Raw genomic sequence first — 114,143 nt, 5'->3', positions numbered from 1 at the left:
CTCTCGTCACACGACAAGTGGCTGCCCCTGCCACGGCAAGAACTCGTGGCTGAGGTGACGGCCGCTGGGCTCACCGACGTGCAGAGCTGGACCTGGCAGCCATCGGGCCTGCTGGCCTCGCTCGCGTTCCAACTCCGCGCCGCCAAGCCCACATAGCGCTGGTCAAGCGCCTTAACTGACGTTGCTCAGCGTGTGTCGACCCGAAGCGGATGCTCCTCAGGCACCTCGACGAGCACGATCCTGGTGCCGTCCGGGTCCGCGATCCACGCCTCGTGCAGTCCCCACGGCTCCTGCCTCGGCTCCCGCGTGATCGGCACACCGCGTTCCACCAACTCCGCGACGGTGTCCGGCAAGTCACGCACCTGGAGCCACAGCACGACGTCGCTACTGGGCTCCCCGCTACCCTGCCCGACGATCTCGAGGAAGCCGCCGCCCAGGAAGAACACCGTCCCACCAGGGAACTCTCGGTAGATCGCCAGCCCGAGCTGATCGGCGTAGAACTTCTTGCTGCGCTCCGGATCGCGCGGTTTGAGCAAGATCCGGCTGCTCAGTACCTCCATGCCACCTCCATCACGCACATCTGGTCTCGTGCCTCTCATCAAGCGCGTTCCGTATCGCTCCTGGGTACCTCACCGCAGGACGGAACGCGACCGGTGCTACCGTGGATCGTCGTTGCCGTGTGGCATTCCGCCAGGGAGGAAGCCTGCATCAGCAGGGCCAGACAAACGCGGCGCGACATCCACCGAAGAGACATGAGGAGGCGGCCCCGTGGCCAACATCAAGTCCCAAATCAAGCGCATCAGGACCAACGAAGAGGCGCGGCAGCGCAACCAGGCCGTCAAGTCCTCGGTGAAGACGGCGATCCGTAAGTTCCGTGAGGCGGCCGCGGCCGGCGACAAGGACAAGGCCATCGAGCTGCAGCGCGCCGCGGCCAGGAAGCTGGACAAGGCGGCCAGCAAGGGCGTCATCCACAGGAACCAGGCCGCGAACAAAAAGTCGGCCATGGCCAAGCGGGTCGAATCGCTGTAACGGCGTTCGCGCAACGGGGCACGTCGCTGACGTGCCCCTTTTTTCGTGTGGTGCCCCCTGAGCGACCAACTGAACCGGACACTTCAACCCGTTGCGTCTTCGCTCGCGACGCGCTCGACGTCAGCGCCGGTTCCGTGCCGCGAGCAGCTTGAGCGCGGCCCGCTCCAGGGCGTAGTCCGGATCGGCCGCGGCGCCCTTCACCTCGGCGTTGAGGGTCGCGACGATTCGCATCGACTCCCGCAGCGCCTCCGTGCTCCACCCTCGCACCTGGCTCTGCGCCTTGCGGATCTTCCACGGCGGCATACCCAGCTCACCGGCCATGTGGTTCGGGTTGCCCCTGCCCGCCGCCGACACCCGTGCGACCGTCCGCACCGCATCGGCGAAGGCGTCCGCGATCAACACGTGCGGCACGCCGATCTGCAGCGCCCACCGCAGCGACTCCATGGCCGCGGCCTCGTCGCCCGCGACGACCTTCTCCGCGACGGCGAAGCCGGTGACCTCCGCACGTCCCCGGTGGTAGCGGCGCACCGCTTGCTCGTCGACCTTCCCGCCGGAGTCCGCGACCAGCTGCGACGCGGCGGCGGACAGTTCCCGCAGATCAGACCCGACGGCGTCGAGCAGCGCGCTCACTCCGCCCGCGTCGATGCCGCCACCGGCGCGCTTCACCTCGGCGCGCACGAACGACTCCCGGTCCGACTGCTTCGTGAGCTTGTTGCACTCGGCGACCGCCGCACCCGCCTTTCGCAGTGCCTTCGGCAGGTCTTTGGCCGCCTTGCTGCGCCCGCCACCGCTGTGCACCACGATCAGCGTGACGCCATCGGCCGGGTCCGCGAGATACGACTGGAGCGCGTCCGCCGTGTCCTGCCCGATGTCCTGCGCCGCCTCGATCACGATGATCCTGCCCTCGCTGAACAGCGTGGGACTGGCCAGTTCGAGCAGCACCGGCGCGGTCAGCTCGGACGCTCGCAACGTCGTCGCCTCAGACGTCGGGTCCACGGCGCGCGCGGCCTCGATGGCGGCCCGCACCGCCCGTTCCACCAGCAGCGGTTCGTCACCGAGCACGAGGTGCAGCGGCGCGGTGTCCTTCGACGTCTTCTGGGACTTCGCGGCGGAGCTCACGCGCCCAATCTACGACCTAGACGGAGACGTCGTCCCAGCCGCCTCAACATCAACTGTGGCGGGACCCACGTCGACAGAGCCTGGCACCGCATGGCGCGACCGATGCCGCGTACCGTAACGTGTACTGCCAGACGCCCACAGCGGCGCACAACTGAATACCGCTCATCCAGAGGGGCAGAGGGAACGGCCCTGCGAAGCCCCGGCAACCGGCGTCAGCCCGTCATCTCGATCCAGCGAGGTAGCTGACGACATCGGTGCCAATTCCGGCCCAGTAGTGGGACAGATGAGGAGAGGACCTCGCATGACAACAACCTTCGGCGCCCCCAGCACGCTTCGCTCCGGCTCGGATGTGGATCTCGGTCCCGCCGTCGAGCTCGTGTCCAAGGAAGAGGGCCACCGCCAGCCGCTCGCCCCCGAGTTCGTTTCCGCCGAGGACTTCTCCCCGCTCGAGGTCGCCTACGACTTCGGTCGGATCACCCGCGAAGAGATCGAGGCGGGCCCGCGCAACATCTGGCGCTACAAGCGACTGCTGCCGGTGCCGTCGAACGTCGAGGAGATCCCGAACACCGAGCCCGGCTGTACCAAACTGATCCGCGCCGACCGGCTGGCCGCTGAGCTGGGCGTCAAGCGGATCTGGGTCAAGGACGACACCGGCAACCCGACGCACTCGTTCAAGGACCGCGTCGTCGCCGTCGCGCTCGCCGCCGCCCGCGAGTTCGGCTTCCAGGTGCTGGCCTGCCCGTCCACCGGCAACCTCGCCAACGCCGTCGCCGCCGCCGCTGCTCGCGCGGGCTGGGACTCGGTCGTGCTGATCCCGTCCTCGCTGGAACGCGCCAAGGTGCTGACCACGGCCGTCTACGACGGCTCGCTGATCGCCATCGACGGCAACTACGACGACGTCAACCGCCTGGCCACCGAACTCGCCGCCGAGAACGAGACCTGGGCGTTCGTCAACGTCAACGTCCGGCCGTACTACTCCGAGGGCTCGAAGACGCTGGCTTACGAGGTCGCCGAGCAGCTCGGCTGGCGCATCCCGGAGCAGATCGTGGTGCCGATCGCGTCCGGCTCGCAGCTCACCAAGGTCGACAAGGGCTTCAAGGAGCTCGGCGAGGTCGGCCTTGTCGATCCGACGCCGTACAAGGTGTTCGGTGCGCAGGCCACCGGTTGCTCCCCCGTCTCGCACGCCTTCAAGAGCGGCCACGACGTCGTGCAGCCGGTCAAGCCGGACACCATCGCCCGCTCGCTGGCGATCGGTAACCCCGCGGACGGCCCGTACGTGCTGGACACCGTCAGCCGCACCGGTGGCTCGATCGAGGACGTCACCGACGAGGAGGTCGTCGCGGGCATCCGCCTGCTCGCCCGCACCGAGGGCATCTTCGCCGAGACCGCGGGCGGCGTGACCGTCGCGACGGCGAAGAAGCTCATCGAAGCGGGCAAGATCGACCCAGACGCCGAGACGGTGCTGCTCATCACCGGCGACGGCCTCAAGACCCTGGACGCCGTCGAGGACCACATCGGCCCCAAGGCCACGGTGCCGCCGAACGTCGACGCGGTGACGAAGGTCCTTCGCGGCTGACCTAGGCAGGATCCGCGACACGGCGCCCAATGAGCGCCGTGTCCCCACTTCCCGACGCCGTGTCCCGCACTCAGAACACTGTGTCCCACTTCCCGACGCCGTGTTCCTCACTCACGACGCTGTGTCGCCATCCTGACCAGTCAGCCGCGCACGATTTCGCGATTTATTGCACCCTCGCAAGTAATCGTGCTAGCTTGCACGCGTGGTTGGTCCAAATGGAGCAAAACTAGAGCGTAGCGGCTCGGGCGAAGGCACCCAGCTGTCCCGCCAGTTGCGGGACGCCACGCCCAAACCCGATGCGCTCACCGCGTTCAAGCTCGCCCGCCGGACATTTCTGGCAGGCGAAAAGGTCGACATGCAGCACCTGTTAGCCGAGCTGCGGGTGGACCGCGCGACGCTGTTCCGCTGGGTTGGTAACCGCGACCAACTGCTGGCCGAAGTGATCTGGTCGCTCACCGAGCCGACCTTTCATAGAGCCGTCGCCGAGGCCAACGGGACCGGGCCGGAACGGATCGTCGACGCGATCACTCGTTTCGTCCGAGCGGTCATCGACGCGGACTTCTTCGTCGCGTACATGCGTCGAGAACAGCGGCGTGCCCTGCGGCTGCTCACCACAAGGGCGACCCAGTTCCAGCACCGGCTGGTCGCCGAGATCGAAACCTTTCTGGCACAGGAGAAGGCCGCCAGTGGCCTGAGCTACCCCCTGCCCATTCACGATCTCGCTTACGTCATCACCCGTATCGCCGAGTCCTATGTCTATGCGGATCTCATCACCGGCGAGGTCCCCGACGCGGACAGGGCCGAGGCCGCGTTCAGCGCGTTGCTTGGCATCGGCCCTGGCGAACATCCCTGAAGGAGTCACCATGAAATTCGCCAAGCGCGGCACCATCGCGACCGTGTCGATGTTGCTCGCCGCTAGCGCATCACTCGTCGCGGTGGGACCGGCGAGCGCGGTCGGGACAGAGTCTGTCGGGACAGAGTCAGTCGAGACACGGGAGTTCGCCCCGGTGAACCGGCCCGGCCCCCCGCTATCCGTGCCGAAGCGCCGCCTGGCCAAGAGCGTGCGATGCACCCCCGACGCGCCCCGCGCCAAGCGCGGCGTGGCGCTGTTCGTGCACGGCACCACGGTCACCCCACGGGAGAACTTCGGGTGGAACTGGTTCCCCGCGATGGACAAGCTCGACTGGCCCTACTGCTCGGTGAAGATGCCCAACAACGCGATGAGCGACATTCAGGTTTCAGCCGAGTACGTGGTGCACGCGATCCGGCACGTGTACCGGCGCAGTGGCCGCGAGGTCGACGTCCTCGGACACAGCCAGGGCGGCAACGTCCCGCGCTTCGCGCTGCGGTTCTGGCCTGACACCCGACGCATGGTCGACGACTACATCGGGTTCGCCGCGACCAACCACGGCTCGCTCTCCGTCAACACCATGTGCCCGCCGATCGCGGGGTGCGCACCAGCCTTGTGGCAGCAGACCCTCAACTCCAACTACGTGCGGGCCATGAACTCCCACCAGGAGACCTTCGCCGGAATCTCCTACACCAACGTCTACACGCGCACCGACGAGTTCGTGCAACCCAACCTCGACGACACCGGAACCAGCTCCCTGCGTGGCGGCGGAGGTGCGATCACCAACATCGCCATCCAAGACGTCTGCCCGGCCAACCTCACCAGCGAACACATCGCGGTTGGCACCTACGACCCCACCGCCTACGCCATCGCCATCGACGCCCTCACCCACACCGGACCCGCGAAACCGGCACGCGTCCCCGGCTCGGCGTGCACCCAGCAGTTCATGCCCGGGGTCAACCCGGCCGAATTCCCCGGCAACTACGCCAGCACCATGAACACCATCGCCAATCAACTCGTCACCTATCCCCGCGTCAGCGCCGAACCCCCGCTCAAGCCCTACGTCTTCGCGAGGTGATCACACGAGGCGAGTACGACGTGCCCGGGGCTTAGAACGGCGACGTGCCCTCCGCCAGGGCGGACAGCGCACCGGAGATCCGGGCCTGGGCCAGCCGCCACAGCCCGGTACCCAGCGACACCCGTGCGACGCCAAGTTTGGCGAGCATCGCCAGGTCTGGTCCGTCGGGCAGGTACGTCGCGTTCACCGGCGCCGGGCTCACCGCGGACACGAACTCGCCCAGCACCTCAGCGGAGCGAACATGGATCGGATACACGCAGTCGGCGCCCGCGTCCAGGTAGGCGCGGGCCCGTTCGATGGCGTCCGGCAGAGCGGCGCGTTCCTCCTCGACGCCACGAGCGTCAAGGAACGAGTCGATCCTGGCGTTCACGACCAGCAGGTCACCGGAGTGCTCCTTCAACCCCGCTAGAAACGCGGCGTTCTCCGAGGCGGAACGCCGCCTGCCCTCCTGCTGGTCGGTGTCCTCGATGTTGCATCCGGCGGCGTCCGTCTCGGCCAGCCGGTCAGACAACTCCAGCGCCGACAGCCCGTAGCCGGACTCGACGTCGACGGTCAGCGGGACGTCGACAGCCGCGGTGATCCGAGCCGCGACGTCGAACATCTCGTCCGGTGACGCCTGCTCGCCATCGGCATAACCCAACGAGGCGGCGACGGCGGCCGAACTGGTCGCGACCACCGGGAACCCAGCGTCAACGACAAGCCGAGCGGTGTCGGCGTCCCAGGCATTCGGCAGCACCAGCGGATCACCGGGTACGTGCAGGGCGCGCAACCGCTGTGCGCTCATGGTCTCCCCTCTCGTCGACATGTGATGCTCTGTTAGCGGATCAGCGACGCACTGTCAGTCCCGTAACGCGGCCAGCAACTCGTCGGCGGCCGAGTACGGGTCGATCTCCGCATCGACCACCCGTTTGCTCAGCAACTCCAGTGCCTCACCGCCGCGCAGGTCGGCGAGCTCGGCGCGGAGCTGCCGCATCGCTATCGCCTCAACCTCGGTCTGTGCGCGGGCGAGGCGTCGTCGGGTGAGCTCGCCGCTGGACTCCAACCACTCCCAGTGCTCGGTGAGAGCGCCCATCAGGTCGTCGGCACCGTCGCCGGTAGTAGCGACGGTTGGCACAATCGGCTGTCGCCACGAGGCACCACGAACTCCCCTGCGACTGAGCGCGATCATGTTCTTGACGTCTTTGATCGTGGCGTCGGCACCGTCGCGATCGGCCTTGTTCACGACGAACAGGTCCGCGATCTCGAGCACGCCCGCCTTCGCGGCCTGAATGCCGTCACCCATGCCTGGCGCGAGCAGCACCATGACCGAGTCCGCGAGCGTGACCACGTCCACTTCGGACTGACCGACGCCAACGGTCTCGATCAGCACGACGTCGAAACCCGCCGCGTCGAGCACACGCACCGACTGCGGCGTCGCCAACGTGAGGCCACCCAGATGGCCGCGCGTCGCCATCGAACGGATGAACACGCCCTCATCGGTGGCGTGCTCGGTCATCCGGATTCGGTCACCGAGCAGCGCTCCACCGGAGAACGGCGACGACGGGTCGATCGCCAGCACCGCGACCCGCTTGCCCCGCGCCCGCAACGCGCCGAGCAGCATCGACGTCGTCGTGGACTTGCCAACACCGGGCGGCCCGGTCAAGCCGATCACCCACGCGTTACCGATGTGCGGGGTCAGCTCCCGCAACACGTCACGCAACGCGGGGTGGGCGTCCTCGACCAGCGAGAGCAGCCGCGCCACCGCGCGCGGCTGCCCCTCACGGGCATGGCCAACCAGGTCCTCGATGTCCAGCGAGGTCACGAAATCCTTTCCGGTACGCGGCGGGCCAGGGCTGGTCAGGGCAGCGGAGCAAGCGTTACGGCACGCGGACGACGAGCGCGTCGCCCTGGCCACCGCCACCGCAGAGGGCGCCGACACCGGTACCGCCACCACGGCGACGCAGCTCGTGCACCAGGTGCACGATCAGGCGAGCACCGGACGCCCCGATCGGGTGACCGAGGGCGATCGCGCCACCGTTGACGTTGACCTTGTCCTCGGCGATTCCCAGCTCGCGCGTGGACACCAGACCGACGGCGGCGAACGCCTCGTTGATCTCCAGCAGGTCCACCGCACCGATGTCGATGCCCTGCTTGGCCAGCGCGGCCTTGGTGGCGTTGGCGGGCTGCTCGTGCAGGCTGGCGTCCGGGCCGGCGACGACGCCGTGCGCGCCGATCTCCGCCAAGGGCTCGACGCCAAGCTCGGCGGCCTTCGCGGCGCTCATGACGACGACAGCGGCGGCACCGTCGGAGATCTGCGAGGCCGAACCCGCCGTGATGGTGCCGTCGGAGGAGAACGCCGGGCGCAGCTTGGCCAGGCCGTCGGCGGTGGTATCGCCCCGTACCCCCTCGTCGGTGGTGAACGTCGTCGGCTCGCCCTTGCGCTGCGGGATGGACACCGGCGCCAGCTCGGCCTCGAACCGCCCCTCGGCGATGGCGGCCGCGGCTTTCTGGTGCGAGGCGGCGGCGAAGGCGTCCTGCTCATCGCGGTTCAGGCCGTAGCGGGAGTTGTATTTCTCGGTCGACGAGCCCATGGCGACCTGGTCGAACGCGCAGAACAGGCCGTCATAGGCCATGTGGTCGACCAGCGTCGTGTCGCCGTACTTGAATCCGGAGCGCGACTTCGGCAGCAGGTGCGGAGCCTGCGTCATCGACTCCTGACCACCGGCGACGACGATGTCGAACTCGCCCGCCCTGATGAGCTGGTCGGCGAGCGCGATGGCGTCAAGGCCGGACAGGCAGACCTTGTTCACCGTCAGCGCCGGGACGTCCATCGGGATGCCCGCGTTCACGGCGGCCTGGCGGGCGGGGATCTGACCGGCTCCAGCGGTCAGCACCTGACCCATGATCGTGTACTGGACCGCGTCGGGTGAGACCCCGGCGCGCTCCAGCGCCGCCTTGATGGCGACCCCACCGAGCTGCGCGCCCGAGAAATCCTTCAACGACCCCAGTAGACGTCCGATCGGGGTGCGAGCGGCACCAACAATCACGGATCCGGCCACAACTAGCCTCCAAGTCTCTGCGTGCTCCTCCTAGCGACCATACCGGTAGCGAACGGCGGCACGAAGCATCCGTGAGCACGACCGCTTCCGGTAACCGGTGGGACAATCCGACAGGCGTGGGCAACCCGTAGGGATAACCTGACAACCATGAACGACGCGCTGCGAGACATCACTCCCCTAGTCACCGCCATCGACCACGTCGGCATCGCGGTGCCCGACCTGGATGAGGCGATCGCGTTCTACCGCGACAACTTCGGGCTGGGGGCAACACACATCGAGACCAACGAGGAACAGGGCGTGCGGGAGGCCATGCTGCACGCCCCCGGCGACGAGGACGGCACCGCCATCCAGCTGCTCGCCCCGCTGACGCCGGAGTCCACGATCGGCAAGTTCCTCGACCGCAGCGGTCCCGGCCTGCAGCAGCTCGCCTACCGAGTGGCCGACATCGACGCGGCGGCCAAGACACTGCGAGACAACGGCCTGCGGCTCCTGTACCCGGAGGCCAAGCAAGGCACAGCGGGCAGCAGGGTCAACTTCGTACACCCCAAGGACGCGGGCGGCGTGCTCGTGGAACTGGTCGAGCCCGCCGCCCACTGACCTCGGGCTCTAGCTACGCCGTGCGGGCTGACGCGCCGTGCTGACCCGCGCGTTCAGCCCGTTGGCGTGTTCAGTGCTGACCCGCGGTGCGGTGGGCGCTGGTGGCGACAGGCAGCGCCGACGCGCCTGCCGCGACGGTCAGCACACCGATCACCCACGACGTCCACGCGGCCCCGGTCAGGTCGGCGTAACCCATGACCCACGGGGAGATGAACACCAGCACACCGAGCACGAGCTGCGCCCATTCGCCGTAGACCATGCCGGGCATGGCCAGCGAGACGAGCCCGTCTACCGCGATGAGCACACCGAGGATGACCATCGTCCACGCCGCGGCCGCCGACGTCTCGACCACGATCGGGGACAGCGCGAGCACCACCCCGAGCACCACCTCGGCCCAGTCGTGCGGCCGTGTCCATGCCTTAACCGACTGCGACATCGCCAATCACCTCCGAAGTGTCGTGTGTCGCTACACCCATGATCCGCCTGTTATGCGTGATTTGCCAGGTCAAAGCGGGCCCTGTTGGATCACAACACGGACAAGGACGGGAGTTGTCGCCGTAACACAACCCGGTGACACGGACGGCCCAAACCAGCATTACTGACCAGTAGCTTCCGGCGCCCGTCCATGGTTCAATCCCGGAAGGAACTCAGCAGCCGCCGCCCACGCCAGCCACGGAGGCCTTCATGGTGCAGCCCATCCTTGACGCCATTCTCGCGAACGAGTTCGACGCCCTCGGCTCTCTCGACGTCCCCGAGCACTACCGGGGCGTCACCGTGCACGCCGACGAGGTCGACATGTTCGACGGGATGCCAAGCAGCGACAAGGACCCGCGCAAGTCGCTGCACGTCGACGACGTCGCGACCCCCGAACTCGGGCCGGGCGAGGCCCTGGTCGCCGTCATGGCCAGCGCGATCAACTACAACACAGTGTGGACGTCGATCTTCGAGCCGCTGCCGACGTTCAAGTTCCTCGAGCGCTACGGCAAGACGTCGCCGCTGGCCAAGCGCCACGACCTGCCCTATCACGTCGTCGGCTCCGACCTGGCGGGCGTTGTGCTGCGCACCGGCCCCGGCGTGCACAACTGGAAACCGGGCGACGCCGTCGTCGCGCACTGCCTCTCGGTCGAGCTGGAAGGGCCGGACGGGCACAACGACACGATGCTGGACTCCGAGCAGCGCATCTGGGGCTTCGAGACCAACTTCGGTGGGCTGGCCGAACTCGCGCTGGTCAAGTCGAACCAGCTGATGCCGAAGCCCGCGCACCTGACGTGGGAGGAAGCGGCGTCACCCGGTCTAGTGAATTCGACGGCGTATCGGCAACTGGTTTCGCGCAACGGCGCTGACATGAAGCAAGGCGACGTCGTGCTGATCTGGGGCGCCTCTGGCGGGCTCGGTTCCTACGCCACACAGTACGCGCTCAACGGCGGCGCGATCCCGGTGTGCGTGGTCTCCAGCGAGGAGAAGGCCGAGATCTGCCGGGCGATGGGCGCCGAGCACATCATCGACCGCAACGCAGAGGGCTACCGCTTCTGGAAGTCCGATACCGAACAGGACCCGAAGGAGTGGAACCGCTTCGGCAAGAAGATCCGCGAACTCACCGGTGGTGAGGACCCGGACATCGTGTTCGAACACCCCGGCAAGGAGACGTTCGGCGCGTCCGTCTACGCCGCGCGCAAGGGCGGCACGATCGTCACGTGCGCATCGACGTCCGGCTACATGCACACCTACGACAACCGCTACCTGTGGATGAACCTCAAGCGCATCATCGGTTCGCACTTCGCGAACTATCGCGAGTCGTGGGAGGCGAACCGACTGATCGACAAGGGTCTGATCCACCCGACGCTGTCGAAGACGTACTCGCTTGAGGAGACCGGGCAAGCCGCGCTGGACGTGCATCGCAACGCACACCAGGGCAAGGTCGGCGTGCTGTGCCTCGCACCAGAGGAAGGACTCGGGGTTGCCGACCCAGAGAAGCGGGAACGCCACGTGGCGGAGATCAACCGGTTCCGAGGCGTGTAAACGCCCTGACGGGCATGAATCCGCCACCGCCGGGTGATATAGCAGAACGTAACGAGGTAGCGTGTCGCCATGAGTCTCGGCGAGGAACAGGACCTGGTACCACTCGGTGCGGGCTTTGATGTGGTCCGGCGGGGCTATAGCCCCAGTCAGGTGAACGAGCACCTTGAGGAGCTCGACGCCAACCTGAAGATGATCACGTCCGACCGGGACGCGGCCATCTCGCAGGCGGGTGACCTCGCCCGGCAGCTGGAGATGGCCCGCACCGAGATCAACGACCTCAAGAGCGAGGTCGAGACGCTGTCGCTGCCACCGACCGAGATCGAAGGTCTCTCGGCGCGGCTGCGCAGGATGGTGCGGCGGGCGCAGGATGAGGCGTCCGACACCAGGGCGAGGGCGGAGGCCGAGGCCAGCCACATCAGGGCGAAGGCCGAGTCCGACGCCACCGCCATGCGGACTCGTTACGACCAGCTGCTCGCCGACCTCGACGCGCGGCGGCAGGACATGGAGAACGAGCACCGCGAGGTGATGGACAAGGCGCGCGCCGAGGCGCAGGAAATCCTGAACCAGGCGCAGGAGGAGCGGCTGCAACTCGACCTCGAGGCGGAGGAACGCCGCACCAAGGTCGAGGAGGACTTCGAGATCGCGATGGCGACTCGGCGTTCCGAGGCCATGCGCCAGCTCGCCGAGCAGGAGGCCGCCAGCAAGGCGGAGGCCGAGCGCCGGTTGCGTGAAGCCACTGAGGAGGCCAAGCGCATCCGCGACCAGATCGCGCAGGAGCAGGCCGAGCACAAGGCGGACGTCGAGAAGCGGCACAAGGAGTCCGTCGAGGACGCCAACCGCCGCAAGCAGGAGTCCATCGCCGAGGCCAAGGCTCGGATCGCCGAAGCGACCGAAGAGGCCAACCGCAGGCTTACCGAAGCGACGGAGACGGCCAACCGCAGGATCAACTACGCGGCCAACCGCGTGGAAGAGATGCGGGCATTGCGCGACGACATCGCGGGCCAGATCAAGGCGATCCGTTCGGTCATCTCGGATGCCGACGGGCTGCTGAACAAGGCGGTGACCACCGCGGGCAAGCACGATGAGGTCGCGGGCGACGACACGGAAGGCGCTGGCACGGACGGCGGTAGCGCGCGGACGGGCGACACCCAGGACGGCGACGGGACGCCCGCCGCCGGTTCGGACGCCGCTGGGCCCGAGGCCACCACCGGGTCGGACCGCTCCGACGAGCCGGGAGCCAACGCGGAGGCGCAGGCCGCCGCCGACGCGGAGCGCACCGGCAACGCCGAAGCGGAACGCGTCGCGAACGGGCAACAGGCCAACGGCGTCGCGGCCGCCGTCACCGGCGAGCGGCAATCCCCGCAGGAGCGGTCGGCGTCCGTCAACGGCAGTTCCGAACAGCCAGGCGTCGCGCGCTGAACACACCCCGCACCAGCGGATTTGTCCAGTGGTGACAACGCTCGCCCCATGATCGCAACCTGACACGCGCGGAGTCGTTGTCCGAACAGCACAAGGCGGCCCATACCGCTAGTCTCTGCTGACGAGCAGGACCCGCCGAAGGCCACCGGCGCGGGTACCCCGATCCGCGTAATGCGGCACGCCCAGGACACAGGAGGAGCTTCATGGTCGCCTACAAGACCATTGTTGTCGGTACGGATGGTTCACGGTCTTCCTACGCGGCGGTTGACCGTGCGGCCGCCGTCGCGGCGTCGTGCGATGCGACGCTGGTTATCGCGTGCGCCTACTTCCCTACGCGCCAGGAAGACGTCGACAAGGCACAGGACGTGCTCGGCGACGAGGCGTACCAGGTCGTCGGCTCCGCGCCCGCGGAGGACACGCTGAACACCGCGCGAGACAGGGCCGTGGTGCAGGGCGCGAAGCAGGTGCAGACGGTGCCGGTGCAAGGTGAACCGGTGGCCACACTGCTGAAGGTGCTCAAGGAGCACTCCGCTGACCTGCTCGTCGTCGGTAACCGTGGCCTGAACACGCTCGCGGGCCGCATCCTCGGTTCCGTGCCGTCCGAGGTGGCGCGCAAGTCGAACACCGACGTCCTGATCGTTCACACGACCTGAGGTTCGATGACGAACACCCCCGACGAGAACGGCGCCTCCGCCGACGCTGAGCGCGACGATCTCCAGGAACGGGTGGAGGCCGTCCTGCTCGGCGGCGAGCGCAAGTACACGCGGCTTGAAGTCGCCGAGCGGGCGGGGGTCCGGCCGGAGCGCACCGCGATGCTGTGGCGTGCGCTCGGTTTCGCGGGCGCCGCCGACGACGAGGTGGTGTTCACCGACGCCGACGTCGAAGCGGCGCGGATCGCCAACGGGTTCCTCGAATCAGGGTTGATCGACGAGAAGACCGACACCGCGATGACCCGCGCGCTCGGGCATCACCTCTCCCGGCTCGCGGAGTGGCAGGTGCAGTTGGTGACGTCCTGGCTGGAGCAGCGGCCGGACGTCGCCGAGTCGGAGGAGCAGTTCGCTCAGCTGGTCGAGGCGGCGGTGCCCGCGATCGAGCGGCTGCAGAACTACGTCTGGCGCAGACATCTCGCCGCGTTCGCCGGTCGCGCGCTGGCGACTGACGCGCAGCTGGAGACCCGCAGTCAGGCCGTCGGGTTCGTCGACATGGTCGGCTACACCAGGATGACCCGCAGGGTCGACCGCGACCAGCTCAGTACGCTGCTTGAGCGCTTCGAGGGGCTGGCGACCGGCGTGGTCGCCGAACACCACGGCGACATCGTGAAGATGATCGGGGACGAGGTGCTGTTCGTCTGCGACAGCCCGGTCGAGGCCGCCGAGATCGCGTTGACGTTGACGGAGCAGGCCGAGGCGGATGAGGACATCCCCGAAGTGCGCGCGGGGCTGGCGTACGGGCGCATCCTCAGCCGGTTCGGTGACGTCTACGGCTCGGTGGTGAACGTGGCCGCCAGGCTCACCTCGGCCGCGCGGCCCGGCACGGTGCTGGTCGACAAGGAACTCGCCGACGCCCTCTCCGGCCGCGAGGAGTTCGCGCTCCGCAGCAAGCGCCCGATCTCGGTACGCGGCTACAAGCGCCTGAAGCCGATGGTGCTGCGCCGGGCCTGACGCCGTCGTGCGTCGTGTCTGCCCTTCCGGACGCTGTGTCCGACACTCTCGACGCTGTGTCCGACACTCTCGACGCTGTATTTGGCGTTCCCGACACTGGGCATTCTTGACGGTCGCATCACGCGCCCATACGCTATTAAATAGTCAAACTTTATGTTTCTCTCACTGAAATCTGCACGTGTCCCGCGCGCAGGCATCGAGACAGCCGCGCACGGCGTCGCATCGTAACCGCGCGAGGTCCTGCTGAGGTCTCAACGACTACCGGTCGGCATCCGGCGGGCACCGTGCTAACGACGTCACACGCCCGATCGTGAGGAGTGCACCGTGGCAGCCAGCATCAGGGACACCTACATTCTCGGCATCGGCGTGACACCCGTGGGGAGGTATCCGGACCGGTCGTTCACCGATCTGGTCGCCGACGCCTACGGCTCCGCCGTCAAGGACGCGCAACTGGCCGACCCGGATCGCATCGAGGGCACCTGGTTCTCGAACATGCTCGCTGACTTCTGGGGATTGCGCGCGATGCGCGGCCTGGCGACCCTCGCCCCACTCGTCGAGGACGGGTTGTTTCCGAACGGTCAGCGGATCACCAACGTCGAAGCCGGGTGCGCGAGCGCGTCCGCCGCGTTCAACGGGGCGTGGTCGGCGATCCAGTCCGGCGCGGATCTCACGCTCGCCATCGGCGTCGAGAAGATGAACCCCAACGATGGCCGTGGGGCGGAGCTGCTGGAATGGATGAACGGCGGGCTGCCGGAGTCCTATTGGGAACCATTCCGTCGTCTCGCCGACCAGCTCGGCGTCGGTTTCGGGTTCGGCTCCGACCGTTCCATGGCGATGGACGTCTACGCGCTGCTGGCGCTGTCACACATGCGCGACTACGGCACCACGATCGAGCAGATCGCGGCGTCGGCGGCGAAGAACCACACCAACGCCGTGCACAACCCCCGCGCCCAGTACCGCTTCCCGATGAGCACCGACGACGTCCTCGCCGACCGAGTGATCGCCGACCCACTCACCCGCGCGATGGCCGCACCACGCGGCGACGGCGCCGGCGCGATTCTGGTGTGCTCGGAGGACTTCCTCACCGAACAGCCCACCTCGGTGCGGGACCGGGCGCTCAAAGTGCGCGGGCATTCACTCGCCGGGGGCCGGATCAACGCGAGCTGGGAAGACCAGCGCTCACCCGTCGTGTCGGCGGCACAGACCTATCAGATGGCGGGCCTCACACCCCGCGATCTCGACCTCGTCGAACTGCACGACGCGACGTCGTTCGCCGAGATACATCTGATCGAGGACCTTGGCCTGTGCGAGCGCGGCCATGGCGGCCCCTTCACCGCATCGGGTGCGACACAGCTCGACGGTGAGATTCCCGTCAACCCGTCCGGCGGGCTCGTCTCTCGCGGCCACCCGATCGGCGCCACCGGCATCATGATGCTCTACGAACTCGCCGTGCAGCTCCGCGGCGAAGCAGGCGAAACTCAGGTCCCCAACGCCCGCATCGCCATGGCCGAGAACGGCGGCGGCATCGTCGGACTCGACATCGCCGTCACCGCCACCACCATCCTGGAGCGCGTGGCGTAACCGGTATCGCTTGCCACACCACCGCACCGCTGACGATGACCGGACATCCCATGGGTCACCCCCCGGGGGCGTTATGTTGGACAAAATAACGTCAACAATCTAGCCTTGCCCCGTGACACACCGCCGCTACCAGGAAACTCACCCATGGATCACGTTCAAGTATGATCCCCAGTTCAGTCCGACCAGCGCTCTTCTAGGCGAGGCGTTCTCTAAGTGCCAACACTTGTCCGGGACGCCGTTGCAGCCGAGCTTGGCTCGGGAGTTGGCTAGCGTGTATCTCGTGAAGGGCGCGGTCGCAACAGCCGCAATCGAGGGAAACACCCTAACTGAGAACGAGGTACATGCTATTCGCGAAGAGGGAAAGCAGCTGCCGCCTTCGCAACAGTATCTTCAACAGGAAATCGACAACGTGATCGCAGCACTGGAGGAAGTCGATAAATCGGCACGATCAGGTGAACCGCTAAAGATCACGACGGAATGGATCAAGCAGAAAAATGCACAGATTCTGCACGGTTTGGACGTCGATGACCATGTAACACCCGGAGAATTCACCACGACGTCACTCACAGTAGGAAGCGTCTATCGCGGCGCGCCACCGGAAGACGTGCCATTCCTAATGGATAGGCTATGCGATTGGCTTAACCAATTTATCAATCCGCTAGATAGCCCGGATACGACCCCTGATCATCGATTTTTCTGCTCATTTTTCGCAGCTGTAATAGGGCATCTATATATCGCTTGGATACATCCATTCGGAGATGGCAATGGGCGAACCGCACGAATCTTGGAATGCGCACTCCTTGCCCACTCCGGCGTCGTACCCTGGGTTGCCAGCAACCTCCTTTCAGATCACTATAACCGCACACGCAGCCGCTACTACCAGAAGCTAGACGCCGCGTCGAAGCGCGGTGACGTTTCGGGGTTCGTAACGTACTCCGCGCAAGGGTTCGTCGACATGCTCCGGGAAGCAATTTCCGACGTGCAAGGTATGCAACGGCGCACCGCCTGGGTCAATTTTATTCACGAAAGGTTTCAGGACGAATCACCGGGAAACACACAACAACGCCGCAGACTCCTTACGCTCACCCTTAAGCCTGGAGACCCTACGCCGCGACGCAAAATTCGACACCTCAGTCCGCAACTCGCCGAACTGTACGCAGGAAAAGAGGACAAGACAGTCACCCGGGACCTCAACCGACTGCAGGAGCTTGGTCTGATACGACGCGAAGCATCAGGTTATGTGCCGAACATCGAGATTATGGACGCATTTATACCGGGGAATTCTCAAAAGTCAATCTGAGTCGTACTCAACTACGGCGGACAAGCACAGGCCGCTACAGTTAGATCGGAGACTCGAGCCGCTCGCTCAGGCGGGCAGCACCGCGTACTGGCGCACGTACAGGTCGGTGAACGTCACCGGACCGCGCGGGCCGGGAACCTTGTCCAGGTTGATGCCGGTCTCGGGCACGGCGAGCAGCTTGAAGCCGTCCAGCAGCCGGGTGGGCGCGTTCCAGAACACGCCGGTGCCGGTGTAGGCGTCGAAGAACGCCTCGGCGGCGGCAGAGTCCTCGGTCGTGATGCCCGCCGCGAGGCCGGACGTCTGCTCGTTCGCGATGGTCACCGCTTCGGTCAGGTCCGCGACCCGCGCCACGGTGACGGTGGCCTCTCGCTCGGAGTCCAGCGCCCACTCGTACCCGATCGGGTGGTCGTGCGGTGGTAACGACGCGGTCACCTCGCGCTCGGCGAGCGCTTCGGACAGCACCGGCCACGCGGTGTCGTAGATCGCGGTGTCGATGAGCAGCAGGTTCAGCCGATTGCAGACACCAAGCCGATCCAGGCTGTCGGAGACCAACTCGCGCGCCTTCTCCAGGTCAGCGGCCTTGTCGACGTACAGCACCCCGCCGCCGTCGGCGTGAGCGAGGGTGCGGACGTCGTTGGCGGCGGCGGTGCGCGCGAGCGTGCGGGTGGTTTCGCCGCTGCCACGCAGGATGACCAGCGGCACCAGGTTCGGGAAGCTGACCAGCGCGGACGCCGCCTCACGCTCCGGACGTGGCACCAGTTGAACGACGTCCGAGTCGATACCCGCGGCGGTCAGCGCGGGCGCGATGACGACGTCGAGCAGCCGCTGCGCGGACCCGAGCGCGGCACTGCCGGTGCGCAGCACCCCACCGTTGCGGGACTTGACCAGCTGCGACGCGACGTCGACGGTCACGTTCGGACGAGCCTCGTAGTTGGCGCCGATGACGCCGACCGGGCGCCTGCGCTCGACCAGTTGCAACCCGCCGTCCAGCTCCTTGATCGGGATACTGCGCTTCGGGTGCGGAGTGCTGGCCAACAGCCGCAGCTGCTCGGCCATCCCGGCGAGCCGCTGCTCGGTGATGGTGAGCCGGTCAAGCAGACCGGCGCTCATACCGTCGGCGCGGGCCTTGTCGACGTCGGCCTGGTTGGCCGCGAGCACGGTGTCCCGCTCGGCGATCAGCCGCTCGGCCATCGTGGTCAACGCCGTGTCGATGGCTTTGTCGGTGACCGCGGCGAGTGATGGCGCGGCGCGCGCGGCCGAACGCGCGCATTCCTCGACTGCCTTGGCCACCTCGTCCGACGCTGCGGTCACTGTCTCGTCCTTTCGGCATCGCTGTCTGACCTGCTCCAGTGTGCCTCAGCGCTCCGGGCCACCGAGCACAGGCTCAAGCAGCGGCATCCCGCCGACGACGAGGCAGCCCGCCACGAGCACCACCAGCGTCAACGACCACAGCATCGTGGGTAGCCCTGTCAGGCGCCCCAGTTGGTCGACGTCGGAGTCCACCGCCATCCCAGTACGACGTTTCCGCAGCAGTTCCGCGACCGCCCGGACCGCTCCGAGCAGCAAGAACCACGTGATCGCGTAGACGAAACCGCCAGTGACGTCGGGAGTGCCGAATGCCGCGATCAGCCCAAGCGCGACAGCCGTGACCAGCACGGCGAACACCCCGTAGGCGTTGCGGACGAGCACGAGCACACCGAGCACCAGCAGTGCGCAGCCGAACAAGACCAGGCCCTGCCTGCCCGTGCTGATCAGCCCGCTGAACAGCACGCCGAGCAGCGCGGGCGCCGGATACCCCGCCAACGTCGTCAGCACCATGCCTGGGCCGGTGCGCTTGCCCCGCGAGACCGTGACGCCCGAGGTGTCGGAATGCAGCAGGATGCCGTGCAGCCGCCTGCCGGACAGCAACGCGACCAGGGCGTGTCCCGCCTCATGCACGATCGTGATCACGGTGCGGGCGACCAGCCACGGGCTCCGCAGGACGACGGCGGCCAGCGCGATCGCGGCGGCGATCAGCGGCACCATCGCCGATGGGTCCGCCTGGGCGCCGAACAGCCGCTCCCACCAGTGTTCGAAGTCGTTCACGCCACAACATCATCACACCGGCGCGAACACGCACCGCACAGGGCCGCTGGGCCAACGGTGTGGCGTCCGTTCGCATGCGGGTCGTCAGACGTTTGTCACATTGACGCTGTCGTGATCAGCGGCTTACGGTGACTCGGCCATGTGCGATGGCGGCCGGAAGCCGGTGAGAATCCGGCACGGACGCGCCACTGTATCCGGAGAACGGAAGTCAGACCCGCCACCATCGCCACCACCCAACCGGGCCGCGAAAGCCCAAGGAGGTCAGGTTCATGTCCCACGCGGCAGTCCCCGCGTCGACGTCCATCCCCGCGCCGGTGCGCATTCCGCTGCGCGAGATCGTGCCGTGGGCGGTGCTCATCGGTGCGCTCGCCATGATCACGATGTTCTTCATCAGCACGGAAGACGGCGCGACCGCGCTGCTTTCCGCCGGTGGCTACGTGCACGAGTTCCTGCACGACGGCCGCCACCTGATGGCATTCCCCTGCCACTGAGGGGCAGGAACATGATGCGGACATTGCTGGTCCGCGGCCTGATCGCCGGCTTGCTGGCTGGTCTCGCCGCGGCTGTTTTCGCGTTCTTCGTCGGTGAACCCCATGTCGATGCCGCGATCGCGCTGGAGGAAGCGCACGCCGCGGGCGAGGCCGGGCATCATCACGCCGAGGAACCCCTGGTCAGCAGGGACATTCAACGCACGATCGGGCTGCTGACGGCACACCTCGGGATCGGCCTCGCGCTCGGCGGGTTGTTCGCCGTGGTGTTCGCCGTGATCTACGGGCGGCTCGGCGGGTTCAGCGTGCGGGCGTACTCGTCGCTGCTCGCCGGTGGTGCGTTCGTCGCCGTCACGCTCGTGCCGTTCCTGAAGTACCCGGCGAACCCACCAGCGGTGGGACAGACCGGGACGGTCGGCTCCCGCACCGAGTTGTACTTCGTGTTCCTGGCGCTGTCGGTCATCACGGCCGGGCTGGCGATCACCGCGGCGCGCTCGTTCGCCGACCGTTTCGGCGGCTGGGCGGCCAGCGGCATCGGGATCGTCGGCTACGCCGTCGTTATGACGGTATGCGCGGTGTTGATGCCGACCGTGAACGAGGTACCGGACGACTTCCCGGCCACGCTGCTGTGGGACTTCCGGCTCGCCTCGCTCGGCGGACTCGCCGTGCTGTGGCTCGTGCTCGGCGCCGCGTTCGGCACGCTGGTTCACCGCGCGCTGGCGCACACCCCCGCGGAGGCTCCCGCCGCCGCGTCCGCCTGAGCCGCCTACGTTTCTGACGTTCGACGCCGTGCCCGTGGTCCGTGTGGGCCACGGGCACGGTGTTTGTGTCCGACACTCACGACACTGTGTCCGACACCCTGGACGCCGTGTCCGGCATTCTCGACACTGTGTCCGACACTCTGAACGCTGTGTTCGGCATTCTCGACACTGTGTCCGACACTCTGAACGCCGTGTTCGGCATTCTCGACGTCGTGTTCCGCGTTCAGTGCGGTCTTATGTGCCCGGCGGCACGAACGGGAGGCCGCCCGACACGCCGTTCGTGATCAGCTTCAGCAGGGCGTCGGTGTCAACGTTCTCGGCGATGGCGTCGGCGAGCCGGTCGAGCATGGACTCTCGTAGCTCACCAAAGCCGGGCGCGCCGGAAGCCGGTTCCCACGCCACCCCAGCCTGGCGCGCGGCTTCGGTCAGCCACGCCCGCCGGAAGCCGTCGTTCTCGAACGCGCCGTGCCAGGTCGTCCCCCACACGGCACCGCTGCGCCAGCCATCCAGGAACGGCTCGACGTCCCGCGCGCCAGCAGGGAACGACTCCACGTCCTGATCGCCGGGCAGCAACCGCGCGACACCGTGGTGGATCTCGTACGCGACGACGTCTTCCCCGCGCCACGCACCACGCGGGGTCGCGAGCACCTTCTCGCGGTGGAAGTCCACCCGCGTCGGCAGCAGCCCGAGGCCGTCAACGTGGCCGGCGCCGGACTCCCAGTCGTCCTCGATCGTCCGCGCGAGCATCTGGTACCCGCCGCAGATGCCGAGCACTGGACGTCCCTTCTCCGCCCGCACGCGCACCGCGTCCGCGATGCCCCGTTCGCGCAGCCACGTAAGGTCCGCAACGGTCGCGCGGGAGCCGGGCAGCACGGCGATGTCGGCGGCGACCAGTGTGTCCGGGTCGGTGGTGAGCGTGACGGTGACACCGGGCTCAGCGGCGAGCGCGTCGACGTCGGTGGCGTTGGACGTCCTGGGCAGTCGCGCCACCGCGACCCGCAGCGGACGCGCATGGGTCGACTGCCGCGGATCACGCTGCCAGCCCGCCTGGGCGAGCGCGTCCTCGGAGTCGATCCACGCGCCCTCGATCCAGGGCAGCACGCCATACACGGGGCGGCCGGTCAGCCGCGTCAGGGTGTCGAGGCCGGGACGGAGCAGGTCGACGTCGCCCCGGAACTTGTTGACCAGCCAGCCCGCGAGCAACGCCTGGTCGTCGGCGTTCAGCAATGCGAGCGTGCCGAACATCGACGCCATCACGCCGCCGCGGTCGATGTCGCCCACGACGACGACCGGCAGCCGTGCGTGTCGGGCGAGGCCCATGTTGACGTAGTCGCCGCCGCGCAGGTTGATCTCAGCGGGGCTGCCCGCACCTTCGCAGACGACGACGTCAAACCGTTCCCGCAGCTCAGCGAGGGTGTCGAACGCGATGCGCGCGAGGCCATCGCGGCCGGTGGCGTACTCCCCCGCGTCGAGCGTGCCGTACGGCTTGCCGAGCGCGATGACGTGGCTGCGACGGTCGCTGCCCGGTTTGAGCAGGATGGGGTTCATGGCGGCTTCAGGCTCGACCCTGGCGGCGCGGGCCTGGAGCCACTGGGCGCGACCGATCTCGGTGCCGTCCGGGCAGACCATGGAGTTGTTGGACATGTTCTGCGCCTTGAACGGCGCGACACGCAGCCCCTGCCGCGACAGATACCGGCACAACCCCGCCACGACCAGGCTCTTGCCCGCGTCCGACGTGGTCCCGGCGACAAGCACACCCCCCGCGGTCATGCGCGACCTCCGATGCGGCGAAGGGCGCTTTCGCCGCGCACCGCCGCGCTAACCGCGGCCACCACGGCCGTGACCGCGCCGACCGCCCGGGACAGCCGCACGGCGCGGCGGAGATCCGGGACACCGGGTGTACGCCCGTCGCCCAGCGTGCCCCGGTCCTCCACAGCGCCCGCGTACCGGTTCACACCGCCCAGGCGGACGTCGAGCGCCCCGGCGAACGCGGCCTCCACCGGACCGGCGTTCGGACTCGGGTGCTGGGCGGCGTCCCGTCGCCACACGCGCACGGCGTCCGAGGCCCGCCCACCGACAACCGGAGCACACCCAGCGGCAGCAAGCGCCGACGCCCGCGCGGGCAGAAAGTTCGCGACGTCGTCCCCGCGCGCGGACGCCCACCCGAACCGTGCGTAACGCGGTGTGCGGTGCCCGACCATGGCGTCGAGCGTGTTCAGCGCGCGGTAACCGAGCAGGCCGGGCAGCCCGGCGACCGCACCCCACAGCAGCGGGGCGACGACCGCGTCCGAGGTGTTCTCGGCGATGGATTCCGTGGCCGCGCGCGCCAGGTCCTTTTCGTCCAGCCCCGACGGGTCGCGTCCGCACAGGTGTGGCAACCGTGCGCGGGCGCCCTCGACGTCACCCGACTCAAGCATCCGGGCCATCGCGGCACCCTCGCCCGCGAGTCCCGTGCCGCCAAGCACCGCCCACGTCGCCCCGGCTGTCACCGCAAGGCGTGCGACCGGCGACCTGGACGTCGCGGCGTGCGCGAGGGCGCCGACACCTGCCGCTGAGCCGACGCACACGCCGGCGTAGGCGACGCCACGCGCCCGGGAGTCCGCCCACATCCGCCGCCCAAGCGCGTCGGCCGCACGTCCGAACAGCGCCACCGGATGTCCGCGACGGGGATCGCCAACGGCGAGGTCCGCGAGGTAGCCAGCAAGCAGCCCGGCAGCGGTCGCGCGCGACATGGTGAGCATGCGACGACGCTACCGGGCGACGTCGCACAGGCCACGCATGGCGACGCGAAGACGTGGCAACTCCCACACCGGCGGCGCGTCACTGGCGAGCGCTGCGAGAATGACGCGCATGACCCCCTTCAGCGCGCTGCGCGCCGTGTACCGCACGGGGATGCGGGTGCTCGATGAGCTGACCACGGGCACCGCGTCGCGGCGCGCGACCACGACGCTGGTGCTCGGTGGCGCCCGGTCCGGCAAGTCGCAGCACGCCGAGTATCTGCTCGCCGACGAGACCGAGGTCATCTACGTCGCGACCGGGCAACCGCCGTCCGACTCGGATCCGGAGTGGGCCGAGCGGGTCCGCAAGCATCGCGAACGCAGGTCACGGCGCTGGCGCACGGTCGAGACCCTCGACATCGCGAGCGTGCTGCGCACGGCCGACGCTCCCGTGCTCGTCGACTGCCTCGCCACCTGGTTCGCGCGGATCTGCGACGAGACCGGTGCGTGGCACGACGCCGAAGGCTGGCGGGAGCGCACCGAGGCGACCATCTCGGATCTGGTGGACGCCCTGCGCTCGACGTCGACTCCTGTCGTGCTGGTCAGCAACGAAGTCGGCAACGGTATCGTGCCATCGACCCCTGCTGGCAGGCTGTTCCGTGACGAGCTGGGCCTGCTGAACCGGCGGGTGGCCGACGCCACCGACGCCGTCGTGCTCGTGGTCGCTGGTCGGGCGTTGGAACTGCCCGCGCCGATCGCGCCGAGCTGAGATGCGAAAGGAACCACTGGTGAGCGAATTCGCGATCCCTGCCCCCGACGCCGCGGCGCGCGAGGCCGCCCAGGAGCGCCTCGACGGCCTTGTCAAGCCGCTTGGCTCGCTGGGCAGGTTGGAAGAGCTGGCCGCGTGGCTGAGCGCGGCGCACGGCGAGGTGCCGCCCCGCCCGATCGAGAACGTGCGGGTGGTGGTGTTCGCGGGCGACCACGGCGTCACGACGTCGCGGGTGTCGGCGTATCCATCCGAGATCACCGCCGCGATGGTGCGCGTGTTCCTGTCCGGCGTCAGCGGGGTCAACGTCCTGGCGCGGCAGGTCGGCGCGGACGTGCGCGTGGTCGACATCGGGGTGGACGCCGACCTGGACGACGTCCCGGAATCGGTGCGGGCACACAAGATCCGGCGCGGGTCCGGCTCAATCGACACCACCGACGCGCTGGGATCCGGCGAGGCGACCCGCGCCTTCGACGCCGGGCGCGCGATCGCGGACGCCGAGTGCGACAGCGGCGCTGACCTGCTAATTCCCGGCGACATGGGCATCGGCAACACCACGGTGGCCGCCGCGGTAGTCGCAGGCGCGCTGGGTCTGCCCGCCGAGGACGTCGTCGGCACCGGCACCGGCGTGGACGACGAAGGCCGCGCTCGCAAGGTCGCGGTGGTCGAGGCCGCGCTCGCTCGCGCGGGCGCACGGACGACTCAGCCCTTCGAGCTACTGACGGCGCTCGGCAGCGCCTGCGCGGCGGCGACGGCCGGATTCCTGGTGCAGGGCGCCGTGCGAGGCGTCCCGGTGCTGCTGGACGGTGTGTTCTCGTGCGCGGCCGCCGTGGTCGCCGCCGACATCGCGCCGGACGCGGCGCGGTGGTGGCTGGCCGGGCACCGGTCGACCGAGCCGTCGCAGGCCTACGCGCTCAAGTCGCTGGGGCTGGAGCCGATCCTGGACTTCGGACTGCGGCTCGGCGAAGGCAGCGGCGCGGTGCAGGCGGTGCCGACACTGCGGGCGGCCAGGGCGATCATCGCCGAGATGGGCTTGCTGGCCGACATCGCGCCCGACTGATGCGGGACGCGCTGCGGCTGGCCGTCGGCACGCTGACCGCCGTACCGGTACCGCCGCCTCGCGACGTCGACAGTGGCGTCGCACGCGGGGCGATGCTGCTTGCGCCCGTGGCCGCGCTGCCCCTGGCGGTGCTGGCGTGCGCTGTGGTGCTGGTGGGCGACGTCGTGAGCCTGCCGCCGTTGCTGACCGCGGTGCTCGCGGTAGGGGCGGTCGCGCTCGGCACGCGGGGTATGCACCTCGACGGCCTCGCCGACACCGCTGACGGGCTCGGCGCGTCCTACGACCGGGAACGCGCCCTGGACGTCATGCGCAAGGGCGACGTCGGCCCGATGGGTGTGGCGACCGTGGTGCTGGTGTTGCTCGGCCAGGTCGCGGCGCTGGCCGGGGCGATCGCGGCCGGTCACGGGGTGCTTGCCGCCGCCGTTGGCGTGCTGGCAGGACGTCTCGTGCTCGGTGTCTGCTGCTTGCGGACGGTTCCGGCCGCCAGGCCGGGCGGGCTCGGCGCGGCGGTGGCCGGGTCGACGCCGGTGTGGCAGGTGGCGCTCGCGCTAGCGCTCGGTGCCGCGCTGGCCGCGGTGGGTGGTGTGCTCGCCGACGTGGCGCCGTGGCGTGGCGTGCTCGCGGTGCTGCTCGCCCTGGCGGCGTCCAGCGCGCTGCTGTGGCGGTGTGTGCGACGACTCGGTGGCATCACCGGCGACGTCCTCGGCGCGTGCGTCGAGACCGCCACGCTGGGCGCGCTGGTGGCGCTAGCCGCGTGAAGCTGTCGGTGTCAGGATTCTCGCTGGCCAGCGGCGTCTAGCAGGCAGAGGGCCAGCATGAGCAGGATCATGATGTAGTCCATTCAAGCTCCTCGTGATCGCTCACCAGAGCTACTACCGTCAGCATACGGTGCCACACCCACAACGGTCTCAGCCGACGTCGATGAGCGCCTGCCGCAGCGCGTCCAAGAACCCCCTGATCGTGTGAGCATCGCGGACGGCGATGCGCAGCCAGTCCGTCGACAACCCCGGGAACGTGTCGCCCCGGCGGACCGCGTACCCCAGCTCACGGAGCCGAAGCCGCACCTTCTCGCCGTCCGGCACGTTGACAAGGATGAAAGGCGCCCTGGGACGTCCAGCCACCGTGACACCCAGCTCACGAAGGCCATCGACCAGCACCACACGGTCTCGCTCGGCGCGCGCGGCCAGTGCCTCGGCTTCCAGCGCGGCTTCCGCGCCGCAACAGGCGGCCACGGCGACGGCGGCTGGCGTGGACACCGACCACGGCGGCTGGATCGCCCGCAGCCGCGCCACCAGCGCGGAGTCGCCGAGCACGTATCCGGCGCGCAACCCGGCGATGCCCCAGGTCTTGGTGAGGCTGCGCACCACGATGACGCCGTTCAACCGCTCGGCGGCGAGGCTTTCCGGCTCGCCGGGTATCGCGTCGGCGAACGCCTCGTCCACGACGAGCACCCGGCCGGGCCGGCACAGCGCCCGCAGCGTCTTCGCCGGGTGCAACACCGACGTCGGGTTCGTCGGGTTCCCAACCATCACCAGGTCTGCCGACTCCGGCACGGCGTGCGGGTTGAGCCGGAAGCCGTCATCGGCGGACGTCAGCACCCGGCTCACCGGGTGCCCCGCACCGCGCAGCGCTACCTCCGGCTCGGTGAACTGCGGATGCACGATTACGGCGTGCTTAGGCCGGAACGCGTGCGCCAGCAGCGAGAACGCCTCGGCGGCACCGGAGGTGACCAGCACCTCATCCAGCGGACGTCCATGGCGCGCGGCGACGGCATTGGCGGCTTCCGTGGCGTCTGGGTAGGCCGCGAGGTCGCCAAGGCTGGCGGCGATCCGTTCCCGCAGCCAGGGCGGCGGCGAGGGCAGCCGGACGTTGACGGCGAGGTCGACCAACCCCGGCGCGACGTCGGAGTCACCGTGATGGCGCAGGTCGTGGCCGCCAGGGCCCCCGGAGCCGCCACCAGGGCCGCCGTCGAAGGGGCCGGGCAAGTCGTCAGTCATACACCTTCCATCATGCGGTGCTCGCGTGCTTGGCACGGACGGCCGCCGTCGCGCTCGCCGCGAACCGGCGGGCCAGCGCGGGGTGTCCCGCCCAGTGGACGTGCAGGTACGAGGCGTGCACCCCGGCCTCGGCGAAGCCTTCGACGGTGCCCTCGTGTCTGCCGTGGAACCGCCACGCCGCCTGACGGCCATGCGCGGGCGAAACGGCCGTGCGGTGGAACTCGTGTCCGGTCACGGTGTCGCCCGCGCTGGCGAGCACGCTGTCGCCGACGGCCCGTGCCGTCCGGTAGCCCAGCGTACGCTTCGGCGTCATCGCGGCGGTCGCGTCCAGCACGCCCGCCATCGGCAGCCCGTCCAGCTCCCGGCACAGGTAGGTGAGCCCGGCGCACTCGGCCACGACCGGCAGTCCGCGCGCCGCCGCGGCGGCGACCTCCGCGCGCAGCGGCTCGTTGGCGGACAGATCCTCGGCGTGCATCTCGGGGAACCCGCCACCGAAGTACAGCCCAGCGCAGCCCTCGGGCAGCCGCTCGTCCACCGCGGGATCGACGTCGACCACGTCGACGCCCGCAGCGCGGAGCAGTTCGATGTTCTCGGCGTAGCGGAACGTGAACGCTCGCCCGCCCGCGGCGGCCACCACCGGACCGGGACCACCGGAGGCACCCAGCGCCGTCGCGGCGTCCCACGGCACGCCAAGCAGTGGCGGCGCGGCGTCCGCCACCCTGCGCACCGCCTCAAGATCGACGCCACCAGTCACCCAGGTGCGCAGCCGTTCCAGCATGGCGGTGGCCTCAGTCTCGCGCTCCCCGACTGGCACCAGTCCGAGGTGTCTGCTCGGCGCGTGGATGCCGTCGGTGCGGTGTAGCGCACCGAGCACCGGGATGCCCAGGCGCTCGATCGCCGAACGCAGCTCCGTCTCGTGGCGTTCGGAGCCGACCTTGTTGAGAATCACCCCGGCCAGCGTCACCGACGGGTCGTAGGTCGCGAAGCCGTGCACCATGGCGGCGGCGCTGCGGCCCGCGGCGCTGGCGTCCACGACCAGCACGACCGGCGCCTCGAGCAGCCGAGCGACGTGCGCTGTGGACGCGAAGCCGTCGCTGCCGAGCGCGCCGTCGAACAGCCCCATCACGCCCTCGACGACGGCGATGTCCGCCCCGGTGGCGCCGTGCAGGAACAGCGGCACCACCCGCTCCTCGGCCTGCAGGTACGGATCAAGGTTGCGGCCGGGACGTCCGGTGGCGAGCGCGTGGTAGCTCGGGTCGATGTAGTCCGGTCCGACCTTGTGGCCGGAGACGTCCAGCCCGGACGCCCGGAGCGCCGCCATCAGCCCGGTGGCCACGGTGGTCTTGCCGTTGCCGGACGCGGGCGCGGCGATCACCAGGCGCGGCACCCGGTACGAGTGCCGCGACCGCGCGGTGTCGGTCACCACTCGATCCCCCGCTGGCCCTTCTGACCGACGTCCATGGGGTGTTTGATCTTGGTCATCTCCACCACGAGGTCGGCGGCGTCGATCAGCTTGTCCGGGGCGTTGCGGCCGGTGATGATCACGTGCTGGCGACCTTCGCGATTTCGGATCACGTCGACAACTTCATCCAAATCCACCCAGCCCCAGTGCAGGATGTAGCTGAACTCATCGAGTACGTAGAAGTCGTGCTGCTGGGCGGCGATCCTGCGCTTGATCTCCTCCCAGCCCTCGCGCGCGTCGGCGGCGTGGTCCTGTTCGGTGCCCTTCTTGCGAGACCAGCTCCAGCCCGCACCCATCTTGTGCCACTCGACAGGACCGCCCTGGCCGGTGTTCTCGTGCACCTCGCCGAGCGCCCGCAGCGCCGACTCCTCGCCGACACGCCACTTGGCGGACTTGACGAACTGGAATACCCCGATCGACCAGCCCTGGTTCCACGCGCGCATCGCCATGCCGAACGCGGCGGTCGACTTGCCCTTCATTGGGCCGGTATGCACCGCGAAGATCGGACGGTTGCGGCGCTGACGGGTGGTCAGGCCGTCGTTGGGGACGACGTCTGGCTGTCCTTTCGGCATCAGGCTGCCCTTCCCGTTGTGCCCATTGTGCGGACGCGGACTTCTCCGGCGAGCGTGTCGGCGGCGACCTCACCCAGCGGCACGTGCTCGCCGCCGAGCCGTTGTGCCAACTCGCCCGCGAGCCCGAGCCGCATCCGGCCGGTCTCGCAGTCCATGACGACGCTGGCGATGCCGGTGTTGGCCAGCAGCCCGGCGGCGGCGTGGGAGCGCGCGACCGGGTCGGGGCCGTGGGTTGCCCTGCCGTCGGTGACGACGACGAGCAGCGGCCTGCGCTTCGGGTCGCGCAGCGCCTCCACACGGAGGGCGTCGTGTGACTTCAGCAGGCCTTCGGCGAGCGGCGTCCTGCCGCCGGTCGGCAGTGCCTCCAGTCGTGCGGCGGCGGCCTCGACGCTGGACGTCGGGGGCAGGGCGAGCTCGGCCTCGCCACGCCGGAAGGTGACCAGGCCGACCTTGTCGCGGCGCTGGTAGGCGTCCAGGAGCAGCGACAGCACGGCGGATTTCACCTCGCGCATCCGCTCGCGCGCGCCCATGGAGCCGGAGGCGTCGACGCAGAACAACACCAGGTTGCCCTCGCGGCCCTCGCGCAGCGCGTAACGCAGGTCGCGCGCCTCGATGCGGGGCCTGCCGCCGAGCGCACCTCGGGCGGCCTGATGTGGGGCGGCGGCGTGCAGCGTCGCGACCAGGTGCGCCGCGCCGGAACGCACCCCGGACGGCAGCGACCCGATGGTGCGGCCGGCCTCGGTGATCGCGCGGGAGCGCTTGCCCAGCTCGCCCGCACCGTTGCCGGAGATGGACAGCAGCCGCGCCCGGTAGGGACTGCCCGCGCCGACGGTGCGTTCCCGCTGCCCCTCGGAATCGGGATCCTGGGGGCCCTGCTGGGGGCTGCCGCCATGGCCGTTGCCGCTGGCGTCGCCATTGGGGCTGGGTTCCTCCGGCGGGGACGAACCGGAGCCGGGGCCATCGTCGTCCGGGCCATCCGGGCCGTCGTTGTCGGGGCCGTCGGCCTTATTGTCGTGCGTGCTCAGTGCCTGGTCGAGCTGCTCCTCGTCGATGCCGGGCGCGTCGAACGGGTTGCGCCTGCGGCGGTGCGGCAGCGCCAGCCGAGCCGCGACCCGGACGTCTTCGGTGGTCACATCGGTGCGACCGGCCCAGGCGGCGTGCGCGACCGCGGTGCGGGCGGTGACGATGTCGGCGCGCATGCCGTCCACCTCGAACGCGGCGCAGACCTCGGCGATCTGCAACAGCGCGTCGTCGGACAGCGTCACCTCCGGCAGCAGCCGCTTGGCCTCGGCGATGCGAGCGGCGAGCGCGGCCTCGTCGTCGGCGTAGTGCGCGGCGAAGCCGTCCGGGTCGGCTTCGTACGCCATACGACGCTTGACGACTTCGACACGCTCGGCGGCGTCCCGGCTGCTGGCGACCTCGACGGTGAGTCCGAACCGGTCGAGCAGCTGCGGCCGCAGCTCACCTTCCTCGGGGTTCATGGTGCCGATCAGGACGAACCGGGCGGCGTGCGAGACCGAGACGCCCTCGCGCTCCACGGTCGCGCGCCCCATCGCCGCCGCGTCGAGGAGGACGTCGACCAGGTGGTCGTGCAGCAGGTTCACCTCGTCGACGTAGAGCAGGCCCCGGTGCGCTGAGGCGAGCAGGCCGGGCTGGTAGTCGGTGACGCCTTCGCCGAGTGCGCGTTCCAGGTTCAGCGAGCCGACGACACGGTCCTCGGCGGCGCCGACCGGCAGCTCGACCAGCCGCGCCGGGCGATGGTGCGACGCCGCTCCCTCAGGGTGCGGGCCATCGGGGCAGGCCGGGTCGGGCGCGGCCGGATCACAGGAGAACCGGCAGGTGTCGACGACGTCCACGCCGGGCAGCAGCCCCGCGAGCGCGCGGACCATGGTCGACTTCGCGGTGCCTTTCTCGCCGCGCACCAGCACGCCGCCCACCGCGGGCGACACCGCGGAGAGCACGAGCGCCAGGCGCAGGTCGGCCATGCCGACAACGGCGGTGAAGGGGAACGGTCGCACACAGGCTCCTTCGCTTCCAGCGGATGTCCACGTCCGCTTCAGCCTCGCCCGTCCGGGAAAACCCCGGCACAGGCAACGACTACCGACGTTCTGGCTCCCTGCGCACGGCAGGTGACAGTGGCGGGACCGCCCCGGACTCGCACCGGGTTCCTCGGCAGCCGTCGACACGGCATCATCCCACACGGCGGCTCGGGGCGGGGGATGCGTGGTGCCGTGAAGGGCATCTTACTGGCGTCTGGTGCCAGTAAGATGCCCTTCACGGCACCGCCCGCCCGCTCGGATACCGTGCGAACGTGGCTTTGGCGGAGGAACCCGGCGTGATCGACGTCGTGGGTATCGGTGCGGACGGCTGGGACGGGCTGTCCGCCGAGGCGCGCGCCGCCGTGACCGGCGCCGAGGTCTTGCTGGGGAGCGAACGCCAGCTCGCGCTGCTCCCCGACTCCGGCGCGAAGCGTGTGCCGTGGCCAAGCCCCCTGCTCCCCCAGCTCGACGCGCTGCTCGCCGAGCACGCCGAACGCCGCGTGTGTGTGCTGGCCAGCGGCGATCCGCTGCTGTCCGGGATCGGCACCACGCTGGTCCGCAAGCTCGGCGCGGAGCGGGTGCGGGTGCTGCCCGCGGTGTCGTCCGTCACGCTGGCACGGGCGAGGCTCTGCTGGTCGTTCGAGGAGACCGAGGTGATCAGCGCTGTCGGCCGCAACGTCCACCGCGTTGCCCGCGCGCTCGCGCCCGGGGCGCGGCTGCTCGTGCTGTCCTCCGACGGCACGACGCCTGGACGCGTCGCCGACGTGCTCACCGCGCGCGGCTACGGCGCGAGCACGCTCACGGTGCTGGCGAACCTCGGCGCGGACGACGAGTCACGCGTCTCCGGTGTCGCCAACGCCTGGCCGGGCGGCGACAGCCCACCGCTGAACGTCCTCGCGATCGAATGCCGCGCCGATCAGGGCACGACGCCGTTGTCGCTGGTCGGCGGCTTGTCCGACGACGCCTTCGAGCACGACGGCCAGCTCACCAAGCGCGACCTGCGGGCAAGCGCGCTCGCCCGGCTGGCGCCCCTGCCAGGGCAACTGCTGTGGGACGTCGGCGCGGGCGCGGGCAGCGTCGCGATCGAATGGCTGCGCGCGCACCCATCGACACGGGCCGTCGCGTTCGAGCGCGATCCGGACCGCGCGGCGCGCATCACCCGCAATGCCGAACGGCTCGGCGTCCCGGAGCTGGAGGTCGTCGAGGGATCGGCCCCCGACGTGCTGGCGCGAGACGAAGCGCCAGACGCGATCTTCGTCGGCGGCGGGGTGAGCGCGCCCGACCTGCTCACGACGTGCGTCCAGCGGCTCGCGCCAGGCGGACGGCTGGTGGCGCACGGGGTGACGCTGGAGTCCGAGACGGCGCTGGCGGCGGCGTACCAGGAACACGGCGGCGAGCTGACCCGCATCGCCGTCGAGCACGCCTCAGGCCTCGGCGGCTTCACCGGCTGGCAACCCGCCCGCACCGTGACCCAGTGGAGCCTGGCGCGCTAGGTTCCGGCGAACGGGTCCTTCGTCTTGCCGAGGAGGTCCGCCACCGAGTCGAGGATCGCCGTCGGGCGGTAGGGATACCGCCCCGCCGACTCCGTGGTCGAGATCCCGGACAACACCAGCACCGTCTGCAATCCGGCCTCCACCCCGGCGTGGACGTCGGTGTCCATGCGGTCCCCGATCATGATCGTGCTCTCCGAGTGTGCGCCGATGTTGTTCAGCGCGGAGCGCATCATCAGCGGGTTCGGCTTGCCGACGAAGTACGGCTTCACCCCGGTGGCGCGTTCGATCAGCGCCGCCACCGACCCTGTGGCGGGCAGCGAGCCCTCCACGCTGGGGCCGGTGGGGTCCGGGTTGGTGGCGATGAAGCGCGCGCCACCCTCGATCAGCCGCACCGCCTTGGTGATGGCGGTGAAGCTGTACGTGCGGGTCTCGCCGAGCACGACATAGTCCGGGTCCGAGTCGGTGAGCACGTACCCGGCAGCGTGCAGCGCCGTCGTCAGCCCAGCCTCCCCGATCACGAACGCCGAGCCGTTCGGCCGCTGGGAGTCGAGGAACTGCGCCGTGGCCAGCGCGGACGTCCAGATCGACTCCTCCGGCACGTCCAAGCCGGTGCGCAGCAGCCGTGCCCGCAGGTCACGCGGCGTGTAGATCGAGTTGTTAGTCAGCACGAGGAACGGGATCCCGTTGCTTCGCAACTCGGCCAGGAACTCGTCGGCGCCGGGCACGAGGTGTTCCTCGCGCACCAGCACGCCGTCCATATCGGTCAGATAGCTCCAGCGAGGCTCAGTCACGTCCCCGACTGTAGGCGCTCCACCGCGGCTCCGTCGCGTGAGCCGCACCTACGTCGCCGCGACGACGTCGGGTGCGGTGAGCCTGGCGGCGTTGGCGTCGTCGTCGTTGACGGCGTCTTGCGCGGACCGTTCGGCGTGCACCCGTTCGCGGTAACAGGCCACCTCCCGACGCAACGCACCGGACCCCCAGCCCAGGTGCGGTGCGACCAGGTGAGCGACCTCCGCCGCGGCGGCCAACCCCCGATCGGGCGCCTCGATGGAGATCCGCGTCCGCCGCGTGAGGACGTCGTCCAGATGCAGCGCGCCCTCGTGGGTGACGGCGTAGACGGCCTCGACTTTGAGGTAGCCCTCGGCGCCGGGGATCGGCTCCGCGAGGCGCGGCTCGCGCTCGATCAGTCCGAACAGGTCGGTGATCGCCGAGCCGTAGCGACCGAGCAGTCTCTCCACTGTGGACACCGAAAGCCCGTGGCGCTGCGCCACGCTCTCCCGGTCGTCCCGCAGCTCGTGGTAACCGACCGCGCCCAGGATCGGCAGGTGCTCGGTCACCGACGGCGCGACCGCCCTGCCGAGGCCGCGCGCGGCGGCGTCCACGACGTCCGCGGCCATCACCCGGTAGGTCGTGTACTTGCCACCCGCGATGACGAACAACCCAGGCGCGGGCTCGGCGACAGCGTGCTCCCGCGAGAGCCGCGCGGTGTCGTCCGACTCGCCGGACAGCAACGGCCGCAGGCCCGCGTAGACGCCGTCGATGTCGTCGGCGGTCAGCGGTTTCCGCAGCACGGCGTTGACCCGCGCGAGCAGGTAGTCCACATCGGACTTACTGGCGGCGGGGTGGTCGCGGTCCAACGTCCACTCGGTGTCGGTGGTGCCGATGATCCAGTGCTCACCCCACGGGATGACGAACAGCACACTCTTCTCGGTGGTCGTGATGAGACCTGTCTCCAACTGGATGCGGTCACGCGGCACCAGCAGGTGCACGCCCTTGGACATCCGCACCTGGAACGGGCTCGGCAGACCGGTGAGCTCGTGCATCTCGTCGGTCCACACGCCGGTCGCGCTGATGACGCGCCGGGCGCGCACCGCGTACTCCGCGCCGGACTCGACGTCGCGAACCCGCGCGCCCACGACCCGCACGCCGTCGCGCAGCAGCCCGACGACCTTCGTGCGGTTGAGCACCGTCGCACCGTGCTGGGCGGCGGTACGGGCCAGCATCATGGTGTGGCGAGCGTCGTCCACCTGTGCGTCGTAGTAGCGGATCGCCCCGGTCAGCGCCTCAGGATCGAGCGACGGCGCCAAGTCGAGCGCCGCGCGCCGGGACAGGTGCCGGTGCGCGGGCAGGGCGCGCGCACCGCCCATGGTGTCGTAGAGCGCGACCCCCGCGCCGACGTAGGCGCGCTCCCACACCCGGTGCCGCAACGGGAACAGGAACGGCACCGGCCGCACCAGGTGCGGCGCGAGCCGATGCAACAACAGCCCGCGTTCCTTCAACGCCTCCCGCACCAGTGCGAAGTCGCGCTGCTCCAGGTAGCGCAGCCCGCCATGGATGAGCTTGCTGGAACGGCTCGACGTCCCTGCCGCCCAGTCGCGCGCTTCGACCAGCGTGACCGACAGGCCGCGCGACGCGGCGTCGAGGGCCGCCCCGGCGCCGACGACACCGCCGCCGATGACCAGGACGTCGATCTCGTCCTCACCGAGCGTGCATAGCGCCGACGCGCGGTAGGCCGGGTCCAGTCGTACGGACATGGTTAAGGGCTCCTACTCAGCTCTTGATGATCGGGGTTTGCGGTTGGGCCAGCCGCCGCCGACAGATGGGGCCGCCCGAGCGTGCGAGGGTGGCTGCGGCTGTCGGCTCACCGCCCGACGCCAGCGTGACGTGCGATGACGGCGCCAAAGAAGTTCGTGGCGGCTGGACCAGAGCATCAAATGTCACTGTCGACGTCGATCCAGTCGAGGGTGCGCTCGACGGCCTTCTTCCAGCGAGCGTGGCCACGCTCGCGCTGCTCCTCGCTCCAGGTGGGCTGCCAGCGGACGTCCTCGTTCCAGTTCTGGACGAGCTCCTCGGGCGTGTCCCAGAACCCGACCGCCAGGCCCGCCGCGTACGCCGCGCCGAGCGCGGTCGTCTCCGCGACCACCGGCCGCGACACCGGCACGCCCAAGATGTCCGCCTGCAATTGCATGCACAGGCTGTTGGCGGTGACACCGCCGTCCACCCGCAGGACGTCGAGGGTGACGCCGGAGTCGGCCTGCATCGCGTCCACGACGTCGCGGGTCTGGTAGCAAATGGCTTCCAGCGTCGCCCGCGCGACGTGCGCGTTGGTGCTGTAGCGGGACAACCCGACGATGGCCCCGCGCGCGTCGGACCGCCAATGTGGCGCGAACAGCCCGGAGAACGCGGGCACGAAGTACACACCACCGTTGTCGGTGACCTGGCTGGCCAGCGACTCGCTCTGCGCGGCGCCGGAGATGATGCCGAGCTGGTCGCGCAGCCACTGCACGGCCGAGCCGGTGACCGCGATGGAGCCCTCCAGCGCGTACGTCGGCTTCGCGTCACCGAACTGGTAGCAGACCGTGGTGAGCAGGCCGTGTCGCGACCGCACGATCTCGTGACCGGTGTTGAGCAGCAGGAAGTTGCCGGTGCCGTAGGTGTTCTTGGCCTCACCCGGCCGGAAACACACCTGACCCACAGTGGCCGCCTGCTGGTCACCGAGGTCGCCCGCCAGCGGGATCTCGCCGCCGAACGGCCCGTCGGCGCGGGTGGTGCCGAAGAAGTCCGGATTGGACGACGGAAGGATGCGCGGCAGCATCGCGCGCGGCACACCGAAGATCGCCAGCAGTTCGTCGTCCCAGTCGCAGGTCTCCAGGTCCATCAGCATGGTGCGGCTGGCGTTGGTGACGTCGGTGACGTGCTGCCCGCCGTCGACACCGCCGGTGAGGTTCCACAACAGCCAGGAGTCGGTGGTGCCGAACAACGCCTCGCCCTTCTCGGCGTCCTCGGCCACGCCGGGCACGTTGTCGAAGATCCAGCGCAGCTTGCCGCCGGAGAAGTAGGTCGCGGGTGGCAGACCGGCCTTGTGGCGGATGGTGTCGCCGTGGCCGTCGCGTTCCAGGTCGGCGGCGATGCGGTCGGTGCGGGTGTCTTGCCACACGATCGCGTTGCAGTACGGCCGCCCGGTGCGCCGGTTCCACACGACTGTCGTCTCGCGCTGGTTGGTGACGCCGACCGCGGCGAGGTCGCTGGCGTCGAGGCTGGCCTTGGTGAGGGTGCTCTGGATGACCGCGCGGGTGCGCTCCCAGATCTCGGTGGGGTTGTGCTCTACCCACCCCGCCCTCGGCAGGATCTGCTCGTGTTCGAGCTGGTGGCGGGCGATCTCGTTGCCGCCGTGGTCGAACACCATGAACCGGGTGCTCGTGGTGCCCTGGTCGATCGCGCCGATGTAGTCGCTCATCGTCGTCCTCTCAGTGAATGCGGGGTGGGTTCAGAACAGCAGTGTGGAAGCCAGTCCGGCAAGGCCACCGCCGACCAGCGGCCCGAGTACCGGGATCCAGGCGTAGCTCCAGTCGGAGTCCTTGCGCTTGGGTGTGCGCACCGTGCCCGGTCCAGCCGACGCGGCGACGGTGGCGGGATCGGCGACCGGCTCGGGGCCCTTGTAGCCGGTGGGAAGCACCGCGTGGGCGATGCGAGGGGCGAGGTCGCGCGCCGGGTTGATGGCGTAGCCGGTGGGGCCGCCGAGCGAGGCACCGATGCCGACTACGAGCAGCGCGACGGCGGCCGGACCGAGCCCATGTGGCGTGCCCGCGAACGACAGCACCACGATGACGAGCACGAACGTCCCGATCACCTCGGTGACGAAGTTCCAGCGGTAGGCGCGGATCGCGGGGCCGGTCGCGAACACCGCGAGCTTCTTGTCCTCGTCCTCATCGGCGTCGAAGTGGTTCTTGTAAGCCAGGTAGGCGGCACACGCCCCGAGAAACGCGCCGAGCATCTGCCCGCTGATGTACACCGCGGTCGACGCGACGCTGACGGCGACGCCGCTCGCGTACTCCTCCGCACCGCTCACCAGGATCCCGAACGTGACCGCCGGGTTGATGTGACCGCCCGACTTGTAGGCGACGAACACCCCGGCCATCACCGCGAGGCCCCAGCCGAAGTTGATCAGCAACCAGCCGCCGTCGACTCCCTTGGACTTCGTCAGCAACACGTTGGCGACCACGCCCGAGCCGAGCAGGATCAGCATGCCGGTACCGAGCACCTCGCTCAGGAAGACCGTGCCGAGACCCATGTCTCCTCCATCCGTTGCAGTGTCTGCGATGCGCTCAGACGGTAAGGAGCCGATCCGCCGCGCACTATGGGCGTCGTTCGACAATGCTGAACGCGATCGGTGGCTACTGATAGCTGGCGTGGTTAACCTCCACCGATCGTGGAGGTTGCTATGACACAGCTCACCGGCCCGGCCCGGCCGTTCACACCGTTGTCATCCGGCGTTCGACATTGTCGAATCACGAATTTCCGGATACGTTGCGACGCATGCCGGGTCCTGTCCAAGCCATCGAACGCGCGGCCGCCATCCTGCGGTTGCTCGCGCGCGGCTCGGGACGGCTCGGCGTCGGCGAGATCGCCGCGTCGCTCGACCTCGCCAAGGGCACGGCGCACGGCATCCTCCGCACGCTGCATGGCGTCGGCTTCGTCGAGCAGGAGGCCGCGACCGGCAAGTACCAGCTCGGCGCCGCGCTGCTACATCTCGGCACCAGCTATCTCGACGTCAACGAGCTGCGGTCCCGCGCGATCAACTGGGCCGACGCCCTGGCCGCGCGCAGCGGCGAGGCTGTCCGCATCGGTACGCCCCTCGAGGGCAACGTCTTGGTGGTGCACCACGTCTTCCGGCCGGACGACACGCTGCAGACCCTCGACGTCGGCGCGTTGCTGCCGCTGCACGCGACCGCCCTCGGCAAGGTGTTGCTCGCCTACGACGCCGACCTCGCCGCGACGGCCCAACGCTCCGAGTTGGCCTCGCTCACCCGGCGCACCGTCGTCAACACGACGGCGCTCACCCGCGCACTCGCCCAGGTCAGGGAACAGGGCTGGGCAGCGGAAGCGGAGGAGTTCATGCCCGGTGAAGCGGGCATCGCCGCGCCCATCCGCTCCTACGGCGGCCTCGTCGTCGGCGCTATCGGCATCACCGGCGCGGTGGAGCGGCTCTGCGACGGACGCCTGCGGCCGAGGTCCGAACTGGTCACCCATGTCCGCAACGCCGCCCGCGCGGTGTCGCGTGATCTCGGCGCGGGCCGCTGACAGCGCTGGCGCGCCGCGCCAGGATGTCGCGTAATGGAGGGGGACGCGCGATGACACAACGCTATGTGATGGCGATTGACCAGGGCACCACCTCGACCCGGTGCATCCTGTTCGACCAGCGCGCCCGTTTGGTGTCGGTGGCGCAGCGAGAGCAGCAGCAGTACTTCCCGCAGCCGGGATGGGTGGAGCAGGACGCCGTCGAGATCTGGCGCAACGTCGACCGGATCGTGCCCCGCGCGCTGGCCGACGCCGGAATCTCCGCCGATCAGGTCATGGCGCTGGGCATCGCGAACCAGCGCGAGACCACCGTGGTGTGGGACCGCCGCACCGGGACGCCGGTCGGCCGCGCGATCGTGTGGCAGGACGTCCGCACCGAGGAACTCGTGCGGGAGTTCGAGGACAAACCTGGCGCGAACGCGGTGCGCGAGCGCTGCGGACTGCCGCTGGCGACGTACTTCGCCGCGCCCCGGCTGCGGTGGCTGCTGGACAACGTCGCGGGGCTGCGGGACCGCGCCGAACGCGGCGACGTGCTGTTCGGCACCATGGAGACCTGGCTGATCTGGAACCTCACCGGCGGCGCCGACGGCGGGCTCCATGTCACCGACGTCACCAACGCCAGCCGCACGCTGCTGATGAACCTCGCCACCCTGGCGTGGGACGACGAGCTGCTGTCCTTTTTCGACATTCCAAAACGGATGCTGCCGGAGATTCAACCGTCCACAGCGGACTTTGGCCAGACGAAGCGGGTGGTGCCCGGCCTGCGGATCGCGGCGGCGCTCGGCGACCAGCACGCGGCACTGTTCGGCCAGACATGCTTCGCACGCGGCGAGACCAAGTGCACCTACGGCACCGGCAGCTTCCTGCTGATGAACACCGGCCGCGAGCTGGTGCGCTCCACCCATGGCCTACTGACGACGATCGGATACCAGCTCGGCGGCGAACCGGCGGTGTACGCGCTGGAGGGACCGATCGCGGTCACCGGCTCGTTGGTGCAGTGGATCCGCGACAGCCTCGGGCTCATCAACAGCGCGCCGGAGATCGAGACCCTGGCGCGGACCGTCGACGACAACGGCGGCTGTTACATCGTGCCCGCGTTCTCCGGGCTGTTCGCGCCGCACTGGCATAGCGAGGCGCGCGGCATCATCGTCGGGCTCACGTCGTACATCACCAAGGGACACTTGGCGCGGGCGGTGCTGGAGGCGACCGGCTGGCAGACCCGCGAGGTGGTGGACGCGATGAACGCCGACTCCGGACTCACGGCGTCCACCCTGCGGGTCGACGGCGGTATGACGGCCGACCACCTGCTGATGCAGTTCATCGCGGACGTCCTCGACGTCCCGGTGATGCGGCCGATCGTGGCGGAGACGGTGTCGCTCGGCGCGGCCTACGCGGCGGGGTTGGGCGTCGGGTTCTGGCCCGACCTGGAGGGGCTGCGGCGCAACTGGCACCTCGCCGCGCGGTGGCTGCCGCACATGGACGCCACCAGCAGGGCGGCGGAGTACGCGAACTGGCAGCGGGCGGTGGAGCTGACGTTCGGCTGGGCGCAGCCGCGACGTCCGGTGTAGCGGCGCGGCTCACGTCGTCCCGGACCCCACCGGGGCGCGGGACGTCGTTGGGGCACGATGGGGTGCGTGACGAACCAGGGAACGGTGCATTTTATCGGCGCGGGTCCCGGCGCTGCCGACCTGATCACGGTGCGCGGCAGGGACCTCCTCGCGGCCTGCCCAGTGTGCCTCTACCCCGGCAGCCTCACCCCCACTGACCTGCTCGCCCACTGTCCCGAGGGCGCGCGAACCGTCGACACGGCGAGCCTGACGCTGGACGAGATCATCGCGGAGCTGGTGGCGGCGTCCGAGCGAGGTCACGACGTCGCGCGGTTGTGCTCCGGTGACCCCGCCGTCTACAGCGCGGTGGCGGAACAGATGCGTCGTCTCGACGCGGCGGGTGTGCCGTACGAGGTGACGCCGGGGGTGCCCGCGTTCTCCGCCGCGGCCGCGACGCTGGGCCGCGAGCTGACGGTGCCGACGGTAGGACAGAGCCTGGTCATCACGCGGGCGCAGGCGCGCTCGACCAGCATGCCGGAGGGCGAGACGCTGGCAGGCTTCGCCGCGACCGGTGCCACGCTGGCGCTACACCTGGCGATCGGGCGGATCGAGCAGGTCGTCGACGAACTGCTGCCGCACTACGGCGCGGACTGCCCGGTTGCCGTGGTCGCCAACGCCAGCCAGCCGACCGAGCGGGTCGTTCGCGGCACGCTCGGCGAGATCGTGGGGCTGGTGCGCGAGGCCGACATCACCCGCGCGGCGACGATCTTCGTCGGCAGGGTGCTCGCGGCGGAGTCGTTCCCGGACAGCTTCCTCTACTCGGCCGATCGGGAGCGCAGCACGCAGCCCCGCTCGCTGTGAGGCGGGGCCCGCTGCCGTCGCTGGTGGTGCCTCTCGTGCAGAGTTGATCTTCTTTGCTCCGTGAGTGACCAAGTTTTGTCCGGTTTGACCAGTTCAGTTGGTCTCCCAGGGAGCAATGTTGATCAACTCGCGGAACGCGCCACTATGAGCTAGTGCCCGGCGCGCGGCCGACGATGCGGCCCGCCCGGTCGATGACCACGATGTCGACCTCGACCGGCGCGTCGCCAAGGACGTCCGCCGCCGCCTGCCGCGCCCGTTCCGCGACCAGCTCGCCAAGCGCGAGCCCGGCGGCTTCGGCCAGCTCCAACGCGTGCAGGGCGGAGTTCGCCTCGGCGATCTCCCCGGCGAGCCGCTCGTGTCCCGCGTCGCGGGCCAGCTCAGCGAGCAGCCCGAGATCCACCTGCGAGCGCTTCGAGTGCAGATCGAGGTAGCCCGCCGCGAGCTTGGACATCTTGCCGAACCCGCCCGCGATGGACAGCCTCGGCACCGGATGCCGCCGCACATACTTCAGCACCGCCCCAGCGAAGTCGCCCATGTCGAGCAGTGCACTCTCGCCCAGCCCGTACAGCTCGGCCACGACCTGCTCCGACGTGCTGCCCACCGCGCCCGCGACGTGCCGGTCCCCCATCGCGCGGGCGACGTCGACGCCTCGGCGGATGCTGTCGATCCACGCCGAGCAGGAGTACGGCACGACCACCCCGGTCGTGCCGAGCACCGACAACCCGCCGAGGATGCCCAGCCGCGGGTTCCACGTGTGCCGGGCCAGCTCCTCGCCCTCGGGGATCGAGATCTCCACCGCCACGTCGGCGGGGACGTCGTGTGCCGCGGCGACCCGCTCGACCGCCTCCCGCATCAGCCTGCGCGGCACCGGGTTGATCGCGGGCTCCCCGACGTCGAGCGGCAGCCCGGGCCGGGTGACGGTGCCCACACCCTTCCCGGCGGCGAATGTCACACCGCTGCCGGGCTCACCCCGACGCACCGTGGCGACGATGAGCGCGCCATGCGTGACATCAGGGTCGTCACCGGCGTCCTTGATCACTCCCGCACTGGCGACGTCGCCGTCTAGCCGTTCCGTGGCCAGCGCGAACGTCGGCCGCTTGTTCTTGGGAAGCAGCACCTCAACCGGATCGGGGAACGCGCCGGTGAGCAGCGCGGTGTAGGCCGCCGTGGTGGCGGCCGTCGCACACGCACCCGTGGTCCAGCCGTAGCGAAGCTGCTCTCCCATAGTGTGTTCAGTGTGCGTTATCCGGTTCTGATCCTCGGCGGCACGTCCGAGGCCCGCGCGCTGGCGGCCGCGCTGCATTCGCGCGGCGTCGCCGTGGTGTCGTCGCTGGCAGGCAGAGTGGAACGCCCTCGGCTGCCAGAAGGCGAGGTCAGGCTCGGTGGCTTCGGCGGTCCGGACGGCCTCGCGGCATGGCTGACCGAGCACGACGTCCGCGCGGTGGTGGACGCCACGCACCCCTTCGCGGCGCGGATCAGCGACTCGGCGGTGGCCGCGACCGCGCGCGCCGGAGTGCCGCTGCTCCGGCTGGAGCGTCCCGGCTGGACGCGGCCGGACGGCGCGGATTGGCGCTGGGTCGACGATCTCGACGAGGCGGCCGCTCTGCTGCCCAGCCTGGGCACGCGAGCGTTCCTGACCAGCGGCAGGCAGGGACTCGCGGCATTCGCCGACGTCGACACCGTGTGGTTCTTGATCCGCTGCGTCGACCCGCCGGAGACGCGCCTGCCGAGACATCACGAGCTGCTGCTGGACCGAGGCCCGTACACAGTGGACCGCGAACTGAACCTGCTGCGCACGCACCGCATCGACGTCCTTGTCACCAAGGACAGCGGCGGCAGCATGACGGCCGCGAAGCTGGACGCGGCGACGCGACACGGCATTCCGTCGGTCATCGTGCGCAGACCACCCCGGCCCGACGCACTCACGGTGTCCGACGTCGACGACGCCCTGCACTGGGCTTTGGAGAGGTATGAGTCTCGACCCTGAACTGGACGGGTTTTACCGGATCCTGGAGCGTAGGCGCGACGTGCGCGCGGAGTTCACCGGGGAGCCGATCGACGACGACGTCCTCATGCGGGTGCTCGGCGCGGCGCACACGGCGCCCAGCGTGGGGATGTCGCAGCCGTGGGACTTCGTGCTGGTGTCCGATCACGACACGCGGTCGGCGTTCCGCGAGCACGTGCTCAGCGAACGAGACGTGTTCGAGTCGCAACTGGACGGCGATCGCACCACGACGTTCCGCAAGATCAAGATCGAGGGCATCCTGGAGTCCAGCCTCGGCATCGTCGTCACCTACGACCCAGAGCGTGGCTCGCCCGCCGTGCTTGGCAGGCACGCTATCGCCGACGCGGGGCTGTACTCGGTGTGCCTGGCGATCCAGAACCTGTGGCTGGCCGCGACGGCGGAAGACCTTGGCGTGGGCTGGGTCAGCTTCTACCGCGAGGAGTTCCTGGCAGATCTGGTCGGGCTGCCAGACGGCGTCCGCCCGGTCGCCTGGCTGTGCGTGGGCCCGGTGCGCGAGTTGCAGCAGGTCCCGGACCTGGAGCGGCACGGCTGGCGACGTCGTCGGCCGCTGACCGAGGCGCTGCACCGGGAACGCTACGGCGTGAGCTAAGGCGCGTGACACCGAGGGCGAGCCGACGTATTCGTGCCATGACCAGCCGATACCACTCGATTCGGTGAACCCGCCAACAAAACCCGCATCCTCACCGCCCGACGGGCGTTAGGCCATATGGATCATGGCGCGGCGACGCCTCGCCCATCGGCGCGACGGGTGCTTCCCTGACCGCGCCGGGGCGAGGCGTCGGGTCTTTCACCACATCACGCGGCTCAGTCGTAGCTTCGCGGTGTCCACACGGTGCGGGTGCCGTCCCGCTCGACGACGCGGGTCTTCGACGAGCCGACTATCAGCAGGCACCGCATGTCCACCGTGGCGGTATCCAGCTCGCCCAGTGTGGTCACCGTCACCGACTCCTCGTCACCACCGATATCGCGGGCGACGACAACCGGCGTAGCCGGGTCGCGGTGCCGCAGCAGGACGTCGCGAGCATCCGCCAGCTGCGTCTTCCTGCTGCGAGACGCCGGGTTGTAGAGCGCGACCGCGAGGTCCGCCGCGCCAACGGCATCCAGCCTGCGCTCGATGATCTCCCACGGCTTGAGCCGATCGGACAGCGAGATCACGCAGTAGTCGTGGCCGAGGGGCGCGCCGACACGGGACGCCGCTGCCTGGGCGGCGGTCACGCCGGGCAGCACCCGCACGCGGACGTCTTGCCACTCCGGCTGTTCCGCCTGCTCCAGGACCGCGGCGGCCATGGCGAACACGCCGGGATCGCCAGAGGACACCACCGCGACGGACGCACCGTCGCGGGCGAGTGCCAGCGCTTCCCGCGCGCGGTCGGCCTCGACACGGTTGCCGGAGCTGTGCCGCTGCTGGCCCTGTCGCTGCGGCACCCGCGCGACGTACGGGCCGTACCCGACCAGGTGCTCCGCCTCGGCCAGCGCCCGCGCGGCCTCGGGCGTCAGCCACTCCGGACCGGCGGGACCAAGGCCAACGACGACGACCTCGCCACCCGTGGGCCGTGAGTGCTGATCCGGGTTCGCACCCTCCGCAGCGCTCACGGCCGCGCTTCCTGTCGTGCGGGCGGCGTAGGCCGGGCTGGCCAGCAGCGCCAGCGAGAAGTACGGCACGGTCTCGGGGTCGACGTCGGCCAGCGGCTCCACCCGCTGCACACCCCTGCCGGTGGCGCCGGGCCCTGCCTCGTCGTGCCAGGTGGCGCGCTCGATGTAGTAGGCGTCGTCGAGCTTGCCGGCCTCTTCGAACGCCGAGCGCACGGACCCGAACGTGCGACCGAGCTTCATCACGGCGGCGGCGTCCGCGTCCGCGAGCCGCATCGCCAGTTCCGGCGTCGGCAGCGTGCCGGGCAGCACGGTGAACACCTCGTCGCGCTGCGCAAGCGGCCTGCCGAGCGCGGCCGACGCGGCACTCACCGACGTCACGCCGGGAACGGCGACGGCGCGGTAGCGGTCGCACAGCCGCTCGTGCATGTACATGTAGGAGCCGTAGAAGAACGGGTCACCTTCGCAGAGCAGCACGACGTCGCGTCCGGCGTCGAGGTGTTCGGCGAGCCGCTTGGCGGCCAGTTCGTAGAACTCCTGGATCGCGCCCTCGTAGCCGCCGGGGTGGCTGGTGCCCTCGGTCGTCACCGGATACATCAACCGCTCTTCGTGCTGGTCACCGCGCAGATAGGGCTCGGCGACCGAGCGGGCGATGCTGCGGCCGTGGCGCGCGCAATGGTAGGCGATCACGTCGGCTTCGCCGATCAGCCGGGCCGCCTTGACGGTCATCAGTTCGGGGTCGCCTGGCCCGAGGCCGACGCCCCACAGCGTGCCGGTGGCGTGCGTGGTCATAGCTCGGCCTCCTGTGCGATCGCGTTGAGCGCGGCCACAGCCATGGCGCTGCCACCACGCCTGCCGTGCACCACGAGATACGGGGTCGGTGCCTTCGCGACCAGCTCCTCCTTGGACTCGACGGCGCCGATGAAGCCGACGGGGACGCCGATGATCGCCGCTGGCGCGCCGACGCCTTCGTCGAGCAGCTCCAGCAGCCGGAACAGCGCCGTAGGCGCGTTGCCGATCGCGACCACGGAGCCGGGCAGCCGCTCCCGCCACAGTTCCAGCGCCGCCGCACTGCGGGTGGTATCCAGCTTCGTGGCGAGGTCGGGCACCCGCGGGTCGGCGAGAGTGCACACGACGTCGTTGTCCGCGGGCAGCCTGCGACGAGTGACTCCGGATGCGATCATCTTCGCGTCGGTGAGGATCGGGGCGCCCGCGCGGAGCGCGTCGTGACCTGCCTTGACGACGTCCGGGGTGAAGGCGACGTCGCGGGCGAGGTCGGTCATCCCGCAGGAGTGGATCATGCGGACGACGACGCGCTCGACGTCGCTTGGCAGCCGGTCGAGCTCGGCTTCCGCCCTGATCGTGGCGAACGAGCGGCGATAGATCTCCGCCCCGTCGGTGAGGTAGTCGGTCACCCGCGGTCCTTTCTGCCCAGCACGTCCGCCAACTCCCCCACGGCCACCCGCTCGCCGTCGACCAGGTAGCCGTCGCCGTCGGCGAGGACGTCGACGGCCGGGGTGGGCGGTCTGCCACATCGGCGAGTACAGCCTGCGAAGTGTGCCGCAACGCCCGCTTCGTCGTGAACGGTGGCCAACTCGGACATGGCATTCGTCGCATCCGCGCGGACGTCGGCGAGTGCCTTCGCGCACCCCTGGCTGCCGATGCAGGCCGTGATCGACGCGGCCGGATTTCGCGCGTCGACCAGCAGGCCGGCGTCGTCGAGACGTCGTTTCGCGGTGCGCGCGTCTTCGTCGTCGAGGTCCGGCAACAGCACCGACCGCCACGGTGTGACGATCGCCTCACCAGCGATGTCGGCGAGCAGCCGCGCCTGCGCCGCCGTCGACGTCCCGAAGCGGAGGCCGACGTGGAGGGCGGTGCGGCCGTCGTCCTGGCGCACGGCACCAAGGTGACAGACGCCTTCACCGCGTTGGGTGCGGTGAATGGCGCGGTCACGGGGAAAGCGGCTTTCACCACGGTCAGCAAGCAGCTCCGCGCGCACGGTGTCGTCCAGCTCCCGCACCTGCCAGGCCTCGCCTCGGCAGCGCACGAACGCCGCGGCGACGTCGACCAGGACGTCGACAGCCTCGGCGATCGGCACCCGAACCCCGGTGTCGGCGCCCGCGAGCAGCAACGCGCCGGTCTCGAGGGACACCGCGCGCCAGCACACGTCGACCCGGTCGTCGAACGAGCCGCCGACATCTCCCCTGCCGTCGTCCAGCCCGAACCAGAACCGTCCTGGCAGTTCGGCCAGCTCAGGCCGTGCGCGGATCGCAGCATCCAGCTCGGCTACCAACGGCCGGACGTCGGCCAGCCCGCCGACCAGCCCCGACGCCGGGGAGGCGACCACGTTGCGGACCCGTTCGTGGGTCGCGGACGGCAGCAGACCCGCGGCAGCCAGGCGCTCCGCCAACGCCACGGTGTCGGACACAGCGCGGAGCTGCACGTTCGCTCGGGAGGTGAGGTGCAGTGCGCCGTCGCCCAGTGACTCGGCGCAGGAAGCCAGCACCGCCAGTTGAGCGGCGGACACCCGCCCACCAGGCAGCCGCACCCGCGCCAGCGCGCCGTCATCGGCCACGTGCGTGGTCAGCGCGCCAGGACAGGCGTCGGCGCGATTCCTCGGCGGCGCGGGGTTGTTGGGCACGCCAGCCACTGTAAACGGCGTACCTAGCAATATCACTTGTCACGCGATATGTAGTACATCTACTATCAAAGACCACAGTTGAACTATGAGGGGGTTGTGATGAGCATGGCCAGAGCGGCCGCGACCGACGACGGCCATCCCATGGCCGCTACCAGCGAAGACACCGCTATCGACGTCCGCGATCTCCGCATGCGCTACGGCACGAACGAGGTGCTGTCCGGGGTCACCTTTTCCGCGCGGCGAGGCGAGGTCGTCGTCCTGCTCGGACCCAACGGCGCGGGCAAGACGACGACGGTCGAGATCCTTGAGGGGTTTCGCGGACGATCGGCGGGCGAGGTGAGCGTCCTCGGCGTCGACCCAACCCACGGCGACGAGGCGTGGCGGGCACGGCTCGGCGTCGTGCTCCAGTCCTGGCGGGACCACGGCAAGTGGCGAGTCCGCGAGTTGCTCCGGCACCTGGGGGCGTACTACGCGCCGTACTCGACCGAGCGGACTAGGCGGCCATGGGACGTCGACGAACTGGTCGCGGCGGTCGGGCTGAGCGAACACGCGGACGCCAAGATCATGCGGCTTTCCGGTGGGCAACGACGAAGGCTAGACGTCGCCATCGGCATCGTCGGGTGTCCCGAGGTGCTGTTCCTCGACGAGCCGACCGCGGGCTTCGACCCGCACGCCAGGCGGGAGTTCCACGACCTGGTGCACCGGCTCGCCGATGAGGACACCACGATCCTGCTGACCACCCACGACCTGGACGAGGCGGAGAAGCTGGCCGACCGGATCATCGTGCTGGCGGGCGGCCGGATCATCGCCGACGGCTCCGCCGACGAACTGTCACGCCGCATGTCCACCGACGCCGAGGTGCGCTGGACCCGCGACGGAGAGCGGTTCGTGCACGCCACGCAGGACGCCACGGCTTTCGTCAGGGACCTCCTCGTCCGGCACGACAGCGGGATCAGCGACCTCGAAGTGCGCCGCGCCAGTCTCGAGGAGACCTACATGAAGCTCGTCCAGCGCGTCGAGTCCGGACTCGGTGACGAGGAGGCGGTGCGGGCCTTCCTCCGCGAGACAGCCAACCAGGAGGTGACCCGATGACCCCGACATCCGCCGCCGCCCGCGCCGGGATGCGCCGTGGTCTGATCGAGACCAGGCAGACGCTGACCAACGGCCAAGACCTGTTCAACATGCTGTTCTTCCCGATCGTGACGTTGATCGTGATGTTCTTCATGCGGGACTCGACGCTGCCGGGGACGACGTTCTCACTCGGCTCGGCGGCGATGCCCGGCGTGCTGGGGATGCAGGTCGCGTTCGCCGGGTTCATCGGGGTCGCCGCGGTGCTCATGGTCGAGCGGGAGGACGGCACCCTGCTCCGCGCCAAAGCCGTGCCGAACGGAATGCTCGGGTACCTGGTCGGCAAGATCGTCGGCGGCGCCGTCGGCGGGCTCATCGGCGTCTTGATCATCCTGGTGCCCGGCCTGCTGCTGTTCGACGGTCTCACCGTAGACGGCATCGGCGCCTGGCTGACGCTGCTGGCGGTGCTGCTCCTCGGGCTGGTGGCCACGATGCCGCTGGGCGCGGTCGTCGGGGCGCTGTCGGACAATCCGCGCAATCTTGGCCTGGTGTTCCTGCCCATGGTCGGACTGATCGCCATCTCCGGGATCTTCTACCCGATTACCGCGCTACCGGGGTGGCTGAGCGCCATCGGCCAGGTCTTCCCGGTGTACTGGCTCGGGCTGGGCATGCGGTCGGCGCTGCTGCCGGACGCCGCCGTCGTCGCCGAGATCGGAGACTCCTGGCGGCACGCGGAGATGATCGGCGTACTCGGGGCGTGGTCCGCGGCCGGGCTGGTTGTCGCGCCGATCCTGCTCCGCAGAATGGCCCGCAGGGAATCCGGTGCGAACATGACCGCGCGGCGAGACCGGGCGCTGCAGCGCGTCCAGTGACAGGCGTCCAGTGACAGGCAAGGAGAGTCGGATGGCCGAGGCGATCTACAACCGGATCGCGATGCTGCGCGCCGAGCGCGGCATCTCCCGGCGGCAGCTCGCCGAGGCCCTCGGCGTGCACTACCAAACGGTCGGCTACCTGGAACGCGGCGAGTACAGCCCCAGCCTGCATCTGGCCCTGCGGATCGCGCGGTATTTCGAGGTGCCAGTCGAGGTGGTGTTCTCCACTGAGCCGTTCCCCCGCATCGGCAGTGCGGAGGGCTCGCGGCTGACCGGGTAGATTACCCAGGACGACCACGCGTCGGTGGCGGAGGAACCCGGTGGAAGTCCGGGGCTGTCCCGCAACTGTGAGCCGTACTACGGCGAGCCAGACACTCCGCCCGACGTGATCCCGACAAGCCGGGGCGAGGACCCCGGAGAGGAGCTTTCGAATTGATCCTGCTGCTGTCGACATCCGACACCGATCTGCTGTCGGCCCGCGCGAGCGGCGCGGACTACCGCCTCGCCAACCCCGCCCGCATCGAGCTGGACGAGCTGCCCGCGCTGATGGACGGCGCCGAAGTGATCGTCGTCCGCATCCTCGGTAGCGAGCGAGCCTGGAAGGAAGGCCTCGACATCGTGCGCGCGGCCGAGGTGCCGGTAATCGTCCTCGGCGGCGAGCAGGCACCCGACGCCGAGCTGATGAAGCTCTCGCACGTGCCCGCCGGGATCGCGACTCAGGCGCACCTCTACCTCGCCCAGGGCGGGCCGGACAACCTGACGCAGCTGCACCGGTTCCTGTCCGACACGCTGCTGCTCACCGGACACGGCTTCGAGCCGCCCGCCGAGCAGCCCAACTGGGGCCACCTGGACCGCGAGGCAGCCAACACCGAAGGCCCGACGATCGCGATCCTTTACTACCGCGCGCACCACTTCGCGGGCAACACCGCGTTCGTCGAGACGCTGTGCCGTGCCATCGAGGACGCGGGCGGACGTCCAATGCCGATCTACTGCGCCACGCTGCGCAACCGCGCCCCTGAGATGGTCGACGAGTTGCGCAAGGCCGACGTGCTGCTGGTCACGGTGCTAGCCGCGGGCGGCACCAAGCCGTCGGCCGCGCAGGCCGGTGGCGACGACGAGTCATGGGACATCGCCGAGCTGGCAGACCTCGACATCCCCACGCTCCAGGCGCTGTGCCTAACGAGCGACCGTGACAGCTGGTGGGAGAACGACGAGGGTCTGTCGCCGCTGGACGCGGGCACACAGGTCGCGGTGCCGGAATTCGACGGCCGGATCATCACCGTGCCGTTCTCGTTCAAGGAAACCGACGACGACGGCCTGCCCCGCTACGTACCCGACGCCGAACGCGCCAGCCGGGTCGCCGGAATCGCGCTCGGCCACGCGCGGCTGCGCTACACGCCGCCCGCCGAGCGCAAGGTCGCGCTGGTGCTCTCGGCGTACCCGACGAAGCACTCCCGCGTCGGCAACGCCGTTGGCCTGGACACCCCCGCCAGCGCGGTCAAGCTGCTGAGCATGTTGCGGGAGCGCGGCTACGACCTCGGCCCCGATCCGATCCCCGGCGTGGACGACGCGGACGGCGATGCGTTCATCCACGCGCTGATCGAAGCCGGTGGCCAAGACCCGGAGTGGCTGTCCGAGGAGAAGCTGGCGGGGAACCCGATCCGCGTGCCCGCCGCGCAGTACCGCGAGTGGTACGCCACGCTGCCCGAGGACCTGCGGGACGACGTGGAGCAGCACTGGGGTCCGCCGCCCGGTGAGCTGTTCGTGGACCACTCGCGCAACGACGACGGCGACATCGTGCTCGCCTCGCTGCAAGCGGGCAACGTGCTGATCATGATTCAGCCGCCGCGCGGGTTCGGCGAGAACCCGGTTGCGATCTACCACAACCCGGACCTGCCACCCTCGCATCACTATCTGGCGGCGTACCGCTGGCTGGAGCACTCGTTCGGCGCACACGCCGTCGTCCATCTGGGTAAGCACGGCTCGCTGGAGTGGCTGCCGGGCAAGACCGCCGCGCTGTCGGCGTCCTGCGCGCCGGATGCCGTGCTGGGCAACCTGCCGGTGATCTACCCGTTCCTGATCAACGACCCGGGCGAGGGCGCGCAGGCCAAGCGCCGGATGCACGCCACGATCATCGACCACCTGATCCCGCCGATGGCGCGCGCCGAGAGCTACGGCGACATGGCGCGGCTGGAACAGTTGCTGGACGAGTACGCCAACATCTCGGCGATGGACCCGGCGAAGCTGCCCGCGATCCGGCAGCAGATCTGGACGTTGATCCAAGCGGCCAAGCTGGATCACGACCTCGGCGTCGACGAGCGTCCGCACGACGCGGAATTCGATGACTTCCTGCTGCACGTCGACGGCTGGCTGTGTGAGGTCAAGGACGCCCAGATCCGCGATGGCCTGCACATCCTCGGCGACGCGCCGACAGGAGAGGCACGGGTCAACCTGGTGCTGGCGATGCTGCGGGCGCAGCAGATGTGGGGCGGCAAGGCCGACGCGCTGCCGGGCCTGCGCACCGCTCTCGGGCTGACCGAGGGTGGCGACGCCCCGGCTGCCAAGGTGGATGAGATCGAGCAGCAGGCGCACGCGCTGGTCGCGGCCATGGAAGAGCGTGGCTGGGACCCGGCCGCCGCGGCCGAGGTCGCCGCCGGGCATCCCGCCGATGTCGAGCGGGTGCTGCACTTCGCCGCTACCGAGGTCGTGCCCCGGCTGGCGGATACCACGAACGAGACCGACGCGGTGCTGCACGCCCTGGATGGCGGGTACATCCCGGCCGGGCCGAGCGGGTCGCCGTTGCGCGGCCTGATCAACGTGCTGCCCACCGGGCGGAACTTCTACACCGTCGACCCGAAGGCCATCCCGTCGAAGCTCGCCTGGGAGACCGGGCAGGCGCTGGCCGATGGCTTGCTCAACCGTTACCGGCAAGACACCGGCGACTGGCCACGCTCGGTTGGGCTGTCGGTGTGGGGGACGTCGGCGATGCGCACCTCGGGTGATGACGCCGCTGAGGTGCTGGCGCTGCTCGGCGTCCAGCCGGTCTGGGACGAGGCCTCCCGGCGCGTCAGCGGCATGGAGCCGATCCCGCTCGAGGACCTCGGCAGGCCACGCATCGACGTCACGGTGCGCATCTCCGGGTTCTTCCGGGACGCGTTCCCGCACGTGGTGGCGATGCTCGACGACGCGGTCACGATGGTGGCCGACCTGGACGAGCCGGAAGAGCAGAACTTCGTCCGCGCCCACGCGCAGGCGGATCTCGCCGAGCACGGCGACAAGCGCAGGGCGACGACCAGGGTGTTCGGCTCGAAACCCGGCTCGTACGGCGCTGGGCTGCTGCCGCTGATGGACTCCGGCAACTGGCGCGACGACGCCGACCTCGCCGAGGTGTACGCGGTGTGGGGCGGCTACGCCTACGGGCGCGGACTGGACGGCACGCCAGCGCGGGAGGACATGGAGAACTCTTACCGGCGGATCCAGGTCGCTGCGAAGAACACCGACACCCGAGAGCACGACATCGCCGACTCGGACGACTACTTCCAGTACCACGGCGGCATGGTCGCCACGGTGCGCGCACTGACCGGTTCGGCGCCCGCGTCCTACATCGGCGACTCGACCATCCCGGATGCGGTGCGCACGCGGACGCTGTCCGAGGAGACCGCGCGGGTGTTCCGCTCGCGCGTCGTCAACCCGCGCTGGCTGGCGGCGATGCGCAAGCACGGCTACAAGGGCGCGTTCGAGCTCGCGGCCACAGTGGACTACCTGTTCGGCTTCGACGCCACAGCTGGTGTCGTGGACGACTGGATGTACGAGAAGCTCGGCGAGACGTACGTTTTGGACGAGCAGAACCAGGAGTTCCTCAAGCAGTCCAACCCGTGGGCGCTGCGCGGCATCGTGGAACGGCTCACCGAGGCCGCCGACCGTGGCCTATGGGCGAAGCCGGACCAGGAGCTGCTGGACAAGATGCGTGACGTCTACCTTCAGGTGGAGGGCGACCTCGAGGCAGAGTGACACTCGCCGCGCGTCGTGCCCGGCGAGCGCCGCCGCGACGCCAGCACGGCGCCACTACACGCCCGCTGTGTCAAGTGGAACCGGACATCGGGGACGTTTTGCTAACACAGCGGGCGTGTAGCGCTCCCCGTCATGCGCCCGGTGACGCTGCCGGGTCCGAACGTGCGAATTCCACACCACGGGCGGTGCACGCGTCTTAGCATCAGTGAGATGACCGAAGCGCAGCAGCCGGACGGCACCAGCGAGGACGTCGTCTATGTCGCCTCGCAGCCGTACCGGAACGAAACCGAAGTCACGCTCGAGATGCGCGAGACCGATGGCGGCGAGCGCGCCGTCATGGTCTACAGCTCGCTCCAAACCCTGGTCGCCGGTGCTGGCGAGCAGCAGCCGTGGATCGCGGTCCCCAGGGAACGAGTGCCGGAGCTGGTGCGTCGAAGCGGAGCCGACGGGGTATTGCTCGACACCGTTATCCCGCCGGGCCTACGCCGAGGAGATCCGGAAGGACCGCAGTAATGCCTGACATCGACGTCGACCGGACCGCGCTCAACGGTTTCGCGGCCAAGCTCCGCAACGCCAGTTCGGACCTGGAGAACACCACGAACCCGCCAGAGGTACCCGAGGCGGGCGATGCCACCGGCATCCTCGGGTCGATGCTGAGTCACCTGACCCAGTCCATGGCCGGAGCGGCGACCGGTCTCGGCGCCGCTGGCGACGCGGTAGCCAACGGTAGGGACATTTTCCAGGAGACCGAGGACACCAACCGCGGCCGCATGGATCGCGTGCTTCCGGAGTGACCCTGTCATGCCACTGAACATCGAGGTCAAGGCGGACATCGACGGTCTGCGGACACTGGCGGACTGGTTTGGCACCAGCTCCAGTACGGTCCACGACGCCGGCAGCACCGTGATCAACGTTCGCGGCGAGTCGGAGGCGGCATGGGGCGGCGAATCCGGTGCGGCGTTCCGCGAAGCGATGTCGACGACGGGTACCGGCATTGACGACTTCGCGAGCCAACTCGACGAGGCAAAGACGGTCGTGTCCGTGTTCGCCGACGACATGGCGACCGTGAAGTCTCGAATGGAGCAGGCGCGGCAGGTCGCCGTCGCCGGTGGACTCGACGTCACGGACACCGAGATCGCGGAACCGGGCGAAGCTCCGCCCGCGCCCCAGCCACTGCCGACGGATGGCTCGGCAACGGCGGAACAGCAGGCCGCGCACACCTCGGCGCAAGCCGCGGTCGACGCGCACAATGCCAAGGTCAGGGCATACAACGAGGCGGCGCAGATCGTCAGCGATGCACGCGGCAAGCAGAGCGCCGCCCTCCATCATCTGACCAAGTTCAGCACCGATCAGCTGAAGAAGGCACCGTTCACCATCGCGGACGTGTCGAGCGGCCTTGCAGCCGAAGCGATCAAGCGCACCAGCAAGTTCCGCACGCTGGCGGCGTCGTACGGCCGCCACGCCGATCGGGCACTCAATCTGGCGATGAACAAGTCGGTCACCGACCCAGCGTTCGCCAAAGCGGCTCGCCTCAACGCGCAGTTCGCGAGCAAGCAGAGCGCGTTGCTCGATGACGCGGTCAAGACCGCCCCTGCTGCGATGCTCGACAAGCTACCGCAGTGGGCCAAGTCCAGCTTGATCGCGAACGTCGAAGACTACGCTTTCAAGGGCGGATCTACCGCGGCGCGCGTGGGAAGAGCCGTCTTTGGAAAAGTCCCGCTGGTTGGCATCGGGATCACCGCGGCAAGCACGGTTGGCGATATCGCCAGTGGCAAAGATCCCACGAAAGCCATTGTCTCGAGCACCTCAGGCCTCGCTGCGGGGGCTGCCGCGGGAGCAGCCGCAGGCGCGGCCTTCGGCGGGCCTGTCGGCGTCGTCGTCGGGACCGTCGTGGGCGCCGGGGTGAGCTACGTCGTCGACGAATGGGGCGACGAGATCGCCGGGTTCGCCGCTGACAGCGCGGAAATGGTTGGCGGCGCCATCGCGGACGGCGCCGAGGCAGTCGCCGATGGCGCGCAAGCTGCTGGGGAAGCCGTTGTCGACGGCGCTCAGGAAGCCGGAGAAGCGATCGCCGATGGAGCGAAATCGGTCGGCAGGTTCGTAGGAAGCTTGTTCTGAGGTTTGCAATGACTGCCCCAACGCATCCCGCGCCCAAACCCGACGCCGTCACCGGCCAGCCACGCCCACCGCAGGCACCGGTCGAGGCGAGCTGGAAGCCTTACGACAAGGCGACCGACCTGGGGCCTGGAACGCCACCACCGGGCAAGGGTCCGGCGCTCGAATGGTTCGCCGACGCCAAGAGCACCAGGTGGGGCGCGGCGGCATTCAGTTTCGTCATCTTCGCCGCGGTAGGTTCCTGGCGATATGGCGGCTTCGGATGGGTGTCAGTCTGGTACGTCTGGCTAGTTCTGCTCGCGTGCTCGTCGCTGTTCCTACTCGGTCGCAAACAAATGCGCATGACCGCTGGCGCTGACTGGCTCAGCATCGGCGACAAACAATGGGTCGACACCTACCGGCTCCGCACCATCCGAGTCGCCCCCAGAATCAACACCAGTGTCCTCGAACTCACCGATGCCGCGGGCAACAAAGCTGACACCCAGGTCTGGTACCTGCAGAAAAACCGCGAACTCTGGGATCTGGTCTACAACGGCATCCTGCACTCCATCACCCACCACGGCGCGGACGTCAACCGACGCGCCGTCGAGCATCTTCACTTACAAGCCGTCATCAGGAAACCGCCGACCAAATGACCCACAGAGCCATGACGTCGCCGCTACACGCCCGCCGTGTCAAACAGAACCAGACATCGGGGACATTTTGCTAACACAGCGGGCGCATAGCGACTCACGGCACGCCAACGCCCGACGCAAGCGCCCAAGCACCTCAGGCCTCGCCGCGAGGGCTGCAGCGGGAGCAACCGCAGGCGCGACCTTCGGCGGGCCTGTCGGCGTGGTTGGCGGCGCCATCGCGGACGGCGCCGAGGCAGTCGCCGATGGCGCGCAAGCTGCTGGGGAAGCCGTTGTCGACGGCGCTCAGCAAGCCGGAGAAGCGATCGCCGATGGTGCTGAAGCAGCGGGCGACGCGCTCGCCGACGGAGCGAAATCGGTCGGCAGGTTCGTAGGAAGCTTGTTCTGAGGTTTGCAATGACTGCCCCAACGCATCCCGCGCCCAAACCCGACGCCGTGACCGGCCAGCCACGACCACCGCAAGCGCCCGTCGAGGCAAGTTGGAAGCCTTACGACAAGGCGACCGACATTGCTCCCGACGATCCGCCGCCAGGAAAAGGACCTGCACTCGAATGGTTCGCCGACGCCAAGAGCACCAAGTGGGGCGCGGCGGCATTCCTTTTCCTTATCGGTGTTGTGTTCCTCTCCGTGAAGGACGGCGGCTTTGGCTGGATGGGAGTCTGGTGGCTCTGGCTCATCTTGGTCGTTTTCACCTCACCACTTCTCCTTATCCGCCGGGGCACCCGCATGACAGTGGGAGCGGACTGGCTCCGCCTTGCCGGTGATCAGTGGGTCGACACCTATCGCCTCAGCACGATTCGAGTTACCACCGGATTCGGTACCTACCATCTCGAACTCACCGATGCCGCGGGCAACAAAGCTGACACCCAGGTCTGGTACCTGCAGAAAAACCGCGAACTCTGGGATCTGGTCTACAACGGCATCCTGCACTCCATCACCCACCACGGCGCGGACGTCAACCGACGCGCCGTCGAGCATCTTCACTTACAAGCCGTCATCAGGAAACCGCCGACCAAATGACCCACAGAGCCATGACGTCGCCGCTACACGCCCGCCGTGTCAAACAGAACCAGACATCGGGGACATTTTGCTAACACAGCGGGCGCATAGCGACTCACGGCACGCCAACGCCCGACGCAAGCGCCCAAGCACCTCAGGCGCCAGCGGAGCCGACGCAAGCGCCCAAGCACCTCAGGCGCTAGCGGTCCCGACGACCTGCTCCAGGTACGGCCCGAACAGCTCCGCCATGCCGTCCGCGACTTCCTTCGCGGGAGCCGTAGATGACGCGGCGTGGCTGATCGCCAGCCGCACCATGTTCTCCGCGATCAACCCCACGGAGTACTCCGGCACGTCCGGCCAGATCTCGCCGAGGATCTCGCCGAGCCGTTGCGTCGCGTAGCCGAGCACCGGTCCGGCCTGGTTCGTCACGTAGGACAGCAGCCCGTCGCCCGCGTCGCCGCGCACGATCGCCATGATGAGCGGCTCCTCGGCAGCGGTCGTCAAGAACACCTCGGCGGCAGCGGCCAACGCGGCACGAGGGTCGTCCTCGTGTTCAGCCACCGCCTTGTGCACACCGGTGAGGAACCGGTCAGCTTCCCGCAGGATGTAGGCCTGCGCGAACCCCTGCCGCGAGCCGAACTCCTTGTAGAGCGTCTGCCTGCTGACCCCGGCCGCCTTGGCGATGTCGGCCATGCGAGTTTCGGACCAGCTGCGCTGTTCAAGCAGTTCGCTGGCGGCGTCGAACAGGGTGTCCCGCAGCAGCTCGCGGGCGGCGTCGGCGAAGCGGCGGGCGCGGGGTTTCGGCATGTCGTCGACATTTGCAGCGCTGGGACGTCGTGTCAACATCATGGACACCAAACCCGTGCGGCGGGTATCTCGCCCGCTCATGTCAGCGCCGTGGACACGGAGGACGACGCGAGCGTGCCCAGGTCGGTCGCCTCGTCGGCGAGCAGTGCCGGGTCGGCGCCGGGTGCTGTCGAGATCAACTTTCGCAGCGCCCTGATCTCCTTCGCGCGATTGACACCGACCGCTCCGACCAGCCTGCCGTCCCGGTGGAACACCGCCGTGAAGTTCAACGCGTCAAGGTCACCGCGGATACTCACGTCGTCCGTGACCACGGGCCAGCCCGCTACCTGCAGGTTCACCCCGTACTGATCCGACCAGCACCACGGCACCTGCGAGAACGGGGTGCGGTCGCCGAGCATGTTGCGCGCGGCGGCCGCACCTTGCTCCTGCGCGCTCTGCCAGTGCTCGATACGCTGCCGCCCGCCGAGCAGCACGTTCGGCTGATTCGCGACGTCGCCCGCCGCGTACACCCCTGGCACCGACGTCTCGAAGTACTCGTCGACAAGGATGCCGTTGTCGACGGCGATGCCCGCCCGCTCGGCCAGTTCGGTGTTGGGCACCATGCCGATCGCGACGACGACGGTGTCCGCCGTCCAATCGCGACCGTCGGCGTCCCTGGTGACCAGGCCGTCGGCGGTGCGCTCCAGGCTCACGACGTCAACGCCGGTGTGGAGCTCGACTCCGTGCGAGCGGTGTAGCTCGGCGTAGACCCGCGCGATCCGCGGCGGCAGCAACCGCGACAACGGCGTCGGTTCCGCCTCCAACATCGTGACGTCACAACCCCGGCTGCGCGCGGTGGCCGCGACCTCGGCGCCGATCAGTCCCGCGCCGATCACGAGCACCCTGCTGCCGTCGTTCAGCCGGTCCCGCAACGCGGGAACATCGGAGGCACTCCGCAGCATGTGCACGCCGTCCAGCCCATCCGCGATCGGCAGCGGCCGAGGGCTGCCGCCGGTCGCGAGCAGCAGCAACTCGTAGTCCAGCCGCTCGCCGCCGTCAAGTGCCAGCTTCCGGGCAAGGACGTCGACGTCGGTCACTCGCTCACCGGTGCGCAGCTCGATGTCCTGCTTCTCCCAGGTGTCCGGCGCCCGCAGGCGGGTGCGCTCGAACGGCATCGTGCCGCGCAAGACGTCCTTGGACAGCGGCGGCTTGCGGTACGGCTCGTCGGGTTCCTCGCCGATGAGCACGATCGGACCCTCGTAGCCGGTGCTGCGCAGGGTCAGCGCGGCGGTCGCGCCCGCGATGCCGGTTCCCACCACGATGGCGCGGCTCATGTGGCACCCACCGGTTCGAAGTCCACCTTCTCGCGGACCCCGCAGTCGGGGCAGCACCAGTCGTCGGGGACGTCGTCCCAGCTGGTGCCCGCCGGGAAGCCCTCGTGCGGGTCCCCGGCCGCCTCATCGAAGACGTAGTCACACACCGGGCAACGGAACTGGCTCATGGCAACCCCCTTCAGGCGGTCGCGCCGTAGCGGGCGAGGATCTTCTCCCGCTTGCTCGGCTGGATGTTGGCCTTCGTGATGTCGCCGTCGTAGTGGTCGAGCACCCGCTTGTCCATCACCTTGCGCCAGAGCGGCGGGATCCACGCGAGCACGATCATCGAGGCGTACCCGGCGGGCAGCTGCGGCGCTTCATCGAAGTCCCGCAGGGCCTGGTAGCGCCGCGTCGGGTTGGCGTGGTGGTCGCTGTGCCGCTGGAGGTGATACAGGAAGACGTTGGTGACGACGTTGTTGCTGTTCCAGCTGTGTCGCGCGGCGGGCCGCTCGTACCGGCCACTCTCGGCGCGCTGCCGCAGCAGGCCGTAGTGCTCAAGGTAGTTGACGACCTCGAGCAGCGAGAAGCCGAAGATCGCCTGGATGACCAGCAGCGGCAGGATACCGGGGCCGAACGCGATCACCAGCGCGCCGAACAGCGCCGCCGACATCGCCCACGCGTTGAGGACGTCGTTACGCAGCGTCCACGGGCCCTTGTTCATCCGGGCCAGGCGCTTACGCTCCAGACCCCACGCGGAGGTCAGGCTGCCGGCGATGGAACGCGGCAGGAACCGCCAGAACGACTCACCGAAGCGGGAGCTGGCCGGGTCTTCCGGAGTCGCGACGCGCACGTGGTGGCCGCGGTTGTGCTCGATGAAGAAGTGGCCGTAGAACGTCTGCGCCAGCGCGATCTTGGACAGCCAGCGCTCGTGCTTCTCCTTCTTGTGCCCCAGCTCGTGTGCGGTGTTGATGCCGATGCCCGCGACGACGCCGACCGAGATCGCCAAGCCGATCTTGTCGACCACCGTCATGTCGAAGGTGGTCCACATCCAGCAGGCGAGCACGAGACCCGCGTACTGCACCGGCAGGAACAGGTACAGGATCCACTGGTAGTAGCGGTCCTGCTCCAACCACTTGACCAGTTCTTCCGGTGGGTTCTCCGCGTCGTTGCCGAGCGCCATGTCCAGCACCGGAATCAGAACGAAGACGATAATCGGGGCGAGCCACCAGGCGGCGTGCGTGACCCAACTACCGTTCGACGCGGCGTAGACGCCCCAGATGATGAACGGAATCGAGGGGACGACGAGGCCCAGCAGCCAGGCGTAACGCTTGCCGTCGCGCCAGCTGACTTCTTCTGTGTGGGCCTCATGCCCAGCGGCAATCGATGTCATGACCACGCCTCCTCGCGCGTCTGGCCCACTGCCGATCGTGATGTGGGTTACTTACATATGAACCAAGTCTGCCATCAATGTAGACACGATGCCATTCGGTGTCAACATAGCGCCACTAATGTGGCATCTGTAAAGTTGCCTGACGCCGTTACCGACAGCGACAGCGCTGAGTACACACTGTCGCCTCGCGTCTCGAGGTACCCGGTCATGGACACACAAAAACGGCGGCACCCCGGGCTGCCGGGATGCCGCCGTGCGGTGTCGGTGCTGGTTGTCGACTCAGTCGAAGACGACGAGCGAGCGCGCACCCTCCCCCTCGCGCATCCGCTCGAACGCGTCCGCCACGCCATCGAGACCGATGCGGTGCGAGACGAACGTATCCAGGTCGAGACGGCCGTCGAGCACGGACTGCGCGATCGCCGGGACGTCGACGTCCGGGTCGGCCGAGCCGTACACGGACGCGCTCAGCGACCGCGCGAAGTGGTATATCTCCAGGCCGCTGAAGCTCACCGGGTCGTCCTTGGCGCCGACGCCAAGCGTCACGACGCGCCCACCCCTGCGGGTGCTGCCCCATGCCGTGCGGATCGCCGCGGACCGGCCGACGCACTCCAGCGCGACGTCCGCGCCACGCCCCTCGGTCAGCGAGCGGATCAGTTTCGACGCCGCCTTGTCCGCGATCGCGAAGTCGGTCGCACCCGCCGCCAGCGCGAGGTCCCGTTTGGATTCGTTGACGTCGAGCGCGATGATCCGCGACGCGCCAGCCAGCCGTGCGCCCGCGATCGCGGAGAGTCCCACCCCGCCGAGGCCCACCACGACGACCGACTCGCCCGGACGTACCTTCGCGTTATTGCGTACCGCTCCGACGCCGGTGATGACCGCGCAGCCCAGCAGCGCGGACTCCGCCAGCGGTAGCTCCTTCGGGACCGGGATGACCGCGTTCTCCCCGATCAGGACTTCCTCCGCGAGCGCGCCGACGCCGAGCGTGACGTGGCTCGGCGTGCCGTCCGCGAGGCTGCCGCGAGGCAGCGACGCGATGCCCTCGGTCGCGGTGCACAGCCATGGCTCGCCCTGCTGACAGAACCAGCAGTCGCGGCACGGTGGCGTCCAGTTGAGCACGACGTGATCACCAACGCCGACCCTGCGCACCCGCTCGCCGACCTCGGTCACCACGCCGGATGCCTCGTGACCGAGGATCAGCGGGAACGACGGCGCCAGTACGCCGTTGATCATCGAGAGGTCGGAGTGGCACACCCCGGCGCCACGTACCGCGACGCGCACATCGTGCTGCCCGGTCTCGGGCAGCTGGACGTCACAGATCTCGAGCTCGGAGTCGACTCCGCGCGCAACCAAAGCCTGAACCATGTCCGGCACCTTACCGGCGAGTACACCCCCGGTCGGGGGACAGGGCCATCGACGTCCAGCGGTCTGTGCGCCGCGTGGCACCCAGATTGTGCGCCGCGTCCAGGCGCGGCGCGGCGTCAGATCCGATAGCCGCGCGAGATGAGCAACGCCTTGACCCACGTGGCGAGCTTGGCCGCGGCTTCCTCCGGCGACTCGGTAATGCACACCAGGTGACTGATCGTCATACGGGTCGCCAGATCCGCGATCAGCAGGAGATCACCGAGAAGCATCTCCGGCCACAACTTGACGCCGATCTCGACCAGCCGCCGCGTCGCTGCGTCGATGACAGCGGCGGCATCGGTGGTGAGCAGGGCGATCATGTCGTCGTCGTCCTTGCGGGCCAGCGTGAGCTGCACCAACGGCTGCTCCGCGGCGACACGCAGCGCGAGCGCCATACCGGAGGCGACCGCATCCGGTAATGACCGATGCCGCGCCAGCTCCACCTCGATCGCGTCGACGAGGCGATCGGTCACGCGCACCGCGACCGCCTCCGCGAGACCGAACTTGTCACCGAACTCGTTGTAGACGGTCTGCCTGCTCACTCCGGCCAACTCCGCGACGTGGCCGACGCGCAGCTTGGCCATCCCTACTTCCGTCGCCCTCCGCTCGGCCGCGTCGAGCACCCTTTCCCGCGCGCCACGCGCACGCTCCGTGCTGGCCGACTCCCCTGTCGCTGTCACGTACGTCACAATTAGTGATCGCCTCGGAAAAGTCAATCGCCTCGACCGCGCGTCCGGTGCCGGAACACCCCAAGTGGGGGACGCCGATCTTACGCACATTCGCAGCACCGGTGAGCGCACGAACTATCAGGGTGGGCGAAATCCGCATAGCAGGCACGAGCAGGCCACACCGCTGGTGGTGACGGCGCGTTGTGCTCCACAAACGCACCAGACGTTCGCGCAGAGAGGAGCAACTCATGCGTCGTCTTCCACGAAGCAAGCTCGCCGTGGCCCTCGTCGGGCTACTCGCGGGTGCCGCGGTCATCGCCACCCCGATGACAACCCCTCCGGCGGCGAGCGCTGATACGTTCTACGACCCACCGTCACCGCTACCCGACGGCGAACCAGGCGACATCATCCGTAGCGAGCCGACCACGTTCTATCTCGACCCTGCCAAGACGTTGGAGGCCAACGCCGACGCCTACCGGGTGATGTACCTGTCCACCGACACTCACGGCGACCCGATGGCCGTCACCGGCACGCTGCTGCGGTCCAACTACCCGTGGATGGGTGTCGGCCCTCGTCCGATCATCGGGTTCGCCGTCGGCACCCAAGGTCTGGCCGACAAGTGCGCGCCATCGAAGCGAATGGCCGCTGGGCTGGAGTACGAGGGCGCGTTCCTCGAAGGCCTGCTCGAGCGCGGGTATGGCGTGGCGATCACCGACTACCAGGGCCTGGGAACCCCCGGCAACCACACCTACGTCATCCGCGCCGCCGAAGCCAACGCCGTGCTCGACTCGGTCCGCGCCGCGCAGCGGCTGCCCGACGTGAAGCTGCCCGACTCCGGTCCGGTGCTTACCGCGGGCTACTCCCAGGGCGGCGGGGCGTCCGGCGCGGCCGCCGAGATCGCCCACAGCTACGCACCGGAGCTGGATCTACTCGGCTCTTACTCGGGCGCGCCACCCGCCGACAAGAAGGTGGTCGGCAGACACCTTGACGGCAGCCACGCCGCCGGCTTGCTTGGCTACGCCATCGTGGGGCTCGACGCCGCCTACCCCGAGTTGGGCATCGACGATCTGCTCAACGAGGAAGGCAAGAAGCAGCGCGAGCAACTCGAGTCGGAGTGCGTCGAAGAGACGCTGGTGAACCACGCCTTCAAGGAATCGAAGAACTTCACCAAGGACGGCAGGGCGGTGACCGAGTACATGGACGAGGAACCGTTCGACTCGACCGTCGAGGCGCAGAAGCTGGGCAACCGTAGTCCGGAGGTTCCCACCCTGGTGCTCCACAGCAGGGCGGACGACATCGTGCCCTACGAGCAGGGCCGCCAGATGGCCCGCGACTGGTGCGACCTCGGTGCCAACGTGAGGTTCAAGACGCTGGAGACCGCGACCCACGTCGGCGCGATACCCGAGGCGTCGTCGACGGCGTTCATGTGGATGGAGGAGCGGATCAGCGGCTTCCCACAGTTCAGCAACTGCGGGACGTTCTGACCCGGCTCGTGGCTGGCCTGGGTGCGCGCGACACTCAGGCCACCCACGGCGTTCGCGGCATTACCGCGTCTCGCGCTCCGGCAGTGCGTCGCGCAGCACCTCGGCCAGGTGCCGCGACCGGACGCCGACCAGCTGCTCGAACTGGGTGCGGCAGCTGAAGCCGTCCGCGACGACGGCGGCATCGGGCGGTGACGACGCCAACGCGGGCAGCACGCCGTGCTCGGCGACCTTGACCGATGTCTCGTAGTGGCCGCGCTCGAACCCGAAGTTGCCCGCGAGCCCGCAGCATCCGGCGTCGAGCATCTGGGTGTCCGCGCCGGTGGACCGCAGCAGCGCGGCGTCAGGAGCGGCCCCCATGATGGCGTGCTGGTGGCAGTGGACCTGCACCGTCGCGTGGCCATCGACGGCGGGCGGCGTCCAGTCCGGCGCGTACCGGGCCAGCAGCTCCGCGAACGTGTACGTATGCGCCGCGGCCACCGCCGCGCCCTCGTCGTCCGGCAACAACTCGGTGGCATCCGAGCGGAACAGCGCGGCGCAGCTCGGTTCCAGCGCCACCATCGGCACCCCGGCGTCGATCAACGGCGCGACGTCGGCCAGCGACTGCCGCAGCATCCGCCGCGCGACGCCGAGCTGCCCAGTGCTCACCCAGGTCAGCCCGCAGCAGCGGGGTTTGTCGATGGTCAGCACCTCGAACCCGGCAGCCTCCAGCACCTCGGTCGCCGCGACGCCGATGTGCGGGGCGAAGAAGTTGGTGAAGGTGTCCGGCCACAGCAGCACGGACCCGCGAGGCGCGTCCTGGCGTGTGTCGGACGCGCGGTGCGCGGTGTACCACTCCAGGAAGGTGTGTTCGGCGAAGCGCGGCAGTTCGCGTTCGGCCGCGATGCCGCCCGCGCGTTTGAGCACACCGGACAGTGGCGACGACGTCAGCGCGTTGGCCGCCTTCGGCATCCGGGACGCCAACCGCGCCAATAGCGGAAGCCATCCCATCGAGTAGTGCGCGGCTGGCCGCAACCTGCCTCGGTAGCGGTGGTGCAGGTACTCGGCCTTGTACGTCGCCATGTCGACGCCGACGGGGCAGTCGCTCTTGCAACCCTTGCAGGACAAGCACAGGTCCAGCGCCTCGCCGACCTCGTCGGAGCGCCAGCCGTCGGTGACGGTCTCGTCGAGCAGCATCTCCTGCAACACCCGTGCGCGGCCGCGTGTGCTGTCCTTCTCGTCGCGGGTGGCGCGGTAGCTCGGGCACATCACGCCGCCGGAGAGCGTGCGGCACTTGCCGACGCCGACGCAGCGGTGCACGGCGGTGCCGATCTGACCCCTGTCCTCGTGCAGCGCGAGCGTCGTTTGTGGACGTCGCCAAGCGCGGTCCGGGTCGAGCCGCAGGTCTTGCGTCATGGCGGCGGCGTCCACGATGACGCCGGGGTTGAGTTTGCCCGCCGGGTCCCAGATCGCCTTGAACTCGGCGAATGCCCGCATGAGCTCCGGGCTGTAGAGCGAGGTCAACAGCTCGGAGCGGGCGCGGCCGTCGCCGTGTTCGCCGGACGGCACCCCGCTGTGTTGTTTGACCAGATCGCCCGCGGCGCGCATGAACTCGTCGAACTGGCCGACGCCGTCGTGCGTCGCGAAGTCGAAGTCGAGCCGGACGTGCAGACAGCCTTCGCCGAAGTGTCCGTAGACGACGCCGTGCAACCCGTACTGCTCCAGCAGCCGGTGGAAGCCACGCAGGTACGCACCGAGGTTGGCTGGCGGCACGGCGGCGTCCTCCCAGCCCGGCCAGGACAGCGTGCCGTCCGGGGATCGGGTGGCCAGGCCAGCGCCGTCCTCCCGGATCTTCCACACCGCCTTCCGCCGCGCCGGATCGTCCACAGTGGCCACATCGCGGACGCCGTCCATGGCGTGGAGCGCCTCGGTGAGCCGCTGCGCCTTGTCCGCGCTGTCGACGTCGATGAGCAGCCACGCGTCGCCGTCCGGGAGATCCGGGACCGACCCGGCGCGGCGGGCGCGCAGGACGTCGAGGATGCGGTCGTCCATGCCTTCGCAGGTCAACGGCTGGTGCTCCAGGATCGCGGGGACCGCGTCGGCGGCGACCTCTGAGTCACCGAACCCGGCGATGACGAGGCGCTGCTCGGCGGGCAGCGGCACCAGCTTCACCGTCGCGGCCAGCACGATCACGCAGGTGCCTTCAGTCCCGACGAGTGCCTTGGCGACGTTGGTGTCGTTCTCGGGCAGCAGGTGATGGAGCCCGTAGCCGGAGACTTGGCGGGAGAACTGGCCCAACTCGGTGCGGAAGGTTGCCCGGTGGGTGTCGGCCAGCGCGGTGAGCGCGTCGTGGACCTCGGCCGCCCGGTCGGTGCGGGGCCCTGCGACGCCGCCCGCGCCGACGGTGAGCCGCGTGCCGTCGTAGGTCAGGACGTCGAGCGAGACGACGTTGTCCGACGTCCGTCCCCATGCGACGGAGTGCGACCCGCAGGCGTCGTTGCCGATCATGCCGCCGATGGTGCAGCGAGCGTGGGTGGACGGGTCGGGGCCGAACCGCAGTCCGTGCTCGGCGAGCTCGGCGTTGAGCAGCGCGGGGATGACGCCGGGTTCGACGGTCGCGGTGCGCGCGTCCGGGTCGATGTCGATGATCCGGTTCATGGTGCGGGAGAACTCCAGCACCACGCCGGTGCCGATGGCGTTGCCCGCGATCGACGTCCCCCCACCCCGCGTCGTGATCGGCACCTCGTGCTTAGCGCACACGGCGACAGCGGCGGCGACGTCGTCGGCATCGGCGGGATAGACGACGCCGAGCGGCACCTGGCGGTAGTTCGAGGCGTCGGAGCTGTACTCGGCGCGCCTGCGGTCGGTGAAGTCCACCGTGCCACGGACGGCCGCTTCGAGGTCGGTGCGCAGCGTCATAACGCCGAGTCTCCCGCCTGCCGCCTCACCTCGCACGCGTCACACGCGGGTGCTCGCCGCGAGTCCCGACTTCTGGGGTCGCGAGTCCCGCGCTCTGGCGGGGTGAGTTCCGACTTGCGCGGGCTTAGACGGAGCCGAGTACCCGGGTCACCTTGATTTCCAGGACGACGCGGCGGGGGTTCACGCGAGGCTGCTTGTAGCGCTTGGCGTAGCGGTTCTCGGCGTCGGCGACGGACCCCGGGTCGTCGCGCATGACCGCGCGTCCCTCCAACGTCGACCAGCGGCGGCCGTCGAGTTGGCAAATCGACACCACGCTGCCCACCTCCCCCGCCGCGGCGGCCAGCCGTGCCTTGACCGACTGCCGCGAGCAGATCACCCGCGCGATGCCGGACTCAAGGTCCAGGGTGACGCCGACGGGCACCGTGTGCGCGGTGCCGTTCGGGCGCACCGTGGTGAGCGTGCACAGGTGCCGCTCGGTCCAGAACTCAGCGAACCGTTCGCCACGGCTGGTCAGGTCGGGCATGCGGCCTCCTGATCGCGCGCGGCACACCGCGCCGTTGACCTGGCGTCGGCCAGCATGTCCTCCGATGATTCGGACCTGCGAGCAGTCCTCATGCCCCGAGCGTAACGGCCGCTACACCGGGCGGCTGACCTCGCGCAGTCGCTGGGTGCCCGCCGTCACGGCGAACGACTTCGCGTGGTGCGCCGCGCTGCCCGCGTTCTCCCGATCCGCGAGGAAGTACCAGTCCACCTGCACGCGGTCGGCGGTGACATCGCAGACCATGTAGCCGTGCGAGTCCAGCTCCACCCACTTCAGGTGTCGGTTCAGCGTGCGGGCGGCGGTCTCGACGCTGACCGACACCGTGCGCGGCGGCGAGCCGGTCAGCTCATCGATGTTGTCCGAGGTGACCGAGGGGACGACGAACTCCGTCGCCACCGTCCGTGAGAAGGGGTACAGCCCGGCGTCGACCGGCACCTCGAACGCCCACGACGTGTGGATGTCCCCGGTCAGGAACACCGTGTCTCGCACGCCCTGGTTGGCGAGCAATCGGATCAGCTCGCGGCGGTCGTGCTGGTAGCCGTCCCATTGGTCGACATTGAACGGCACGCCGTCCTCCGGCACCAATCCGGTGAGCTCCGCGAGGGGCTCACCGACGACGCGCGGCAGTGGCGGCAGTAGCAGCGGCGAGAACATGACCGGGTTGCCGATGAGCTTCCACTGGACGTCCTCGGCACGAAGCGAGTCGCGCAGGAACGCGAGTTGGTCCGCGCCGACGATGGTGCGGTCAGCGTCGTCCGCCTCACCGATCTCGGAGGCCTGCTTACTGCGGTAGGTGCGCAGATCGAGCATGGTCAACTCGGCGAGGGTGCCGAACCGCAGCCGCCGGAACAGCCGCCCATCAGGGCCGAACCGGATCGGCATCCACTCGGCGTACGCCCGCTTAGCCTGCCGACGGCGTTCGACCCACCTGCCCTCCTCGCCCTCGGTGTGGTTCTGCGCGCCCCCGGACCAGGCGTCGTTGGCGGTCTCGTGGTCATCCCAGGTGATGATCCACGGACACGCGGCGTGCAGCGCCTGGAGCTGCGGGTCGGTTTTGTACTGCGCGTGCCGCCGGCGGTAGTCGGCGAGTGTGATCATCTCGTGCGGCGGGTCGTGGCGGCGGAACGAGCCGTACTCGCCGGGCCCGTACTCGTACAGGTAGTCACCCAGGTGCAGCACGGCGTCGACGTCGCCGCGATCGGCGAGATGCCGGTACGACGCGAAGTGGCCGGATTGCCAGTTGGAGCAGGAGACGACGCCGAAGCGCAGCCGGTCCGGTTGGACGTCGAACGCGGGCGCGGTACGGGTGCGTCCGATCGCGGAGTGCTGATCACCGAAGGCGAAGCGGTAGAAGTACCACCGGCCGGGCGCGAGGCCACCGGCGTCGATCTTCACGGTGTGGTCACGCGCCGGGCCGGTGCGCACGGCCCCGCTGACGACGACGTCGCGGAAGTCGGCGTCGGTGGCGACCTGCCAGCGCACCGTGACGTCGGGGCCGACGCCGGAGCCGGGGGTGGCGTCGGCGACGGGAGTGACGCGGGTCCACAGGATCACCCGGTTGGGCAGCGGATCGCCGGACGCGACGCCGTGCTGGAACGCGGGGCCGGTCGGTTGCGCGGCGTGCGATGGGAGAGCAGGGGCAAGCAGGGTGGCGGCGCCCGCGAGGCCACCGGCGCGCAGGACGTCTCGACGTCGCAGGCCGGGGTCGGGCGCATACGTGGAGGATTCGGACACGGCTGTGCATTATTGATCAGCCAGGCCACCAATGGGGCGCTCGAGTGAAGAATTCTCACAAAAGTAGGGGGACGTTCAGGTGAGCCGGAGCTGCAATTCGGCGAACAACCGTTGCTTCGGGTCGGCCAAGTCGAGCCCGCTCACCTCGGCCGCGCGGCGCACCCGGTACCGCACCGTGTTCGGATGCACGCCCAGTGACTCGGCGGCGGCCCGGACGTCACCGAAGGCGTCCCAGTACCGCAACACCGTCGGCACCAGCTGCCCGCCGTAACGCCGATCGTGCTCGGCCAGCGCGGTCACCCTTGGGTCCCGCACGCTCGGCTGCTCCCGCAGCAGCGCGGCGGTCTCCGCGAGCAGCACCTCGGCGCGCACTTCGTCCAGCGACGCCGCGAGGGTGGCGCGATCGGCGGCGATGGTGTCGAGCACCCGATCCGCCTCCCGCCGCGACTCCGGCGCGGCCGCGATGCCCGGCCCGATCGACCCGACGCCCGCCTGCACCGGCATCCGCAGGTCCTTGCCCGCCGCCGTGGCGACCTCCTTGGCGAACCGCAGCACGGCGTTCGCCCCGCCGCGCCCGGTCAGCTCCGGCAGCAACACGTACGTGCGGCCTTCCAGCGCGGTCACCAGCGCGCTGCGGCGGAACGCGGCCGCGTGCACCGACACCAGGTTGATCAACTCGGCCCGCAACAGCTCCAGCTGCGAACGGTCCACCTGCTGCGTTTCGGCGACGGAGAACCCCAGCACCACAGCGGGGGCCTCACCGGACGCGCCGAGCTGGCCGGCGACCGAGGCCGGGTCCATCCGTCCGGACAGCAACCCGGCCAGCAGGCTGTCGCGGAACTGCACACCGACGTCGGGGGTGGGACGCCGTCGTGCGAGCTGCGCCGCGACGACACGCGCCGCACCGAGCAGCGCCCGTTCCGCACGGTTCGCCAGTGGTTTGTCGCCACGCGCGACCCAGATGGTGCCCAGCCAACGACGTCCCGCGTGCACGCCGACCACCAGCCGTTCCACGATGCCCAGCTCGGGCCGCGCCTCGACGCGCACGACGCGCTCGCCGGTGCGCACCCGCTCGTAGACGCCCCACTTCCGCAGCAGCGCCAGGTACTGCTCCGGCCCTTGCCTGCCGAGGATCGACAGCCGACGCAGCTCGTCCACCTCGTCGCCGGTCGAGGAATACGCCAGCACGCGGTTGGCGCTGTCCTCGATGCTGATGTGGCCGCCGGTGACGGTCGCGATCGTCTGCGCCAGTCCAAAGAGGTCGGTGCGCGCCTCCCCCGCGTCCAGCCCCGCATCGTCACCCACATCGGCGAGGACGTCTTTGGCGAGCACGTCCAGCTGGCTCCAGCGCACCTCACTGGGAACCCCGAGCAGGGCAACCTCGGCATCGCGGGCGGCGGCGTGCAACGGCTCGTCCGCACCCGTGGCGGACGCCTTCACCGCGACGGCAGCCGCGCCGCGCTGACCGGCGGCGAGCACGGCGGGCGCCGCCTGCCTGCCACGAGCGCCGACCACCAGCGCCAGGTCGTGTTCCCGCACGTCGGTAGCGTCATCGGGGTCGCAGATGACGACTTCGCGCACTTCGACGTCCAAGCCCTGTGGCGCGACGTGCAGCTCCAGCATCGAGTCACCGAGCTGCATCAGCAGCTGGCCCAGCGTCGCGACCATGGCCCGCCTCCGTGTTGTGGAACCACACAAGTGCTGACTGAGAACCTTAGCTGATCGTCTAACTCGTGATGGCCCGCGAACTCCTACTGTCTCCAGGAACAACGCCTGAGAAACAGGAAGGAGCCGTGCCGTGGACGCGGTAACCACGCCCCCGACGCCGGTGAACGAGCCGGTCTTCGACTACGCGCCGGGCACGCCCGCCCGAACCGAGCTCGCCGACAAGCTCACCGAGCTGGCCAAGGAGCCGCTCGAGCTGACCATGACCATCAACGGCGAGCAGCGCATGGGCGGCGGGGAGCGCATCGACGTCGTCCAGCCGCACAACCACGCGCACGTGCTCGGCACCCTCGGCAACGCCACCACCGCCGACGCCCGCGAGGCCATCGACACCGCGCTCGCCGCCGCACCCGCCTGGCGCTCGCTGCCGTTCGACGAGCGCGCCGCGATCTTCCTGCGCGCCGCCGACCTGCTCACCGGCCCGTGGCGCGCCACGCTGAACGCCGCCACCATGCTCGGCCAGTCGAAGACCGCGATCCAGGCCGAGATCGACGCCGCGTGCGAGCTGGCCGACTTTTGGCGCTTCAACGTCGCCTACGCGCGCCAGCTCATGACGAACCAGCCGATCAACCCGCCCGGGCAGTGGAATCGGCTGGAGCACCGGCCGCTGGAAGGCTTCGTCTACGCCATCACGCCGTTCAACTTCACCGCGATCGCGGGCAACCTGCCGACGGCACCCGCGCTGATGGGCAACGTCGTGGTGTGGAAGCCCGCGCCGACGCAGCAGTTCGCCGCGCACCTGACGATGCGGCTGCTGGAGGAGGCGGGCCTGCCACCCGGCGTGATCAACATGGTCACCGGCGACGGCTACGCGGTCTCCGAGGTCGCGCTGGCCGACCGCGCCCTGGCAGGCATCCACTTCACCGGCTCGACGAAGACGTTCCGGCACCTGTGGTCGCAGGTCGGCGCCAACATCGGCCGCTACGACGCCTACCCGCGCATCGTCGGTGAGACCGGCGGCAAGGACTTCGTGCTCGCCCACCCGACCGCCGACGTTGACGTCCTGCGCACCGCGCTGGTGCGGGGCGCGTTCGAGTTCCAGGGCCAGAAGTGCTCGGCGGCGTCGCGGGCCTACGTGCCGAGGTCGGTGTGGGATCGGTTGCGTGACGACCTCGTCGCCGAGGTCGAAGGCCTCGAGATGGGCGACCCCAGCGACTTCCGCAACTTCATGGGTGCGGTGATCGACCGCCGCTCGTTCGACAAGCTGGACGGCGTGCTCGCCAAGGCGCGCGAGGACGACAGCATCGAAATCGTCGCCGGTGGCACCACCGACGACAGCACCGGCTACTTCGTGCGGCCGACCGTGCTTGTCGGCTCCGACCCGGAGCACACCGTGTTCCGCAAGGAGTTCTTCGGCCCGATCCTGGCGATCCACGTCTACGACGACGCCGACTACGACCGGATGCTGACCGAGGTCGACAAGTCCCACTACGGACTGACCGGCGCGATCATCGCCCAGGACCGCGATGTCATCGCGCACGCGAGCGAGGCGCTGCGGTTCTCGGCGGGCAACTTCTACATCAACGACAAGCCGACCGGGTCGGTCGTGGGGCAGCAGCCGTTCGGCGGCGCACGCGCGTCGGGCACCAACGACAAGGCAGGCTCGATCTACAACCTGCTGCGCTGGACCAGCCCGCGCTCGATCAAGGAGAACTTCGTCCCGCCGCGTTCGTCGCGACACCCGCACCAAGATTAATGCCAAGAAGGCCGAAAACGGAGCGGCGGGCTAACCTCGCTCGCCCTGCCCGTCGGGCCGCTTTCGACCGGATTGGCATCTACCAACACTGTAGGAGGCCGCCGTGCTGCGCACCGGACTGCTCGCAGCGAGCCGCTCACCCCAGCTTCGCAGCCTGGTCGAGCACACCCCGCTGGCACAGCCGCTCGTCACCCGCTTCGTCGCGGGCACGGGAGTCAACGAAGTGCTGCCCACCGTCGCGGACCTGCGCGCCGATGGGCTGACCGTCACCCTCGACCACCTGGGTGAGGACACCCTCGACCTGGCAGCGGTCGAGGCCACCGTGTCGGCGTACGAGGACCTGCTCGCGGCACTCGCCGCCGCGGACCTCGCCGATGGCGCCGAGGTGTCGGTGAAGCTGTCCGCCGTCGGGCAGTTCCTCGGCGACGACGGAGAGCGGATCGCGCTGGACGGTGCGCGGCGCGTCTGCCAGGCGGCCAGCGCCGCTGGCACCACCGTCACCTTGGACATGGAAGACCACACGACCACCGACTCCACGCTGGGGATTCTCGCCGAGCTGCGACGGGACTTCCCGTGGGTCGGGGTGGCGCTCCAGGCGTATCTGCGGCGCACCGAGGCCGACTGCGCGGCGCTGGCCACGGCGGGCTCACGGGTGCGGCTGTGCAAGGGCGCCTACGCCGAACCGGAGTCGGTGGCGTTCCAGTCCAAGGACGAGGTGGACCGCTCCTACGTGCGGTGCCTGCGGGTGCTGATGGCTGGGGCCGGCTACCCGATGATCGCAAGCCACGATCCGAGGCTGATCGCCATCGCGGACAGTCTCGCCGCGAAGAACGGCAGATCAGCGGGCGACCACGAGTTCCAGATGCTGCACGGAGTGCGGCCTGACGAGCAGCGTCGGCTCGCCGCATCGGGGGCGACGATGCGGGTCTACGTGCCGTACGGGCACGACTGGTACGGCTATTTCATGCGGCGGCTCGCGGAGCGTCCCGCCAACGTCGGGTTCTTCCTCCGTTCCCTGGCCACCCGGTCGTGACCGCCACACCTGGCGATGCGGCGGTCACGACCAGGAGTCAGGCCTGGCCCTGCTGCTGCTCCTGGGCATACACGGCGAAGTTGAGCTGTCCCTGCTCGTCCTGCTGGACGTCGAGGACCTTGTCGTCAAGGAACTCCGCGGCACGGGACTCCATGAAGACCCGAGCGCCGTCCTCGGTCCCCATCACCTGATCACCGGCCTCCGGCTCGCTGGACACCGCGAGGGTGAGCTGCAGGTCGTCGGTTTCGCCGGTCAGCGCGAGCCGCAGCCCGCTTCCTTGTTGTTGCTCGTTCTGGCTTTGGGTCAGCGCGCTGATCGCTTCAGCGGCCGGTTCGGTCAGTGCGAGCATCGCCTGCGCCTCCTATCGGCATTGGCCTCCGTGGTGCTTCCCCCACCGTAGGCGCTTGGGAGTAGTGATCACACAGCGCCACCGGCGAGTCGCGGAGAGCGGGAGCACCTCACCCGCGTCGTCGCGACGAACGTGCAGGTCAGCGCAGCAACGCGGCGAGGTTCTCGACCGAGGTGTGCACGTCACTCTTCAGCGCGCGCTTCACGGTCATGCCGACCGGGCCGAACACCAGCTTGCCGCCGAACTCGACGTCGAAGCCAACCCGCGAGCCGCCTGAGCCGCCGTCCTCGGTGATGGACAGCGCGAGCGACACGGTCGTGCCGCCAACACCATCGCCCTCGAGAGTGAGCGCGTGGGGCGGGTCGTAGCTGGTGATATGCCAGGTGATGCGGTTGCGCATGCCCTTGACCGACACGACAGACGTCAGCTCGGTGCCGGTGGCGAGCTCACTGGGCACCTCGCCACGCCAAGCCTCGTGCATGGTCATCCACTCGCCGAGCCGCGACAGGTCGGCCGCCGTGCGCCACGCCGTCTCCGGCGGCGCTGGCACGTGGACCGACTCGCTGAGCCTGGCCATCACGATCCTCCTTGCGCTGGACTGACGACACCCTACGTCGAAGTAACTAGTATCTGGGGTAGCGGCCAACTCGTTGATCGATTCGGACGGCAGAAGAGGTCACGATTCGGTGCGCACGATGGTGGCCGCCAGCACCGCTGCGATTACGCTGCCCTGACAACGAGTCAATAGCTGTTCGTGCTCATGGCACCAACAGCGCACCGCCTGGAGGTCGGATATGACGAAAGCCGACGTGATGACGTGCCCGCATCCCGCGGGTGGTTCCGTTACGACGCTGTGCGAAGGGTTTCAGAAGACCGCCTCGATGCGGCCGAACGCCGTGGCCCTGCGCACCCCGCACGGTGAGCAGGAAATCACCTGGAAGCAGTACGCCGACAGGGTACGCAAAATCGCGGCGGGTTTGGCGGCACTCGGCGTCTCACGAGGCGACACCATCGGCATCATGCTGACCAACCGGCCCGAGTTCAACCTGGTCGACACCGCGGCGCTGCACCTGGGCGCGATCCCGTTCTCCATCTACAACACCAGCTCGGCGGACCAGATCTCGTACTTGTTCTCCAACGCCGAGAACAAGGTCGTGATCACGCAGGAAAGCTTCCTGCCGCAGGTCAAGGGCGCGAAGAGCCTGGCAGAGCACATCATCACGGTGGACGGCAAGCATGAGGGCACGACGTCGCTCGACGAGTTGGAGAGCTCCGGTAAGGAGGACTTCGACTTCGACGCCGCCTGGCGAGCGGTGGAGCCGGACGACGTCGCGACGCTGATCTACACCTCGGGCACAACCGGCCCGCCGAAGGGCGTAGAGGTGACCCACCGCAACATCGTGGCCGAGGTCAACGCGCTGATCCCACTGCTCGAGGTCGGCCCGGACGACGCGTCGACGTCGTACCTGCCGCACGCGCACATCGCCGACAGGGTCGCGAGCCACTACGCCTGCATCATGCGCGGCATGCAGCTCACGCTGGTCGCGGACCCGCGCACGGTCGCACAGGCGCTGCCGGACTCCCGCCCGACGATCTGGTTCGCCGTGCCGAGGGTATGGCAAAAGATCAAGGCCGGAATCGAGAGCAAGCTCGCCACCGAGGCGACCGGGGTCAAGCAGAAGCTCGCGTACTGGGCCATCGACGTCGGAATCCAGGAAGCGCGGCTGCGGCTGGCCGGTAAGCAGGCCACCGGGCTGCTGGCGGCGAAGCACAAGGTCGCCGACGCGCTGGTCCTGTCCAAGCTGCGGGCGACGCTCGGGCTCGACCGACTGCGCTGGTCGGCGTCGGGCGCCGCCGCGATTCCGCCTTCGGTGCTTGAGTTCTTCCACGGCCTCGGCATCCCGGTGTACGAGGTGTGGGGCATGTCGGAGACGACAGGCGCCACCACCGCGACGTCCGCGTCCGACATGAAGGTCGGCTCGGTCGGCAAGGCCGTCCACGGCGCCGAGCTGAAGGTCGCCGACGACGGCGAGCTGATGGTGCGCGGTCCTGTCGTGATGCGCGGCTACCGCAAGCAGCCGGAGAAGACGGCGGAGACCATCGACTCCGACGGCTGGCTGCACACCGGTGACATCGCCGAGATCGACGCCAACGGCTTCGTGACGATCATCGACCGCAAGAAGGAACTGATCATCAACGAGGCCGGCAAGAACATGTCGCCCACCAACATCGAGAACGCGATGAAGGCGGTCAGCCCGCTGATCAGCCAGGTGGTCGCGATCGGTGACAACAAGCCGTACGTGTCCGCGCTGATCGTGCTCGATCCCGAGGTCATCGAGGCGCGGCGCGAGTCGCTGGGGCTCGGTGACACGTCCCCCGCCGCCGTGGCGGACAACCCCCAGGTGCGGGAGGCCATCACGCAGGCGGTCAAGGAGGGCAACACCAAGCTGTCCCGGGTGGAACAGATCAAGCGGTTCCGCATCCTGCCGCAGATCTGGGAACCGGGCGGCGAGGAGATGACGCCAACCATGAAGCTCAAGCGCAAGCCGATCGCGGAGAAGTACGGCAGCGAGATCGACGAGCTCTACGCCGACTCGCCCAGCCCCGCGGTGATCGACCTGGGCAGCTGACACCTTCCAGGACGCCGTGTCCCCCGTTCCTGACGTCGTGTTCCACACTCGCGACGTCGGGAGCGGGGAACACAGCGTCGGGAACGGGGGACACGACGCCCGAGGCCCCTTACGGACGCACGCGCACGATGGCGACCGGGCGGTCGGCGTGATGGAGCAGGCCTTGACTGACCGAGCCCAGCCCGAGACCGGCTAGCGCGCCCCTGCCGCGCGAGCCGACCACGATGAGCTGTGCGTGTGCGCCCTCGGCGAGCAGCGTGCGCACCGGACGCCCCCTTACCACTCGCCCCTCGGCACTGACCTCGGGATACTTCTCTTGCCACGGGGCGAGACACTGATCGAGTAGCCGCCGCTCGTTGCCGGCGATGTCGTCGTCCGAGATCTCCATCGGCACGGCGGGCCAGCCGGTTTCGATAGTCGCGTACGTCCAGGCGCGAACCGCGACCAACGGCGCGTCGCGCAGCGCGGCGACCTCGAACGCGAACCCGAGGGCACGGTCGCCGGGCACCGAGCCATCCACGCCGACGACCACCGGGTCCCGCGCCGTCGAACGCCCCTCCTCCCCGCGCACCACGACGACGGGGCACGGCGCGTGACCGGCCACCGCCACCGCGACCGAGCCGATCAGCAAGCTGGAGAACCCACCGAGCCCGCGTGAGCCGAGCACCACGAGCTGCGCCGACGCCGCCGCGTTGATGAGCACCTCGGCGGGGTGGCCGTCCTCGACGGCGGTGTGCACCTCAAGGTCGGGCGCGACATCGGACACCGCGGCGGTTACGGCGGTGTGCGCGTCGCGCAGCCAGTCGTCGCCGTACTCCCGCAGCGCGTCGGCGTAGTTGCGGGGCAGCGAGACGGGACTGCGGGGGTTGACCGCCGGGGCGTCGCACGCGTGCACCAGCAGCAACGACGTTTCCCGCAGTGCGGCCTCGCGCGCGGCCCATTTCGCCGCGTTCAACGCGGACGTCGAGCCGTCAATCCCCGCCACGATCGGGTGGGCGGCCGTCGTATCGGCCATCAGTGTCTCCATTCGCAGCCAGTGTGTGCGTCCATCACCAGCATGCCGCGCCCTGAACAGCGCACCAAGGGACCAAGGACGTCGCCATCAGGGCCGGATGGCCCATGATCCGCGAGCGGTAACCCGGCACGATGAAGATGCGCCAACCTGGTGCGAAGGTAAGTGGCTGAGCGTATGTTGGACAACGACGCGTGGAAGGATTACGCATGATCGAAGTGTTCCTCGTCGACGACCACGAAGTGGTGCGCCGAGGAGTCGCGGATCTTCTGGAAGCCGACCCCGAACTGACGGTGGTCGGGGAAGCGTCCACGGTCTCGCAGGCGATGGCGCGGATTCCCGCGCTGAAGCCGGACGTCGCGGTGCTCGATGTGCGGTTACCCGACGGCAACGGTGTCGAACTGTGCCGCGACCTGCGCTCATCCATGCCGGAACTGAACTGCCTCGTGCTGACGTCGTTCACCGACGAGCAGGCGATGCTAGACGCCATCCTGGCCGGTGCCGGTGGCTACGTCATCAAGGACATCAAGGGCATGGACCTCATCGAGGCGGTCCGCGAGGTCGCCAGCGGGCGGTCACTGCTGGACAACCGCGCCGCGGCCGCGTTGATGACGAAGCTGCGCGCGGACGCCACCGACCAGGGCCCGCTCGCGTCCCTGACCGAGCGCGAACGAGTGCTGCTCGAACTCATCGGGGAGGGGCTGACCAACCGGCAGATCGCCGAGCGCATGTTCCTCGCGGAGAAGACCGTGAAGAACTACGTCTCGCGGCTGCTGACAAAGCTCGGAATGGCGCGACGCACCCAGGTGGCCGTGCTCGCGACCCAATTGCGCGACAAGCAACAAAGCAGGTGAGGTGCGGTCGGTAGGCTGGTTGAGTGACGTCGCCGGTCCGCAGCTGATCGGCCATCCATTGCCCTAGCGGATTCCGGCATGTGGTGCGAAAGTGAAGGCGATGAACACAAACGTGCCGGGTCATGACTATCGCGAACCGCAGATCCGCGAAACGCTGTCGCAGCTGAGGCTACGCGAGCTGCTCGCGGGTGTGCAGGAACGCATCGAGCGGATGATCGGCACCCGTGATCAGATGGACGGTCTGCTGCAGGCCGTCCTCGCCGTTTCATCGGGGTTGGAGCTCGACGCCACCCTGCGCCGCATCGTGCAGGCCGCGACCACGCTAGTTGAAGCCCAGTACGGCGCGATCGGCGTCCGGGGTCATGACGGCGTCCTGACCGAGTTCGTCTACGAAGGTATCGACGACTCGCAGCGCGAGCTCATCGGCAACCTGCCGGAGGGCAAGGGCTTGCTCGGCGTGCTGTTCGAGAAGCCGGAACCGCTGCGGCTCGACGACCTGTCAACCCATCCGGACTCGGTCGGTTTCCCGGCGAACCACCCACCCATGCGCAGTTTCCTCGGCGTGCCGATCCTGGTGCGCGGCGCGGTGTTCGGCAATCTCTACCTCACCGAGAAGGCAGACGGTAAGTCGTTCACCGAGGACGACGAGGTGGTGGTCAAGGCGCTCGCCGCGGCGGCCGGTATCGCGATCGAGAACGCCAGGCTCTATGAAGACGCCAAGATCCAACAGGAATGGCTGGAAGCCAACGCCGAGATCAGCACCGAACTGCTGGCCGGGACCGAGCCATCACAGGTGTTGGGGCTGATCGCCCGGCGGGCGCGGGAGCTGACCAACTCGGACGACACCTTTCTCGCTGTGCCAGACGATCCCGAGGAGCCGGTCAACGAGGTCAGCGAGCTCATCGTGACGGTCACCGAGGGCGACACCGCGAACCAGGTGAACGGCAAGGCCATCCCGGTCAACGAGTCGACCTCCGGTGAGGCGTTCCGCACCAGCACGCCGTCGCGGGTCGACGAGCTGCGGTTGCACCCTGGTGGGCTGGAGTTCGGACCCGCCATGGTGCTACCGCTACGTGCCGCGGGTTCGGTATCTGGTGTCCTGGTTATCACCCGTTCCCCCGGCTCGGCGCCGTTCACCGACCAGCAGCTCTCGGTCGCGGCTTCCTTCGCGGACCAGGCCGCGTTCGCGGTGCAGCTGGCGCAGAGCCAGCGGCAAATGCGCGAGCTCGACGTCCTCGCCGACCGCGACCGCATCGCCAGGGAACTGCACGATCACGTCATCCAGCGGCTGTTCGCCGTCGGCCTGTCGTTGCAAAGCGTCATGCCGCGGGTGCGTACACCCGAGGTGCGTACCCGCCTGCTGGGCACCGTCGACGACTTGCACGACATCGTCCGCGACATCCGGACCGCGATCTTCGACCTGCACGGCGGCCCCGGCGGGTCGTCCGGTCTGCGGGAACGGCTCAGCCACGCGCTCACCGAGCTGACCGCCGACACCGAACTGCACACCATGGTGCGAATGTCCGGCCCGCTAGGGGTAGTCGAACACGGCCTCGCCGAGGACGCGGAAGCCGTGGTGCGCGAGGCGGTCAGCAACGTCGTCCGCCACGCCGGCGCCGACACGGTGTCGCTGACGGTGTCGGTGGGCGATGACCTCACCATCGCGGTGTCCGACGACGGTATCGGCATCCCGGACGTCGTAGCCCGCAGCGGCTTGCACAACCTGCACGAGCGCGCGCGTGCGGCGGATGGCTCGTTGCGTGTCGAGAATCCGACCAGCGGTGGCACCCGACTCGTCTGGTCGGTGCCATTAAGTTGAATTGAGGACCTTGGCCCCTTTTCAGAGTCACCCGATGGTGCAAGGATCGCGAGAGTGCACCGCGTGGGGGAGCGGCACACGAAGCGTTCTGGAACGGGGCCCAGTGGCCTCGTTATGCCGTACGCGCATTCATGGAGGCGACGACATGCAGGCGGACATCGAAGCTGAGCTGCGCGAGAATCTCGATCACTACAAGACGCTGAGCGAACAGCTCCAGCGCGCGCTGGACAGCAGAATCGTGATCGAACAAGCCAAAGGCGTCTTGTCCGAGCGTTACAACCTCGACGTCGACGAAGCGTTCCAGCTGCTGCGTTCCTATTGCCGCGCGAACAATTTGAAGCTCGCCGACGCCGCCGTCGCGCTCACGAGTAAGGAGTCACGCGAATTCGTACCGTCCCGGACAGGATGATCATTTTCGTTCCGGCGGCGACACGGCTTCTTACCGGTTCTCCCGCCGTCGGCGCGGGGGCCAGTTCCGTCAATTCCGTTCACGCGAGATCGTAGCGGTCAAGTAGCCATTCTCCGTCGACCTCGCGCAATACCAGCCGCATCCGATTCCGGTCGATGCGCGGCTGCGGCGTGTGCACGTTCGTGATGGTCTGGTCGACGAACGCGACGACGACCGCCCTGTCCTCGGTCAGTTCGGCGATCCCCGCGTCGCGCACGGTGCCCTCGGACGTCGCCTTGCCCTCGACGATCACGTCGGCCAGCTGCTCGGAGCGCTCGTCGCGGTAGACCTCGGCCCACTTCTCGGTCGACCGCGCGATCACGCGGTCGAAGTTCTCCTCGATCTTTCGGTAGTCGTAGGTCGTGACGTCGACGGCGATCTGCTCGGCCACCGACAGCACCTCGTCACGCTGCGCGGACTCCCCTCGCTCCGACCACCACAGCACGCCGAACGTTCCCGCCGCCCCCAGCAGCACGACGATCACGAGCACGAGCGTGAGCACCACCCCACGCCCCCGCCGCGCCGTGTCCGACGTTCCCGACGCTGTGTCCTGCACTCCCGACGCTGTGTCCTGCACTCCCGACGCTGTGTCCTGCACTCCCGACGCTGTGTCCTGCATTCCCGACGCCGTGTCGTCCTCTCGGGGCACCGGGGATGGCCGTTGGATCGTCATGGCTGCACTCCTTGCAGATAGATCGCCTGCCACGAGTCGTCACCGAGCACGTCGGCCTGACCCCCGCCGTGGCCGAGCCGCACCGAACCACCGCCGGGCACGGCAGCCCGGCCGGTCGCCGGGTCGGCCATCGTCACGACGGGCCGCTGCCGCGCCTCGTCAGGCCGCGGCGCGTTCGTCGCGCCCCGCACCGGTACCTCGCTCGGGCAGTGATACGTCAGTTCGGGCTCCTTCGGCTCGGTCTGCTGCGGAGTCCTACGTGGCGAGTCGTAGTAGCACACCGGTCCCTGCGTCACCACGAACTCGAAGTTCGCCGTGTTGCCTTCACCGATCGTGGCCAGCTCCGCGAACGAGCGCGGGATGAAGATCAACCCGTGTTCCAACGCCGGGATTCTGGCGGACACGATCTGCGCCGGGGTCACCAGATTCGCCAGTAGCACACTCACCGACGGTTGTGTCTCCCGCAGCAACGGCACCAGCCGCTCGGTCAGCGGCGGCACCTGCCGCGCGAGCTCGACGCCGTCCGGGGCGACCGTGCGCAACTGCTCGCTGATCCGCGCCAGCGCCCGTGCGATGCGCGGCAGCCTCCCGGTGTCGGAACCGGTGGCGTCGAGGAACTCCTGGCCGTTGCCAACGAGACTACGCGCGGTCGGTTCCAGCTCCATCAGATCATCGACCAGCGCGAAGCTGTTGTCCGCGAGCCGTTCCAGCTCCGGCGCGGTACCCGCGAGCCCGGTCGACAGCTCCTCCGCGATGACCGAGACGTCGTCGATGTCGATGGAGTCGGTCAGCTTCATCAGGTTGATCAGGACTTCTTCCAGCGCGAGCGGTCGGCTCGTCCGTTTCGGCCCGACCGTGGCGCCATCGGCGAGGTAGGGCCCGGAATCGTCCGGCGGGCGCAAGTCGACGTGCTTGAGCGCCACCGGGGTGTCCTGCGCGACGGCGATCTCGGTGTCCGTCGGCACCTTGACGTCGGCGAGCACCGATAGCTCCACCCGCACGCCGTCATCACCCGGGAGCGCTACGACATCGGTGACGTCGCCGACGGTGACACCCCGGTAGGTGACTGGCGACTTCGGTGTGAGGCCGCCCGCGTCGTCCATGAGCACGGTGTAGTGGTTGCGGGGTGCCACGACGTCGGTGCCCACCGCGTTGACCGCGACGTATGCGGTGCTGACCAGCGCGATCACCAGGAACAGCGCGATCTGCCCGAGCGGCAGCCGTTGCTTGAGCCTCGCCATCAGCGCGCTCCCTTCCGCAGCAGCCGCTCGACGGCGTCCGCCCCGGAACCGGTCGCCGAGGAGCCGCCGCCGGGCAGGTAGTCACCCAGCCCGGTGAGCACGCCGGTCACGCTCTCGGGGACGTTCGCCAGGCCGTACAGGTTGAGGTAGTCGCCCGGCGCGGCGCGGCTGAACACTCGCTCGAACGTCTCGAACCGCCGCAGCGTCGCGCCGAGTTCGCCGTCGACGGCGGCCAACTCCCGCAGCACCGGCTGAAGCTGGCGCACCTGCCGTGTCATCGTGCCCCTGGTCTTGCGCAGCGCGGTGTTCACCTCGCCGGACAACTCCGTGACACTGCCCATCAGTCGTTCGACGTCCCCGTACTGGCGGCGCACCGCGTCGACGGCGGGCCGGAGCGTGCGCAACGCCTTGCGCAGCACCGCACGGTTGTCCGACACGGTGGCACCGAGTTTGTTGAGCGAGCGCAGGGTGCGAGTGAAATCGCCGGTGCGCCGTTCGATCGCGCCGAGCACGGTGTCGAGGCGACCAAGCAAGGCCCGAGCGGTGTCGTCGCGGCCGTCGAGCATGGTGTTCAACTCGGTGACGATGGTGCGTGCCTGTTCGATGCCGCTGTTGTTGAGCACGTTGCCGAGCAGCGCCATGGTGTCCTCGATGCTGGGGCTCCGCTCGGTGTCCGCCAGCGGGATGCGCCCGCCGTCGCCGATCAGCGCATCGTCGTCGGAGCGCGGCGGGTGCAGCGCGACGTACTGGTCGCCCAGCGCGGTGCTCAGTTCCAGCCCCGCCGTGGTGCCGCGCGGGAGTTTGACGTCCTCGCGCATCACGAGGACGACGTGGGCGACGAAGTCCTTGGCTGTCTTGGACTCGACCCTGCCAACGGTGGCGGGGCCGATGCGGACCTTTCCGCCGATCGGCAGTCCGGTAGCGTCGGCGAACTCGGCGGTAATCCGGTACGACGGCCCGTCGACGTCCCTGCCGACGGAGGCGTTCTGCAGGCTGAAGCCGCACCCTGCCAGCAGCAACGGCGCGAGAAGAACAGCGATTAGACGCATCAGCCACCCCCTCCCAGCAACGTGGGCGGCAGGGTCGGGGGCAGCTCGATCGGGTTGTAGAGGCCCCTGCCCTCACACAGCCAGAGCGCGACCTCGGCGCACAACCGTTGGCCCCATTCGAACTGCGAGAGGTTGGTGGTGAAGTCCAGCCGGATGCGGAGCTTGCCGTCGTCGGTGACGGCGCGGGTGATGTTCTCCGCGGCGAGCGGGAAGGTGTCCATGATCTCCACGAGCTGCCGCTGGTGCTTGGCCAGCTCAACGGACACATCGGCGAGCCGGTCGACGTTGTCCGACATCGCGGCGCCGTGCCGCTTCACCAGGTCGCCGACCTCGGTGAGCACGCTGGACAACGAGCCGATGGCGTTGGCGATGTCGTTTTCCTGCCGCGCGAACTCACCTGCGACGTCGTCGATCGAGCGAGTCAGCGAGTCGACCGTGGACTTGTTGTCCGCGAGCACGGCGACCAGCTTGTCCAAGCTGGTCAACAGCCGCTTGACGTCGGGCATCGACCCGCCGATGACGTCGGTGGCCTGCGACAGGTTGCGGATTGCCTCCCGCAGCTTCTCGCCTCTGCCGTCGAGCAGCCTGGCCGCGTTGTCCAGCACCCTGCCGAGCGAACCGTCGGAGTTCGCACCCTGCGGACCGAACGTCGTCAGCAGCTCGTTGACCGACTTGACCAGCGTGTCCCACTTGATCGGCGAGTGCGTGCGGTCGAGTCCGATCACCGCGCCGTCGTCCAGCCTCGGCCCGCCCTGATACGGCGGGGTCAGTTCGATGTATTGGTCGGAGACGACGTTGGGCGACATCACCCACGCCTCCGCGCTGGCGGGGATCTCGGTGTCGGCGGGCAGCGACATCGTGATCCGCACGTGGTCGCCGCGCGGTTCCAGCTCCTCCACCGTGCCGATGTTGACGCCGAGGACGGCGACGTCGCTGCCGACGAACATGCCGTCGGCCTGCGCGAACAGCGCGTGCACGGTGAGGCTGGGCTGCGGCCGCACCCAGAGGTAGAGCCCGGCGGCGGCCAGCGTCACGACGACGAACGCGGCGAGCGCCCTGCGTGGGATGGCGGTCATGAGCACCCCCGAACGACGCCACTCAAGCACAGCACGTTGTCCGGCACGATCGCGGCGGGACCGACGACGTCGCCCCACGGCCCGTGGCCGAAGGTGTTGGAGATATAGCGGGACGCGGGCGCGAACTGGGTGAGCGTGGCGTTGAAGTCCCGCTGCGTCTTCTTCAGGGTTTTCGTGATGGTGGTCAGCCGGGTGAGCAGTGACTCGATGCGTGGCCGGTTGACGTCCAGAAAGGACTCCAGCTGCCTGCTCAGCGCGGCGATGTCGCTGATCAGCGTGCCGATCGCCGCGGAACGCCGGGACAACGTCGAGGCGATCAGATCGGCGTCGCCCAGCAGCGAGACCAGCGTGTCCTTCTGCTCGAGTAGGCCCGTGGTGACTTGCTCCGCGCCGTCGATGAGGTCGGTGAAGGCCTTGTCGTGCTTGACGAAGACCTTGCTGGCGCGCGCGATGCCGTCCAGCGCCTGCCCGGCGAGCTGGGGGTCGGGCGAGTCCTGCTCCAGGGTGTCGAGCAGGCCGCGCAGCGCGTCGAGGTCGATCTCCTCGGTGGCCTTCGCGGCCGAGCGAGACAGGTCGTCCAACGAGAACGGCACCGAGGTGCGCGCCACGGGGATTGGGGTGTCTGGGTCGAGTTCACCGCCGCCGCGCGGAACGAGGTCGAGGTAGCGCTTGCCCAGCACGGTCTGGATCTTGATGCCCGCCGTCGTCTGCTCCCCCAGCGTGCGGTCGGACTCCATGCGGAAACCGACAAGCGCGTGCGTACCCGCCAGCTCGATTGTGCTGACCCGCCCTGACGGCACGCCCGCGATGTAGACCGGGTCACCGGTGCGCAGCCCGGCCGCGTTGGCGAACTCGGCTGAGTAGTGCGTCGTACGGGCGTAGAAGACGGCCTGCGGCAGCAGCAACGACGAGGCGGCGACGAGCGCGACCACCAGCGTGCCGATGATCGCCAGCTTCCTCGGGTCGCGCTCCCGGAACGGCACCCTCATGCCTGGCACACCTCCGAATGCGGTCCCACGCTGGTGTCGATGTCACCGAGCAGCGGCGCGCCGGACTCGATGATCATGGTGCACAGGTAGACGTTCACCCATGCGCCGTACTCCGCGACACGGTTGACCGACGTGAACAGCTCCGGCGCGGCCTGGATGGTGCTGGCGAACTCGTCGGAGTTCTTCGCGAGCGTGCCCGCGAACCGGTTCAGCGAGCGCAGGTCGTTGTCCAGCGCCGGCCGGAGGTCGGTGACCAGCCCGGACAGCCCGCGTGCCAGCTCGCTGGACGCGTCGATGACGGTGCCGATCTGTTTCCTGCTGTCCGCCATCCGCTTGGTGAGGGCGGCGAGGCTGTCGACGAGCCGCGTGAAGTTCGGCTCGTTGCGCAGGGCGAAGTTGGTGACCTTGTTGAGGTTGGCCAGCACTTCGCCGATGAGTTCGTCCTGGTCGGCGATGCTGGTTGTCAGTGCGACGACGTGGCTGAGCAGGCTGTCGATGGTGCCGCCTTGCCCCTGGAACACGGCGACGAGGTGTCGGGCGAGGGTGTTGACCTCCTTCGGTTCCAGGGTGTTGAACACCGGCTGGAAGCCGTTGAACAGCTCGGTGAGGTCGACGGCGGGCTGGGTCCGTTCCAGGGGGATCACCGAATCCTCTGGCAGCTCGCCGCTGGCCGATTCGCCGGGCTTGAGCGCGATGTAGCGGGCGCCGAGCAGGTCGGCGTAGCGGACGTGCGCTTCGACGTCGGTGGGCAGCGTCTGGTCGTTGGTGACCTCGAAGGTGACGGTGGCGTGCTCGCCGGTGAGCTCCAGCCGGTTGACCCTGCCGACCCGCACGCCCGCGATTCGGACGTCGCTGCCTTGCTTGAGACCGACGACGTCGGTGAAGGCGGCACGGTAGGTAGTGGTCGACTGGCCGAGCGGCCGGTAGAGGGTGTTACCGACCAGCACGGTGCACAGCCCCGTGACCAGTAGGAAGACGCCGAGCTTGACCACTGTGGACGTCATGGACTCGCGGTTCACGGGATCACCACCGAGTTGCCACGCACGAGCGGTCCGAGCAGAACGCCGACCATGCCGTCGGACTCCTCGTCCTGGCCGCCCGGCGCGGCACGCAACAGTTCCGTGAGCGTCTCGGACTCCTGCTCGCTGCCGACCGGGCCCGCGGTGCCGCCGTATCGCACGGTCTGATCGCCGGATTGTGTGCCAGTGGGGCAGTTCGGGCCCGCCTGGTCGCCGTAACGGGGGCAGTCCGCCCGCGTGTACGGGCGAGGTTCCTTGGTGGTGAGGTTGGCCCTGATCCGGAACCACGGCCCGGTCTGGAACGTGGGGATGCCCGCTTCCAGCAAGGTATGGGCGTTGCGCACGGCGTCCGGCACCGCGCGCGGATGGCGCGCGAGCGTGTCCACGACGGGACCGGATGTGTGTAGCAGCTTGATGAACCGGTCGGTGTTGTCGGCAAGGAATCGGGTGCTCTCGTCGCTGACGGCGATGCCGCCGGTGAGCGCGCCCGCGAGGGTGTCTTGCTCCGTGACGACGAGTTCGGACAGCGCGATGGCGTCCCGCATCGCTTTGATGCCGTGCGGTGCGGCCTCGGCGAGCTGGTCGCTCAGGGTCGTCGTGGTTGTCGCGCCGTCGTCGACGAGGTCGAGCAGGCCCGGGACGTCGTCGGTCAGATCGTGAAGCTGGTCGATCATCCGGCCGAACTTCTCTCCCCTGCCGTCGAGCAGTTGCGCCATGGCGTGCAGCGCGGTCGCGATCTGTTCCGGCTTGATGCGATCGAGTAATTCGGTGAGCCGCACGTACGCCTCATACAGCTGCACGGTCTCGGTGGAGGTGTCCGGCATGAGGGTGTCGCCGTCGGAGATCGGCTCCCCGACGTCACCGTCCGGCGGTGGGATGAGCTGGACGAACTGGTCGCCGAACAGCGTGCGCGGCAGCACCCGGACCTGCGAGCGTTCCGAGATCGCGTCGGCCTGCCGCTCGTAGATGCGCATGGTGACGTGGGCGGTGGTTTCCTCGGTCTCGACGCGGATGACCTTGCCGACGACGACGCCCTTGTACTCGACGGGAGCCTGCTCGCTGATGCCGACGTTGCTCGCGGGCACGGACGCGGTGATCTCGGGATAGCCGGACAACGCGCCGGTGCTGGCGATGGTGATGTAGACCATCACCGCGATCACCAACAGGCACGCGATCGCGCCTCGGATGGCGAGCGCGAGCTTGCTCAGCGGTTTCCTTGGTCCGGACCGCCTCATGCCTCACCCCCGAGACCGGGCAGCTCCATGAACACGCCCCAGAACGCGAACGTCAGCAGGATGTCGACGATCATGATCATCACGATGCTGGTGCGCAGCGCGCGGCCCGCCGCCCTGCCGACACCTTCCGGCCCGCCGCTGGCGTTGTAGCCGTAGTAGCAATGGATCATCGTGACGACCATGGCGAGTATCAGCGCTTTGAGCAGCGATAAGAAGACGTCCTGGGTGGGCAGCATCAGCTCGAACCAGCGGTCGTAGTTGCCTGACGACTGGCCGTTGACGTTGACGACGATGAACCGTGTCGACGCGTAGGCGGCGAACAACCCCACTAGGTAGAGCGGGATGACGGTGAGGAACGCCGCGATCATGCGGGTGGTGACCAGGAACGGCAGCGAGTTGACCGACATGACTTCGAGCGCGTCGATCTCCTCGGAGATCCGCATGGCGCCGAGCTGGGCGGTGAAACCGGTGCCGACCTTCGCCGCGAGCGCGATGCCCGCCACAACAGGCGCCAGCTCGCGGGTGTTGACCAGGCCGGACACCGCCCCTGACAGCGGCGCGAGCCCGACGAGGTCGAGGCCGCGGAAGCCTTCCAAACCGACCTGCGCGCCGCTCACGAACGACATCGCGAAGACGACACCGACGGTGCCGCCCGCGGCGAGGATGGTGGCCGTGCCGAAGCTGATCTCGGCGATGAGCCGGACGATGTGGCTCCAGTACTTCGTGATCGTCATCGGGATATAGCCGATGACGCGAGCGTAGAAGACCAGGTGGTTGCCGACCTCGGCCAGCCGCGAGCCGACCGTGTCGGCGGGCCGCGCGAGGCTCGTGCCGATGCGCCGCATGCCGGGAACCGCCACTACGCACCTCCCGGCGGCAGCAGCAGGGCGTAGACCTCACCGACACCGACGTTGACGAAGAACACGAAGATGAACGCCATGACGACGGCCTCGTTGACCGCGTTGCCGACACCACCGGGACCGCCCTTGGCGGTGAGCCCCTTGGCACAGCAGGCGACCGACGCGGTCAGTCCAAACAGGATTGCCTTGATCTGCGCGACGATGAAGTCGTTGATCGATGCGAAGTCGGTCATGGTGTCGAGGAAGCTGCCCGCCGTGACGTCCATCGCGGTGACCTGGAACAGGAAGCTGGCGCCGATGCCGAGCGCCATGACCAGACTGGTGAGCAGCATGGTGACGACGACGGCGGCGACGATGCGAGGCACGACAAGGCGTTCCAGCACCGAGATGCCCATGACCTCGAGCGCGTCGACTTCGTCGCGGATCTTGCGAGCGCCGAGGTCGGCGGTCATGGCCGAGCCCCCGACGCCAGCGATCATCAACGCCGAGACCAGCGGCGCGGCCTGGCCGACGATGAGGAAGGCGACGACGGCGCCGCTGTAGTTCTCCGCGCCGACGTTGGACGCCAGCGAGCCCACGATCACGCCGACGACCACGCCGAACGGGATCATCACCAGGATCGCGGGGATGGAGCACACCGAGGCGAGGAACTGGAGCTGGACCAGGAACTCCTTCCAGGAGAACCTGCGCCGGGTGATCGACGTCCAAACCGCGACGACGGTGTCCGCCGCGAAGCCGACCAGCTCGCCGAGTTCCTGGACGCTCGGGGAGACCTTGCGTTGTTTGCGCGGAGCGCGCTGCCGCCGGGCCGTCGCGGGATCCCGCTCACCGACAGCCGTCATCCGTCCCTCCGGTCCTCAACTGGCGGCCCCTCGATCGGCCTGCAACGACATAACGAACGTTTTGTGGTGCAAGTTACGTGCAGACGTGCACGAAAACAAGACTTGCGGCGCAGTCGATCGTGTTGCGGGCACCTTAAAGCGGACGCGGCGGGTGCGCCGGGTGAAACGCGCGGGGGCCCGCGGACGTCACCAGGTGAGGTGGTCGCAGCGGCGCGCAGCGTCACAGCTTTCGATTTGCAGCGTTGCGTGCTCGATGTGGTAGTCGTCGGCGAGCACCCGTTGCGCCGCGCGCAACACACCGGTGCCGTGCGCATCCTTGTCTACGGCGATGTGCGCCGACGCGACCTCCATGCCCGAGGTCAGCGTCCACACGTGCAGGTCGTGGACGTCGTTGACGCCGCCGATCGCTTCGAGCTTGGTGGCGACCTCATCGACGTCGATGCGCTCTGGCGCGTGTTGCAGCAGGATGCGCAGCGACCGACGTGCCAGCGTGATCACCCGAGGCAGCACGAACAGCGCGATCCCGACACCGACGATCGGGTCCGCGTAGCGCCACCCGGTCAGCAACGTGACGGCCCCGCTGATCAGCACGCCGAACGACGCGACGAGGTCCGCGAGCACCTCAAGGTAGGCGCCACGCAGGTTGAGGCTTTCCTTGGCGCCGGTGCGCAGCAGCACGAAAGCCACGGCGTTGGCCGCCATACCCGCCAAGGCGACCAGCAGCACGGGCAGACCGGACACCTCGGGCGGGTCTTGAAACCGGCGGATCGCCTCGAACAGCACGAACCCGGCGACACCGAACAGCAGCAACGCGTTGATCAGCGCGGAGAACACCTCGCCCCGATACATGCCGAACGTCCTTGTCGACGTCGGGGTGGTGCGTTTGGCGAGCACGATCGCGAGCAGGGCGACGCCGACGCCGAAGATGTCGGTGAGCATGTGCGCCGCGTCGGACAGCACCGCCAGCGAGTTCGTCAGGAAGCCGACGACGAACTCCAGCACCATGAAGCTGAATCCGATGACGAACGCGGCGGCCAGGTGTTTGATGTAGCGGCCGGACGCACTCGCCGGCTCCACCGACGGGCCGTGCTGATGTGCCACATAACCTCCCGTGTCGTCCCCTGCCAGGAACATATTGCGAAGTATGCATAAGTGCAACTGGAGGGCGCCGGGATGTGTCCCACCTCGCACGGTAACGCCGGCGACCCTCAGTGCGACGGGCGACAACCGCATGCGATAGGCTTTCGCGGGAACACACCGAGCACGGTGAGCCCTCGTAGCTCAGTGGATAGAGCACTGCCCTCCGGAGGCAGGTGTCGCAGGTTCGAATCCTGCCGAGGGCACCGATCCATCCAGTGTGCGAACCTTTCGCTCCGTAGTCGAGCCTGGTGACGCGGCTGCGGAGCGTTGGGTTGGCACATCGGCGTCGCCGGGGATGACGAACGTGGGCAGGGCCGTTTCCCGGCTGGTGATGTCGACCCGGTGGACGAAGGTTTGCATGACGCGGCGGAGGGCTTCCACGCTGCCGGTGTCGGCTGCGGCCTCGATGTCAGCGCGGAGCGTTTCCAGGACGGTGGTGTCGGGCAGTTCCGGCGCGGTGGCCTCGTCGATCAGCAGTCCGAGTTCGTCGCGGCGGGCGCGTTGTTCGGTGAGCTTGGTGGCGAGTTTCTGGACGCGGGGTGAGCAGACCTCCTCTTTCATGGTGCCGTTTTCGAATGCGGTGAGGTAGCGGTCGATGGCGTCCTCGTTCTTGGTGATGTCGCGTTCCAGTGCGGCGAGTTCGGCGGTGTAGGTCGCGCGTTGGTCATGGAGCTCGCTGGTGGTGTTCGCCAGGCCCTGCTCAATGAGATCGCTCCGGGTCAGAGTGTCCACAAGCGAGGCCAGTACGGCGTGTTCGAGTTGATCGGCGGGCAGCCGGTCGGCGGAGCAGTACTCGGTGCCGTAGCGGTGCCGGGTGAAGCAGGTGTAATAGCGGTACCGGTACTTGTTGCCCTTCGCGGCGGTGCCGAGGTAGCGCTTGCCGCACTTGCTGCAGAACAGACGCCCGACCAAGGTGTAGTCGGAGTTGGCGATGGCGCGGTGCCCGGCTTCGTCGCCGCGGGCGTCGAGGATGTCCTGGGCGTCGTTGAACAGCTTCTCGCTGATGATCGCCGGGTGGTGATCCTCGACTTTGTACCAGCGGTCGCGGAACCAGATCTCGCCGAGGTAGGTGCGGTTACGCAAGACCGTGAGCACGGCAGCCTTGGACCAGGGGTTCCCGGCCTTGGTGCGGTAGCCGTCGGCGGACAACTGCTTAGCGACGAGCTGCGCGCCGAGCTTGTCCTTGACGTACATGTTGAAGATGCGTTCCACGACGGGCTTTTCGTCGTCGATGATGGTGAGCTTGCCGCTGCTGCCGACTTCGTAGCCGTGGGGGCGGTAGCCGCCGGGCCATTCGCCGCGGGCGGCCTTGCGCTCCATGCCGTTGATGACGCGGTCGATGATGGTGGCGCGCTCGAACTCGGCGAACACCGCCAGCATCTGCACCATCATGCGACCGGCCGGGGTGGCGGTGTCGAAGGGCTCGGTCGCGGACCGGAACGCCACGCCCGCGTCTTCGAGTTCGGCGAGGATCTCCGACAGGCCCCGGATCGATCGGGACAGCCGGTCCACGCGGTAGACCAGCAGCACGTCGAACTTCCCGACCCTGGCGGCAGCCAGGGCGCGTTTCAGGGCGGGCCGGTCGGTGGTCGCCCCGGATTTCTCATCGATGTAGGGCTTGCCGACGAGCTCCCAGTTGTCTTGGGAGGTGACGTAGTTGCGCAGCTTGAGGTTTTGGGCTTCCAGTGAGAAGGGCTGGTGCAGCTCGTCGGTGGAGATCCGGAGGTAGATCGCCACCCGCAGCGGTGGGCTGTTCCCCTCTTCGGCGCCGATAGTCGCCTGGGGCTGGGTGGCCTGGTTACTCCGAACCCGGGGGCGACGCTGGCGGCGCTTGGGCGCGGTAGGTGCCGACATCACCGCACCCCCCGACGACGCGCCTCCCGCCGAGCCATCCGCTCACGGCGCGCCCGTTCGCGGCGCACCTGTTCGCGGTGCTCCTGCTCGTACTGGGCGAAGGCGGCCATCAGCCGCATGACCATCCGCCCGGTGACGCTGGTGGTGTCGAAGTGCGACTCGGTGGCCGATCGGAACGCCACACCTGCGTCGTCCAGCTCGGCGAGGATGTCGCTCAGCTCGTTGAGGTTGCGCGAGACCTGGCTGGCGCTGTCGACGAGAAGGAGGTCGAATTCTCCGGCGCGGGCGTCGGCCAGCGCGCGCCGCAGCTCGGGGCGGGTGGCCAGTGGGCCGGGTTCGGGGTCGCGGTAGGTGCGCTTGATCTGCCGCCAGGTGGGGTGTGCGCTCAGGCAGGCACGGATCGCGGTGGTGATGCCGCTGCCGACGAGGTAGACCGCGACGCGGGTCCGCGAGGTGCGCGGTGCCGGTTCGGGTTGCGGCGCGTGGGTGTTGCTCATGAGACCGTCCTTGGTTACGTCGTTGGCCCCAGGCCGGTCGGCCTGGGGCCAACGACGAACGCTCGACTCCTCGGTAAAGGGCAAGCTGCTTAATCAGGTGCTTCGGCGGTGGTCACCGCGCTCGGCGAGGCGTTGCTGGTGCCGCTGCTGGAACGACTCGTCGGCCAGCACCTCGTTGAGCCATTGCGCGAGGACGGCGACCGCGGCGGGCCGGTCGGCCTCGGGCATCGGCAGCACGGTGGGCGTCTCGACGGTCACCTCAGGTCGGCGGTAACCGCGTCGTCCGCGGCTCACTGAGTCGGCCCGTCGTGGTGGAGAGCACCGTGGCCGGTGGGCGCCACGGCTGGCCGCTGCGGTCCGGCTTCTGAGGGCCGCGTCCGGTGTCCCGGGTGGAGCCGGTAGTAGCTGTCCCAGAACTGCGCGGGGCCGATCAGCGCGGGGTGGGCTTGATCGAGCGACCAAGTCCAGTGCCGCGGGGGTTGCGGGACTCCGTGGTGGGTGCGGCCGTGGACGACGTAGCCGAGATAGGCCGGATTGGTGAGCAGACCGCGCACGACCTTGGCCGTCCAGCCTCGCGGCGGCGGGTAGAGTTCGGGCTCGGCTGCCAGGCGTGCGGCGATCGCCGACGGTCCGGATCCGTCTTGGTGCCAGCGGAAGATCACCGGAACAACGCGGGCGCAGTCTTCGTCGGTCACGAGACGCCGGAGCGTGCGGGTGCGTCCCTCGTCGTCGGTGACGTGATGGAGGTGCACCTGGTAGCCGTACGGTGGCGGCCCTGCCCACCATCCGTCGATCGCGTCGAGGTAGCGGCGATACCACGCGCGGAAGGCGAGTTCGCGTTGGTAGCCGCGGATCGCCGCGGTCTCCAGGCGGTGCCGTTCTTGCACGAAGACCGGCCACGCGAGGTCGCACACGAGGCGGTACAGCCAGGTGCGCACCGGGCGGGGCTTGTCGGTGACAGACTCGCTCCACGGTGCCCACCCGTCGTCGTGTTCCACGACGATTGGAGCGTCGTGGGCAGTGCCGGGCGGCCGTGCGTGCAGTGTGGACATCAGCGCGACGCTCCCCTCGGGTCGCGGCCGTGAACGAGGGGCTCGTGGGTGAGATGCCAGCACCAACAGCGGTGACAGCGGTAGGCGCGGGTCTCCAGGCGCCGACCCGGACGCGGGCGGGACCAGATGTGACCCAGCACCTCGTCGGCCTGCGCGCGACTGGCGTACGCGCGCTTGCCGGAAGCACACTGCACGCGCCGCAAGAACCGCGGGAGCCGCTGCCGCGGAAGCCGCTCCCGACGCCCACCTCGCGGTCGGCCCCGCCCGTCCCGCACACCCACGGCGAGCGGCGCGACGAAGTCGAGACCGACCGCCGTCTCCACGCCCATCACGACCGCACCCCGGCCGAACCCTCGGCGCCCCCACCGTCCACACTGTCGGCGTCCGGCGCTGGACCAGATCCATCCTCGGACCCCGCGGGACGGTGCTTCGGTTTCCCTGAACCCCCGGCGCCCGCCCGGAGAACCAAAATGTCCTCGTGCGCGATGACCCAGGCGGGCACGCCGCGGTCGCGGAGCTTGCGCACGTAGTCCAACTGGAAGAACGACGAACGCGGGACGAGCTTGCCGTCGCGCAGTCCCGCCAGAAGGCCGACGCAGCGCTGAACGGGATCGAGCCCGGCGTTGATCGCCGCGTCCAACGTGAGTGACGGGAAGTCGATGAGTTCGCCGTCGACACGGAAGGGGCGGGTGGTGATGGCCACGACTCCGCCGGGGCGCAGCAGCGGGACCGCCCGGCGCAGGATGTCGGTGAACCCGCGCAACAACATGGGCAGGCTGCGGTGCGCGAGGTTCGCACGATCGCGGCTGTACCGGTTGTCGGACTTGCGCACCGGACGGTGCCCGGGGGCATGCACCTGGCCGTGAACGCTGGACCCATACGGCGGGGAAGTCACCAGCAGCCCGACTCGCCCGGCGTAACGGTCGGCGAGGTCAGGCAGGACCTGGCGGGCGTCGCCGACGTGCACCGCGCCCCGACCGGTCGCCTCGTCGAGCGCGGCGAGGGTGAGGTTGGCTTCGGTGACCTCGGCCCACCGGTTCTCGTACTCGATGCCGAGGGCGTCGCGGCCCTTGCGGACGGCTTCAACCAAGGTGGTGCCAACCCCGCACATCGGGTCGAGAACGAGGTCGCCGGGCGCGGTGAAGGTGTCGATGGCGTGGCGGACGATCGCGGGCAGCATCTTGGCTGGATGCGCGGTCGCCTCGGGCACGTACCGGGTGCCGCGCTGGGTACGCGGGGCCTGCTGCGCGGTCGGCCACACCGTCACCGGCAGCTCGACCAGAGCGTCGCTGCCGCGGGTCAGCGCCTGCTGCGGAATCGGCTCGTAGGTACTCATCAGGCAGCGCCTCCGAAGTCGGTGTGGAACACAAGCAGGTCCGTGTGGGCGTCGGCGTGCACCGCCTCGGCGGGCAACGTGACCGAGGCCGGCGGACTCGAGACGAGAAGCCGGTCGCCCTGGACGTGGGCGAGCACGGCGATGATGTGCTGTAGGTAGCTCAGCCCGGCGTTGGTCGCGGCGGTCACTACCGCCCCGGTGTGGTCGGCGAACCGGCCCGCCCCGGCGGGACTGCGGGTGGCCACGACGAGCACCCCGCCGGGCGCCAACCAGCGCGCCCAGGTGGTGTAGGGCTGGCCGTCGGCGTCGATCCACGGGGCGGGGAGCTCGGCGGCCAGCAGCAGGTCTACCGACCCGGGTTCCGGCGTGCGCGCCCCACCGCCGACCCGGTCGCGGTGGCCACCGACGGTGACCGTCTCGGGGTCGACGCAGAGGACTCGACGGTCGCCGACCGTGTCGGCGACCGCGGCGATCCGGGCGGCATCCGGACCGGTCACCGCGACCGTGTTCCCACGCGTGGTAAAGGCGGTCACGGCCTGCGTGACGAGGCTGCGGGTGAGGCCCTCGATCAGCGGCGGCAGGCCGTGCTCGTCGGCCAGCGCGGGTGCGCACAACCAAATTCCCAGCGGCACGGCAGCGCTTTTCCGCGGGCGTGGTTGTGGGTGTTCTTCGATTTCTGTTGCGGATTCCGGCGAGAAAGGAACAACGCTCATCGTGAGTGTCCTCGCAATTCGCGGTTGCGGGCTCTGACACTGCTCTAAAGCGCGGTGTTGCGCCGGATTTTGCAGACGAGTTTGAACTTTTTTTCCGGACGGCCGGATGCGCCCTGCTCGGAGGGGGTGCCGTAGTGGGGGCGACGCCTGCCCCGGGCGTCGCAGTGCCCCCGTGGCGACCGCGCTGGCGATCACAACCGCGGGTGGCGCGCACCGGCCAGGAGTGCCTGCGTTCGCGTCCGGCAGGAGGGCTCGATCAGCGGTGCGCACACCCCGGTCGAGTCTTCGCGCTGTGCGTCGCCGACGGCGTGCGCGCGCCGAGGGACAAGGGTCGGTCACGGTGGCGGATTCGCTCGCGAAGCTCTCGCTTCCGGTGCCCGGGTGCTTGCGGTCCGGCGACGCACGGGGCCGCCGGACCGGCGTCGCCGTGCCACGGGTCCAGACCGACCGAGCGACCATCTGGGGCGCCTCGCCTGGGGTGCGCGGAGCCCGGCGCGCGAGCGTCATCGGACCGCGAGACGCGCCGCGCGGGATGCCCGCGCCCATGCCTCGTTACGGTCGAGCCACCGCGAACGTCGGAGGCTGACAGGGCGGCGGCGCACCGACTCCGGTGTCGGCTCCCACCCGCCGCGCGAGCCGCGGCGTGGCCCGCCCCGCGAACACCCGGCGTCCTGTCCGCGCGGCGCCGCTGGAGCAATCCCCCCGGCTCCACCGAGAGCACCGCCGACGTGGCCACGGGGCCGTGCCGGGGCGGGCCGCTCACGGCGGCGTTCACCACCCCCAGTCCTGCCTCCGCGGCCCGCTTCGCCGCGGCTTGTTCCTCGTGCTGCCTGCGCAAGCAACCGGCCTGCAAGCGGCTCAGCAACCGGGTGGTCAAGATTTTTTCGGAGAACTTCCGGCGAGGTCACCGACCGCTCGACAGGCCCTTTACGGTTTCCTTGCACCGCAGGTCAGACGTCACGCGAGTCCGATCGGCAACCGGTGTTGAGCGGTCGCGGTGATCCCTTGCGGTTTCCTTGCACCCCAGTTTTCAAGATCAACAGGGAAGGAAAGCGCAAGCGGCCTTCGGCGGCATGGACGGCGTCCAGTCCACGCCGATCCGCTCGGGGTGTTTCCCGCGGATCGGCTCGCACGAGGGAGTCCTGCGATGCCGTCCATGCACCCGGGTGCCCACCGCCCGGAACCATCCCGTGCCCGCCACCGCGATCGGGACACCAGCGCCGAGTCCGTGGAGTTCGTCTCGGCGATGGACGCCGCGGAGTCGGCGTTCCGTCTGTTGTGCACCGGCCCGGAGCCACTCGCCGTCGACTGCGCGCGGATCGGGCTCGGGCTGCCGCGGCGGCGTGTGCCGTTGGTCGAGTTGCGCGACGTGCTGCTGGATCGAGCGACCACCGAGGCCGCCCGGGAGGCGGTGTGGCGGCAGTTGGTGATCGCCGCACGGACCGAGGATCCGGCGTGGGTCATCGGCGCGGTCGGCGTCGCGATGCCCGGGTTGCGCAAGGCGGCCGGGGAGCTGGCGACCGGCTACACCGGCGACGTCGACGACATCGACGCGGAGATGCTCGCGGGGTTCACCGCGCGGCTGAAGGAGATCGATCCGGACGCGGGGTCGCTGGGTCCGCGGTTGGTGTGGGCGGCGCAGCGCGCCGGGGCGAAGTTGCGCGCGGCGGAGTGGGACTACGCCGCCCGCACGGTGCCCCGCTGGGAGTCCTTCGAGCCGCGCCAGCCCGACCAGGGCCACCCCGAGCTGGTGCTCGCCGAGGCTGTGCGCGAGGGCGTGCTCACCGAGGCCGAAGCCTCCCTGATTGCCGACACCCGGCTAGACGAAATGCACCTTTACGAGGCCGCCGAAGAACTGGGCGACTCGTATTTCCGCGTGCTTCGCGCCCGGGAAAAGGCCGAGTCCGCGCTCATTTCCTGGCTCGGTGCCGAGCGCCCGCCAAAAAAGTCGAAATCCGTCTGCAAAAAGTCGGCCTGAACCCCGCTTTAGAGCGTTGTGAGGGGAATCAGGTCGAGAACCGGGCAGACGCGCACCGCGGCAGGTGCCTGCCACCGCCGCATCCGCCGGGCACCCCGGGCCGCAGGGCCGGTGACCGGCTCCCTGATTCCCCTCACATCCACCTCGCCCACCCGCCACCGGTGTCCTCGGGAGGGATCCTGGATGTCTCTGCGATCACCGCGCCACCCGCGCGGCACGCGCCCACGCACGCTACGCACCGTCACCCTCCTCGGCGCCGTCCTTGCGGTGCTACTCGTCGCCGCCACCCCCGCGTCGGCCGACCCGCTCGTCGTCGCCGCGCCGCCTGGGTCGCTCGGTGAGGTCGTCACCCGGCTACGGGACATCTTGATCGGTCTGCTGGTCGGGTTGGCCACCCTCTTCCTGACGATCGGTGGTGTCCGCTACCTGGCCGCGGACGGGGATCCGGGCGAGGTCGAGCGGGCGAAGAAGAGCCTGCGCAACGCCGCGATCGGCTACGGCCTGGCGATGCTCGCGCCGCTGCTCGTCAACATCCTCCAGGGCTTGGTGGGCTGACCCATGTCGACGCCTATCACCTCCATCACCACTGCGCGTCGGCGCGGGACGCGGCGGGTTGCTGCACGGCTGCGCGTCGCGGTCCTGGCGGGGCTCGTGTGCGCGTTCGTCGCGGCCCTTTTGGGCGCGTCGGCCGGACAGGCACACGCGCAGCCTCCGGTACTGCCCCTGCCGCCCGTGGCCACCCCCGGCCCGGAGATCCCGCTCCCACAACCTCCGCCCGCGCCGACGCCGGTGCCGCCGACGGTGAACCCGTCGGTTCCGCTGCCGCTGCCTCCGGTGTCGGACTGGCCGAGCCAGATTCCGCCACCGCCGAACCCGGGCGGGCCACCGCCGACGTGGAACCCGCCGCCTCCTCCGCCGTCGAGCTCGGTGCAGCCGCCGCCGATCGTGGTCGACCCGAACCACCCGGTGGCACCGCCACCGCCGCCCCAGCAGCAGGGGCCGCAGCCGCAGTCCGGCTCGACCGACTGCGGGTGGCTCGACATCGTGTGCAAGGCCGGGCAGGCGATCAACAAGTGGTTCACCAACCTGGTCACCTCCGCGATGGACCCGGTGCTCGACCTGGTCGGCCGGACCTCGATGACCACACCCGACCTCGCGGGCAACCCACAGATCTCACAGCTGTGGGACATCACCCGCTGGGTAGCGAACTCGCTGTTCATCTTGTTCGTGGTCGTCGGCGGGATCGTCGTCGCCAGCCACGAGACATTGCAGACCCGGGTGACGTTGAAGGAGACGCTGCCGCGGATCGTGGTCGGCTTCATCGCGGTCAACGCGAGCCTGTCGCTGATCGGACTCGCGATCAGCTTCGTCAACGGGATCGCCACCGGGATCCTGGCCGGCGACTCGTCCGGCGGCATCACCACCGGGGTGAAAGACGAGATCCACCGCCAGCTCGAACAGGGCGGGATCTTCATGATCCTGGTCGCCCTCGTGGTGCTCGTCCTGGCCGTGGTGCTGCTCGCGCTGTACGTGCTGCGGCTGACCATCACGATCGTCATCGTCGTGGCCGGGCCACTCGCCTTGGTCTGTCACTCCTCGCCCTACACCGAGGGCATCGCCAAGCTCTGGTGGCGCGCGCTGTTCGGCGTCCTGGCGATCCAGATCCTGCAAGCGATCACGCTGATCGTGTTCGTGAAGGTGTTCTTCGTTCAAGGCACCTCTGGCCCCGGCTCCAGCCAACTGCTGGGCGTCTCGGGCGGGCTGATGAACCTGGTCATCTCGGTCGTGCTGTTGTTCATCCTGATCAAGATTCCAAGCTGGGTGATGCAGCAGGTCGGCCTCGGCGGGCGCTCGCAGGTCGCCTCGATCGTCAAGTACGCGCTGCTGGCCAAGGGCCTCGGGATGCTCGGCGTCGGCAAGGGCGCAGGCGCCGCCGCGGCACGGCGCAGGACCGGTCGCCGCGGTTCCGGTGGCGCATCGGCACGGCCGCGGGGTCGCGGTCCGACCGGCCCGCGTCCTGGCGGCGCGGCGCCCCGTCGCCGCGCAGGCGCAACGTTCGGCGCGGGTGCGCAGCGGATGGCCCACGGTGCCGCACGGGCGGCGCGCGAGCGAGCCGCCCGCGCCTGGGCCGCGCCCGCACGCATGGCCCGCGACGCGCGCGCCGCCGCCCGCGAACGCAAGCAGCCGCTCAGCGACGGCGGGTTCACTCCGGCGTCCGGGGCGTACGTGCCCGCGCCGATGTCGACCACGCCGTCCGCGGCGAGCGTGGCTCCGCCGATCGAGTCCACCCGCTGGGGCTCGCCGGACTCCCGGCGCCGCTCCGCGTCACCGTCGGCGCGGTCGTCGCGGGCGCCGCGCCCGGCGACCGCGAGCCAGGCCCGCGACCGGACCATGCCCCGCAGCACGGGCGCGGCCCCGGCGGCTCGCCGGAGTTCCTCGCCGCAGGTGCACGCGCCCACGTTCCAGGCACCCGGTACCGCGCCGTCCACCCCGAGCGCGACAGGCCGCCGCGCACGCGCGGGCAACGGCAAGGGCACCGGTGCGGCACGGCAACAGCCGGGCGCGCCGCGCGCCGGAGCGGCGAAACCGCAACCACGCACTCCGAAGAAAGGGGGTCGCTGATGCGCAGCGATGACGAGGTCCCGATGTCGGCTCGGGTGCCCGCCGATGTGGAGAAGCCGGACAAGATCGTATTCGGTCTGACGGCGCGGCAGGCCGCGATCCTCGGCGTCACCGGGCTGGGGTTGTGGGGGCTGTATCAGTCCACGCACACCGTGCTGTCGCCGGTGGTGTTCGCCGCGGTGGCGATCCCGATCGCCGGGCTCGCGTTCGCTCTGGTGACCGTGCGCCGGGACGGGCTCACCTTGGATGCGTGGCTGCTGGCCGCGCTCAAGCAGCGGCGGAGTCCGAAGCGGCTGGTGCCTGCCGACAGCGTGCGCGGCGATACCGTGCCCGACGCGCCCGCCTGGGTCGCGGCGAAGGCCGGGCCGCTGCCCGCGCCGTTGCGGCTTCCCGCGGAGGCGATCTCGGTCGAGGGCGCGATCGACCTCGGTCCGCAGCATGGCACCGCGCATGCCGCGGCCTGCTCCACGGTGAACTTCGGGCTGCGCACCGCCGGGGAGCAGAACAGCCTCATCGGCGGCTTTTCCCGCTGGCTGCACTCGCTGTCCGGTCCGGTGCAGATCGTGGTGCGCGCCCAACGCCTCGATCTGGAGCCCTACCTCGATGTGCTCGCCGACGAGGCAGGCGGACTTCCCCACCCCGCGCTGGAGCAAGCCTGCCTGGGGCACGTGGAGTTCCTGCGCGAACTCTCGCAGTCGCGGGATCTGTTGCGCCGCCACGTCACGGTCGTCCTCCGGCAACCCGCCACCGGACGACACGGCCGCGACACCAGCGCGGCGCAAACCGTAGCGCGGCGCGCTCAGGAAGCAGCCCGTGCGTTGCGGGGCTGCGAAGTCGTGGTCGCTCCACTCGACGGTGCCCAGGCCCACGCCGTGCTCGGCGCCGCCGCCGACCCCAACGGCGGGCCGCAGGCCACCCGCGCGGGCACCGCCTCCGGCGTGGTCACCGCCGACCCCGCCCTACTGCGCCCCGCCGACACCGATACCGCCGCGGATGCGGTCGAGGACGTGGAGGTCTGACCGATGAACTCACCAAGCACCAACGGACTCCTGCGCCGCGCCGCCCGCCACGCCCTCGGCCGCGCCCCCTCGTCCGGGTCGGCCGGGACAGGGGCGGGCGCGGTGGCGGGACCGGACGCGGTCGAGGTCGGGCCGCGGTGGCTGCGCGTCGGGGACGGCTACACCGCCACCCTCGCCATCACCGGCTACCCCGCCGAAGTCGGCGCCGGATGGCTCGAGCCGCTCCTGTCCTACCCAGGACGACTCGATGTCGCGCTGCACGTCGACCCGCTCAACCCCGCGACCGCGGCGAAAAGGTTGCGCAAGCAGCAGGGCCGCCTGGAGTCCGCGCGCCGCTCCGCAGCACGGGACGGCAAGCTGGACGATCCGGAGACCGAAGCCGCCGCCGCGGACGCCGCCGACATGGCCTTCGCCTTGGCGCGCGGCGAGTCGAAGTTGTTCCGCGTCGGGCTGTATCTCACGGTGCACGCCCCCACGCGCGAGGATCTCGATGCCGAAGTCGAAGAGGTGCGGTCGCTGGCGTCCTCGCTGCTGCTGGACGCCCAACCCGCGGCATGGCGGTCGGTGCAGGGCTGGACCTCCACCCTGCCACTCGGGGTCGACCTGCTCGGGATGCGCCGCACCCTCGACACCCCAGCGCTCGCGGCGAGCTTCCCCTTCACCAGCCCGGATTTGCCCGCCGCGGACCCGTCACCGCACGCCCCGCTCACCGGCCGGTTGTACGGCGTCAACGCCAGCTCGAACGGGCTGGTGTTGTGGGACCGGTGGGGCCAGGACAACTACAACTCCGTCACCCTGGCGCGCTCCGGCGCGGGCAAGTCCTACTTCACCAAGCTCGAAGCCCTGCGCTCGCTCTACCCGGATCCGCACCGGCCTACGCCGGAGGGCGAGGTCGGGGTGCAGGTGTTCGTCATCGACCCCGAAGACGAATACCAGCGCCTGACCGACGCGGTCGGCGGCACCTACCTGCGCCTCGGCGCACCCGACGTGCGGCTGAACCCCTTCGACCTTCCACCCGGGGCGCAGCGAATCCCGGACGCGCTGACCCGCCGGGCGCTGTTCATCCACACCCTGCTCGCGGTCATGCTCGGCGAGCCGCTGTCGCCGCAGGAGACCGCGGTGCTCGACCGCGCGGTCACCGCCACCTACGCGAGGGTCGGCATCACCGGCGACCGCCGCACGTGGGGCAGGCCCGCGCCGCTGCTGTCCGGCCTCGCCGATGCTCTCGACGACGACAGCACCGAGACCGGCGACCCGACCGGAACCGATCTCGCGGCGCGGCTCACGCCGTATGTGTCGGGCTCGTTCTCCGGCCTGTTCGACGGGCCGACCACGCGCTCGCCGGACGGGCATCTGGTGGCGATCTCGTTGCGGGACCTGCCCGACGAGCTCAAGTCGGTCGGGACGCTGATCGCGCTGGATGCGGTGTGGCGGCGGGTGCTCGATCCGCACCACCGGCGCCGCCGCCTGGTCGTCGTGGACGAGGCGTGGTTGTTGATGCACCAGCCCGAAGCGGCGAAGTTCCTGTACCGGCTCGCCAAGAGCGCGCGCAAGTACTGGGCCGGGTTGGCGTTCGTCTCCCAGGACGCCGGAGACGTCCTCTCCAGCGACTTGGGCAAGGCGATCGTGTCGAACGCCTCGACGCAGGTGCTGTTGCGACAGTCCACCCAGGCCATCGACACCATCGCCGACGCCTTCCGCCTCTCCGACGGCGAACGCGCGTATCTGCTCGCCGCGGGACCGGGCGAAGCGCTCCTGGTCTCCGGCACGAATCGGGTGGCCTTCCACGCCCTGGCCTCCGACGCCGAGGACGAGCTGATCACCACTTCCCCAGAGTTCCTGGCAACTTTGCCGGAATCGCAAACGAACTCTGGGTATCTGGTGCTTGATGAGGATAGCTGAATCCTGGAGTTGGGGAACTATGGAATCGTCATTCCTTTGTGGATTCTTCGTATTCAGCGATGCCGGGATGGTCGACGCTGCTGGTGTAGCGGTAGGCGCCGGCGATGGACAGGCCGAACAGGTCGCAGAGTTGGCGGATGTCGCCGCCGGTGGCGTGTGCTTCGTCGAGGATGCGGTCCTGGCGGATCGCTTGCGCGGGCATGCCGAGCCGTCGGCGAATCCACCACGGCGTCGCGGCTCTGGTGGTGTTGACGTTGCGGTAGTGGACGAACAGGTACGGGTTCGCGGTGTTGGGCCAGGTCCGTTGCCGGTAGTCGAGGTAAGCCGACATCCGGACCCGGACAGGTTCGGCAAGCGGCACGACACGGTCGGGCAGAAAGAGCCTCCCGTCGCGCACGTCGGTGAGTTCCAGAGCAACCAGTTGCCACAACCGGATGGCGTGGAATGCCAGCAGTGCCGCCAAAGCCGCGCGGGTCGGATCGTCGGAGTTGAGCGCGGCGCGCAGCGCGGTCAGATCGATCGGTGCGGGTACTTGCTTTTCCGGAGTCGGGACGCTGATGCGCGCGGTCGGGTTGATGAAGGTGAGTTTGCGGGCCTTGAGTATCCGGAAGATCGATCGCAGCCCTTGCAACGCGCAACTGCGTGGGCTGCCGCTGGGCGGCAAAGCCGCGAGGACGTCGTCGCGGCCGATCTCGCGCAGCGAGGTGTGCGTGCGCGCCCACGACCGGATGATGGGCAGTGCGAAACCAAGCTGCGAACGCACTGTGCTGTCGGCGCGGGGAAGGAACCGAGGCGGGCTGGGGCTGCCGTTGCGGGCGATGTCGAACCACACGCCGAGTTCGTGACGCATGTCGTCGGGCAGCCCGGCGATCTGCGTGTGAAACACGCGCACGGCGGGCGGGATCCGGTCGTCGGCAAGCATTCCCGCGGCGGCCAGCACGTCGAGGACCGGCCGCACGGGATGCCGGATCAGCGACAGCGGCAGCACATCGCTGGCACGGATCGCCGCACCGGGAGTGTCTTGAGTGCCCAGCAGCATCCGGATCGCCCGCTGGGCGCGCTCGGTGACGTTCTTGCCCCAGCCGTGCGCGGCAGCGTGATCCCGCACGAATTGGTGCCAGGCCGCTTCTCTGGCAGCGTCCGGCGGAGGGGGAAAACCGTTACGCAGTCCCGCTTTCAGATCTCGCGGCAACTCCAGCAGCACCAGCTGCTCGTAGACCACCGGGCGCAGCAACGACATGTCCGGCGGGACGGTCTTCTTCACGTACGGGATCTTGCCTTGGCCTTCCCGGTGCCACATGCCGGCGAAGAACAGTTGCTGCCCGAACCGGTTCGCCTCGATCAGACTGATCTTGCTCGGCCGTGGCTGCCCGATGGCGCGGGCGTGGAGGCTGCGGTTCTTGTGGCACATCCGGCACGAGCCGTTGGCGGCCACGTGGGTTTCGCGGTCACAACTGGCGCAGATGGCGGTTCGGGGGTTGCGTTCGCGCCAGCTGCGACAGCCCACGCACAGCCAGCCATAGGTGCGGGTCACGCCCCACGCGTCGCAGTCGCGGCACGCGTCGACGACGACCGTGTGCGTCGCGAGCAGGCCGGGCGATTGCCACCGCGGCGACTTCTCGCCTGGGGCGTGGCTATGGCATCGCGCGCACAGCCCGGACGTGTAGTAGTCCTTTGTGGATCCGCATGTGCGGCATGGGGGCGGTGTGACCGGGCCACCGGGCCAGCACTCGAAACAGCACGGGATCTCCCGCATCGCCGGCGGCCGCACACCGCACACCTGGCACAGACGCGGACGGCCGGTCATGCCGGTGGCACCGATCTATGGCGCCCCAACCGTGGCGTGATCGGCGCGACCGTGCCCGTCGCCGCTGTCCGGGGCCGACGCGCCGCGACTTTGTCCGGCTCGCGGATCAGCAACTCGGTCGGCTCGCAGTCCAAGACCGCGCAGATCACGTCGAGATCGTCCAGCCGGATCGTGGCCGGGTTGCCGATCCACAAGTTCGACATCTTGCCAGCACTGATCTCCAGGCCCGCCTCGGCGAGGCGGCGGCGCATCTCCGTGGATTTCCAGATCCCCGCCTCAGCGGCCTTCATCCGCAGGTTCCACCGCATCGGATTCTCCCTCCTCTTCGGTTCCCAGACGCGCGGCCACCCGCTGATTAGCCAGCGCCCACGCGTGCTCGACATGCTCGGACTGGACATGCTCTGGCGGACTCAGGTATCAGAACTGTCCGAATTCCTGGCTTCATCGGCTGCTTCGGCGGCTGATTTCGGCGGCGTAGTTGGTCCAGTCGCCGCTGCTGGCGCGTTGCCAGGCGACGGCGACGGTGATGTGGATGCCGAGCAGTCGGGCCAGGACGGCAGCAGGCAGTTCGGTGCTGAGCTGAAACAGCGCTGCGGATCGGGATCGGGCCGAGTTGATGCCGAGCTTGCGGAGACGTTCGGCGAGGCCGAATGCGCTGATGGGCCGGCCGGGCTGACCGCCGGGGAACAGCCAGGGGGAGGTTCCCTGGTCGCCGACGACGGCCTTGCCGTGGCGGGCGGCGACAACCTGGAGAACGAGCTCAGCGAGGGGTTCGGGCAGCTCGATCGGCTCGCGTCCGAGCCGCAGGCGTACTTGGTTGTCGTGGTGTTCGACGTGGTCGATGGTGAGGCGGCTGAGGGCGGCGGGCCACTGGGCGTAGAGCAGCACGAGCAGCCCGGCGACGCGGTCCTCGGGTTTGAGCGTGTCGTCGTGCAGCAGCCAGCGAGCCTGTGTCCAGCGGGTTTCGGTGTCGATGAGGCCGGAGGGTCCGTCCCACCTCGTGGCTGGGAAGTCGAGCTGGGTCAGTTTCTGTTTCTTGGCCCAGCGGACAAAGTTGCCGGCCTCGGTGCGGTAGCTGCGTTTCGTGGTGGCCAGCCAGGCATCCAGGTCGCCTTGCCGCGCCGTGGCCAGCGTGAGCCTGTGATCGGTGAGCCAATCGAGCAGGGTGATGGCGGCCTTGATAACCCGCTGCGCAGCGACGACCTGCTCGTGGGTGGTGTCGGCGCCCTTGACTCGGCCACGCAGCCGCCGCATGACATGCCAGACGGCGTAGCGGTGCAGCATCTGCCGCTCGTCGGGGTCAGCACGGTCGGCGACGATGTCGGTGATCCACCGTTCCAGCCGCGCCATCTGCTCATCCCGTGGCGGCAGCGTTCCGATGGCGACCAGGACGCTGCGCAGGTGTTCGACCGTCTTTCCTCGGGCAGCGCGTCCAGGGACGCGTGGGTGAGCGATTGCCCGGTCAGATCGCGCAGGATCGCCGGGGCGGCGCTCTTGTTGAGCCAGTTCGCGACCGTGGTGGGTCGTTTTGCCTCGGCAAGGGTGTCGTAGAGGCCTTGCAGTTCGGGGCGAATCTCGCCGCTGTCGTTGCTGAGCAGGTCGCGCAGCCGCTGCTGGACGGCGCAGCGGGCGCACCGTCCAGCGTGAATGCGGTCGGGTTGACCGCAGTTGGGGCAACTGCGCCAGAAGCCAGGGTCGGGACGGGCGCAGCTCGCGCAGAGCGGTTCATCGAGGGTGCCGCCACGGATCGGTGCGTCTTCGCCGCAGCCGACGCAACGAATCCACCGCTGTCTGCAGGCCCGGCACCAGGGCGTGCCGGTCGCCTGGGAGATCACGCAGGGTGCGTCCTTCCCGCAGATCTGGCACGTCAGGGTCTTGTATGGCACGCAGCTGCCGCAGAGCGGCCCCTCGGCGGTGCGAACGTTGACGGGACGGCGTCGGCCGCAGTCGAGGCAGGTTTCCTGGTTGGCGGGGTCGGTGATCATGCAGTTCGGACACAGCGGTTGGCCGTGCTCGTCGCGGGTGGCCGCCTCGCGGACCACGCCGCAGCGCGAGCAGGGTTGGGCGCGGGATTTGGCCACACAGTTGCGACACAGCCACTGTCCGTCGATCCGGCGGTGCAAATGGATGACTCGGTCACAGCCGGGACAGGACGGGCGCACGATGGCCTGCGCTCCGGCGTCGCGGAGCTTGTCGACCAGCCGCAGCACTGCGAGAACGGGTGCCTCAGCGCCAGCCCCGGTGAGCAGTTCGGGCCGATCTTGCACCGCCCATGCGAGCTGATAGCGGCGTCCGGCGCCGGGCACTGTCGCACGAACTGCGGCGGCCACGACGTCCGCCGACAGTGTCGAATCCACGCCGGTCACCACGCCCACGACGATGTCGACGGGATCCCGACCCGCATCGGGCGGGCAGTGGGCGCATCGCGGATTCCCGTCCCGGTCTCGGCAGTTCACCGGCCGGACCTTGCCGCAGGCCGCGCAGGCGTCTCGCCGGGGACCGCAAACGCCGCAGTACCAGTCCTGGCCGCGGCGCTGCAGGGTGCGCAGGGGTTTACCGCATTCAGCGCAGACCGGCGGCGAAACTTCCATCGCGCCGGCCTCGCGCAGCGCGATGAGCAGATCCCCGACACCCCTGGGTGCTGGGGAGCGACCGTCGGCCAGCAGCACTGGCTTCTCAAGCAGCGCTTGGGCCATGCCGCGGCGCTTGGCCCGGCCCCCGGCAACACCGGTCACCGTGGCTTCGATCACCGTGCGGTCCAAGTTGGGCTCGCGTGCGGCGACAAGGTCGACGATGACGCCGATAGGGTTGGCGAGCACCTCCGGTGCCAGCGGGACTGGCATGGTCTACCCGTCGACGCGGGTGATGCGGGCCCGCTTGGGGCGCAGACCGCCGACCCCGGCCTCGGTATCGCCGACAGCCTTGGACCGGCGAAGCGGGGTGGCCCCGGCGATCGGCTCGATCAACTCGTCCATCGTGCAGTCGAGGATGTCCAGCAACGCCATCAGCACGTTCAGGCTCAACCGTTCAGGCCGCTCGGCGACCAGCCGGTAGACCTGGCTGGACGACAGGTGGATGCCGCGCTGGGCCAGTGGTTCGATCAGGTCGGTGGTGGCGAACAGGCCCCGGTCGGCCATGACGTTTCGCAGCCGCCACCGGTAGTCGAGTTTGCGGGTCATTCACGATTCCTTCCGACATTGCGGGTCGAAGGCCGGGTTCAACGCCTTGCGCAGCGCGGTGTTCATGAAGTCACCGGACACATGGGTGTAGATCGCCGTCGACGTGTCACACCGATGCCCCACGGCCTCCTGGATGAACCGACGATCCACGCCTTGCTCTGTCAGATGGGTGACCCACGAGTGCCTCAGCGAGTGGGGCGTCAGCTGTTTCGGCAGGCCGAGGGCGTCGCGGTAGGCGACGAACCGGGCATTGACCTCCGCCGGTTTGACCCTTCCGCCGCGTTCGGTGACCCACATCGCCGGGTGCTCGTCGCAGCCGAACCTCGGACGGATGTTGTCCACGTAGTCGGCCACCGCCTCGACCGCCCACCCCATCACCGAGGGCACGTTCCGCCGCCGCGGTGGCTGCCCGCGCACCGCCTTGCCATAGCGGACGTGCAGCATCCCGTACCGGCCGAACTCCGGCGCCGCCGGATTCCGGCCCCAATCGGCGATGTCCAGTTTGGACGTCTCGGTGCGGCGCAACCCCCACGCATAGGCGACTTTGAACAGCGTGGCATCACGATAGGCAGCCAGTGCGCCCTTGCGTTTCGCCCGCACCGCGCGGTCGACCTGGTCGTCGGCGTAGTCGAGGAACCGCTGCAACTCCTCGCGGGTGAACGGCCGCGCCTCGGCATCACCCTCGTACTCGTTGAGGTGGGCGATGGTGTTCCACTCGTGGCAGATCGGCACCGGATGCACCCCCGGCCCGAACTCGCCCTCGCACGCGGCCGCCCAGCCATACCGGGCGTCGCACAGGTACTCGCTGAACAACCGCAGATCCGTCTGATAGTTCCGGATCGTCGCCGGGGTCAGATGCTTTTCGCTGGTCAGCCACTGCGTCCACTCGTCCACATGGGCCGGTCCCCAGCTCCACGGGTACTCATTGGTGAACGAGATGAACTGAAGCACCAATCGCACCCGCGGGGCCATCGTGGACTCCTGCAGCCCCCGCGCCGTCTGCTGAGCATGCCAGCCGCGCAGCATCGCCTCCACCATGGCGTCCTCCGGCCGCAACTGCACCACACCCGAGACCAGCTCCAGGTGCGCCGCGCCGGCCAGATCACCCCGTCCCACCACGCCTCCAAACCAAGATCACCAGGACCGTTTGGGGCAGGGATCATGCACCTAACGGGATCACTCGGCAAGCGACGCAGGTCAGACGGCGTGTCGCAGCCGCCCACCACCGGCATTGCCGAAGCGCTCTCAGCAGGCGACCCGCAGTTTCTCGCCCGTTGGATGCAATTCCCGAGGGTTGATGTACGAGGTCGTCGTGGAAAGCCACGAATGACCCAAGATTTCTTGTATAGCCTTGAGATCCATGCCTCGGGCGTACAACGACGAGGCGCAATAGTGCCGCAGCGTGTGCGGTGTCAACCGGCCCACCCAGTCAGGCAGCCATCGCCCGGTCGCCGCCGCGAGCCCGTCCCGCAACGTCTGATCACCCACCCGACCGGACAGGCCGGTATGCGGATCCTGCCGCTCACTGGGCAGCAGCGGCGCGTCCGGATGCTCCCAGTCGTCGCCGAACTGATGGCGCACATCCACCAGCCACCAATCCAGCAACTCCGCCACCGAGTTGATCGCCGGCACCAGCCGTGTCTTCGGACCCCGTCCCCGGCTGCCCTTACCGAAGCGAACATGCACCTTGCCGTACTCGCCCAGATCGCGGCGCCAGTCCCGCATGTCGAGCATGCAGGTCTCCTGGATCCGCAAACCCGCCCGGCGCCACAACGACCCCGCCAGATAATCCCGCGCCGCAGTACGGAATTTCCGGGCATCCCCCAACGAATCCCGCCACGCCGCGAACAAGCCCTCAACCTCGCTGTCCGAAGGCGGCACGCGCACCACCGAGTCATCAGCCCGGGACGGCCGATTGTGCTCATCGATCGGCTGCGTGACCACACACCCCGTCAGCGCCTGAATATCGCCCTGGTAGCGGCCGATCACGAAATCGAAGAAATGCCCAATCGCCCACGCCTTATGCTGCACCGTCAACCGCGCGCGACCCAGATCTTTGCGCTGATACACAAGAAACCGGTCCGCGTCGCCCGGCTGCGCCGTCCACACAGGACGCCCCATAAACCGGATGAACTCGAAGATCGCCGAGCGGTCATTGACCAACGTGCTGTCGCAGGAACCCGCGCCCATCGACGCGAGCAAGTACTGATCAACCAACTCCTGCTCGAAATCCTCCAACTCCTCAGACGTGCTCAGCTTCCGCGGCCCGTCCAGCGACCGCACCACCGCCAACGTCACCGGAACCTCCAGAAGCGGACCCTGAGTTGCCCGAGAACGACAGAGTCTCACGAACACCGGCGATCTGTCGGAAATCCTGACGGCGTGTCGCGCAGTCAACGCCAACGAACCGAACCCACCTGGCCAGGCCCAACGAAACCAAGAACGACAGTCGACTCAAACGAACGTCAGGAAATTCCGGTAACTGACCCGGAGTTCCTGTCAGGAACCTCGACCGACGAAGAGGACGACCTCGAACCATGAGCACACCCTCGAACATCCTCGCCTCGATCACCAACCCAGCGCCCGAGATCGCCGACGCGCTCACCACAGCCGCCGAACGCGCCTGCGCCTGGACCCTGCAGCATCTCGTGCTGCTGATCGTGCTCGCCCTTCTCGCCACCGCCTGCCTCGCCGTGCTGGCGAGGCTGCGGAGCGCGGCGCGGCGCCGGTGGTACGACGGGGCGCGGGTGGTGACCGTGCTGCCCCCGGCCGGACTCGACCCCGCGACGGCGCTGGCCGGGGCGCGCCGGTTGTGGTGGGACCTGCCCAGCCTCGCCCCACCACGCTGGAAACGGCTCATCGCCGGGGTGCCGCACCTGGCCGTCGAGTACCACCTCGCGGCGGGCGAGGACCTCGCCGTCCGGCTGTGGCTGCCGGGGCCAGTGCCGACGGCCCGGATCGACGCCGCGCTGCGCGCCGCCTGGCCCGGCACCCTCGTCCTCGACCACGCCCCCACCACGCCCCCGCCCAGGCAGGGCGGCGAATCGGAGCCTGCGGGTAAGACAGGGTTGGTGGTCACTGGCGGCACCGTGCGCCCGGAACGGCCCGAGCACCTGCCGCTGCGCGTCCCCGACCCGCGCGACGAGTCCGCCGATCCCTTGCGGGCGCTGGAAGCCGTGACCGGGCAGCTCACCGAGGGCGAGTCCGCGGTGGCGCAGATCCTCGCCCGGCCCGCAGTCGGCCGACGGCTGCGCCGCTACCGGCGCACGGTGGACCGAATGCACTCCGGCCGACCAGGACGCCGCTCGGCGCTGGCCAGCTTCGTATCGGTGCTGGTGCGCGAGCTGATGGAGATCGTCACCGGCAGCAAATCCACCGCCACAACCCACGGCACCAGCGAACAGTCGCCGCGGCGGCTGGACCCGCAGCAGACCGAGGAACTGCGCGAAATCCGGGCGAAAAAGCAGCAGCCGCAGTGGGAAGTCGTGCTGCGCTACTACGCCGCCACCACGCATCACGGGCCGCAGGCCGCCGAGCGAGTCCGCGGGATCGCCGACGCGCTCTTCGGTGCCTTCGCCGTGTTGGCCGGGCGCAACGCCCTGGCCCGCCACCGCCTGCCCAAACCCCGGGTCGTGATCGAGGCGCGGCGGCTGCGCCGCGGGGCGCTGCTGTCCGCCGGGGAGCTGGCCGCTTTGGCGCACCTGCCCGCCCGCACCGAGGCGCTGGCCAGCGGCCAGGCCCGCAGCGTGCCCGCGCCCCGGCACACCACGCGCCGCCTCTGACTGCCCAGCGAAAGGGGGTTGTCATTGCCCGCCAACAAAAAGTCCAACTCCACGGCCGGACGCACGGACTCCGCAGCGGTAGCTGGTCCAGCGCGGCTCACGCTGCGCCCGGCCAACGACCGCCGCCGCCAGACACCGAAACCGCTCGGTCTCACCGACGCCGGACCGGCCCGCCAAGTCGTGCTCCCCGTCATCGACGCCCGCCACCACCTCCACATCGCCGGTACGACCGGCAAAGGTAAGTCGACCGAGCTGCTGCACCTCGCGCTCGCCGACATCGAGGCCGGACGCGGCGTCGCCGTCATCGAGCCCCGCGGCGACCTCATCCGCGACCTGCTCGACCGAATGCCCAAAGACGCCGGCGAGCGACTCGTGCTCATCGACCCCGACGAAGAGAGCGCTCCCGCAGCGCTGAACGTGCTCGACCCCGCGGGCCTCGGCGGCGAGACCGTCGCCGAACACCTCGTGTCCACGCTGCACCGCATCTACTCCTCCTGGTGGGGACCGCGCGTCGAAGACACCCTGCGCGCCGCCGCCTACACCCTCACCAGCCGTCCCGGCTCCACGCTGGCCGACATTCCGTTGCTGCTTACCAATTCCCGCTTCCGCAAAGAGGCCACCCGCGGGATCCGGCGCGAAGACCCGACTGGGATCGGGGCGTTCTGGAGCGCCTACGACAAGCTCACCCCTTCGGCCGCGGCCCAGCAGGCGGGTCCGGTGCTGTCCAAGCTCCGCGCGGTCACCGCCCGCCGGTTCGTCGCCGACCTCTACGGCACCGCCACCAGCTCGTTCGTTCCGGCCGACGTGCTCGACGGCGGCATCCTGCTCGCCCGCCTCCCGAAAGGCGAACTCGGCGAAGATTCCGCGCGGCTGGTCGGATCGTTGCTCGTGGCTTCGCTGTGGCAGGCCGCGATCGGCCGGTCGCACCAACCCGAGCACACCCGCGCCGACGCCACCATCCTGATCGACGAGGCGCAGAACTTCCTGAACCTGCCCACCCCACTCGGGGACGCGCTGGCCGAATCTCGCGGCTACCACGTTGGCTGGGTGCTCGCGCACCAGCACCTCGACCAGCTCACCCCGAGCTTGGCCAAGGCGCTGGACGCTAACGCCCGCAACAAGCTGTTCTTCGGCGTCTCTCCGGACGACGCCCGGCACCTGGCCGCCCATGTCGGCCCGCACCTGGACGCGGGCGATCTCACCCGGCTGGCCAAGTTTCAGGCCGCGTGCCGGTTGTCGGTCGACAACCGCGACACCACCGGCTTCACGCTGCGCACCCTGCCGCCGCCGCCCGTGATCGAAGGCCGAGCCGGTGAGCTGCGCGCCGCGGCCCGCGCGCACGGCATCGACCGG

The 114,143-nt window shown here is 69.2% G+C and carries 102 protein-coding genes, 1 tRNA gene, 2 pseudogenes and 2 riboswitches (2 of these 107 running past the window's edge); of the genes and pseudogenes, 49 read left to right on the top strand and 56 right to left on the bottom strand.

Annotation, left to right across the window (positions count from 1 at the left end):
• On the top strand, positions 1-156 hold the 3' portion of the coding sequence (locus ACFQGD_RS11810) for a class I SAM-dependent methyltransferase (protein ID WP_345396427.1). 435 nt of this gene lie to the left of the window's left edge; 156 of the gene's 591 nt are visible here — the last part of the coding sequence; its start codon lies off the left edge, out of view; its stop codon occupies positions 154-156.
• Positions 157-185: 29 nt separating this feature from the next.
• Here the strand turns inward: ACFQGD_RS11810 and ACFQGD_RS11805 are convergent, their stop codons facing one another.
• On the bottom strand, positions 186-560 hold the full coding sequence (locus tag ACFQGD_RS11805; RefSeq protein WP_345396430.1) for a VOC family protein: 375 nt from the start codon (positions 558-560) through the stop codon (positions 186-188).
• Positions 561-768: 208 nt separating this feature from the next.
• On the opposite strand from ACFQGD_RS11805, the gene rpsT reads away from it, so the two are divergent.
• Positions 769-1,029, top strand: a complete 261-nt coding sequence (gene rpsT / locus ACFQGD_RS11800) for a 30S ribosomal protein S20 (RefSeq protein WP_345396433.1) — start codon at positions 769-771, stop codon at positions 1,027-1,029.
• 120 nt (positions 1,030-1,149) lie between these two features.
• Here rpsT and holA read toward each other — a convergent pair whose 3' ends face one another.
• A complete protein-coding gene (gene holA / locus ACFQGD_RS11795) occupies positions 1,150-2,148 on the bottom strand; it encodes a DNA polymerase III subunit delta (protein ID WP_345396436.1) in 999 nt (332 codons plus the stop codon).
• Between the two features lie 159 nt (positions 2,149-2,307).
• Positions 2,308-2,438, top strand: a riboswitch (SAM riboswitch).
• An 11-nt stretch (positions 2,439-2,449) separates the two neighbouring features.
• Between holA and thrC the strand changes: the two genes are divergently transcribed.
• From thrC to ACFQGD_RS11780, 3 genes are all read left to right on the top strand, one after another.
• Positions 2,450-3,724, top strand: a complete 1,275-nt coding sequence (gene thrC / locus ACFQGD_RS11790) for a threonine synthase (protein ID WP_345396439.1) — start codon at positions 2,450-2,452, stop codon at positions 3,722-3,724.
• A 202-nt stretch (positions 3,725-3,926) separates the two neighbouring features.
• Positions 3,927-4,577 carry a QsdR family transcriptional regulator gene (locus ACFQGD_RS11785; RefSeq protein WP_345396442.1) on the top strand — a complete coding sequence of 217 codons (651 nt, stop codon included), beginning with the start codon at positions 3,927-3,929 and terminating at the stop codon, positions 4,575-4,577.
• A 10-nt stretch (positions 4,578-4,587) separates the two neighbouring features.
• Complete coding sequence (locus ACFQGD_RS11780; RefSeq protein WP_345396445.1) at positions 4,588-5,652, top strand: lipase family alpha/beta hydrolase; 1,065 nt, start codon at positions 4,588-4,590, stop codon at positions 5,650-5,652.
• 31 nt (positions 5,653-5,683) lie between these two features.
• Here the strand turns inward: ACFQGD_RS11780 and ACFQGD_RS11775 are convergent, their stop codons facing one another.
• From ACFQGD_RS11775 to ACFQGD_RS11765, 3 genes are read right to left on the bottom strand one after another with little or no spacing between them, the layout of a single operon-like run.
• Positions 5,684-6,436 carry an isocitrate lyase/PEP mutase family protein gene (locus ACFQGD_RS11775; RefSeq protein ID WP_345396448.1) on the bottom strand — a complete coding sequence of 251 codons (753 nt, stop codon included), beginning with the start codon at positions 6,434-6,436 and terminating at the stop codon, positions 5,684-5,686.
• A gap of 54 nt (positions 6,437-6,490) precedes the next feature.
• Positions 6,491-7,453 (bottom strand): methylmalonyl Co-A mutase-associated GTPase MeaB, encoded by a 963-nt coding sequence (gene meaB / locus ACFQGD_RS11770; RefSeq protein WP_345396451.1) that lies wholly within the window; start codon positions 7,451-7,453, stop codon positions 6,491-6,493.
• Positions 7,454-7,508: 55 nt separating this feature from the next.
• Positions 7,509-8,690, bottom strand: a complete 1,182-nt coding sequence (locus ACFQGD_RS11765; protein WP_345396454.1) for an acetyl-CoA C-acetyltransferase — start codon at positions 8,688-8,690, stop codon at positions 7,509-7,511.
• A gap of 147 nt (positions 8,691-8,837) precedes the next feature.
• Between ACFQGD_RS11765 and mce the strand changes: the two genes are divergently transcribed.
• Entirely contained in the window at positions 8,838-9,287 is a 450-nt protein-coding gene (gene mce / locus ACFQGD_RS11760; protein ID WP_345396457.1) for a methylmalonyl-CoA epimerase, read from the top strand.
• A 70-nt stretch (positions 9,288-9,357) separates the two neighbouring features.
• Here mce and ACFQGD_RS11755 read toward each other — a convergent pair whose 3' ends face one another.
• Complete coding sequence (locus tag ACFQGD_RS11755; protein ID WP_345396460.1) at positions 9,358-9,723, bottom strand: SPW repeat protein; 366 nt, start codon at positions 9,721-9,723, stop codon at positions 9,358-9,360.
• A gap of 248 nt (positions 9,724-9,971) precedes the next feature.
• Between ACFQGD_RS11755 and ccrA the strand changes: the two genes are divergently transcribed.
• The 6 genes from ccrA to ACFQGD_RS11725 all read left to right on the top strand — a co-directional run bounded on the left by ccrA (position 9,972) and on the right by ACFQGD_RS11725 (position 17,267).
• The gene (ccrA, locus tag ACFQGD_RS11750) at positions 9,972-11,306 is read left to right on the top strand and encodes a crotonyl-CoA carboxylase/reductase (protein ID WP_345396463.1); all 1,335 of its coding nucleotides are present in this window, start codon (positions 9,972-9,974) and stop codon (positions 11,304-11,306) included.
• A 69-nt stretch (positions 11,307-11,375) separates the two neighbouring features.
• Positions 11,376-12,725 carry a coiled-coil domain-containing protein gene (locus tag ACFQGD_RS11745; protein WP_345396466.1) on the top strand — a complete coding sequence of 450 codons (1,350 nt, stop codon included), beginning with the start codon at positions 11,376-11,378 and terminating at the stop codon, positions 12,723-12,725.
• Positions 12,726-12,928: 203 nt separating this feature from the next.
• Entirely contained in the window at positions 12,929-13,378 is a 450-nt protein-coding gene (locus ACFQGD_RS11740; RefSeq protein ID WP_345396469.1) for a universal stress protein, read from the top strand.
• 6 nt (positions 13,379-13,384) lie between these two features.
• Entirely contained in the window at positions 13,385-14,386 is a 1,002-nt protein-coding gene (locus ACFQGD_RS11735) for an adenylate/guanylate cyclase domain-containing protein (protein ID WP_345396472.1), read from the top strand.
• Positions 14,387-14,710: 324 nt separating this feature from the next.
• Positions 14,711-15,967, top strand: coding sequence for a thiolase family protein (locus ACFQGD_RS11730; protein WP_345396475.1), 1,257 nt, complete (start codon positions 14,711-14,713; stop codon positions 15,965-15,967).
• Positions 15,968-16,247: 280 nt separating this feature from the next.
• Complete coding sequence (locus tag ACFQGD_RS11725; protein WP_345396478.1) at positions 16,248-17,267, top strand: Fic family protein; 1,020 nt, start codon at positions 16,248-16,250, stop codon at positions 17,265-17,267.
• A gap of 66 nt (positions 17,268-17,333) precedes the next feature.
• Here the strand turns inward: ACFQGD_RS11725 and ACFQGD_RS11720 are convergent, their stop codons facing one another.
• Entirely contained in the window at positions 17,334-18,578 is a 1,245-nt protein-coding gene (locus tag ACFQGD_RS11720) for an aldehyde dehydrogenase family protein (protein WP_345396481.1), read from the bottom strand.
• Between the two features lie 45 nt (positions 18,579-18,623).
• Positions 18,624-19,292, bottom strand: a complete 669-nt coding sequence (locus ACFQGD_RS11715) for a M50 family metallopeptidase (protein ID WP_345396593.1) — start codon at positions 19,290-19,292, stop codon at positions 18,624-18,626.
• Positions 19,293-19,621: 329 nt separating this feature from the next.
• Here ACFQGD_RS11715 and ACFQGD_RS11710 point away from each other — a divergent pair, with 329 nt between their 5' ends.
• Together ACFQGD_RS11710 and ACFQGD_RS11705 are read left to right on the top strand one after the other, a co-directional pair.
• Positions 19,622-19,843: a CbtB-domain containing protein gene (locus ACFQGD_RS11710; protein ID WP_345396484.1), complete on the top strand. Its 222-nt coding sequence runs from the start codon at positions 19,622-19,624 to the stop codon at positions 19,841-19,843.
• Between the two features lie 11 nt (positions 19,844-19,854).
• Positions 19,855-20,601 carry a CbtA family protein gene (locus ACFQGD_RS11705; protein ID WP_345396487.1) on the top strand — a complete coding sequence of 249 codons (747 nt, stop codon included), beginning with the start codon at positions 19,855-19,857 and terminating at the stop codon, positions 20,599-20,601.
• Between the two features lie 234 nt (positions 20,602-20,835).
• On the opposite strand, the gene ACFQGD_RS11700 is transcribed toward ACFQGD_RS11705, so the two are convergent.
• Together ACFQGD_RS11700 and ACFQGD_RS11695 are read right to left on the bottom strand one after the other, a co-directional pair.
• Positions 20,836-22,371, bottom strand: a complete 1,536-nt coding sequence (locus ACFQGD_RS11700) for a cobyric acid synthase (protein ID WP_345396490.1) — start codon at positions 22,369-22,371, stop codon at positions 20,836-20,838.
• Positions 22,368-23,342 carry a cobalamin biosynthesis protein gene (locus tag ACFQGD_RS11695; RefSeq protein WP_345396493.1) on the bottom strand — a complete coding sequence of 325 codons (975 nt, stop codon included), beginning with the start codon at positions 23,340-23,342 and terminating at the stop codon, positions 22,368-22,370. The genes ACFQGD_RS11700 and ACFQGD_RS11695 overlap by 4 nt, the downstream gene beginning before the upstream one ends.
• 109 nt (positions 23,343-23,451) lie before the next feature.
• Between ACFQGD_RS11695 and cobU the strand changes: the two genes are divergently transcribed.
• From cobU to ACFQGD_RS11680, 3 genes are read left to right on the top strand one after another with little or no spacing between them, the layout of a single operon-like run.
• The gene (gene cobU / locus ACFQGD_RS11690; protein ID WP_345396496.1) at positions 23,452-24,087 is read left to right on the top strand and encodes a bifunctional adenosylcobinamide kinase/adenosylcobinamide-phosphate guanylyltransferase; all 636 of its coding nucleotides are present in this window, start codon (positions 23,452-23,454) and stop codon (positions 24,085-24,087) included.
• 19 nt (positions 24,088-24,106) lie between these two features.
• Complete coding sequence (cobT, locus tag ACFQGD_RS11685) at positions 24,107-25,144, top strand: nicotinate-nucleotide--dimethylbenzimidazole phosphoribosyltransferase (RefSeq protein WP_345396499.1); 1,038 nt, start codon at positions 24,107-24,109, stop codon at positions 25,142-25,144.
• Positions 25,141-25,902 (top strand): adenosylcobinamide-GDP ribazoletransferase, encoded by a 762-nt coding sequence (locus ACFQGD_RS11680; RefSeq protein ID WP_345396596.1) that lies wholly within the window; start codon positions 25,141-25,143, stop codon positions 25,900-25,902. Before cobT ends, ACFQGD_RS11680 begins: the two co-directional genes overlap by 4 nt.
• A 150-nt stretch (positions 25,903-26,052) precedes the next feature.
• Here the strand turns inward: ACFQGD_RS11680 and cobC are convergent, their stop codons facing one another.
• The 4 genes from cobC to ACFQGD_RS11660 are packed head-to-tail and all read right to left on the bottom strand — an operon-like array spanning position 26,053 to position 31,193.
• Positions 26,053-27,141 (bottom strand): Rv2231c family pyridoxal phosphate-dependent protein CobC, encoded by a 1,089-nt coding sequence (gene cobC / locus ACFQGD_RS11675; protein ID WP_345396502.1) that lies wholly within the window; start codon positions 27,139-27,141, stop codon positions 26,053-26,055.
• Between the two features lie 10 nt (positions 27,142-27,151).
• On the bottom strand, positions 27,152-28,564 hold the full coding sequence (locus ACFQGD_RS11670) for a cobyrinate a,c-diamide synthase (protein WP_345396505.1): 1,413 nt from the start codon (positions 28,562-28,564) through the stop codon (positions 27,152-27,154).
• The gene (gene cobO / locus ACFQGD_RS11665; RefSeq protein WP_345396508.1) at positions 28,561-29,175 is read right to left on the bottom strand and encodes a cob(I)yrinic acid a,c-diamide adenosyltransferase; all 615 of its coding nucleotides are present in this window, start codon (positions 29,173-29,175) and stop codon (positions 28,561-28,563) included. Before cobO ends, ACFQGD_RS11670 begins: the two co-directional genes overlap by 4 nt.
• Positions 29,175-31,193 (bottom strand): putative cobaltochelatase, encoded by a 2,019-nt coding sequence (locus tag ACFQGD_RS11660; protein WP_345396511.1) that lies wholly within the window; start codon positions 31,191-31,193, stop codon positions 29,175-29,177. Before ACFQGD_RS11660 ends, cobO begins: the two co-directional genes overlap by 1 nt.
• A 293-nt stretch (positions 31,194-31,486) precedes the next feature.
• On the opposite strand from ACFQGD_RS11660, the gene cbiE reads away from it, so the two are divergent.
• A complete protein-coding gene (gene cbiE, locus ACFQGD_RS11655; RefSeq protein ID WP_345396514.1) occupies positions 31,487-32,707 on the top strand; it encodes a precorrin-6y C5,15-methyltransferase (decarboxylating) subunit CbiE in 1,221 nt (406 codons plus the stop codon).
• On the opposite strand, the gene ACFQGD_RS11650 is transcribed toward cbiE, so the two are convergent.
• The 4 genes from ACFQGD_RS11650 to ACFQGD_RS11635 all read right to left on the bottom strand — a co-directional run bounded on the left by ACFQGD_RS11650 (position 32,704) and on the right by ACFQGD_RS11635 (position 37,778).
• Positions 32,704-33,498, bottom strand: coding sequence for an HAD-IIA family hydrolase (locus ACFQGD_RS11650; RefSeq protein WP_345396517.1), 795 nt, complete (start codon positions 33,496-33,498; stop codon positions 32,704-32,706). The genes cbiE and ACFQGD_RS11650 overlap by 4 nt on opposite strands.
• Positions 33,499-33,546: 48 nt before the next feature.
• Positions 33,547-35,241, bottom strand: coding sequence for a glycerol-3-phosphate dehydrogenase/oxidase (locus ACFQGD_RS11645; protein WP_345396520.1), 1,695 nt, complete (start codon positions 35,239-35,241; stop codon positions 33,547-33,549).
• Between the two features lie 176 nt (positions 35,242-35,417).
• Positions 35,418-36,944, bottom strand: a complete 1,527-nt coding sequence (gene glpK, locus ACFQGD_RS11640) for a glycerol kinase GlpK (RefSeq protein ID WP_345396523.1) — start codon at positions 36,942-36,944, stop codon at positions 35,418-35,420.
• A gap of 30 nt (positions 36,945-36,974) precedes the next feature.
• Positions 36,975-37,778 carry an MIP/aquaporin family protein gene (locus ACFQGD_RS11635; protein WP_345396526.1) on the bottom strand — a complete coding sequence of 268 codons (804 nt, stop codon included), beginning with the start codon at positions 37,776-37,778 and terminating at the stop codon, positions 36,975-36,977.
• A gap of 245 nt (positions 37,779-38,023) precedes the next feature.
• Between ACFQGD_RS11635 and ACFQGD_RS11630 the strand changes: the two genes are divergently transcribed.
• The 3 genes from ACFQGD_RS11630 (at position 38,024) to cobM (ending at position 41,193) form a co-directional block, all read left to right on the top strand.
• On the top strand, positions 38,024-38,788 hold the full coding sequence (locus ACFQGD_RS11630; protein WP_345396529.1) for an IclR family transcriptional regulator: 765 nt from the start codon (positions 38,024-38,026) through the stop codon (positions 38,786-38,788).
• A gap of 50 nt (positions 38,789-38,838) precedes the next feature.
• The gene (gene glpK / locus ACFQGD_RS11625) at positions 38,839-40,353 is read left to right on the top strand and encodes a glycerol kinase GlpK (protein WP_345396532.1); all 1,515 of its coding nucleotides are present in this window, start codon (positions 38,839-38,841) and stop codon (positions 40,351-40,353) included.
• 66 nt (positions 40,354-40,419) lie between these two features.
• Entirely contained in the window at positions 40,420-41,193 is a 774-nt protein-coding gene (gene cobM / locus ACFQGD_RS11620) for a precorrin-4 C(11)-methyltransferase (protein ID WP_345396534.1), read from the top strand.
• Positions 41,194-41,335: 142 nt separating this feature from the next.
• On the opposite strand, the gene ACFQGD_RS11615 is transcribed toward cobM, so the two are convergent.
• Positions 41,336-42,418, bottom strand: a complete 1,083-nt coding sequence (locus ACFQGD_RS11615) for a cobalt-precorrin-5B (C(1))-methyltransferase (protein ID WP_345396536.1) — start codon at positions 42,416-42,418, stop codon at positions 41,336-41,338.
• Between the two features lie 12 nt (positions 42,419-42,430).
• Here ACFQGD_RS11615 and ACFQGD_RS11610 point away from each other — a divergent pair, with 12 nt between their 5' ends.
• Together ACFQGD_RS11610 and bluB are read left to right on the top strand one after the other, a co-directional pair.
• Complete coding sequence (locus tag ACFQGD_RS11610) at positions 42,431-43,180, top strand: cobalt-precorrin-6A reductase (protein WP_390183529.1); 750 nt, start codon at positions 42,431-42,433, stop codon at positions 43,178-43,180.
• Positions 43,164-43,808, top strand: coding sequence for a 5,6-dimethylbenzimidazole synthase (gene bluB / locus ACFQGD_RS11605; protein ID WP_345396541.1), 645 nt, complete (start codon positions 43,164-43,166; stop codon positions 43,806-43,808). The genes ACFQGD_RS11610 and bluB overlap by 17 nt, the downstream gene beginning before the upstream one ends.
• A gap of 215 nt (positions 43,809-44,023) precedes the next feature.
• On the opposite strand, the gene cobJ is transcribed toward bluB, so the two are convergent.
• From cobJ to cobG, 3 genes are read right to left on the bottom strand one after another with little or no spacing between them, the layout of a single operon-like run.
• A complete protein-coding gene (cobJ, locus tag ACFQGD_RS11600) occupies positions 44,024-45,601 on the bottom strand; it encodes a precorrin-3B C(17)-methyltransferase (RefSeq protein ID WP_345396544.1) in 1,578 nt (525 codons plus the stop codon).
• Complete coding sequence (locus ACFQGD_RS11595; protein ID WP_345396547.1) at positions 45,598-46,224, bottom strand: precorrin-8X methylmutase; 627 nt, start codon at positions 46,222-46,224, stop codon at positions 45,598-45,600. Before ACFQGD_RS11595 ends, cobJ begins: the two co-directional genes overlap by 4 nt.
• Positions 46,221-47,450, bottom strand: a complete 1,230-nt coding sequence (gene cobG, locus ACFQGD_RS11590) for a precorrin-3B synthase (protein WP_345396550.1) — start codon at positions 47,448-47,450, stop codon at positions 46,221-46,223. The genes ACFQGD_RS11595 and cobG overlap by 4 nt, the downstream gene beginning before the upstream one ends.
• Before the next feature lie 141 nt (positions 47,451-47,591).
• Here cobG and ACFQGD_RS11585 point away from each other — a divergent pair, with 141 nt between their 5' ends.
• The 10 genes from ACFQGD_RS11585 to ACFQGD_RS11540 all read left to right on the top strand — a co-directional run bounded on the left by ACFQGD_RS11585 (position 47,592) and on the right by ACFQGD_RS11540 (position 57,168).
• Complete coding sequence (locus tag ACFQGD_RS11585; protein WP_345396598.1) at positions 47,592-48,542, top strand: ABC transporter ATP-binding protein; 951 nt, start codon at positions 47,592-47,594, stop codon at positions 48,540-48,542.
• Complete coding sequence (locus ACFQGD_RS11580; protein ID WP_345396552.1) at positions 48,539-49,390, top strand: ABC transporter permease; 852 nt, start codon at positions 48,539-48,541, stop codon at positions 49,388-49,390. Before ACFQGD_RS11585 ends, ACFQGD_RS11580 begins: the two co-directional genes overlap by 4 nt.
• Positions 49,391-49,421: 31 nt before the next feature.
• Positions 49,422-49,670, top strand: a complete 249-nt coding sequence (locus ACFQGD_RS11575; protein WP_345396554.1) for a helix-turn-helix transcriptional regulator — start codon at positions 49,422-49,424, stop codon at positions 49,668-49,670.
• Positions 49,665-49,785: riboswitch (cobalamin riboswitch) on the top strand. Its footprint overlaps the gene before it by 6 nt.
• Before the next feature lie 37 nt (positions 49,786-49,822).
• Positions 49,823-53,401 carry a cobaltochelatase subunit CobN gene (gene cobN, locus ACFQGD_RS11570; protein ID WP_345396557.1) on the top strand — a complete coding sequence of 1,193 codons (3,579 nt, stop codon included), beginning with the start codon at positions 49,823-49,825 and terminating at the stop codon, positions 53,399-53,401.
• Positions 53,402-53,611: 210 nt separating this feature from the next.
• Positions 53,612-53,914, top strand: a complete 303-nt coding sequence (locus tag ACFQGD_RS11565; RefSeq protein ID WP_345396560.1) for an SAV_915 family protein — start codon at positions 53,612-53,614, stop codon at positions 53,912-53,914.
• Positions 53,914-54,195 carry a hypothetical protein gene (locus ACFQGD_RS11560; protein WP_345396563.1) on the top strand — a complete coding sequence of 94 codons (282 nt, stop codon included), beginning with the start codon at positions 53,914-53,916 and terminating at the stop codon, positions 54,193-54,195. The genes ACFQGD_RS11565 and ACFQGD_RS11560 overlap by 1 nt, the downstream gene beginning before the upstream one ends.
• 7 nt (positions 54,196-54,202) lie before the next feature.
• Positions 54,203-55,519 carry a hypothetical protein gene (locus ACFQGD_RS11555; protein ID WP_345396566.1) on the top strand — a complete coding sequence of 439 codons (1,317 nt, stop codon included), beginning with the start codon at positions 54,203-54,205 and terminating at the stop codon, positions 55,517-55,519.
• 8 nt (positions 55,520-55,527) lie between these two features.
• Positions 55,528-56,151 (top strand): hypothetical protein, encoded by a 624-nt coding sequence (locus ACFQGD_RS11550; RefSeq protein WP_390183525.1) that lies wholly within the window; start codon positions 55,528-55,530, stop codon positions 56,149-56,151.
• Between the two features lie 199 nt (positions 56,152-56,350).
• On the top strand, positions 56,351-56,536 hold the full coding sequence (locus tag ACFQGD_RS11545; protein WP_390221043.1) for a hypothetical protein: 186 nt from the start codon (positions 56,351-56,353) through the stop codon (positions 56,534-56,536).
• Between the two features lie 8 nt (positions 56,537-56,544).
• Entirely contained in the window at positions 56,545-57,168 is a 624-nt protein-coding gene (locus tag ACFQGD_RS11540; RefSeq protein ID WP_390221042.1) for a hypothetical protein, read from the top strand.
• A gap of 171 nt (positions 57,169-57,339) precedes the next feature.
• On the opposite strand, the gene ACFQGD_RS11535 is transcribed toward ACFQGD_RS11540, so the two are convergent.
• From ACFQGD_RS11535 to ACFQGD_RS11515, 5 genes and pseudogenes are all read right to left on the bottom strand, one after another.
• Positions 57,340-57,954, bottom strand: a complete 615-nt coding sequence (locus ACFQGD_RS11535) for a TetR/AcrR family transcriptional regulator (RefSeq protein ID WP_345400310.1) — start codon at positions 57,952-57,954, stop codon at positions 57,340-57,342.
• Positions 57,955-58,031: 77 nt separating this feature from the next.
• On the bottom strand, positions 58,032-59,267 hold the full coding sequence (locus tag ACFQGD_RS11530) for an NAD(P)/FAD-dependent oxidoreductase (RefSeq protein ID WP_345400313.1): 1,236 nt from the start codon (positions 59,265-59,267) through the stop codon (positions 58,032-58,034).
• Positions 59,264-60,636: pseudogene (locus ACFQGD_RS11525) on the bottom strand (fatty acid desaturase). Before ACFQGD_RS11525 ends, ACFQGD_RS11530 begins: the two are co-directional and overlap by 4 nt.
• Before the next feature lie 279 nt (positions 60,637-60,915).
• Positions 60,916-61,998 carry an alcohol dehydrogenase catalytic domain-containing protein gene (locus ACFQGD_RS11520; protein WP_345400316.1) on the bottom strand — a complete coding sequence of 361 codons (1,083 nt, stop codon included), beginning with the start codon at positions 61,996-61,998 and terminating at the stop codon, positions 60,916-60,918.
• A gap of 116 nt (positions 61,999-62,114) precedes the next feature.
• Positions 62,115-62,717, bottom strand: a complete 603-nt coding sequence (locus ACFQGD_RS11515; RefSeq protein WP_345400319.1) for a TetR/AcrR family transcriptional regulator — start codon at positions 62,715-62,717, stop codon at positions 62,115-62,117.
• A 236-nt stretch (positions 62,718-62,953) separates the two neighbouring features.
• Between ACFQGD_RS11515 and ACFQGD_RS11510 the strand changes: the two genes are divergently transcribed.
• Complete coding sequence (locus ACFQGD_RS11510) at positions 62,954-64,189, top strand: lipase family protein (RefSeq protein ID WP_345400322.1); 1,236 nt, start codon at positions 62,954-62,956, stop codon at positions 64,187-64,189.
• Positions 64,190-64,249: 60 nt separating this feature from the next.
• On the opposite strand, the gene ACFQGD_RS11505 is transcribed toward ACFQGD_RS11510, so the two are convergent.
• The 4 genes from ACFQGD_RS11505 to ACFQGD_RS11490 all read right to left on the bottom strand — a co-directional run bounded on the left by ACFQGD_RS11505 (position 64,250) and on the right by ACFQGD_RS11490 (position 71,027).
• Positions 64,250-67,084, bottom strand: a complete 2,835-nt coding sequence (locus ACFQGD_RS11505) for an FAD-binding and (Fe-S)-binding domain-containing protein (RefSeq protein WP_345400325.1) — start codon at positions 67,082-67,084, stop codon at positions 64,250-64,252.
• Between the two features lie 124 nt (positions 67,085-67,208).
• Positions 67,209-67,607, bottom strand: coding sequence for a pyridoxamine 5'-phosphate oxidase family protein (locus tag ACFQGD_RS11500; protein ID WP_345400328.1), 399 nt, complete (start codon positions 67,605-67,607; stop codon positions 67,209-67,211).
• A gap of 111 nt (positions 67,608-67,718) precedes the next feature.
• Positions 67,719-69,359 (bottom strand): alkaline phosphatase D family protein, encoded by a 1,641-nt coding sequence (locus ACFQGD_RS11495; protein ID WP_345400331.1) that lies wholly within the window; start codon positions 69,357-69,359, stop codon positions 67,719-67,721.
• Between the two features lie 75 nt (positions 69,360-69,434).
• Positions 69,435-71,027: a PucR family transcriptional regulator gene (locus tag ACFQGD_RS11490; RefSeq protein ID WP_345400334.1), complete on the bottom strand. Its 1,593-nt coding sequence runs from the start codon at positions 71,025-71,027 to the stop codon at positions 69,435-69,437.
• 130 nt (positions 71,028-71,157) lie between these two features.
• Between ACFQGD_RS11490 and pruA the strand changes: the two genes are divergently transcribed.
• Both pruA and ACFQGD_RS11480 read left to right on the top strand, forming a co-directional pair.
• Positions 71,158-72,780, top strand: coding sequence for an L-glutamate gamma-semialdehyde dehydrogenase (pruA, locus tag ACFQGD_RS11485; RefSeq protein WP_345400337.1), 1,623 nt, complete (start codon positions 71,158-71,160; stop codon positions 72,778-72,780).
• Between the two features lie 103 nt (positions 72,781-72,883).
• Entirely contained in the window at positions 72,884-73,813 is a 930-nt protein-coding gene (locus tag ACFQGD_RS11480) for a proline dehydrogenase family protein (protein WP_345400340.1), read from the top strand.
• A gap of 37 nt (positions 73,814-73,850) precedes the next feature.
• On the opposite strand, the gene ACFQGD_RS11475 is transcribed toward ACFQGD_RS11480, so the two are convergent.
• A complete protein-coding gene (locus tag ACFQGD_RS11475; protein WP_345400343.1) occupies positions 73,851-74,162 on the bottom strand; it encodes an iron-sulfur cluster biosynthesis family protein in 312 nt (103 codons plus the stop codon).
• Positions 74,163-74,301: 139 nt separating this feature from the next.
• On the bottom strand, positions 74,302-74,739 hold the full coding sequence (locus tag ACFQGD_RS11470) for a type II toxin-antitoxin system Rv0910 family toxin (protein ID WP_345400346.1): 438 nt from the start codon (positions 74,737-74,739) through the stop codon (positions 74,302-74,304).
• A 217-nt stretch (positions 74,740-74,956) separates the two neighbouring features.
• On the opposite strand from ACFQGD_RS11470, the gene ACFQGD_RS11465 reads away from it, so the two are divergent.
• Entirely contained in the window at positions 74,957-76,792 is a 1,836-nt protein-coding gene (locus ACFQGD_RS11465) for an AMP-binding protein (RefSeq protein ID WP_345400349.1), read from the top strand.
• A 109-nt stretch (positions 76,793-76,901) separates the two neighbouring features.
• On the opposite strand, the gene ACFQGD_RS11460 is transcribed toward ACFQGD_RS11465, so the two are convergent.
• On the bottom strand, positions 76,902-77,807 hold the full coding sequence (locus tag ACFQGD_RS11460) for a universal stress protein (RefSeq protein WP_345400354.1): 906 nt from the start codon (positions 77,805-77,807) through the stop codon (positions 76,902-76,904).
• 206 nt (positions 77,808-78,013) lie between these two features.
• On the opposite strand from ACFQGD_RS11460, the gene ACFQGD_RS11455 reads away from it, so the two are divergent.
• The 3 genes from ACFQGD_RS11455 (at position 78,014) to ACFQGD_RS11445 (ending at position 80,886) form a co-directional block, all read left to right on the top strand.
• Positions 78,014-78,658 (top strand): response regulator transcription factor, encoded by a 645-nt coding sequence (locus tag ACFQGD_RS11455; protein WP_345400357.1) that lies wholly within the window; start codon positions 78,014-78,016, stop codon positions 78,656-78,658.
• A gap of 100 nt (positions 78,659-78,758) precedes the next feature.
• Positions 78,759-80,477: a GAF domain-containing sensor histidine kinase gene (locus tag ACFQGD_RS11450; RefSeq protein WP_345400360.1), complete on the top strand. Its 1,719-nt coding sequence runs from the start codon at positions 78,759-78,761 to the stop codon at positions 80,475-80,477.
• A 145-nt stretch (positions 80,478-80,622) separates the two neighbouring features.
• The gene (locus ACFQGD_RS11445; RefSeq protein ID WP_345400363.1) at positions 80,623-80,886 is read left to right on the top strand and encodes an ANTAR domain-containing protein; all 264 of its coding nucleotides are present in this window, start codon (positions 80,623-80,625) and stop codon (positions 80,884-80,886) included.
• A 79-nt stretch (positions 80,887-80,965) separates the two neighbouring features.
• Here the strand turns inward: ACFQGD_RS11445 and ACFQGD_RS11440 are convergent, their stop codons facing one another.
• The 10 genes from ACFQGD_RS11440 to ACFQGD_RS11395 all read right to left on the bottom strand — a co-directional run bounded on the left by ACFQGD_RS11440 (position 80,966) and on the right by ACFQGD_RS11395 (position 91,010).
• Complete coding sequence (locus ACFQGD_RS11440; protein ID WP_345400366.1) at positions 80,966-81,598, bottom strand: hypothetical protein; 633 nt, start codon at positions 81,596-81,598, stop codon at positions 80,966-80,968.
• The gene (locus ACFQGD_RS11435; RefSeq protein ID WP_345400369.1) at positions 81,595-82,839 is read right to left on the bottom strand and encodes an MlaD family protein; all 1,245 of its coding nucleotides are present in this window, start codon (positions 82,837-82,839) and stop codon (positions 81,595-81,597) included. The genes ACFQGD_RS11440 and ACFQGD_RS11435 overlap by 4 nt, the downstream gene beginning before the upstream one ends.
• Positions 82,839-83,888, bottom strand: a complete 1,050-nt coding sequence (locus ACFQGD_RS11430; protein ID WP_345400372.1) for an MCE family protein — start codon at positions 83,886-83,888, stop codon at positions 82,839-82,841. Before ACFQGD_RS11430 ends, ACFQGD_RS11435 begins: the two co-directional genes overlap by 1 nt.
• The gene (locus tag ACFQGD_RS11425; protein ID WP_345400375.1) at positions 83,888-84,964 is read right to left on the bottom strand and encodes an MlaD family protein; all 1,077 of its coding nucleotides are present in this window, start codon (positions 84,962-84,964) and stop codon (positions 83,888-83,890) included. Before ACFQGD_RS11425 ends, ACFQGD_RS11430 begins: the two co-directional genes overlap by 1 nt.
• Positions 84,961-85,953 (bottom strand): MCE family protein, encoded by a 993-nt coding sequence (locus ACFQGD_RS11420; protein ID WP_345400378.1) that lies wholly within the window; start codon positions 85,951-85,953, stop codon positions 84,961-84,963. Before ACFQGD_RS11420 ends, ACFQGD_RS11425 begins: the two co-directional genes overlap by 4 nt.
• Positions 85,950-86,972, bottom strand: coding sequence for an MCE family protein (locus ACFQGD_RS11415; protein WP_345400381.1), 1,023 nt, complete (start codon positions 86,970-86,972; stop codon positions 85,950-85,952). The genes ACFQGD_RS11420 and ACFQGD_RS11415 overlap by 4 nt, the downstream gene beginning before the upstream one ends.
• Entirely contained in the window at positions 86,969-88,207 is a 1,239-nt protein-coding gene (locus ACFQGD_RS11410; RefSeq protein ID WP_345400384.1) for an MCE family protein, read from the bottom strand. Before ACFQGD_RS11410 ends, ACFQGD_RS11415 begins: the two co-directional genes overlap by 4 nt.
• Positions 88,204-89,052 carry an MlaE family ABC transporter permease gene (locus ACFQGD_RS11405; RefSeq protein ID WP_390183546.1) on the bottom strand — a complete coding sequence of 283 codons (849 nt, stop codon included), beginning with the start codon at positions 89,050-89,052 and terminating at the stop codon, positions 88,204-88,206. The genes ACFQGD_RS11410 and ACFQGD_RS11405 overlap by 4 nt, the downstream gene beginning before the upstream one ends.
• A gap of 14 nt (positions 89,053-89,066) precedes the next feature.
• Positions 89,067-89,909 carry an MlaE family ABC transporter permease gene (locus ACFQGD_RS11400; protein ID WP_345400390.1) on the bottom strand — a complete coding sequence of 281 codons (843 nt, stop codon included), beginning with the start codon at positions 89,907-89,909 and terminating at the stop codon, positions 89,067-89,069.
• A 186-nt stretch (positions 89,910-90,095) separates the two neighbouring features.
• Complete coding sequence (locus ACFQGD_RS11395) at positions 90,096-91,010, bottom strand: cation diffusion facilitator family transporter (protein WP_390183520.1); 915 nt, start codon at positions 91,008-91,010, stop codon at positions 90,096-90,098.
• Positions 91,011-91,179: 169 nt separating this feature from the next.
• Here ACFQGD_RS11395 and ACFQGD_RS11390 point away from each other — a divergent pair.
• Both ACFQGD_RS11390 and ACFQGD_RS11385 read left to right on the top strand, forming a co-directional pair.
• A tRNA-Arg gene (locus tag ACFQGD_RS11390) sits at positions 91,180-91,252 on the top strand.
• Positions 91,253-91,316: 64 nt separating this feature from the next.
• Positions 91,317-91,592: a hypothetical protein gene (locus tag ACFQGD_RS11385; protein ID WP_345400396.1), complete on the top strand. Its 276-nt coding sequence runs from the start codon at positions 91,317-91,319 to the stop codon at positions 91,590-91,592.
• A gap of 252 nt (positions 91,593-91,844) precedes the next feature.
• Here the strand turns inward: ACFQGD_RS11385 and ACFQGD_RS11380 are convergent.
• From ACFQGD_RS11380 to ACFQGD_RS11355, 6 genes and pseudogenes are all read right to left on the bottom strand, one after another.
• Positions 91,845-92,903, bottom strand: a pseudogene (locus tag ACFQGD_RS11380) (recombinase family protein); the annotation flags it as partial.
• Positions 92,903-93,400, bottom strand: coding sequence for a recombinase family protein (locus ACFQGD_RS11375; RefSeq protein ID WP_345400402.1), 498 nt, complete (start codon positions 93,398-93,400; stop codon positions 92,903-92,905). The pseudogene ACFQGD_RS11380 and the gene ACFQGD_RS11375, both read right to left, overlap by 1 nt.
• Positions 93,401-93,493: 93 nt before the next feature.
• Positions 93,494-93,658, bottom strand: coding sequence for a hypothetical protein (locus tag ACFQGD_RS11370; RefSeq protein WP_345400405.1), 165 nt, complete (start codon positions 93,656-93,658; stop codon positions 93,494-93,496).
• A 32-nt stretch (positions 93,659-93,690) separates the two neighbouring features.
• Positions 93,691-94,452, bottom strand: coding sequence for a recombinase family protein (locus tag ACFQGD_RS11365; RefSeq protein WP_345400408.1), 762 nt, complete (start codon positions 94,450-94,452; stop codon positions 93,691-93,693).
• 328 nt (positions 94,453-94,780) lie between these two features.
• On the bottom strand, positions 94,781-95,788 hold the full coding sequence (locus ACFQGD_RS11360) for a TRM11 family SAM-dependent methyltransferase (protein WP_345400411.1): 1,008 nt from the start codon (positions 95,786-95,788) through the stop codon (positions 94,781-94,783).
• Positions 95,788-96,420, bottom strand: coding sequence for a class I SAM-dependent methyltransferase (locus ACFQGD_RS11355; RefSeq protein ID WP_345400414.1), 633 nt, complete (start codon positions 96,418-96,420; stop codon positions 95,788-95,790). The genes ACFQGD_RS11360 and ACFQGD_RS11355 overlap by 1 nt, the downstream gene beginning before the upstream one ends.
• 1,228 nt (positions 96,421-97,648) lie before the next feature.
• Between ACFQGD_RS11355 and ACFQGD_RS11350 the strand changes: the two genes are divergently transcribed.
• From ACFQGD_RS11350 to ACFQGD_RS11330, 5 genes are all read left to right on the top strand, one after another.
• On the top strand, positions 97,649-98,479 hold the full coding sequence (locus ACFQGD_RS11350; RefSeq protein ID WP_345400417.1) for a hypothetical protein: 831 nt from the start codon (positions 97,649-97,651) through the stop codon (positions 98,477-98,479).
• Between the two features lie 183 nt (positions 98,480-98,662).
• Positions 98,663-99,034 (top strand): pilin, encoded by a 372-nt coding sequence (locus tag ACFQGD_RS11345; RefSeq protein WP_345400420.1) that lies wholly within the window; start codon positions 98,663-98,665, stop codon positions 99,032-99,034.
• Between the two features lie 177 nt (positions 99,035-99,211).
• Positions 99,212-101,101: a hypothetical protein gene (locus tag ACFQGD_RS11340; protein ID WP_390183518.1), complete on the top strand. Its 1,890-nt coding sequence runs from the start codon at positions 99,212-99,214 to the stop codon at positions 101,099-101,101.
• Entirely contained in the window at positions 101,101-102,120 is a 1,020-nt protein-coding gene (locus ACFQGD_RS11335) for a PrgI family protein (protein WP_345390911.1), read from the top strand. The genes ACFQGD_RS11340 and ACFQGD_RS11335 overlap by 1 nt, the downstream gene beginning before the upstream one ends.
• Positions 102,121-102,123: 3 nt before the next feature.
• A complete protein-coding gene (locus tag ACFQGD_RS11330; protein WP_345390908.1) occupies positions 102,124-104,022 on the top strand; it encodes a VirB4 family type IV secretion system protein in 1,899 nt (632 codons plus the stop codon).
• Between the two features lie 28 nt (positions 104,023-104,050).
• Here the strand turns inward: ACFQGD_RS11330 and ACFQGD_RS11325 are convergent, their stop codons facing one another.
• The 6 genes from ACFQGD_RS11325 to ACFQGD_RS11300 all read right to left on the bottom strand — a co-directional run bounded on the left by ACFQGD_RS11325 (position 104,051) and on the right by ACFQGD_RS11300 (position 111,306).
• The gene (locus tag ACFQGD_RS11325; protein WP_345390905.1) at positions 104,051-105,793 is read right to left on the bottom strand and encodes a hypothetical protein; all 1,743 of its coding nucleotides are present in this window, start codon (positions 105,791-105,793) and stop codon (positions 104,051-104,053) included.
• Positions 105,794-105,825: 32 nt separating this feature from the next.
• Entirely contained in the window at positions 105,826-106,137 is a 312-nt protein-coding gene (locus ACFQGD_RS11320) for a helix-turn-helix domain-containing protein (protein WP_345390902.1), read from the bottom strand.
• A gap of 133 nt (positions 106,138-106,270) precedes the next feature.
• Positions 106,271-107,179 (bottom strand): hypothetical protein, encoded by a 909-nt coding sequence (locus ACFQGD_RS11315; RefSeq protein WP_390221041.1) that lies wholly within the window; start codon positions 107,177-107,179, stop codon positions 106,271-106,273.
• A gap of 1,496 nt (positions 107,180-108,675) precedes the next feature.
• A complete protein-coding gene (locus tag ACFQGD_RS11310) occupies positions 108,676-109,008 on the bottom strand; it encodes a helix-turn-helix domain-containing protein (protein ID WP_345390872.1) in 333 nt (110 codons plus the stop codon).
• A complete protein-coding gene (locus ACFQGD_RS11305; protein ID WP_390183717.1) occupies positions 109,009-110,124 on the bottom strand; it encodes a tyrosine-type recombinase/integrase in 1,116 nt (371 codons plus the stop codon).
• 129 nt (positions 110,125-110,253) lie between these two features.
• Positions 110,254-111,306, bottom strand: a complete 1,053-nt coding sequence (locus ACFQGD_RS11300) for a tyrosine-type recombinase/integrase (RefSeq protein ID WP_390221040.1) — start codon at positions 111,304-111,306, stop codon at positions 110,254-110,256.
• Between the two features lie 239 nt (positions 111,307-111,545).
• Here ACFQGD_RS11300 and ACFQGD_RS11295 point away from each other — a divergent pair, with 239 nt between their 5' ends.
• Together ACFQGD_RS11295 and ACFQGD_RS11290 are read left to right on the top strand one after the other, a co-directional pair.
• On the top strand, positions 111,546-112,790 hold the full coding sequence (locus tag ACFQGD_RS11295; RefSeq protein ID WP_345400426.1) for a hypothetical protein: 1,245 nt from the start codon (positions 111,546-111,548) through the stop codon (positions 112,788-112,790).
• A 24-nt stretch (positions 112,791-112,814) separates the two neighbouring features.
• Positions 112,815-114,143, top strand: partial view of a type IV secretory system conjugative DNA transfer family protein gene (locus ACFQGD_RS11290; RefSeq protein WP_345400429.1) — the 5' portion only. It continues 93 nt past the right edge of the window; only the first 1,329 of its 1,422 coding nucleotides appear in the window; it begins with the start codon at positions 112,815-112,817; its stop codon lies off the right edge, out of view.

The organism is Haloechinothrix salitolerans, from assembly GCF_042662605.1.
GTDB lineage: Bacteria > Actinomycetota > Actinomycetes > Mycobacteriales > Pseudonocardiaceae > Haloechinothrix_A > Haloechinothrix_A salitolerans.
The sequence above is the reverse complement of the archived record's forward strand: the minus strand, read 5'-3'. Positions and strand labels throughout refer to the sequence as shown.

Excerpts from the sequence above, each read along its gene's own strand:
- ACFQGD_RS11805 (WP_345396430.1), bottom strand. The coding sequence starts at position 560 with ATGGAGGTACTGAGCAGCCGGATCTTGCTCAAACCGCGCGATCCGGAG.
- thrC (WP_345396439.1), top strand. The coding sequence starts at position 2,450 with ATGACAACAACCTTCGGCGCCCCCAGCACGCTTCGCTCCGGCTCGGAT.
- ACFQGD_RS11780 (WP_345396445.1), top strand. The coding sequence starts at position 4,588 with ATGAAATTCGCCAAGCGCGGCACCATCGCGACCGTGTCGATGTTGCTC.
- ACFQGD_RS11775 (WP_345396448.1), bottom strand. The coding sequence starts at position 6,436 with ATGAGCGCACAGCGGTTGCGCGCCCTGCACGTACCCGGTGATCCGCTG.
- mce (WP_345396457.1), top strand. The coding sequence starts at position 8,838 with ATGAACGACGCGCTGCGAGACATCACTCCCCTAGTCACCGCCATCGAC.
- ACFQGD_RS11755 (WP_345396460.1), bottom strand. The coding sequence starts at position 9,723 with ATGTCGCAGTCGGTTAAGGCATGGACACGGCCGCACGACTGGGCCGAG.
- ccrA (WP_345396463.1), top strand. The coding sequence starts at position 9,972 with ATGGTGCAGCCCATCCTTGACGCCATTCTCGCGAACGAGTTCGACGCC.
- ACFQGD_RS11745 (WP_345396466.1), top strand. The coding sequence starts at position 11,376 with ATGAGTCTCGGCGAGGAACAGGACCTGGTACCACTCGGTGCGGGCTTT.
- ACFQGD_RS11740 (WP_345396469.1), top strand. The coding sequence starts at position 12,929 with ATGGTCGCCTACAAGACCATTGTTGTCGGTACGGATGGTTCACGGTCT.
- ACFQGD_RS11735 (WP_345396472.1), top strand. The coding sequence starts at position 13,385 with ATGACGAACACCCCCGACGAGAACGGCGCCTCCGCCGACGCTGAGCGC.
- ACFQGD_RS11715 (WP_345396593.1), bottom strand. The coding sequence starts at position 19,292 with ATGGTGCCGCTGATCGCCGCCGCGATCGCGCTGGCCGCCGTCGTCCTG.
- ACFQGD_RS11710 (WP_345396484.1), top strand. The coding sequence starts at position 19,622 with ATGTCCCACGCGGCAGTCCCCGCGTCGACGTCCATCCCCGCGCCGGTG.
- ACFQGD_RS11705 (WP_345396487.1), top strand. The coding sequence starts at position 19,855 with ATGATGCGGACATTGCTGGTCCGCGGCCTGATCGCCGGCTTGCTGGCT.
- ACFQGD_RS11700 (WP_345396490.1), bottom strand. The coding sequence starts at position 22,371 with ATGACCGCGGGGGGTGTGCTTGTCGCCGGGACCACGTCGGACGCGGGC.
- ACFQGD_RS11695 (WP_345396493.1), bottom strand. The coding sequence starts at position 23,342 with ATGCTCACCATGTCGCGCGCGACCGCTGCCGGGCTGCTTGCTGGCTAC.
- cobU (WP_345396496.1), top strand. The coding sequence starts at position 23,452 with ATGACCCCCTTCAGCGCGCTGCGCGCCGTGTACCGCACGGGGATGCGG.
- cobC (WP_345396502.1), bottom strand. The coding sequence starts at position 27,141 with ATGACTGACGACTTGCCCGGCCCCTTCGACGGCGGCCCTGGTGGCGGC.
- cobO (WP_345396508.1), bottom strand. The coding sequence starts at position 29,175 with ATGCCGAAAGGACAGCCAGACGTCGTCCCCAACGACGGCCTGACCACC.
- ACFQGD_RS11645 (WP_345396520.1), bottom strand. The coding sequence starts at position 35,241 with ATGTCCGTACGACTGGACCCGGCCTACCGCGCGTCGGCGCTATGCACG.
- glpK (WP_345396523.1), bottom strand. The coding sequence starts at position 36,944 with ATGAGCGACTACATCGGCGCGATCGACCAGGGCACCACGAGCACCCGG.
- ACFQGD_RS11635 (WP_345396526.1), bottom strand. The coding sequence starts at position 37,778 with ATGGGTCTCGGCACGGTCTTCCTGAGCGAGGTGCTCGGTACCGGCATG.
- ACFQGD_RS11630 (WP_345396529.1), top strand. The coding sequence starts at position 38,024 with ATGCCGGGTCCTGTCCAAGCCATCGAACGCGCGGCCGCCATCCTGCGG.
- glpK (WP_345396532.1), top strand. The coding sequence starts at position 38,839 with ATGACACAACGCTATGTGATGGCGATTGACCAGGGCACCACCTCGACC.
- ACFQGD_RS11615 (WP_345396536.1), bottom strand. The coding sequence starts at position 42,418 with ATGGGAGAGCAGCTTCGCTACGGCTGGACCACGGGTGCGTGTGCGACG.
- bluB (WP_345396541.1), top strand. The coding sequence starts at position 43,164 with ATGAGTCTCGACCCTGAACTGGACGGGTTTTACCGGATCCTGGAGCGT.
- cobJ (WP_345396544.1), bottom strand. The coding sequence starts at position 45,601 with ATGACCACGCACGCCACCGGCACGCTGTGGGGCGTCGGCCTCGGGCCA.
- ACFQGD_RS11585 (WP_345396598.1), top strand. The coding sequence starts at position 47,592 with ATGGCCGCTACCAGCGAAGACACCGCTATCGACGTCCGCGATCTCCGC.
- ACFQGD_RS11580 (WP_345396552.1), top strand. The coding sequence starts at position 48,539 with ATGACCCCGACATCCGCCGCCGCCCGCGCCGGGATGCGCCGTGGTCTG.
- ACFQGD_RS11575 (WP_345396554.1), top strand. The coding sequence starts at position 49,422 with ATGGCCGAGGCGATCTACAACCGGATCGCGATGCTGCGCGCCGAGCGC.
- ACFQGD_RS11565 (WP_345396560.1), top strand. The coding sequence starts at position 53,612 with ATGACCGAAGCGCAGCAGCCGGACGGCACCAGCGAGGACGTCGTCTAT.
- ACFQGD_RS11560 (WP_345396563.1), top strand. The coding sequence starts at position 53,914 with ATGCCTGACATCGACGTCGACCGGACCGCGCTCAACGGTTTCGCGGCC.
- ACFQGD_RS11555 (WP_345396566.1), top strand. The coding sequence starts at position 54,203 with ATGCCACTGAACATCGAGGTCAAGGCGGACATCGACGGTCTGCGGACA.
- ACFQGD_RS11550 (WP_390183525.1), top strand. The coding sequence starts at position 55,528 with ATGACTGCCCCAACGCATCCCGCGCCCAAACCCGACGCCGTCACCGGC.
- ACFQGD_RS11540 (WP_390221042.1), top strand. The coding sequence starts at position 56,545 with ATGACTGCCCCAACGCATCCCGCGCCCAAACCCGACGCCGTGACCGGC.
- ACFQGD_RS11535 (WP_345400310.1), bottom strand. The coding sequence starts at position 57,954 with ATGCCGAAACCCCGCGCCCGCCGCTTCGCCGACGCCGCCCGCGAGCTG.
- ACFQGD_RS11530 (WP_345400313.1), bottom strand. The coding sequence starts at position 59,267 with ATGAGCCGCGCCATCGTGGTGGGAACCGGCATCGCGGGCGCGACCGCC.
- ACFQGD_RS11520 (WP_345400316.1), bottom strand. The coding sequence starts at position 61,998 with ATGGTTCAGGCTTTGGTTGCGCGCGGAGTCGACTCCGAGCTCGAGATC.
- ACFQGD_RS11510 (WP_345400322.1), top strand. The coding sequence starts at position 62,954 with ATGCGTCGTCTTCCACGAAGCAAGCTCGCCGTGGCCCTCGTCGGGCTA.
- ACFQGD_RS11505 (WP_345400325.1), bottom strand. The coding sequence starts at position 67,084 with ATGACGCTGCGCACCGACCTCGAAGCGGCCGTCCGTGGCACGGTGGAC.
- ACFQGD_RS11500 (WP_345400328.1), bottom strand. The coding sequence starts at position 67,607 with ATGCCCGACCTGACCAGCCGTGGCGAACGGTTCGCTGAGTTCTGGACC.
- ACFQGD_RS11490 (WP_345400334.1), bottom strand. The coding sequence starts at position 71,027 with ATGGTCGCGACGCTGGGCCAGCTGCTGATGCAGCTCGGTGACTCGATG.
- ACFQGD_RS11475 (WP_345400343.1), bottom strand. The coding sequence starts at position 74,162 with ATGCTCGCACTGACCGAACCGGCCGCTGAAGCGATCAGCGCGCTGACC.
- ACFQGD_RS11470 (WP_345400346.1), bottom strand. The coding sequence starts at position 74,739 with ATGGCCAGGCTCAGCGAGTCGGTCCACGTGCCAGCGCCGCCGGAGACG.
- ACFQGD_RS11465 (WP_345400349.1), top strand. The coding sequence starts at position 74,957 with ATGACGAAAGCCGACGTGATGACGTGCCCGCATCCCGCGGGTGGTTCC.
- ACFQGD_RS11460 (WP_345400354.1), bottom strand. The coding sequence starts at position 77,807 with ATGGCCGATACGACGGCCGCCCACCCGATCGTGGCGGGGATTGACGGC.
- ACFQGD_RS11455 (WP_345400357.1), top strand. The coding sequence starts at position 78,014 with ATGATCGAAGTGTTCCTCGTCGACGACCACGAAGTGGTGCGCCGAGGA.
- ACFQGD_RS11450 (WP_345400360.1), top strand. The coding sequence starts at position 78,759 with ATGAACACAAACGTGCCGGGTCATGACTATCGCGAACCGCAGATCCGC.
- ACFQGD_RS11445 (WP_345400363.1), top strand. The coding sequence starts at position 80,623 with ATGCAGGCGGACATCGAAGCTGAGCTGCGCGAGAATCTCGATCACTAC.
- ACFQGD_RS11440 (WP_345400366.1), bottom strand. The coding sequence starts at position 81,598 with ATGACGATCCAACGGCCATCCCCGGTGCCCCGAGAGGACGACACGGCG.
- ACFQGD_RS11435 (WP_345400369.1), bottom strand. The coding sequence starts at position 82,839 with ATGGCGAGGCTCAAGCAACGGCTGCCGCTCGGGCAGATCGCGCTGTTC.
- ACFQGD_RS11430 (WP_345400372.1), bottom strand. The coding sequence starts at position 83,888 with ATGCGTCTAATCGCTGTTCTTCTCGCGCCGTTGCTGCTGGCAGGGTGC.
- ACFQGD_RS11425 (WP_345400375.1), bottom strand. The coding sequence starts at position 84,964 with ATGACCGCCATCCCACGCAGGGCGCTCGCCGCGTTCGTCGTCGTGACG.
- ACFQGD_RS11420 (WP_345400378.1), bottom strand. The coding sequence starts at position 85,953 with ATGAGGGTGCCGTTCCGGGAGCGCGACCCGAGGAAGCTGGCGATCATC.
- ACFQGD_RS11410 (WP_345400384.1), bottom strand. The coding sequence starts at position 88,207 with ATGAGGCGGTCCGGACCAAGGAAACCGCTGAGCAAGCTCGCGCTCGCC.
- ACFQGD_RS11405 (WP_390183546.1), bottom strand. The coding sequence starts at position 89,052 with ATGCGGCGCATCGGCACGAGCCTCGCGCGGCCCGCCGACACGGTCGGC.
- ACFQGD_RS11400 (WP_345400390.1), bottom strand. The coding sequence starts at position 89,909 with ATGACGGCTGTCGGTGAGCGGGATCCCGCGACGGCCCGGCGGCAGCGC.
- ACFQGD_RS11375 (WP_345400402.1), bottom strand. The coding sequence starts at position 93,400 with ATGAGCAACACCCACGCGCCGCAACCCGAACCGGCACCGCGCACCTCG.
- ACFQGD_RS11365 (WP_345400408.1), bottom strand. The coding sequence starts at position 94,452 with ATGTCCACACTGCACGCACGGCCGCCCGGCACTGCCCACGACGCTCCA.
- ACFQGD_RS11360 (WP_345400411.1), bottom strand. The coding sequence starts at position 95,788 with ATGAGTACCTACGAGCCGATTCCGCAGCAGGCGCTGACCCGCGGCAGC.
- ACFQGD_RS11350 (WP_345400417.1), top strand. The coding sequence starts at position 97,649 with ATGCCGTCCATGCACCCGGGTGCCCACCGCCCGGAACCATCCCGTGCC.
- ACFQGD_RS11345 (WP_345400420.1), top strand. The coding sequence starts at position 98,663 with ATGTCTCTGCGATCACCGCGCCACCCGCGCGGCACGCGCCCACGCACG.
- ACFQGD_RS11335 (WP_345390911.1), top strand. The coding sequence starts at position 101,101 with ATGCGCAGCGATGACGAGGTCCCGATGTCGGCTCGGGTGCCCGCCGAT.
- ACFQGD_RS11330 (WP_345390908.1), top strand. The coding sequence starts at position 102,124 with ATGAACTCACCAAGCACCAACGGACTCCTGCGCCGCGCCGCCCGCCAC.
- ACFQGD_RS11320 (WP_345390902.1), bottom strand. The coding sequence starts at position 106,137 with ATGCGGTGGAACCTGCGGATGAAGGCCGCTGAGGCGGGGATCTGGAAA.
- ACFQGD_RS11315 (WP_390221041.1), bottom strand. The coding sequence starts at position 107,179 with ATGGCGCGGCTGGAACGGTGGATCACCGACATCGTCGCCGACCGTGCT.
- ACFQGD_RS11310 (WP_345390872.1), bottom strand. The coding sequence starts at position 109,008 with ATGACCCGCAAACTCGACTACCGGTGGCGGCTGCGAAACGTCATGGCC.
- ACFQGD_RS11295 (WP_345400426.1), top strand. The coding sequence starts at position 111,546 with ATGAGCACACCCTCGAACATCCTCGCCTCGATCACCAACCCAGCGCCC.